General features: G+C 73.6%; 74 protein-coding genes and 1 tRNA gene. 52 read left to right on the top strand and 23 right to left on the bottom strand.

Annotation, left to right across the window (positions count from 1 at the left end; all coding sequences use genetic code 11):
• Positions 1-172 precede the first annotated feature (172 nt).
• Positions 173-245 (bottom strand) — tRNA-Arg (locus ACFU5J_RS11870).
• Between the two features lie 109 nt (positions 246-354).
• On the opposite strand from ACFU5J_RS11870, the gene argS reads away from it, so the two are divergent.
• From argS to ACFU5J_RS11745, 25 genes are all read left to right on the top strand, one after another.
• Positions 355-2,022, top strand: a complete 1,668-nt coding sequence (gene argS / locus ACFU5J_RS11865; RefSeq protein WP_430578836.1) for an arginine--tRNA ligase — start codon at positions 355-357, stop codon at positions 2,020-2,022.
• On the top strand, positions 2,019-3,407 hold the full coding sequence (gene lysA, locus ACFU5J_RS11860) for a diaminopimelate decarboxylase (protein ID WP_430578835.1): 1,389 nt from the start codon (positions 2,019-2,021) through the stop codon (positions 3,405-3,407). Before argS ends, lysA begins: the two co-directional genes overlap by 4 nt.
• 104 nt (positions 3,408-3,511) lie before the next feature.
• Positions 3,512-4,867: a homoserine dehydrogenase gene (locus ACFU5J_RS11855; protein WP_430578834.1), complete on the top strand. Its 1,356-nt coding sequence runs from the start codon at positions 3,512-3,514 to the stop codon at positions 4,865-4,867.
• A 2-nt stretch (positions 4,868-4,869) separates the two neighbouring features.
• The gene (thrC, locus tag ACFU5J_RS11850) at positions 4,870-5,964 is read left to right on the top strand and encodes a threonine synthase (RefSeq protein ID WP_430577242.1); all 1,095 of its coding nucleotides are present in this window, start codon (positions 4,870-4,872) and stop codon (positions 5,962-5,964) included.
• A gap of 47 nt (positions 5,965-6,011) precedes the next feature.
• Complete coding sequence (thrB, locus tag ACFU5J_RS11845) at positions 6,012-7,013, top strand: homoserine kinase (protein WP_430578833.1); 1,002 nt, start codon at positions 6,012-6,014, stop codon at positions 7,011-7,013.
• 263 nt (positions 7,014-7,276) lie between these two features.
• Positions 7,277-9,301: a transcription termination factor Rho gene (rho, locus tag ACFU5J_RS11840; protein WP_430578832.1), complete on the top strand. Its 2,025-nt coding sequence runs from the start codon at positions 7,277-7,279 to the stop codon at positions 9,299-9,301.
• Positions 9,302-9,466: 165 nt separating this feature from the next.
• Complete coding sequence (gene rpmE / locus ACFU5J_RS11835) at positions 9,467-9,676, top strand: 50S ribosomal protein L31 (RefSeq protein WP_430577245.1); 210 nt, start codon at positions 9,467-9,469, stop codon at positions 9,674-9,676.
• 176 nt (positions 9,677-9,852) lie between these two features.
• Complete coding sequence (gene prfA, locus ACFU5J_RS11830; RefSeq protein ID WP_430577246.1) at positions 9,853-10,944, top strand: peptide chain release factor 1; 1,092 nt, start codon at positions 9,853-9,855, stop codon at positions 10,942-10,944.
• Positions 10,937-11,935, top strand: coding sequence for a peptide chain release factor N(5)-glutamine methyltransferase (gene prmC, locus ACFU5J_RS11825; protein WP_430578831.1), 999 nt, complete (start codon positions 10,937-10,939; stop codon positions 11,933-11,935). The genes prfA and prmC overlap by 8 nt, the downstream gene beginning before the upstream one ends.
• A 5-nt stretch (positions 11,936-11,940) precedes the next feature.
• The gene (locus tag ACFU5J_RS11820) at positions 11,941-12,762 is read left to right on the top strand and encodes an L-threonylcarbamoyladenylate synthase (protein WP_430578830.1); all 822 of its coding nucleotides are present in this window, start codon (positions 11,941-11,943) and stop codon (positions 12,760-12,762) included.
• On the top strand, positions 12,759-14,012 hold the full coding sequence (locus ACFU5J_RS11815; RefSeq protein ID WP_430577249.1) for a glycosyltransferase family 4 protein: 1,254 nt from the start codon (positions 12,759-12,761) through the stop codon (positions 14,010-14,012). Before ACFU5J_RS11820 ends, ACFU5J_RS11815 begins: the two co-directional genes overlap by 4 nt.
• Positions 14,009-14,494: a hypothetical protein gene (locus tag ACFU5J_RS11810; protein ID WP_430577250.1), complete on the top strand. Its 486-nt coding sequence runs from the start codon at positions 14,009-14,011 to the stop codon at positions 14,492-14,494. Before ACFU5J_RS11815 ends, ACFU5J_RS11810 begins: the two co-directional genes overlap by 4 nt.
• 169 nt (positions 14,495-14,663) lie before the next feature.
• Entirely contained in the window at positions 14,664-15,533 is an 870-nt protein-coding gene (gene atpB, locus ACFU5J_RS11805; protein WP_430577251.1) for a F0F1 ATP synthase subunit A, read from the top strand.
• Between the two features lie 103 nt (positions 15,534-15,636).
• On the top strand, positions 15,637-15,867 hold the full coding sequence (locus tag ACFU5J_RS11800) for an ATP synthase F0 subunit C (RefSeq protein ID WP_079569652.1): 231 nt from the start codon (positions 15,637-15,639) through the stop codon (positions 15,865-15,867).
• A 2-nt stretch (positions 15,868-15,869) separates the two neighbouring features.
• On the top strand, positions 15,870-16,451 hold the full coding sequence (locus ACFU5J_RS11795) for a F0F1 ATP synthase subunit B (RefSeq protein WP_430577252.1): 582 nt from the start codon (positions 15,870-15,872) through the stop codon (positions 16,449-16,451).
• A complete protein-coding gene (locus tag ACFU5J_RS11790; protein WP_430577253.1) occupies positions 16,451-17,266 on the top strand; it encodes a F0F1 ATP synthase subunit delta in 816 nt (271 codons plus the stop codon). The genes ACFU5J_RS11795 and ACFU5J_RS11790 overlap by 1 nt, the downstream gene beginning before the upstream one ends.
• Positions 17,267-17,349: 83 nt before the next feature.
• Positions 17,350-18,978, top strand: coding sequence for a F0F1 ATP synthase subunit alpha (gene atpA, locus ACFU5J_RS11785; RefSeq protein ID WP_430577254.1), 1,629 nt, complete (start codon positions 17,350-17,352; stop codon positions 18,976-18,978).
• A gap of 2 nt (positions 18,979-18,980) precedes the next feature.
• On the top strand, positions 18,981-19,880 hold the full coding sequence (locus tag ACFU5J_RS11780) for a F0F1 ATP synthase subunit gamma (RefSeq protein ID WP_430577255.1): 900 nt from the start codon (positions 18,981-18,983) through the stop codon (positions 19,878-19,880).
• Between the two features lie 79 nt (positions 19,881-19,959).
• Complete coding sequence (gene atpD / locus ACFU5J_RS11775; RefSeq protein ID WP_430577256.1) at positions 19,960-21,441, top strand: F0F1 ATP synthase subunit beta; 1,482 nt, start codon at positions 19,960-19,962, stop codon at positions 21,439-21,441.
• 101 nt (positions 21,442-21,542) lie between these two features.
• On the top strand, positions 21,543-21,827 hold the full coding sequence (locus ACFU5J_RS11770) for a F0F1 ATP synthase subunit epsilon (protein ID WP_429735122.1): 285 nt from the start codon (positions 21,543-21,545) through the stop codon (positions 21,825-21,827).
• Between the two features lie 11 nt (positions 21,828-21,838).
• Positions 21,839-22,258, top strand: a complete 420-nt coding sequence (locus ACFU5J_RS11765) for a DUF2550 domain-containing protein (RefSeq protein ID WP_430577257.1) — start codon at positions 21,839-21,841, stop codon at positions 22,256-22,258.
• 40 nt (positions 22,259-22,298) lie between these two features.
• Positions 22,299-22,994, top strand: a complete 696-nt coding sequence (gene nucS / locus ACFU5J_RS11760; protein ID WP_430577258.1) for an endonuclease NucS — start codon at positions 22,299-22,301, stop codon at positions 22,992-22,994.
• Between the two features lie 55 nt (positions 22,995-23,049).
• A complete protein-coding gene (locus ACFU5J_RS11755; protein ID WP_430578829.1) occupies positions 23,050-24,258 on the top strand; it encodes an N-acetylglucosamine-6-phosphate deacetylase in 1,209 nt (402 codons plus the stop codon).
• Positions 24,259-24,341: 83 nt separating this feature from the next.
• A complete protein-coding gene (locus ACFU5J_RS11750) occupies positions 24,342-26,864 on the top strand; it encodes a beta-glucosidase (RefSeq protein WP_430578828.1) in 2,523 nt (840 codons plus the stop codon).
• Positions 26,861-27,508, top strand: a complete 648-nt coding sequence (locus ACFU5J_RS11745; protein WP_430578827.1) for a DUF624 domain-containing protein — start codon at positions 26,861-26,863, stop codon at positions 27,506-27,508. The genes ACFU5J_RS11750 and ACFU5J_RS11745 overlap by 4 nt, the downstream gene beginning before the upstream one ends.
• A gap of 107 nt (positions 27,509-27,615) precedes the next feature.
• Here the strand turns inward: ACFU5J_RS11745 and ACFU5J_RS11740 are convergent, their stop codons facing one another.
• From ACFU5J_RS11740 to ACFU5J_RS11720, 5 genes are all read right to left on the bottom strand, one after another.
• Positions 27,616-29,373 (bottom strand): ABC transporter substrate-binding protein, encoded by a 1,758-nt coding sequence (locus ACFU5J_RS11740; RefSeq protein WP_430577262.1) that lies wholly within the window; start codon positions 29,371-29,373, stop codon positions 27,616-27,618.
• Positions 29,374-29,402: 29 nt separating this feature from the next.
• Positions 29,403-30,320, bottom strand: coding sequence for a carbohydrate ABC transporter permease (locus tag ACFU5J_RS11735; RefSeq protein WP_430577263.1), 918 nt, complete (start codon positions 30,318-30,320; stop codon positions 29,403-29,405).
• A gap of 16 nt (positions 30,321-30,336) precedes the next feature.
• Positions 30,337-31,359: an ABC transporter permease gene (locus ACFU5J_RS11730; RefSeq protein WP_430578826.1), complete on the bottom strand. Its 1,023-nt coding sequence runs from the start codon at positions 31,357-31,359 to the stop codon at positions 30,337-30,339.
• A gap of 174 nt (positions 31,360-31,533) precedes the next feature.
• Positions 31,534-32,532, bottom strand: coding sequence for a LacI family DNA-binding transcriptional regulator (locus ACFU5J_RS11725; protein ID WP_430578825.1), 999 nt, complete (start codon positions 32,530-32,532; stop codon positions 31,534-31,536).
• Positions 32,533-32,534: 2 nt separating this feature from the next.
• The gene (locus ACFU5J_RS11720) at positions 32,535-35,039 is read right to left on the bottom strand and encodes a glycoside hydrolase N-terminal domain-containing protein (protein ID WP_430578824.1); all 2,505 of its coding nucleotides are present in this window, start codon (positions 35,037-35,039) and stop codon (positions 32,535-32,537) included.
• Between the two features lie 224 nt (positions 35,040-35,263).
• On the opposite strand from ACFU5J_RS11720, the gene ACFU5J_RS11715 reads away from it, so the two are divergent.
• The 10 genes from ACFU5J_RS11715 (at position 35,264) to nrdF (ending at position 48,297) form a co-directional block, all read left to right on the top strand.
• Positions 35,264-36,589 carry an ABC transporter substrate-binding protein gene (locus tag ACFU5J_RS11715; protein WP_430578823.1) on the top strand — a complete coding sequence of 442 codons (1,326 nt, stop codon included), beginning with the start codon at positions 35,264-35,266 and terminating at the stop codon, positions 36,587-36,589.
• A gap of 4 nt (positions 36,590-36,593) precedes the next feature.
• Positions 36,594-37,553 (top strand): carbohydrate ABC transporter permease, encoded by a 960-nt coding sequence (locus ACFU5J_RS11710; RefSeq protein WP_430578822.1) that lies wholly within the window; start codon positions 36,594-36,596, stop codon positions 37,551-37,553.
• Positions 37,553-38,452 carry a carbohydrate ABC transporter permease gene (locus tag ACFU5J_RS11705; RefSeq protein WP_430577269.1) on the top strand — a complete coding sequence of 300 codons (900 nt, stop codon included), beginning with the start codon at positions 37,553-37,555 and terminating at the stop codon, positions 38,450-38,452. Before ACFU5J_RS11710 ends, ACFU5J_RS11705 begins: the two co-directional genes overlap by 1 nt.
• 79 nt (positions 38,453-38,531) lie before the next feature.
• Positions 38,532-40,835: an alpha-xylosidase gene (gene yicI / locus ACFU5J_RS11700; RefSeq protein ID WP_430578821.1), complete on the top strand. Its 2,304-nt coding sequence runs from the start codon at positions 38,532-38,534 to the stop codon at positions 40,833-40,835.
• Positions 40,832-42,262 (top strand): GH1 family beta-glucosidase, encoded by a 1,431-nt coding sequence (locus ACFU5J_RS11695; protein ID WP_430578820.1) that lies wholly within the window; start codon positions 40,832-40,834, stop codon positions 42,260-42,262. Before yicI ends, ACFU5J_RS11695 begins: the two co-directional genes overlap by 4 nt.
• Positions 42,263-42,294: 32 nt before the next feature.
• Complete coding sequence (locus tag ACFU5J_RS11690) at positions 42,295-43,716, top strand: serine hydrolase domain-containing protein (RefSeq protein WP_430578819.1); 1,422 nt, start codon at positions 42,295-42,297, stop codon at positions 43,714-43,716.
• A gap of 577 nt (positions 43,717-44,293) precedes the next feature.
• A complete protein-coding gene (gene nrdH, locus ACFU5J_RS11685) occupies positions 44,294-44,536 on the top strand; it encodes a glutaredoxin-like protein NrdH (protein ID WP_380322479.1) in 243 nt (80 codons plus the stop codon).
• 142 nt (positions 44,537-44,678) lie between these two features.
• Positions 44,679-45,110 (top strand): class Ib ribonucleoside-diphosphate reductase assembly flavoprotein NrdI, encoded by a 432-nt coding sequence (gene nrdI / locus ACFU5J_RS11680; RefSeq protein WP_430577273.1) that lies wholly within the window; start codon positions 44,679-44,681, stop codon positions 45,108-45,110.
• A complete protein-coding gene (gene nrdE / locus ACFU5J_RS11675; protein ID WP_430577274.1) occupies positions 45,080-47,275 on the top strand; it encodes a class 1b ribonucleoside-diphosphate reductase subunit alpha in 2,196 nt (731 codons plus the stop codon). Before nrdI ends, nrdE begins: the two co-directional genes overlap by 31 nt.
• 41 nt (positions 47,276-47,316) lie before the next feature.
• A complete protein-coding gene (gene nrdF / locus ACFU5J_RS11670) occupies positions 47,317-48,297 on the top strand; it encodes a class 1b ribonucleoside-diphosphate reductase subunit beta (protein WP_430577275.1) in 981 nt (326 codons plus the stop codon).
• Positions 48,298-48,392: 95 nt separating this feature from the next.
• Here the strand turns inward: nrdF and ACFU5J_RS11665 are convergent, their stop codons facing one another.
• From ACFU5J_RS11665 to ACFU5J_RS11645, 5 genes are all read right to left on the bottom strand, one after another.
• Complete coding sequence (locus tag ACFU5J_RS11665) at positions 48,393-49,220, bottom strand: alpha/beta hydrolase (protein WP_430578818.1); 828 nt, start codon at positions 49,218-49,220, stop codon at positions 48,393-48,395.
• A 50-nt stretch (positions 49,221-49,270) separates the two neighbouring features.
• Entirely contained in the window at positions 49,271-50,065 is a 795-nt protein-coding gene (locus ACFU5J_RS11660) for an oxidoreductase (RefSeq protein WP_430578817.1), read from the bottom strand.
• The gene (locus tag ACFU5J_RS11655) at positions 50,056-50,949 is read right to left on the bottom strand and encodes a helix-turn-helix domain-containing protein (RefSeq protein WP_430578816.1); all 894 of its coding nucleotides are present in this window, start codon (positions 50,947-50,949) and stop codon (positions 50,056-50,058) included. Before ACFU5J_RS11655 ends, ACFU5J_RS11660 begins: the two co-directional genes overlap by 10 nt.
• 109 nt (positions 50,950-51,058) lie before the next feature.
• The gene (locus tag ACFU5J_RS11650; RefSeq protein WP_430577278.1) at positions 51,059-51,589 is read right to left on the bottom strand and encodes a phosphoribosyltransferase; all 531 of its coding nucleotides are present in this window, start codon (positions 51,587-51,589) and stop codon (positions 51,059-51,061) included.
• A 118-nt stretch (positions 51,590-51,707) separates the two neighbouring features.
• Positions 51,708-52,676: an FKBP-type peptidyl-prolyl cis-trans isomerase gene (locus ACFU5J_RS11645; RefSeq protein WP_430577279.1), complete on the bottom strand. Its 969-nt coding sequence runs from the start codon at positions 52,674-52,676 to the stop codon at positions 51,708-51,710.
• Positions 52,677-52,797: 121 nt separating this feature from the next.
• Here ACFU5J_RS11645 and ACFU5J_RS11640 point away from each other — a divergent pair, with 121 nt between their 5' ends.
• The 3 genes from ACFU5J_RS11640 (at position 52,798) to ACFU5J_RS11630 (ending at position 54,829) form a co-directional block, all read left to right on the top strand.
• On the top strand, positions 52,798-53,097 hold the full coding sequence (locus ACFU5J_RS11640; RefSeq protein ID WP_380315724.1) for a hypothetical protein: 300 nt from the start codon (positions 52,798-52,800) through the stop codon (positions 53,095-53,097).
• A 61-nt stretch (positions 53,098-53,158) separates the two neighbouring features.
• Positions 53,159-53,932 (top strand): alpha/beta hydrolase, encoded by a 774-nt coding sequence (locus ACFU5J_RS11635; protein ID WP_430578815.1) that lies wholly within the window; start codon positions 53,159-53,161, stop codon positions 53,930-53,932.
• Between the two features lie 51 nt (positions 53,933-53,983).
• Entirely contained in the window at positions 53,984-54,829 is an 846-nt protein-coding gene (locus ACFU5J_RS11630; RefSeq protein ID WP_430577281.1) for an alpha/beta fold hydrolase, read from the top strand.
• 85 nt (positions 54,830-54,914) lie between these two features.
• On the opposite strand, the gene ACFU5J_RS11625 is transcribed toward ACFU5J_RS11630, so the two are convergent.
• Positions 54,915-56,417: a hypothetical protein gene (locus tag ACFU5J_RS11625; protein ID WP_430577282.1), complete on the bottom strand. Its 1,503-nt coding sequence runs from the start codon at positions 56,415-56,417 to the stop codon at positions 54,915-54,917.
• A 307-nt stretch (positions 56,418-56,724) separates the two neighbouring features.
• On the opposite strand from ACFU5J_RS11625, the gene ACFU5J_RS11620 reads away from it, so the two are divergent.
• The 3 genes from ACFU5J_RS11620 to ACFU5J_RS11610 are packed head-to-tail and all read left to right on the top strand — an operon-like array spanning position 56,725 to position 60,089.
• Complete coding sequence (locus ACFU5J_RS11620) at positions 56,725-58,101, top strand: hypothetical protein (RefSeq protein ID WP_430578814.1); 1,377 nt, start codon at positions 56,725-56,727, stop codon at positions 58,099-58,101.
• Positions 58,098-59,114, top strand: coding sequence for a hypothetical protein (locus ACFU5J_RS11615; protein ID WP_430577284.1), 1,017 nt, complete (start codon positions 58,098-58,100; stop codon positions 59,112-59,114). Before ACFU5J_RS11620 ends, ACFU5J_RS11615 begins: the two co-directional genes overlap by 4 nt.
• A 24-nt stretch (positions 59,115-59,138) precedes the next feature.
• On the top strand, positions 59,139-60,089 hold the full coding sequence (locus ACFU5J_RS11610; protein WP_430578813.1) for a co-chaperone YbbN: 951 nt from the start codon (positions 59,139-59,141) through the stop codon (positions 60,087-60,089).
• A gap of 87 nt (positions 60,090-60,176) precedes the next feature.
• On the opposite strand, the gene glgB is transcribed toward ACFU5J_RS11610, so the two are convergent.
• Positions 60,177-62,399, bottom strand: coding sequence for a 1,4-alpha-glucan branching protein GlgB (glgB, locus tag ACFU5J_RS11605; protein ID WP_430578812.1), 2,223 nt, complete (start codon positions 62,397-62,399; stop codon positions 60,177-60,179).
• A 110-nt stretch (positions 62,400-62,509) separates the two neighbouring features.
• On the opposite strand from glgB, the gene ACFU5J_RS11600 reads away from it, so the two are divergent.
• Positions 62,510-63,532, top strand: a complete 1,023-nt coding sequence (locus tag ACFU5J_RS11600) for a LacI family DNA-binding transcriptional regulator (protein ID WP_430578811.1) — start codon at positions 62,510-62,512, stop codon at positions 63,530-63,532.
• Here ACFU5J_RS11600 and ACFU5J_RS11595 read toward each other — a convergent pair.
• Entirely contained in the window at positions 63,519-65,651 is a 2,133-nt protein-coding gene (locus ACFU5J_RS11595; protein ID WP_430578810.1) for an alpha-galactosidase, read from the bottom strand. The two genes, ACFU5J_RS11600 and ACFU5J_RS11595, sit on opposite strands and share 14 nt — an antisense overlap.
• The gene (locus tag ACFU5J_RS11590) at positions 65,648-66,916 is read right to left on the bottom strand and encodes an ROK family protein (protein ID WP_430578809.1); all 1,269 of its coding nucleotides are present in this window, start codon (positions 66,914-66,916) and stop codon (positions 65,648-65,650) included. Before ACFU5J_RS11590 ends, ACFU5J_RS11595 begins: the two co-directional genes overlap by 4 nt.
• Positions 66,917-67,044: 128 nt before the next feature.
• Here ACFU5J_RS11590 and ACFU5J_RS11585 point away from each other — a divergent pair, with 128 nt between their 5' ends.
• From ACFU5J_RS11585 to ACFU5J_RS11560, 6 genes are all read left to right on the top strand, one after another.
• Positions 67,045-68,739 carry an ABC transporter substrate-binding protein gene (locus ACFU5J_RS11585; protein WP_430577290.1) on the top strand — a complete coding sequence of 565 codons (1,695 nt, stop codon included), beginning with the start codon at positions 67,045-67,047 and terminating at the stop codon, positions 68,737-68,739.
• A gap of 39 nt (positions 68,740-68,778) precedes the next feature.
• Positions 68,779-69,768 carry an ABC transporter permease gene (locus ACFU5J_RS11580; RefSeq protein ID WP_430577291.1) on the top strand — a complete coding sequence of 330 codons (990 nt, stop codon included), beginning with the start codon at positions 68,779-68,781 and terminating at the stop codon, positions 69,766-69,768.
• A 13-nt stretch (positions 69,769-69,781) separates the two neighbouring features.
• Complete coding sequence (locus ACFU5J_RS11575) at positions 69,782-70,849, top strand: ABC transporter permease (RefSeq protein ID WP_430577292.1); 1,068 nt, start codon at positions 69,782-69,784, stop codon at positions 70,847-70,849.
• On the top strand, positions 70,846-71,778 hold the full coding sequence (locus tag ACFU5J_RS11570; RefSeq protein ID WP_430577293.1) for an ABC transporter ATP-binding protein: 933 nt from the start codon (positions 70,846-70,848) through the stop codon (positions 71,776-71,778). The genes ACFU5J_RS11575 and ACFU5J_RS11570 overlap by 4 nt, the downstream gene beginning before the upstream one ends.
• A complete protein-coding gene (locus ACFU5J_RS11565) occupies positions 71,775-72,695 on the top strand; it encodes an ABC transporter ATP-binding protein (RefSeq protein WP_430578808.1) in 921 nt (306 codons plus the stop codon). The genes ACFU5J_RS11570 and ACFU5J_RS11565 overlap by 4 nt, the downstream gene beginning before the upstream one ends.
• Positions 72,696-72,895: 200 nt before the next feature.
• Entirely contained in the window at positions 72,896-75,445 is a 2,550-nt protein-coding gene (locus tag ACFU5J_RS11560) for a glycoside hydrolase family 2 protein (protein ID WP_430578807.1), read from the top strand.
• Between the two features lie 31 nt (positions 75,446-75,476).
• Here ACFU5J_RS11560 and ACFU5J_RS11555 read toward each other — a convergent pair whose 3' ends face one another.
• The 8 genes from ACFU5J_RS11555 to ACFU5J_RS11520 form a co-directional block, all read right to left on the bottom strand.
• Entirely contained in the window at positions 75,477-76,886 is a 1,410-nt protein-coding gene (locus ACFU5J_RS11555; RefSeq protein ID WP_430578806.1) for an aminoglycoside phosphotransferase, read from the bottom strand.
• Entirely contained in the window at positions 76,883-78,685 is a 1,803-nt protein-coding gene (treS, locus tag ACFU5J_RS11550) for a maltose alpha-D-glucosyltransferase (protein ID WP_430578805.1), read from the bottom strand. Before treS ends, ACFU5J_RS11555 begins: the two co-directional genes overlap by 4 nt.
• A gap of 10 nt (positions 78,686-78,695) precedes the next feature.
• Entirely contained in the window at positions 78,696-80,771 is a 2,076-nt protein-coding gene (locus ACFU5J_RS11545) for an alpha-1,4-glucan--maltose-1-phosphate maltosyltransferase (RefSeq protein WP_430578804.1), read from the bottom strand.
• Positions 80,772-80,854: 83 nt separating this feature from the next.
• Positions 80,855-81,802, bottom strand: a complete 948-nt coding sequence (locus ACFU5J_RS11540) for a hypothetical protein (RefSeq protein ID WP_430578803.1) — start codon at positions 81,800-81,802, stop codon at positions 80,855-80,857.
• 137 nt (positions 81,803-81,939) lie between these two features.
• A complete protein-coding gene (locus ACFU5J_RS11535; RefSeq protein ID WP_430577300.1) occupies positions 81,940-83,655 on the bottom strand; it encodes an FAD-binding dehydrogenase in 1,716 nt (571 codons plus the stop codon).
• A 53-nt stretch (positions 83,656-83,708) separates the two neighbouring features.
• Positions 83,709-86,027 (bottom strand): glycogen debranching protein GlgX, encoded by a 2,319-nt coding sequence (glgX, locus tag ACFU5J_RS11530; protein ID WP_430578802.1) that lies wholly within the window; start codon positions 86,025-86,027, stop codon positions 83,709-83,711.
• A gap of 43 nt (positions 86,028-86,070) precedes the next feature.
• Entirely contained in the window at positions 86,071-86,817 is a 747-nt protein-coding gene (locus ACFU5J_RS11525; protein ID WP_430577302.1) for a sugar isomerase domain-containing protein, read from the bottom strand.
• Positions 86,814-87,761 (bottom strand): MurR/RpiR family transcriptional regulator, encoded by a 948-nt coding sequence (locus ACFU5J_RS11520; protein ID WP_430578801.1) that lies wholly within the window; start codon positions 87,759-87,761, stop codon positions 86,814-86,816. The genes ACFU5J_RS11525 and ACFU5J_RS11520 overlap by 4 nt, the downstream gene beginning before the upstream one ends.
• 101 nt (positions 87,762-87,862) lie before the next feature.
• Here ACFU5J_RS11520 and ACFU5J_RS11515 point away from each other — a divergent pair, with 101 nt between their 5' ends.
• From ACFU5J_RS11515 to ACFU5J_RS11500, 4 genes are all read left to right on the top strand, one after another.
• Complete coding sequence (locus ACFU5J_RS11515) at positions 87,863-88,849, top strand: N-acetylglucosamine kinase (RefSeq protein ID WP_430578800.1); 987 nt, start codon at positions 87,863-87,865, stop codon at positions 88,847-88,849.
• A 140-nt stretch (positions 88,850-88,989) separates the two neighbouring features.
• Positions 88,990-92,568, top strand: a complete 3,579-nt coding sequence (locus tag ACFU5J_RS11510; RefSeq protein WP_430578799.1) for a discoidin domain-containing protein — start codon at positions 88,990-88,992, stop codon at positions 92,566-92,568.
• Between the two features lie 121 nt (positions 92,569-92,689).
• Positions 92,690-93,496 (top strand): electron transfer flavoprotein subunit beta/FixA family protein, encoded by an 807-nt coding sequence (locus ACFU5J_RS11505; protein ID WP_430577306.1) that lies wholly within the window; start codon positions 92,690-92,692, stop codon positions 93,494-93,496.
• An 11-nt stretch (positions 93,497-93,507) separates the two neighbouring features.
• On the top strand, positions 93,508-94,527 hold the full coding sequence (locus ACFU5J_RS11500) for an electron transfer flavoprotein subunit alpha/FixB family protein (protein ID WP_430578798.1): 1,020 nt from the start codon (positions 93,508-93,510) through the stop codon (positions 94,525-94,527).
• The last annotated feature ends 40 nt before the right edge of the window (positions 94,528-94,567 follow it).

Here is a 94,567-nt window from a genome sequence, read left to right as displayed (position 1 = left end):
CCCACCGGCCCGCTTGGCGGGCCCGGCCCCCCCCCCGCGGCCCCCCCGGCCCCCCCCTGCCTCCCCCAGCGCCCGTCGCCCCCCGCCGGCACCCCCACCGATCGCTACGTCGAGGTCGGTAGACGACGAAGAACGGCCCTGGTCGATGACCAGGGCCGTTCTTGTGCTGCGGTGCGCCTGAAGGGATTCGAACCCCCGACCTTCTGCTCCGGAGGCAGACGCTCTATCCACTGAGCTACAGGCGCGGGCGCCGGCGAGGAACCGCTCGGCACGGTGCACGACACTACCAGCACCTGGAGGTCCGGGTGGCAACCGGCAGCACGCCGCCGGCCGCGGGCTTTGTAGAATCGCCCGGTGACCCCCGACGAGCTCTCCGGAGCACTCAGCGCTGCCCTCGCCTCGGCCGTGGCCGACGGCACCCTCGCCCTGCCCACCGACGCCGTCCCGGCGTCGGTCCACGTCGAGCGACCCCGGCAGCGCGAGCACGGGGACTGGGCCACCAACGTGGCGCTGCAGCTCGCGAAGAAGGCCGGCACCACCCCCCGCGCGCTCGCGGAGGACCTGGCGGCCCGCCTCGTCGCGACGCCGGGCGTCAAGGCGGCGGACGTCGCCGGGCCGGGCTTCCTCAACATCACGCTCGAGGCCGGCGCCGCGGGCGAGCTCGCCCGGACGATCGTCACCGCGGGCGAGCAGTACGGCCGGACCGACGCCCTCGCCGGCCAGGTGCACAACCTCGAGTACATCTCGGCCAACCCGACGGGCCCGCTGCACATCGGCCACACCCGCTGGGCCGCGCTCGGTGACGCCCTCGTGCGGATCATGCGCGCCGCGGGCGCGGACGTGACCGCCGAGTACTACATCAACGACGCCGGCGCGCAGATGGACAAGTTCGGCGCGTCGATCGTCGCGCGGGCCAAGGGCGAGGACGTGCCCGAGGGCGGCTACCCCGGCGAGTACGTCGCCGAGCGCGCCGCCGAGGTGCTGGCGCAGGAGCCCGACCTGCTCGACCTGCCGGCCGACGAGGCCGCCACGACCGCGCGCGAGCTCGGCTACCAGGCGCAGCTCGAGGCGATCCGCCGCACGCTCGACGCGTTCGGCGTGCACTTCGACGTGTGGTTCTCCGAGCGCACGCTGCACGAGTCCGGCGCGGTGGAGCAGGCCGTCGCGCGCCTGCGCGAGCAGGGCCACGTGTTCGACGTCGACGGCGCGGTGTGGCTGCGCACCACGGACTTCGGCGACGACAAGGACCGCGTGATGATCCGCGCGAACGGCGAGCCCACGTACTTCGCCGCCGACGCCGCCTACTACCTGTCCAAGAAGGACCGCGGGTTCCCGGGCAAGATCTACCTGCTCGGGGCCGACCACCACGGGTACATCAACCGCCTCAAGGCGATCGCCGCGTGCGCGGGCGACGACCCGGAGGCGAACATCGAGGTGCTCATCGGCCAGCTCGTCAACATCGGCGGCGAGCGGATGGGCAAGCGCCGCGGCAACGCGCTGTACATGGACGACCTCATCGAGTGGCTCGGCTCGGACCCGCTGCGCTACTCGCTCGCGCGCTACCCGGCCGACTCGCCGCTGTCGCTGTCGGGCGAGGAGATGCTCAAGCAGAGCAACGACAACCCCGTCTACTACGTGCAGTACGCGCACTCGCGGACCTGCGCCGTCGACCGGAACGCCGCGGACCGCGACGTCGTGCGCGTCGCCGCGGACGGCTCGGACGCCTTCGACCCGGCGCTGCTGACGCACGAGACCGAGGCGGCGCTGGTGGGCGCGCTCACCGAGTTCCCGCGGATCGTGTCCCAGGCCGCCGAGCTGCGCGAGCCGCACCGCGTCGCGCGCTACCTCGAGTCGCTCGCCGCGGACTACCACAAGTGGTACCAGGAGTGCCGCGTGACGCCGTACCCGGACGAGGAGGTCACGGACACGCACCGCACGCGCCTGTGGCTGAACGACGCGGTGCGCCAGGTGCTCGCCAACGGGCTCGAGCTGCTCGGCGTGTCCGCGCCGGAGCGCATGTGACCGGGTCGCCGGCCGTGCCCGGCGTCCTCGGCGTGCCCTGGTCGACCGGGGTCCGGCGGCGCGCCGACGGCGCGGTCGAGGTGGGCGGCGTCGCCGTCGCCGACCTCGCGGCCACCCACGGCACCCCGGCCTACGTGCTCGACGAGGCGGACTTCCGGGCCCGCGCCCGCGGGTACCGGACGGCGTTCGCGACCGCGTTCGCGGAGGTCGGCACGGGCGTGGACGTGTACTACGCCGGCAAGGCGCTGCTCACCGTCGCGGTGGCGCGCTGGGCCCGCGAGGAGGGCCTGCGCGTCGACACCGCGTCGGGCGGCGAGCTCGCCGTCGCGCTGCGCGCCGGCGTCCCCGGCGCGGAGATCGGGCTGCACGGCAACAACAAGTCGGACGACGAGATCCTCGCCGCGCTCGACGCGGGCGTCGGCCGGATCATCGTCGACTCCCTCGTGGAGGTGGACCGCGTCGCGGCGCTGGCCGCGTCCCGCGGCGTCGTCGCGCCCGTCATGGTGCGCGTCACGACCGGCGTGCACGCGGGCGGCCACGAGTACATCTCCACGGCGCACGAGGACCAGAAGTTCGGGCTGTCGGTGAACCGGGGCGCCCTCGACGGCGAGGCGGGCGACCCGCCGGCGCTGCGGGCGCTGCTCGCGGTCGTCGCGCGGCCGGAGCTGCACCTGCTGGGCATCCACTCCCACATCGGGTCGCAGATCCTCGACCCGGCGGGCTTCGAGGCGGCGGCGCGCGTCGTGCTGCGGCTGCGCGCCGAGCTCGCCGAGCGCACCGGCGTGCTGGTCGACGAGGTGGACCTCGGCGGCGGCTACGGCATCGCCTACCTGCCGGGGGAGGTTCCGCTGGACCCGGACCGCATCGCCAAGGACGTGGCGGGCGCGGTGGCCGCCGTCTGCGCGGAGCTCGGCACGCCGCTGCCGCGGATCTCCATCGAGCCGGGGCGCGCGGTCGTCGGCCCGGCGGGGCTCACGCTCTACACCGTCGGCACGGTGAAGCCGGTGGCCCTCGACGACGGCCGCGTGCGCACCTACGTGTCCGTCGACGGCGGCATGAGCGACAACATCCGCCCGGCGCTGTACGAGGCGCAGTACCACGCGGAGCTCGTGGGCCGGACCTCGGACGCCGAGCCGGTGCTCGCGCGGGTGGTCGGCAAGCACTGCGAGAGCGGCGACATCCTCGTGCACGAGGTCATGCTGCCGGGCGACGTGCGCGCGGGGGACCTCCTCGCGGTCGCCGCGACGGGCGCCTACGGGCGGTCGATGGCGTCGAACTACAACCTGCTGACGCGGCCGCCCGTGGTGGCCGTCGCCGACGGCGCGTCGCGCGTCCTCGTGCGCCGCGAGACGGTCGACGACCTGCTCGCCCTCGACCTCGGCTGACCGTTTCCGACCGTGGCCGGGCCGCCCGTGGACGGGCGGCCCGGCCGCCACGCGGCGCGGCTATCCTGACCACCGTCCCGGCATCTCGTTCCGAAGGTTCTCCCGTGCCTGCAGCCCCCGTCCCCGCGCCCCCGGCCGACCCGCGCCCCGTCCCCGGCACGCTGCGCGTCGCCCTCCTCGGCTGCGGCGTGGTCGGGACGCAGGTGGCGCAGGCGCTCGTCCGGCACGCCGACGAGCTCGCGGCCCGCGCGGGGACGCGCCTCGAGCTGGTGGGCATCGCCGTGCGCGACGCGAGCCGCCCGCGCGACGGCGTGGGCACGGTCGTGCCGCGCGAGCTCCTCACCGAGGACGCCGAGTCCCTCGTGGACGGCGCCGACCTCGTCGTCGAGCTCATGGGCGGCATCGAGCCCGCCCGGGGGCTCATCCACCGCGCGATCGCCGGCGGCGCGAGCGTCGTGACGGCCAACAAGGCCCTCCTCGCGGAGCACGGCCCGGAGCTCTTCGAGGCCGCCGACGCCGCCGGCGTCGACCTGTCGTTCGAGGCGGCGGTCGCGGGCGCGATCCCGATCGTCCGCCCGGTGCGCGAGTCGCTCGCCGGCGACCACGTGCGCCGCGTGCTCGGGATCGTCAACGGCACCACCAACTACGTCCTCGACCAGATGACGACGCACGGGCTGGACCTCGAGGAGGCCCTCAAGGAGGCGCAGGGCCTCGGCTACGCGGAGGCGGACCCGACGGCCGACGTCGAGGGGCACGACGCGGCGGCCAAGGCCGCGATCCTCGCGTCGCTGGCCTTCCACACCCGCGTCTCGTTGTCCCAGGTCGCGTGCGAGGGCATCACGGGCGTCACCGCCGCCGACGTCGCGGCCGCGCAGCAGACCGGGCACGTGGTGAAGCTGCTGGCGATCGCGGAGCAGACGGCCGAGGGCGTCTCCGTGCGCGTGCACCCGGCGCTCGTCCCCTCGGCCCACCCGCTCGCGGCCGTGCACGGCGCCTTCAACGCGGTGTTCGTCGAGGCCGACGACGCCGGGCCGCTGATGTTCTACGGACAGGGCGCGGGCGGGCGGCCCACGTCGTCGGCGGTGCTCGGCGACCTCGTCTCGGCGGCGCGCGACCGGATCGTCGGGGGCCGCGGCCCGCGCGAGTCCGCCTACGCCTCGCTCCCGGTGCTGCCGCACGACGCCGCGGTGACCCGCTACCAGGTGCGCCTCGTCGTGGCGGACCGCCCCGGCGTGCTCGCGCAGGTGGCGCAGGTGCTGGCCGACCACGGCGTGTCGATCGACACCGTGCGCCAGGCCCCGGACGAGCCGTACGCCGTCGGGGTCGCCGAGGGCACCGCGGCGCTGCTGCTCACCACGCACGCCGCCCGCGAGGCGTCGCTGGCCGCCACCGTCGCGGCCGTGCGCGGCCTCGACGCGGTGCACGAGATCACGTCCGTCCTGCGAGTCGAGGGAGCCTGACCATGCCTGCCCACCAGTGGCGCGGTGTCATCACCGAGTACGCCGACCGGATGCCGGCCCACCTGCTCGAGCGCGTCGTGACGCTCGGGGAGGGCGGTACCCCGCTGGTGCCCGCCCCCGCGCTGTCGCAGCGCACCGGCGCGGACGTGTACGTCAAGGTCGAGGGCATGAACCCGACCGGGTCCTTCAAGGACCGGGGCATGACGGCGGCGATCTCGGCCGCAGCCGGCCGCGGCGCCAGGGCCGTGGTGTGCGCCTCGACGGGCAACACGTCCGCCTCGGCGGCCGCGTACGCCACCCGCGCCGGCATGACCTGCGCCGTCCTGGTGCCGGACGGCAAGATCGCGATGGGCAAGCTCAGCCAGGCGGTCGCGCACGGCGCGCGCCTGCTGCAGGTGGACGGCAACTTCGACGACTGCCTCGTGGCCGCACGCAAGCTCGCCGAGGTGTACCCGGTCGAGCTCGTGAACTCCGTCAACCCGGACCGCATCGAGGGGCAGAAGACCGCCGCGTTCGAGATCGTCGACGCGCTCGGCGACGCCCCCGACATCCACTGCCTGCCGGTGGGCAACGCGGGCAACATCACCGCGTACTGGAAGGGCTTCCGCGAGTACGCGGGCCTGGACGCCGGGGCCGGGCTCGGCGCGGTCGCCACGCGCACCCCGCAGATGTGGGGCTTCCAGGCGGCCGGCGCCGCGCCGATCGTCAAGGGCCACCCCGTGGACGAGCCGGAGACGATCGCCACCGCCATCCGGATCGGCAACCCGGCGTCGTGGGAGCAGGCCGAGGCCGCCCGCGACACGTCGGGCGGCGTGATCGAGGCCGTCACCGACGAGGAGATCCTCGCCGCGCACCGCGTGCTGTCGGCCGAGGTGGGCGTCTTCGTCGAGCCGGCCTCCGCGTCGGGCGTGGCGGGCCTGCTCGCCCGCGCCGACCGCGGCCTGGTCCCGGCCGGCGCGCGCGTCGTCGTGACGGTCACGGGCCACGGCCTCAAGGACCCGCAGTGGGCGCTGCGCACGCCCGACGGCGGCGAGGTCGTGCCCACCCGCGTGAGCGCCGACGTCGTGTCCGTCGCCGGCGCGCTCGGCCTGGACTAGCCAGCTCTGCCTGACACCGCTTCGACCGGACCCCGGGGAGGGGAACGATGCAGCTCGGCGCCGACCATGTCCTCGTGCGCGTCCCGGCCACCAGCGCGAACCTCGGCCCGGGGTTCGACGCCATGGGACTCGCCCTCGCCCTGCACGACGACCTGGAGGTCGAGCTCCTCGCGAGCGACGACGTCGTGGTCGAGGTCGAGGGGGAGGGCGCGGGGGAGGTGCCCGACGGCGAGGACCACCTCGTCGTGCGCGCGCTGCGGCACACGCTCGACCTGGCGGGGGCACCCCGCACCGGGCTCCGGCTGCGCTGCGTCAACCGGATCCCGCACGCTCGGGGGCTGGGCTCGTCGTCGGCGGCCGTGGTCTCCGGCATCGTCGCGGCCCGGGCGCTGCTGGCCGACCCGCACGTCCTCGACGCGGACGCGGTGCTGCGGATCGCGACCGAGTTCGAGGGGCACCCGGACAACGCCGCGCCCGCGATCCGCGGCGGGGCGACCCTCGCCTGGCGGTCGGCGGACGGTCCGCGGGCCGTCGACCTCGACGTCGACGAGCGCATCGAGGCCACGGTGCTGGTGCCCGACCACCGCCTGGCCACCAGCCGCGCGCGCGGCGTGCTCCCGGCGGAGGTGCCGCACGGCGACGCCGCGTTCACGGCCGGCCGCGCGGGCCTGCTCGTCGAGGCGCTGGCGCGGCGCCCGGAGCTGCTGCTCGACGCCACCGAGGACCGTCTGCACCAGGACTACCGCGCCGCGGTGATGGCCGGGTCCGCCGAGCTGTTGCGCGCGCTGCGGGCGGAGGGGCTCGCGGCCACGATCTCGGGCGCGGGGCCCACCGTCCTCGTGCTCACGTCGGGGGAGGGCACGGCGCGCCTCGACGGCGTCCTGGCCGAGCTGATCGACGACGTGGCGGGCTGGCGTGTGCTGCGCCCGGGCGTCGACGCGGGCGGCGCGGTCGCGCGGCGGGTGACCGGGGGAGGGGGCGCCGGGCCGCGCCTCGCGGGGGGCGGCGTGTCGGCCTCCCGCCGGGCGCGAGGTGATATGATGCGGTGAGCCTTCGGGATCGACCGCGAGGGCACTCCCTCCCACCGCACGGCACGCTCGCGTGCCCGGTCGGAGCCTGGTGCCTCGGTGGTTGTGATGCGGTGCACGACCCGCCGCGGCAGTCCCGCGAGAAGGCGAAACACAACCCCGCCAGCCGACGTCGTCGTACCACTGATGCGAGGTTCCACGCGTCCCGACGCTCCCCGCGCCAGGACGGCAGCCACCCCGGCCCGTGACATCTGAGGGCCGCATACGAGGGGGAAGGGTCCTTCGTGACGAACACCACCGACAGCCGGAACGGCTCCGCCGTATCCGGGAACCTGAGCTCGATGCGTCTCGCCGAGCTCCAGGCGCTGGCCTCCGGCATGGGCGTGAAGGGTACGTCCCGGATGCGCAAGAGCGACCTGCAGGACGCGATCCGGTCCGCGCGCGGCCAGGGCGCGCGCACCGCGGGTGCCCCGGTCGCCGCGGCGACCGCCGTGGCCCCCACGGTCCGCAGCGACGCCCCGGCCCAGGCGCCGGCCGAGCAGCCCGCGTCGTCCGACGCCCGCGCGCCCCGTGCCGAGGGCTCCGAGGCTCCGCGCCGGTCGCGCCGCGCCACCCGTTCGGCGGGCACCGCCGAGGGTGACGCCGCGCCGCAGCAGCGCGCGGCGGCCGACACGGCCCCCGCCGCCCAGCCCGCGCGCGGCACCGAGCAGCGCGGCGAGCAGCGTTCCGACTCCGACCGCGAGGCGCGCCTGGCGCAGCTCGCCGACGCCGTGGCCGCTCCGCGCGAGCGGGGCGGGCGCCGCAACGGCGGCCAGAACAACGGCGGCCAGGGCGGCCAGACCGGCCGCGACCAGGGCGACGGCGACGGCCAGCGCTCCGGCCAGGGGCGCTCGAACGAGGGCGGCTCGGGCCAGCAGAACCAGCAGAACCAGCAGAACCAGCAGGGCCAGCAGGGCCAGCAGGGCGGCCAGCGCGACGACCGTCAGCGCCGCGCCGACCTCGAGGACGAGCGCGGCTCGCGCCGCCGTCGCGGCCGCGACCGTGGTCGTGACCGCAAGCGCAGCCGCAGCGGCCGGGGCAACGGCCCCGACGTCGCGGGCCTCGAGGACGTCGAGGTGCGCGAGGACGACGTGCTGCTGCCCGTCGCCGGCGTGCTCGACATCCTCGACAACTACGCGTTCGTGCGCACCAGCGGCTACCTGCCCGGCGAGGGCGACGTGTACGTCTCGCTCAACCAGGTCAAGAAGGCCGGCCTGCGCCGCGGCGACGCGATCGTCGGCGCCATCCGCCAGCCCCGTGAGGGCGAGGAGCCGCCGGCGGGCAAGAACGTCCGCAGCAAGTTCAACGCCCTGGTGCGGCTCGACTCGGTCAACGGCATGACGATCGACGAGGCCCGCCAGCGCCCGGAGTTCACCAAGCTGACGCCGCTGTACCCGCAGGACCGGCTCCGCCTGGAGAACCCGGAGGCCACGCGCCTCACGCCCCGCGTGATCGACATCGTCGCCCCGATCGGCAAGGGCCAGCGCGGCCTCATCGTCGCGCCGCCCAAGGCCGGCAAGACGATCATCATGCAGCAGATCGCCAACGCGATCACCGCGAACAACCCCGAGGTCCACCTCATGGTGGTGCTCGTGGACGAGCGGCCCGAAGAGGTCACCGACATGGAGCGGACGGTCAAGGGCGAGGTCATCGCCTCGACGTTCGACCGCCCCGCGTCGGACCACACGATCGTCGCCGAGCTCGCGATCGAGCGGGCCAAGCGCCTGGTCGAGCTGGGCCAGGACGTCGTCGTGCTGCTCGACTCGCTCACCCGCCTGTCGCGCGCCTACAACCTGGCGGCGCCGGCGTCGGGCCGCATCCTCTCCGGTGGTGTGGACGCCGCGGCGCTCTACCCGCCGAAGAAGTTCTTCGGCGCGGCTCGCAACATCGAGAACGGCGGCTCGCTGACCATCCTCGCGTCGGCGCTCGTGGAGACGGGCTCCAAGATGGACGAGGTGATCTTCGAGGAGTTCAAGGGCACGGGCAACATGGAGCTGCGCCTGTCCCGCAACCTCGCCGACAAGCGGATCTTCCCGGCCGTGGACGTCAACGCGTCCGGCACGCGCCGCGAGGAGATCCTCATGTCGAAGGACGAGCTCGGCATCACCTACAAGCTGCGCCGCGTGCTCGGTGCGCTGGACCAGCAGCAGGCGATCGAGCTGCTGCTCGGCCAGCTCAAGAAGACCAAGACCAACGTCGAGTTCCTGCTGCACGTGCAGAAGACGACGCCGGCCGGGCTCTCGGACGAGAACCCGGGCGAGACGATCTGACCCACCTCGGCCGACCGGGCCCGCCGGGACCCGCACCGGGTCGCGGCGGGCTCGACCCGAGATTTCTCCAGGCGCTCAGCGTTCTGGCACAATAGTTCGTCGGCCTTCCGGTTCACGGCCCGCGGTCCTGCGGGGCGACCCGGCGGCATCTCACCAAGGAGCATCATGAAGTCCGGTATCCACCCCGAGTACGTCGTCACCCAGGTCTCCTGCACCTGCGGCAACACGTTCACGACCCACAGCACCGCGACCTCCGGCAAGATCAGCGTCGAGGTCTGCAGCGCCTGCCACCCGTTCTACACGGGCAAGCAGAAGATCCTCGACACCGGTGGCCGCGTCGCCCGCTTCCAGGCGCGCTACGGCAAGAAGGACTAGCTGCCTGACAGCGCCGGTGGTCCGCCCGACAACCTCTCCAGGGGCAGTCGGACGACGGACCACCGGCGCTTCTGCTTTGCCGAGGTAGTTCGCCACCCGTCGAGGTAGTCCGTGTCCCGGTGAGGTCGTCCAGAGCCCGGGTCGGCTCTCGCCTCGCGCCCGGACCGGGAGTACCGATGACCGACTCGTTCGCGGCCGCGCGGCCGCTGCTCGAGGAGCACACCGAGATCGAGCGCGAGCTCGCCGACCCGGCCGTGCACGCCGACGCCGGCCGTGCCCGGTCGCTCGGGCGCCGCTACGCCGAGCTGAACCAGGTCGCGGCCGCGTACCGCGCCTGGGAGCAGGCCCGCGACGACGCGGAGGCCGCCGCCGAGCTGGCCACGGAGGACGCGGCGTTCGCCGCGGAGCTGCCGGGCCTGCGTGCCGCTGCCGAGGAGGCCGCCGAGCGCCTGCGCCGCGTCCTCGTGCCCCGCGACCCCGACGACGCCCGCGACGTCATCCTCGAGATCAAGGCGGGGGAGGGCGGCGACGAGTCCGCGCTCTTCGCCGGCGACCTCCTGCGCATGTACCTGCGGTACGCCGAGCGGCGCGGGTGGGCCACGCAGGTCCTCGACGCGACCGAGACCGAGCTGGGCGGCTACAAGGACGTGCAGGTCGCCGTCAAGGCGCGCAGCCTGTCCGACCCGGCCGAGGGCGTGTGGGCCAGCCTCAAGTACGAGGGCGGCGTGCACCGCGTGCAGCGCGTCCCCGTCACCGAGTCGCAGGGCCGCATCCACACGTCGGCGGCCGGCGTCCTGGTGCTGCCCGAGGTCGACGACCCGGGCGAGGTCGAGATCGACCCGAACGACCTGCGCATCGACGTCTACCGGTCGTCGGGGCCGGGCGGTCAGTCGGTGAACACGACGGACTCCGCCGTCCGCATCACCCACGTGCCGACCGGGATCGTCGTCTCGATGCAGAACGAGAAGTCGCAGCTGCAGAACAAGGAGCAGGCGATGCGCGTGCTCCGCGCCCGGCTGCTCGCCGCGCAGCAGGAGGCCGCCGCCGCCGCTGCCGCGGACGTGCGCCGCTCGCAGGTGCGCACCGTCGACCGCAGCGAGCGCATCCGCACCTACAACTTCCCGGAGAACCGCATCGCGGACCACCGCACCGGGTACAAGGCGTACAACCTCGACCACGTGCTCGCGGGCGACCTCGACCCCGTGGTGCGCTCCGCCGTGGAGGCCGACGAGGCGGCGCGTCTGGCGGCGGCGGGCTCCGGTGACTGACCCGGCGCCCGCCGCGCCGGCCACGGCGGGCGCGGCCGTCCGCGTGGCGGCGGCGCGCCTGGCCGCGGCCGGCGTCCCGAGCCCGCGGGTGGACGCCGAGGTGCTGCTCGCGCACGGCCTCGGCGTCGACCGGGCCGAGGTGCGCCGCCTGGCGGTGCTCGACCGGGACCTGCCGGCGGACGTCGCGGCGCGGTTCGCCGCCGACGTCGACCGGCGGGCGGCCCGCGAGCCGTTGCAGCACCTCACGGGCGTCGCGCCGTTCCGCCACCTCGAGCTGGCGGTCGGGCCGGGCGTCTTCGTGCCGCGGCCGGAGACCGAGCAGGTGGCGCAGGTCGCGATCGACGAGGCGGCGCGGGCCGTGGCGCGCGACGGCGCGGCCGTCGTCGTCGACCTGTGCACCGGGTCGGGGGCCATCGCCCTGGCCGTCGCGACGGAGGTGCCCGGCGCCCGCGTGCACGCGGTGGAGCTCGACGGCGCGGCTCACGGCTGGGCGGCGCGCAACGTCGCGTCGGCGTCGCGCGCGGCCGCCCACGACGCCGCCCACGACGCCGCCCCCGACGTCACCCACGACGTCGTGCACCTGGTGCGCGGCGACGCCCGCACGGCGCTGCGCGACCTCGACGGCTCCGTGGACGTGGTCGTCTCCAACCCGCCCTACGTGCCGCCCGGCGCCGTCCCGCGCGACCCCGAGGTGGCCGAGCACGACCCGGCCGTGGCCCTGTACGGGCTCGGGGAGGACGGGCTCGAGGTCCCGCGCGGCGTGACGGCTGCCGCGGCCCGGCTGCTGCGGCCCGGCGGGCTCTACGTCATGGAGCACGCCGAGGTCCAGGCGGCCGACGCCCGCGCCATGGTGGCGGCCGCCGGCGGCTTCGGCCCCGCGGAGACCCTCGACGACCTCACCGGCCGCCCGCGGATGGTCGTGGCCCGGCGTTCCGGCGCCGGGACCGCTCCGGACGCGCGGCGGGCGGCCGGTCGAACCGTGACAGACTGATCCCCGTGAGCAGCGTGCACGACGTCACCGACCCGAACACCTGGGGCCCTGCGATCGACGAGGCGGTGAACACGGTCTCGCGAGGCGGCCTGGTGGTGCTTCCGACCGACACCGTCTACGGCATCGGCGCCGACGCCTTCGACGCGGAGGCCGTCGCGGCCCTCCTCGCGGCCAAGGGTCGCGGCAGGCAGATGCCGCCCCCGGTGCTCGTGCCCGACGTGCGCACCCTCGACGGCCTGGCCACCGAGGTCCCCGGCGACGCGCGCAAGCTGGTCGAGGCCTTCTGGCCCGGCGGCTTCACGATCATCCTGCAGGCGCAGCCGTCGCTGCAGTGGGACCTGGGGGAGACGCACGGCACCGTCGCGCTGCGCATGCCCGACCACCCCGCCGCGCTCGCCCTCCTGCGCCGCACCGGCCCGCTCGCGGTGTCCAGCGCCAACGCCTCCGGCAGCCCGGCCGCGCTCGACGTCGCCGACGCGCGCGCCCAGCTCGGCGACGCCGTGAGCACCTACCTCGACGGTGGCGACGCGCCCGGCGGCGTCGCGTCGACCATCGTGGACGCGACCGGCGCGCGGCTGCGCGTCGTGCGGCAGGGCGCCATCACGCTCGAGGCGCTCAACGAGGTCGCCCCCGTGCGGGGCGTCGACGAGGTCGACGAGCCCGAGGACGACGCGACGGACGGGACGGCGGACGACGCGGCGGAGGAGGCGGCCCCCGAGCCCGCCGCGGACGCCGTCGACGCGAGCGCCCCGGACGCCTCCGACGAGGCCGCCGCCCCGACCACCGACGAGCCCGCCGGCTCGCCCGCGGAGGAGCCGGCCGGGTGAGGGCCTATCTGCTCCTGATGCTCGTCTCGGCGGCGGTGACGTACCTCGCCACCCCGGGCGCACGGTGGGTCGCGCGCCGGACCGGCGCGATCTCCGCGGTCCGCGACCGCGACGTGCACCTGAGGCCCACGCCCCGCCTGGGCGGCCTGGCGATGCTGCTCGGCATCGTCGTCGCGGTCGTCCTGGCCTCGCAGATGCCGTTCCTCGCGGGGGTGTTCGCCACCGGGCCGCAGGCGTGGGGCATCGTGGGCGGCGCGACGATCGTGTGCCTGCTGGGCTGGGCCGACGACGTGTGGGACCTGGACTGGATGACCAAGCTCGCGGGGCAGGCCCTCGCGGCGGGCTTCATGGCGTGGCAGCAGGTGCAGCTCACGTCGCTGCCGACGCCGGACGGGCTGTTCATCACGTCGTCCCGGCTGTCGCTGTTCGCCACGATCCTCGTGGTCGTGGTGGCGATGAACGCCGTGAACTTCGTCGACGGGCTGGACGGCCTGGCCGCGGGGGTGATGGCCATCGGCGGCGCCGCCTTCCTGCTCTACACGTACGGCCTCACGCAGCAGGCCACCCCGGAGAACTACGCGAACCTCGCGACCCTGATGCTGGCCGTCCTGGTGGGCGCGTGCCTGGGCTTCCTGCCGCACAACTTCTTCCCGTCGCACATCTTCATGGGCGACTCCGGCTCGATGGTGCTGGGCCTCGTGTTCGCCGGCGCCGCGATCACGATCACGGGCAACGTCGACGCGGTCTCGACCGGCGACGCGCTCTCCGGCGCGCAGCGCGTGCCGCTGTTCATCCCCCTGCTGCTGCCGGTGGCGGTCGTGCTGCTGCCGCTGCTGGACATGGGGATGGCGGTGGTGCGCCGCCTCGCCGCGGGCAAGTCGCCGTTCCACCCGGACCGCATGCACCTGCACCACCGCATGCTGGCGCTGGGGCACTCCCACCGCCGCGCGGTGCTGATCCTGTACGTGTGGGCCGCCGTGTTCTCGTTCGGCGCGGCCGCGCTGGTGATGTGGGACTGGCGGGCCGTGCTCGTCGGGCTCGGCGTCGCCGTGGTCGTCGCGCTGCTGCTCACCCTCGGCCCGCTGCGCACGCGCGGCCGCTTCCTCGACGACGACGTGGCCACCGGCAGCCACCCGGCCGTCGCGCCGCCGGCCGCGCACCCCGCGGCCGCCCCGGCCACGGCCTCCTCGCCGACCCCCGCGACCCCGGTCGCGCCCACCCTGACGACGCACGAAGGACGCCCGCGATGACGACGCCCGACACCTCCGGCCCGACGCCCGACCCCGCCCAGGACGCCGCAGGAGCGGACGCCGCCGCGGGGGAGCACGCGACCACCGCGGAGCGCGCCGTGCTGCGGGTGGCGCTGCGGGACACGCTGCTGCTCGTCGGCGCCCTGGTGGTGCTGGGCGGTGGCATCGGCCTCCTGGTCGCGGGGCTGCCCGGGCTGTGGGGCGCGCTCGTCGGCGCGGGGATCGCCGCGTTCTTCTGCGCGACGACGATCTGGTCGATGATGCGCACCGTCGGCTCGAGCCCGGCGCGCATGGCGGCGTTCGTCATGGGGGCCTGGGTGGCCAAGATCGTGGTCCTCATCGTGCTGCTCGCGCTGCTCAAGGGTGCGACGTTCTACGACCCGTGGGTGCTCATCGCGGTGCTCGCCGTGGGAGCGATCGGCTCCGCGCTGCTGGACTATCGGGCCGTGAACGCCGGGCGGGTGCCCTACGTGCAGCCGTGACCGCGCTGCTCTGACCAGGGTGCTTGCGCCGGGCGACGATCCGTCGCCGAGGGCAACATCGTGCGCTTCTTCACAAGCCGCGTGATCTTGCCAGAAAATCTGCTCTGCGGTGTCGGAGCACCTGTGAACATCCGGTAGGCTGTTCGCGAATCCATGACGGCCAGGTCCGATGGCGTGCCCGCCCAGCGGTGGAGCGTCCGGACCGTACGACCTCCGGGAGAACCCCCTGTCTACGCCAGCGATCCCCCTGCTGCTCGCCGCCGAAGGTGACGGTGAGTTCCACGCGCCGACGATCGCGGACTTCTTCCCGCCGGCGATCTTCTTCGAGGGCACCCCCTTCGAGTTCAACCGGATCATGCTGGTCCGCGTCATCATGGCCACCGTCCTGCTGCTGGTCTTCTGCATCGCGGCGCGGCGCGCCCGCCTGGTGCCCGGCCGGTTCCAGAACGGCGTCGAGATGGTCCTCGACTTCGTGCGGAACTCGATCGCGATCGAGGTCCTCGGCCAGGAGAACGGTCGCAAGTACTTCAAGCTGCTCGCGACGATCTTCTGCACCGTCCTGGTCATGAACATCGCCGCCGTGATCCCGTTCCTCAACATCGCGGGAACGTCGGTCATCGGTCTGCCGATCGTGCTGGCGGCGTGGACGTACGTCATGTACCTGGGCGCGGGCGTCAAGGCCCACGGCGTGGGCGGGTTCCTCAAGAACTCGCTGCTGCCGCCGGGCGTGCCGAAGCCGCTCTACGTGCTGCTCGTGCCGATCGAGGCGCTCCAGGTCTTCGTCCTGCGCCCCGCGACGCTCGTCATCCGACTCCTGGCCAACATGGTCGCCGGGCACCTCATGCTCGCGATCTGCTTCGCCGCGACGTCGTTCTTCCTCTTCGACTCCGCCGGCGCGATGAAGCTGTTCGGCGCGGGCACGTTCGTGGCGGGCGCGGCGTTCTTCTTCTTCGAGGTCTTCGTGGCGGCCCTGCAGGCCTACGTCTTCGCGATCCTCACCGCCGTCTACCTCAACATGTCCGTCGAGGCGGAGCACTGACCGTCACGCGGTACCCGGCCTGAGCCGGACACCAGCTCACCACCTGCACCCACAAAGAGACGCCGGGCCACCCGAGGCCCGGCGCCCAACGGAAGGAAACCCAGTGGACGTCACCACCCTCGCCGAGGTCACCGGAAACATCGGCACCGTCGGTTACGGCCTCGCGGCGGTCGGCCCGGGCATCGGCCTCGGCATCCTCATCGGCAAGACGATCGAGGGCATGGCTCGCCAGCCCGAGGTCTCGGGCCAGCTCCGTACCACGATGTTCATCGGTATCGCCTTCGTCGAGGTGCTCGCGCTCCTCGGCCTGGTGGCCGGCTTCATCGTTCCGTGATGATGACCTCTTCCCTGAACACCCCCGCGCCGGCGGTTCTCGCCGCCGAGGGGACCGAGCAGAACATCCTGCTGCCGCACACGTACGACATCGTGTGGTCGCTGATCATCGTGATCATCGTCGGGATCGTGTTCTACCGGTACGTCCTGCCCAAGTTCCAGGCCGTGCTGGACGAGCGCACCGCGAAGATCGAGGGTGGCATCGCCAAGGCGGAGCAGGCTCAGGAAGAGGCCGCGGCCGCGCTGGCGGAGTACCACCAGCAGCTGGCCGACGCTCGTGCGGACGCCGCGAAGACCCGTGAGGAGGCGCGTGCCGAGGGCACCGCCATCGTCGCGGAGCTGCGCACCAAGGCGCACGACGAGGCCGCGCGCATCGTCGAGACGGCGCACCGCCAGATCGAGGCCGAGCGCCAGACGGCGGCGGTCTCGCTGCGCACCGAGGTCGGCGAGCTGGCCACGGAGCTGGCGTCGAAGATCGTCGGTGAGTCGCTGCAGGACTCCGCGCGCCAGTCGCGCGTCGTCGACCGCTTCCTCGACGAGCTCGAGGCTGCGGGCGAGCCGGCGCCGGTCGGCAAGGAGGGCTGATGCGGGGCACCAGCGGAGCATCCCTCGGCGCGGCACAGGAGCGGTTCGAGCCGGTCCTGCGGTCCGCGGGGGCCGACGCGCAGACGCTCGGCGAGCAGCTGTTCGTCGTCGTCGACGCCCTGGACTCCTCCGGGCCGCTGCGCCGGTCGCTCGCCGACCCGTCGCGCGACGCCGAGGACCGTGCGGCTCTCGCCGGCCGCGTGCTGGCCGGCGGCTTCGACGAGCGGGTCGTGGACCTCGTCACCGGTCTGGCGCGGTCGCGCTGGGCCGGCGACAAGGACCTCGTGGACGCCGTGGAGCGCCTCGGGCTCGACGCCCTGCTGGCGTCCGCCGAGGCGCGGGACGCGCTCGAGACCGTCGAGGACGAGCTGTTCCGGCTGACGCGGGCCCTGGTCGGCCAGCGCGAGGCGCGGCAGGTGCTCTCGGACAGCTCGACCGACCCCGGGCGTCGCGCGGCTCTCGTCGACACCCTGCTCACGGGCAAGGTGGACGTCGTGACGCTGGCGCTCGCCCGCCGGGCCACCACGACCCTCCGCGGCCGTCGCTTCGTGGCGACGCTGCTGTGGTACGGCGAGATCGCGGCCGAGCGCCGCCGTCGCCTCGTGGCCACGGTCACCAGCGGCAGCGTGCTCAGCCAGTCCCAGCAGGACCGGCTCGCCGGTCTGCTCGAGCGGGCCTACGGGCGTGCCGTGCAGCTCAACGTCACGGTCGACGCGACCGTGATCGGTGGCCTGCGCATCCAGGTCGGCGCGGACGTCGTCGACTCCACCGTGCTGTCCCGCCTGGCCGACGCCCGTCGCCGGCTGGCCGGCTAACCCTTCCAAGGCCCAGCGCCGGCCCCCGGTCGGCTACGCAGAACGTGAGGCCGCGCGAGTCGCGGCCACGACAGGAGAGAGCAATGGCTGAGCTGACGATCCGGCCGGAGGAGATCCGCGCCGCTCTGGACAGCTTCGTGAAGTCGTACGAGCCCGAGGGCGCGGTCAGCGAGGAGGTCGGCCGCGTCACCGTCGCCGCCGACGGCATCGCCTACGTCGAGGGCCTCCCCGGCGCGATGGCGAACGAGCTGCTGCGCTTCGAGGACGGCACGCTCGGCCTCGCCCTGAACCTGGACGTCCGGGAGATCGGCGTCGTCGTCCTCGGCGAGTTCACGGGCATCGAGGAGGGGCAGGAGGTCCGCCGTACCGGCGAGGTCCTGTCCGTCCCCGTGGGCGAGGGCTACCTCGGCCGCGTCGTGGACCCGCTGGGCAACCCGATCGACGGTCTGGGCGAGATCGAGAGCGAGGGCCGCCGCGCCCTCGAGCTCCAGGCTCCCGGCGTCATGCAGCGCAAGTCGGTGCACGAGCCGCTGCAGACCGGCATGAAGGCGATCGACTCGATGATCCCGATCGGCCGCGGTCAGCGCCAGCTGATCATCGGCGACCGGCAGACCGGCAAGACCGCGATCGCGATCGACACGATCATCAACCAGAAGGCCAACTGGGAGTCGGGCGACCCGGAGAAGCAGGTCCGCTGCATCTACGTCGCCGTCGGCCAGAAGGGCTCGACGATCGCCTCCGTGCGCGGCGCCCTCGAGGAGGCCGGCGCGCTCGAGTACACGACGATCGTCGCGGCTCCGGCGTCCGACCCCGCGGGCTTCAAGTACATCGCCCCGTACACCGGCTCGGCCATCGGCCAGCACTGGATGTACCAGGGCAAGCACGTGCTGGTCATCTTCGACGACCTGTCGAAGCAGGCCGAGGCCTACCGTGCCGTGTCGCTGCTGCTGCGCCGCCCGCCGGGCCGCGAGGCGTACCCCGGTGACGTCTTCTACCTGCACTCCCGCCTGCTCGAGCGTTGCGCGAAGCTCTCGGACGAGCTGGGCGCGGGCTCGATGACCGGTCTGCCGATCATCGAGACGAAGGCGAACGACGTGTCGGCCTACATCCCGACCAACGTCATCTCCATCACCGACGGCCAGATCTTCCTGCAGTCGGACCTCTTCAACGCCGACCAGCGCCCGGCGGTCGACGTCGGCATCTCCGTCTCCCGAGTCGGTGGTGACGCGCAGATCAAGGCGATGAAGAAGGTCTCCGGCACGCTGAAGCTCGAGCTGGCGCAGTACCGCTCGCTCGAGGCGTTCGCGATGTTCGCGTCCGACCTCGACGCGGCCTCGCGCGGTCAGCTCGCTCGTGGCGCGGTGCTCATGGAGCTGCTCAAGCAGCCCCAGTACACGCCGTACCCGGTCGAGGACCAGGTCGCGTCCGTCTGGGCCGGCACCAAGGGCAAGCTGGACGACGTCCCCGTCGAGGACGTCAAGCGGTTCGAGTCCGAGATGCTCGACCACCTGCGTCGGCACACCTCGGTGCTCTCCACGATCGCCGAGACCGGCAAGCTCGAGCAGGACACGGAGGACGCGCTGGCCGCGGCCGTCGAGGACGTCCGCAACGGCTTCCTCAAGGCCGACGGCACCCCGCTCGTCGGCGGCGACGCCGGCGACGAGTCCACCGACGTCGAGCAGGAGCAGCTCGTCGTGCAGAAGAAGGCCTGAGCATGGCCGGTGGATCCCAGCGCATCTACAAGCAGCGGATCAAGTCGACGCAGTCGCTGAAGAAGATGTTCCGCGCGCAGGAGCTGATCGCGGCCTCCCGCATCGGCAAGGCGCGCGCGCGGACCGCCGCGGCGGCACCGTACGAGCGGGCGATCACCCGCGCGGTGTCGGCCGTGGCGACGCACACGTCGACCAAGCACCCGCTCACCAGCGAGCGGCACGACACGAACCGCGTCGCGGTCCTCGTGATCGCGTCCGACCGCGGCATGGCCGGCGCCTACTCGGCGTCGATCATCCGCGAGGCGGAGCGGCTCGTGACGCAGCTGCAGGAGGACGGGAAGGTCGTCGACCTGTACGCGGCCGGCCGTCGCGCCGTGTCGTACTACCGCTACCGCGGGCGCGAGCTCGCGGGGCAGTGGTCGTACGGGTCGGACAGCCCGGACTCGGACGTCGCCGGCGAGATCGCCGACGGGCTGCTCGGGGCGTTCCTCGCCCCGGCGGCCGAGGGTGGCGTCGGCGAGCTGCACGTGGTGTACACGCAGTTCGTCAACATGGTCACGCAGCGGCCGCGCGTGGTGCGCATGCTCCCGCTCGAGGTCGTCGAGGGCGTGGCCGTGCCCGGTGAGCACGACGCGTTCCCGCTGTACGACTTCGAGCCGTCGCCGGAGAGCGTCCTCGACGCGCTCCTGCCGCGCTACGTCCGCAGCCGCATCTTCAGCTTCATGCTCGACGCCGCGGCGTCCGAGCTGGCCGCGCGCCAGCGGGCGATGCACACGGCGACGGACAACGCCGAGGACCTGATCCGCACCTACACACGCCTGGCGAACCAGGCCCGCCAGGCGGACATCACCCAGGAGATCAGCGAGATCGTCTCGGGTGCCGACGCCCTCGCGGCGTCATGACGCCGGCCACGGCTTCAGCCGAGCCGGCTCTGACGACCGTACTGACATCCGCAACGTTCCTTTCGAAGCGAGGCAAGCAATGACCGCCACCACCGTGGAAGCCCCGGTCGAGCACCAGAGCGGACCCGGCGTGGGCCGTGTCGCGCGCGTGATCGGCCCCGTCGTCGACATCGAGTTCCCCGAGGACGCGATCCCCGACATCTACAACGCCCTGACGGTCGACATCGACCTGTCGAGCCAGGGCGAGGGCGAGAAGTCCTTCGCCCTCATGCTCGAGGTCGCCCAGCACCTCGGCGACGGCCTGGTCCGCGCCATCGCGCTCAAGCCGACGGACGGCCTCGTGCGCGGCGCCGTCGTCACCGACACCGGTTCGCCCATCAGCGTGCCGGTCGGCGACATCACCAAGGGCAAGGTCTTCAACGTGACCGGCGACGTCCTCAACCTCGCCGAGGGGGAGAAGCTCGAGGTCACCGAGCGCTGGCCGATCCACCGCAAGCCCCCGGCCTTCGACCAGCTCGAGTCGAAGACCGAGATGTTCGAGACCGGCATCAAGTCGATCGACCTCCTCACCCCGTACGTCCAGGGCGGGAAGATCGGTCTCTTCGGTGGTGCGGGCGTCGGCAAGACGGTCCTCATCCAGGAGATGATCCAGCGCGTCGCGCAGGACCACGGCGGTGTCTCCGTGTTCGCCGGCGTCGGCGAGCGCACCCGTGAGGGCAACGACCTCATCGCCGAGATGGAGGAGGCCGGCGTCTTCGACAAGACGGCCCTGGTCTTCGGCCAGATGGACGAGCCGCCGGGCACGCGTCTGCGCGTCGCCCTGTCGGCGCTCACGATGGCGGAGTACTTCCGCGACGTGCGCAAGCAGGACGTGCTGCTCTTCATCGACAACATCTTCCGGTTCACGCAGGCCGGCTCCGAGGTGTCGACGCTGCTGGGCCGCATGCCGTCCGCGGTGGGCTACCAGCCGAACCTCGCCGACGAGATGGGCCTCCTCCAGGAGCGCATCACCTCGACGCGCGGTCACTCGATCACCTCGCTGCAGGCGATCTACGTGCCGGCGGACGACTACACCGACCCGGCGCCGGCGACCACGTTCGCCCACCTGGACGCGACGACCGAGCTCTCCCGCGAGATCGCGTCGAAGGGTCTGTACCCGGCGATCGACCCGCTGACCTCGACGTCGCGCATCCTCGACCCGCGCTACGTGGGCCAGGAGCACTACGACGTGGCGACGCAGGTGAAGTCGATCCTGCAGCGCAACAAGGAGCTCCAGGACATCATCGCGATCCTCGGTGTGGACGAGCTCTCGGAGGAGGACAAGACGGTCGTCGCGCGTGCGCGTCGCATCCAGCAGTTCCTCTCCCAGAACACCTACATGGCGAAGAAGTTCACCGGCGTGGAGGGTTCCACCGTGCCGCTGAGCGAGACCATCGAGGCGTTCAAGAAGATCGCCGAGGGCGAGTTCGACCACATCGCCGAGCAGGCGTTCTACAACATCGGTGGCCTCGAGATGCTCGAGGAGAACTGGGCCCGGATCCAGAAGGAGTACGGGGCCTGACGGTCTCGTCCCGCCGCGTCGTCCCGCCGGGGGGCCCGCCCTCCCGGCGGGACCGACGCGACTCATGACGAACCCCGCACGATCGGAAAGAGGACATGGAGATGGCAGAGCTGAACGTGGACCTCGTCGCGGCCGACCGCAAGGTCTGGTCCGGCGCGGCGCGCGAGGTCAGCGCCCCGTCCGTCGACGGCCAGGTCGGCATCCTCGCCGGCCACGCCCCGCTCCTCGCGGTGCTGCGGCCTGGCACGGTCAAGGTGTCGACGGCCCACGGGACGGCGGTCGAGGCGCACGTGACCGGCGGCTTCGTCTCCGTCGACGGAAACCTCGTCACGATCGTCGTGGACGAGGTCTCGGAGCTGTCCGGCCGCGAGCCGGCGCTCCGCTGAGGCAGGTGCCGGTGGCGTACGTCGTCTGGGTCGCGATCGGGATCGTCGTCGCGCTCGGACTGGTGCTCGCCGCCGGTGCCTCCCGCCTGCGGACCCTCTCCCGGAGGGTCGGCTCCTTCCCCTGCCACGCCCGGCCCGCGGACGACCCGCAGGCCGCGTGGATGGTGGGGATCGCCCACTACGCCGTGGGCCGTATCGACTGGTGGCGCGGCTGGTCGCTGGCCCCGCGCCCCGCGCGGGTCTGGCACCGTGACCGCCTGTCGATCACCGGCCGGGCCCCGCTCGACCAGGCCGGCCAGCCCGACCAGGTGCTGGTGCGCTGCCGTTACGACGGCACCGACTTCGAGCTGCTGATGTCGTCCGGCGCGTACGCCGGCCTGGCCTCCTGGCTCGAGTCCGCGCCTCCCGGGCGCCGCGACCTGGTCCTGTAGAGCACCGCCACAGCACCTGCCACGAACGAAGAGGGGGACCGTGCGTCTCGTCGTCGCCCGCTGCTCGGCCCGGTACACCGGCCGGCTCACCGCCCACCTGCCGCTCGCCACGCGGCTGCTCGTCGTCAAGGCGGACGGCAGCGTGCTGCTGCACTCCGACGGCGGCTCGTACAAGCCGCTGAACTGGATGAGCCCGCCGTGCGCGACCTCGGTCGCCGACCCGGACGACGAGGCGCGCGAGCGCGGCGTCACCCAGGTCTGGACGGTGCAGCACCAGAAGTCGGACGACCGCCTCGAGATCGAGCTGCACGAGGTGGAGCACGACTCCGCCCACGACCTCGGCATCGACCCCGGCCTGGTGAAGGACGGCGTCGAGGCGCACCTGCAGGAGCTCCTCGCCGCGCAGATCGACCGCCTGGGCACGGGGCACACCCTGGTGCGCCGCGAGTACATGACCGCGATCGGCCCGGTCGACATCCTCGCCCGCGACGGCGGCGGGGGAGCGGTGGCGGTCGAGATCAAGCGCCGCGGCGACATCGACGGCGTCGAGCAGCTGACCCGGTACCTCGAGCTGATGAACCGCGACCCCCTGCTGGCCCCGGTGCGCGGCGTGTTCGCCGCCCAGGAGATCAAGCCGCAGGCCCGCGTGCTCGCCACGGACCGTGGGATCGAGTGCCTGATCCTCGACTACGACGCGATGCGCGGCGTCGACGACGTCGACTCCCGCCTCTTCTGACCGGGTTTGTCAGGAAGGTTTCGCAACTCGGGAGGGGTGCGGCAGGATGTGGCGCATGAGTGATGCGACCTCCCCGGCCCCTGTCCCCGTGCCCGGCGAGCTGGTCGTGCTGCGCGGTCGGGTCGTGACCCCGCACGACGTCGTCGACGACGGTGCGGTCGTCGTGGCCGACGGCGTCGTCCGATGGGTCGGCCCGGCGGCGGCGGCCGAGCACGCCGACCCCGCGGTGGCCGCGGCCGTCGCGGCGGCGCCCGCCCCGGACCCGGAGACGGTGCTGCTGCCCGGGCTCGTGGACCTGCACGACCACGGCGGCGGCGGGGTCGGCTTCCCGGACGCGGCCAGCGCGCAGGAGGCGATGGTCGCGGTGCTGGAGCACCGGCGGCACGGCACCACCACGATGCTCGCGTCGCTCGTCACGGCCGGCCGGGACGCGCTCCTGGCGCAGGCGGCGATGCTCGCCGGGCTCGCCGAGGCGGGGGAGATCGCGGGCATCCACGCCGAGGGTCCGTTCCTGTCCCACGAGCGCCGCGGCGCCCAGAGCCCCGACGACCTCGTGCCCGGAGACACCGGGCTGGTCCGCGACCTCGTCGAGGCCGCGCGCGGGCACCTGCGGACGATGACGGTCGCCCCGGAGGTCGACGGGGTGACCGGCCCCGGAGGCGTGGCCGAGGCGCTGGTCGAGGGCGGCGTCGTGCCGTCGCTGGGCCACACGGACGCCACCACCGAGCAGGCCGAGGCGCTCGTCGCGCAGGTCGCCGCGGGCCTCGCCGCGCTGGCCGCCGCCGACGAGGCGCCCGAGCGGGAGATGACGGCGACCCACCTCTTCAACGGCATGCGCCCGCTGCACCACCGCGCGCCGGGCCCGATCGCCGCCTGCCTGGCGGCGGCCGCCCGCGGCGACCTGGTCGTCGAGCTCGTCGCGGACGGCGTGCACCTGGCGCCGGCCACCGTGCGCAGCGTGGTCGAGACGGTCGGCGCCGACCAGGTCGTGCTGGTCACCGACGCGATGGCGGCGGCCGGCATGGCGGACGGCTCGTACGAGCTGGGGCCGATGGCGGTCACCGTGCGCGACGGCGTCGCCCGGCTCGCCGACCCGGAGTCGCCCGAGGGCGGCTCGATCGCGGGCGGGACCGCGCACCTGGTCGACGTCGTGCGCTCCACCGTCGCCGCGGGCGTCCCGCTGGTCGACGCCGTCCGTTCGGCGTCGTGGGTGCCCGCGCGCGTGCTCGAAGGGTTCTTTGCTCTGCGGGGCCGGTGTCGCTAGCGTGGGTCGAAGCGCTTCGATATCCAGTCGACACCGAACGCGCCCGCCCGTGCCGCACCGCCGCGGCACCCCGAGGAGGACCCGTGGACGTGCCTGCCTTCCGTGACCACCGCCTGCCCGCGCCCGAGCGCGCCCGCGACCTGCTGTCCCGGCTCGAGCCGGGCGAGCGGGTCGCGATGCTCCACCAGCACGCCCCCGCCGTGGAGCGGCTCGGCCTGGCCCCGTTCCACACCGGCTGCGAGGCGCTGCACGGGGTGGCGTGGCTCGGCCGCGCGACCGTCTTCCCGCAGCCCGTGGGCCTCGCGGCCACCTGGGACACCGGCCTGCTGCGTCGCGTCGGCGAGGCGGTGGCGGCCGAGGTGCGCGCGAAGCACCGGGCCGACCCGTCGGTGAGCCTCAACGTGTGGGCGCCGGTGGTGAACACGCTGCGGCACCCGGGCTGGGGCCGCAACGAGGAGGGGTTCTCGGAGGACCCGCACCTCACCGCGCACCTCGCGACGGCGTACGCCCAGGGCCTGCGCGGGGACCATCCCCGCGTCTGGGCGACCGTCCCGACCCTCAAGCACTTCCTCGCGTACAACAACGAGACGGACCGGTCGTCCACCAGCTCGAACCTCACCCCGCGCACCCTGCACGAGGAGGAGCTGCCCGCCTTCCGCGGCCCGGTCGAGGCGGGGGTCGCGGGCGCCGTGATGCCGTCGTACAACCAGGTCAACGGGGTGCCCGCGCACCTGCAGGCGGAGCTGTTCGACGAGCTGCGGTCGTGGGCGGCCGGGTCGGTCGCCCTCGTCTCGGACGCGGCGGCGCCCGCGTTCCTCGTGACGCTGCAGCAGGCGGCGGCGGACCGGGCGGCCGGCGACGCGGCGATGGTGCGGGCCGGCGTCGACTCGTTCACGGACGACGACGCCGACCGCGGCCCCACGGTGCGCCGCATCGAGGAGGCGCTCGCCCGCGGGCTGCTCACCATGGAGGACGTCGACCGGGCCGTGCTGCGCATGCTCGAGCTCCGGGTGCGCACCGGCGAGCTGGACGGGGAGCACGACCCGTACGCCGACCACGGCGAGATCGACCCGCCCGAGCACCGCCGGCTGGCCCGGGAGGCGGCGGGCCGCGCCGTCGTCGTGCTCCGCAACGACGCCGGCGTGCTGCCGCTGGCCGCGCCGGGCTCGGTCGCCGTCGTCGGGCCGCTCGCCGACGACGTCCTGACGGACTGGTACTCGGGCACGCCGCCGTACGCCGTCACCCCGGCCGGCGGCCTGCGCGACGCGCTCGGCGCGGACCGGGTGGAGGTGGCGACCGGGGCCGACGTGGTCGCGCTGCGCGTGGCGGGCACCGGTACCTACGTCGCGGTGTCCGAGGACGGGGCGAGGGTCGCGGCGTCCGCCGCGGAGGCAGGGAAGGGCACGCGCCTCGAGGTGACCGACTGGGGCGACGGGGTACTGACGCTCCGCTCGGGGGCGTCGGGGCGGCTGCTCACCGGGGCCGCCTGGCCGCTGCGCGCGGACGCCGACCGGGTGGGCGGCTGGGAGGTGCAGGAGAGCTTCCGCCGGCTGGTGCACGCGGACGGCTCCTGGTCGCTGCTGCACCTGGGGTCCGGGCGCTGGGTGCGGGTGCAGCGCGGCACCGGCGTGCTGTGCGCCGAGGGCCGGACGCCCGAGGACGCGGCCCGCTTCGTGCCGCGCGTGCTGGAGTCGGGGCTCGCGCGCGTCGCCGAGGTCGCGGCGCGCTGCGACGCCGTCGTCGTGGCGGTCGGCAACGACCCTCACCTGGGCGGCCGGGAGACGCAGGACCGCCCGCACCTGCTGCTCCCGGAGGCCGCGGTCGAGGTGTGGCGCGCGGCCTCCGGCGCCAACCCGCGCGCCGTCCTCGCGGTCGTGTCGAGCTACCCGTACGTGCTCGGGCCCGGGGCCGAGGACGCCGCCACGGTCGTGTGGAGCAGCCACGGCGGTCAGGAGCTCGGGCACGGGCTGGCCGACGTGCTGACCGGTGCGGTCGAACCGGCCGGCCGCCTCGCCCAGACCTGGCCCGCCCGGCCGGAGCAGGCGGGCGACCTCTTCGACTACGACACCCGCCGCCAGCAGGTCACCTATCGCCACCTCCCGGCGGGCCGCGCCGGCACGCCCGCCTTCGCGTTCGGCCACGGCCTGACCTACGCGGAGGTCGAGTACGCCGGCCTGGACCTGTCGAGCACCGTGGTGCCCGCGCCGGCGCCGACCCGCGACCACGCGCCGCTCCAGCCGGCCGGCGCGGACGCGGGCGCGATCACCGCGCGCGTCACGGTGCGCAACGTGGGCGCGCGGCCGGCCGAGGAGCTGGTGCAGGTCTACTCGCTCGGCGGCCCGGCGGTGGAGGGGGAGGCGCCGGTCCGGCTGCTCCTCGGGTACCGGCGTGTGCGGCTCGCCCCCGGCGAGGAGGCGACGGTCGACGTCCCGTTCGACGTCGCGCGCCTGGCCCTGTGGACCCAGGGCGGGACCGAGGGGATGCTCGACGGGGACCTCCGGGTCCGGGCCGGGGAGTACCTCGTCGCGGCCGGCCCGTCGAGCGTCGACCTGCCGGCCCGGGCCCGCCTCGTCGTCGGGGCGACGGCCGGGGGGTCCGCGCGGTGAGGATCGACCCGGACGGCCGCGGGGTGCAGGGGCTGACCACGTTCATCCTGTTCGTGGTGCTCAACGTCCTGTACCTCGTGGCGTGCCTGCCGGTGGTGACCGTCGGGGCAGCCACGTCCGCGCTGCTCGAGGTGACGCTGCGGTACGCCGACGACGAGCGCGGCCACCTGGTGCGCGGGTTCGTCGTCGCCCTGCGCCGCAACGCCTGGCGTGGCACGGCGGTGCTGGTGGCGCTGGGGGTCCCGGCGGCGATGCTGGTGTTCAGCGGCGTCTTCTGGCTCTCGATGAGCAGCGTGCTCAGCGCGGTGGCCGGGGCGCTCGCCCTGCTCGGCGCCGGGTACCTGCTCGCGGCGCTGCTGTACGGCCTCGCGCTCGTGGCCTGGTTCGACGCGCCGCTGCGGGGCACGCTGCGCAACGCGCTGCTGCTGCCCCTGGCCGAGCCGGCGCGCACGCTGGGCCTGGTGCTGATCCCGGTGGGGGCGGCCTGCGTCGCCTACGTCCTGCCCCAGACGCTGTTCCTCGCCGGCACGATCGGCTTCTCGTTCGGGGCGTACGTCTGCGCCCTCGTGCTGCACGGCGTGTTCCGCCGCCGGCAGGCCCACCCGTCCGAGCTCGAGCCGGTGAGCCCGCACTCCGGGCAGTGACGACCCGCGCGGCAGGGACGACGAAGGGCTCGGGCGCTGCGCCCGAGCCCTTCGCCGTGCGGGGTGGAGACCGTCACGGGTCACCCTCACCCGTCACCGGGTGGGCGTCACCCGAACTCCTTCGCGACGCCGACGCGGGCGTCGTTCTGCGCCTTCGCGTTCGCCATGTCGAACTCGAGGACCTTGGCGTAGCCGAGCCCGTCGACCGTCTTCTGCATCCCCGCCAGGAGGGAGTCGAACTCCGCCTGGTCCTTGGCGAAGACCATCTTCCAGGAGCCCTCGATGATGGCGGCCTTGGCCTGGCTGCGGATCGCCTCGATCTCCGAGCCGTCCGCGGGGGCGGTGAAGCTCGACCCCGGCGCCACGACGACCTGGTCGTTCTTCTGCAGGTACTCCATGGTCGACGTCGCGTCGCCCATCCGGGACGACCAGTCGTCGGTGAGCTTGTTGCTGGTCGTCTTCTGGTAGCTCGGCCAGTACTTGTAGCTGTACGGGAAGCCGGTGTCGGGGTTCTCGTCGATCGGCAGCACGGTGGAGACGTTGAGCGTCGAGACGCCGTCCTTGTACGCGCCGCCGCCCCATTCGGCGGGCACGTCGGCGCCGCCCTCGAGGATCGCCTTCGTGCCGAAGTCGGTGAGCACGGGGGCGCCGTCGTCGTCCTTCTCCCAGGTGAGGCCCTCGGGGCCGGCGGCACCCTGCGTCTCCGACGCGCTGGCGAGGACGCCCTCGGGCGAGTACAGCCAGTCGACGAACGCGGCCAGGCGGGCCGGGTCCTCCGCCTTCGACCCGATGCCGATGATCTGCTTGCCGCCGTAGACCTCGGCGCCGTAGGAGAAGATCCGCTGGTCGGCCATCGGGACCAGCTCGAAGCCCTTGCCGTCCGCCATGTTCTGCTCGGTGTTGTAGGCGGACTGGCCCAGCCACGGCCACCACGAGAGGAGCACCTGGCCGTTCTGGTACTTCGAGAACATCGTGTCGTAGTTCTGCGTGGTCGACTCCGGGTCCACCAGGCCGAGCTGGTTGGCGTCGAAGTAGAACTTCAGGGCCCGGACGTACTGCGAGTCCGAGTCGACGATGCTCTGGTAGTCGGAGCCGTCCGCCTTCGCCAGGACGAAGCCCATCTCGTCGTACCCGTAGAGGGTCGCCGGCTGCTTCGCCGTGACCATCATGTTGCCGTCCCAGTCCTTGAAGAGCGAGATGGCGTGGACGGGCTTGCCGTCCTCGGTCTTGGGGTACGCGTCCTGCATCGTCTTCAGCACCGGCAGGAGGTCCTCGAGGGTGCCGATCTCCGGGTAGCCCGCGTCGCCGTACAGGTCCCAGCGCAGGTACGGGCCGAACGTCGGGTCGATGCCCTCGGACGACTCGGTCGGCTTGAGGGACGAGACCGACGTCGGGAAGCCGTAGACGCCGTCCTTCCCGTCGTTGAGGTGCTGGACCGCGGGGTCGTAGGTCGCGACGTTCTTCATCGACCCGTAGTAGTCGGAGGCGTCCAGCAGCAGGCCGCCCTCGACGAGCTCGTCCAGCTGCTTGCCCTTGTCGACGACGACGAGGTCGCCCAGCTCGCCGCCCGAGACGCGGGTGTTGTAGAGGGTGTCACCGCCGCCCGCGACGTTGGGGGCGATGATGTTGAGCTCCATGTTGAACTTGTCCTTGACGATCTTGCCGAACCAGCCGCCCTGGATCCCCATGTAGTTGGCCAGGCCGTCGTAGACGTCGACGGTGATCGGGTCCGCCTTCGACCAATCCTGGTCGATGCTGACCGGGCCGGACGTGTCGTCGTCGGAGCCGGCGGCCGTGCAGGCCGCCAGCGACAGCGCCCCGAGGATCGGGACCACCACCATGGCGACGGATCTCCTGAGTTTCATGACACCCCTTCGTGCGCGATGAGACACGGTCAGCCCTTGACCGCGCCGAGCATGATTCCCTTGACGAAATACCGCTGGAACAGCGGGTAGATGAAGATGATCGGCAGCACCACGAGCACCGCGACCGTCATGCGGATCGACGTCGGCGTCTGCGTGGTGGCGGCCGACGCGATGGCCCCGAGGTTTCCCTGGGCGTTCTGCGCCGCCTGCGCCAGGCTGTTCGCCTGGTTCGTGTACGTGTAGAGCAGGTACTGCAGCGAGTAGAGCTTCTGGTCCGTGATGTACAGGAGCGTGTCCTGGAACGAGTTCCACTGCGCCACCGCCGTGAAGATCGCCACCGTGGCGAGGATCGGCGTCATGTTCGGCAGGATGATGCGGAAGAAGACCCGGATCGTGCCGGCGCCGTCGATCTCGGCCGCCTCCTGCAGCGAGCGGGGCATCGACTCCACGTACGTCTTGACGAGGATGATGTTGAACGGCTGCACGACGACCGGGAGGATGTAGACCCAGAACGAGTTGGTGAGCCCCAGCGTCTTCATCGTGATGTACATCGGGATGAGTCCCGCGCTGAAGTACATGGTGAAGATGACGAGGCGGTACCAGAGGGAGCGCTTCCACATCCGTTCCTGAGTGAACATGAAGCCGAGGAACGCCGAGGCCAGCACCGTGCACGCCGTGCCGATCACGGTCCGCGCGACCGACACGATCGTGGCCGCGGTGAGGCCGTTCAGCTGCAGGATCTGGGTGTAGTTCGACAGGTGCAGCCCCTCGGGCCACAGCCGGACGTCGCCGAGGGCGCTGACGTCGTTGGCGCTGATCGAGTTGATGATGAGGAAGTAGAACGGGTAGGCGCACAGGAGCGCGAAGAGCAGGAACCCGGCGTAGTTCACGACGGCGAAGGGGACGTCCCCCCGCGTGCGCCGCAGGGCGGGGCTGGTGATCGACATGTCCGGTCCTCCCCGGTCAGATGATCGACGTGCCGCGGGCACGCTTGGCGATCGCGTTGGCCGTGACGAGCAGCACGACGGAGATGACGCTCTTCAGCATGCCGAGCGCCGTGGCCATCGACAGGCTGTTGCCGGTGATGCCGATGTTGTAGACGTACAGGTCCAGCACCTGGATGTGCTCCTTGTTGAAGGCGTTCTGGAACACGTAGTACTGCTCCATCCCGTTGTTGAGCATGTTCGCGATGGACAGCACGAGCAGGACCACATAGGTGGGCATCAACTGCGGGAAGGTGATGTACCGCATGAGCTGGAACCGGCCGGCGCCGTCGATGCGGGCCGACTCGTACAGCGCCGGGTCGATCGACGTGATGGCGGCGAGATACATGATCGCGCCCCACCCGAGGCCCTTCCACAGGCTCCAGAGCAGCATCGTGAGCCAGACGTGCTCGCCCGTGTCGAGGAACTTGATCGGGGTGGTGATGAGGCCCCAGTCGTTCAGCACCGAGTTCACGAGGCCCGAGGTGGAGAACAGGGAGAACGCGATCATGTAGACGAGCACCCACGAGATGAAGTTCGGGAGCGTCGTGAGGGTCTGCACCGCGTTCTTGAACCAGGGGGCCCGGATCTCGTTGAGGAGCATCGCGAAGAAGACCGGCAGCAGCGAGGTCGCGATCCCGAGGAAGCTCATGGCGAGCGTGTTCGCCATGACCTGCCCGATCTGCTGGAGCTGCGTGGGGGAGGAGACGAGCATCCGGAACCACTGCAGGCCGACGAACTCGCTGCCCGACAGGCCGAGCGCGGGCCGGTAGTCGAAGAACGCCGTGGCCCAGCCGGCCAGCGGCAGGTACGAGAACACCAGCACGAGCAGCAGGAACGGCAGGATGACGAGGAACATCCTCCGCGACGGCTTCTTGCCCGCCCGGCGGGGGGCGCTCGGGAGCCGCGGCCCCTCCTCGTCGTCGGCCGCCCGGGGCCGATCGCGTGCCGGTGCTGCGCTGGCGGCGCCGTCGAGCAGCGGCGCTCCCTGGGTGAGGCTCACCTGTCACTCCCTCGTGATGGGTCTCGCGCTCGGCGGCCGCCAGGTGGCTACCGCGTCGAAGCGCTTCGAATTGATACCACCCCCACGAGGGGTGACGCAATGGTGTCCGGCGATCCGGACGGGTCGGACAGGACTTCCGCCGGCCGGGGAGCGGCGGGGTCGCGACGCCTCCGGCTAGCGGCGGGCGGTGCTCCCGCGGGTGGTCAGCACGGGGGACAGCAGGCGCGTCTCGGCGCCCAGGCCGTCGTCGAGCCGGGCCATGACGATGTCCACGGCGAGGCTGCCGATCGTCGACGCCGGCAGGTCGATGGCGGTCATCGGCACCCGCTGCGCGAGCGCGACGTCCTCGGGGCACAGCGCGATCACCGAGACGTCGTCGGGGACGGACCGGCCGGCGTCGCCCAGGCGGCTGAGGACGTGCGGCAGCGCGCGCTCGTTGTGCACGAACAGGCCCGTCGTGCCGGGCGCCTCGGCGAGGAGCTCGTCGACGACCCGCGCGACCTCGGCCGGGGCGCCGGGGCAGGCGACGACCTTCGCGTCCAGGCCGCGCTCGGGCGCCGCCTCGGCGAACCCGCGCATCACGCGGTCGACGTACGACGTGTGCCGGTCCACGACCTCCGGCGGTGCGCCGAGCATCGCCACCTGGCGGTGCCCGAGCTCGGCGAGGTGCTGGGCGGCGAGGCGGCCGGCGGCCTCGAAGTCCAGGTCCACGCACGACAGCCCCGACGCGTCCCGCGGCAGCCCCACCAGCACGGACGGCTGCCGGGAGCGGGTGAGGATGGGGATGCGCGCGTCGTCGGCCTCGACGTCCATCACCACGAGGGCGTCGACCATGGAGCCGATCGTCGCGCGCTCCAGGCCCTCGAGGTCGTCCTGCGTCAGCAGCAGCACGTCGTGGGCGTGCTCGCGGGCCCGGGTCACGACGCCCCCCGCGAACTGCATGATCACCGGCACGTCGATGCCCGTGCGCAACGGGATCATGAGCCCGATGACCTCCGTCCGCGCGGAGGCGAGCGCGCGCGCCCCGGCGTGCGGGCGGTAGCCCAGCGTGGCGATCGCCTGCTCGACCCGCCGGCGCGTGGGGGCGGAGATGGACCGCTTGCCCGAGAGGACGTACGAGACGGTCGACGCCGAGACTCCCGCCGCCTTGGCGACGTCCTCGATGGTGGCCACGGCTAGCTCCTGGGTGCGTGCGAGACGGAAGGACCCGCGACCGGCAGGTCGCGGGTCAGGTCGAGGATCACGGTAGCGCCCGCGGCGAGCGCGACGGCGGCGGCGGGGGTGTCGTCGGCCACCGTGTCGCCGGCCGCGGGCGCCCCCTGGCGCACGACCACCTCCACGGCGCGGTCGGCGGGCGCCCGGAGCACGACGGCCGAGGCCGCGCCGTCGCGCCAGGCGACGTCGACCTCCGCGCCGCCGCGGGCGCGCAGGCCGGTCACCTCGCCGTCGGGCCAGGCCGCCGGCAGCGCGGGCAGCAGGTCCAGGCGGACGCGCCCGTCGGCGCGCCGGTGCGACTGCAGCAGCATCTCGGCGACGCCCGCCGTGAGGCCCAGGTTCCCGTCGATCTGGAACGGTGGGTGGGCGCTGAACAGGTTGGGGTACAGGCCGCCGCGGTGCCGGCCGTCGGAGTCGTCGGCCGGGCGCAGGGACAGGAGCACCTGGTCGTGGGCGCGGTCGCCCGCCCCCAGCCGGGCCCAGAGCGCGATGCGCCAGGCGAGCGACCAGCCGGTCGACTCGCGGCCGCGCAGCTCCAGGCTGCGGGCCGCGGCGCGCGCCAGGTCGGGGGTGGTGGTCGGGTCGAGGGAGTCCAGGGGGTACAGGCCGACGAGGTGGGAGAGGTGCCGGTGCTCGGGCTCCGCCTCCGCCAGCTCCCGGCCCCACTCGAGGAGCTCGCCGCGGGACCCGACGGCGGGGTCGGGGAGGGCCGCGACGACCTGCTCGAGGCGCGCGAGCCACGGCTCGTCGGCGTCGTCGGCGCCGAGGGCGACGGCCGCCTCCCGGCACCCGGCGGCCAGGGCGCGCAGGAGCGCCACGTCCATCGCCGCGCTGGTCGTCACGGCCGCCGGGTCGCCGTCGGGCGCGACGTACCGGTTCTCCGGCGAGGTCGACGGGCTGGTCCAGGCGCGCGCGAGGTCGCCGTCGCCGGCCGTCTGCACCCAGTCGAGCGCGAACTCGCCCGCCCCGCGCAGCGCCGGCCACGCGGCGCGCAGGGCGGCGTCGTCGCCGGTGAACCGGTGGTGCTCCACGACGTGCTGCGCGAGCCACGTGCCGCCGAGCGCCCACGCGGACCACTGCGCGTCGCCCCGCCCGTGGCCCACCGACGCGGCGTGCCCCCAGGCGTCGGAGTTGTGGTGCGCCACCCACCCCGCGGCGCCGTAGAGCTCCCGCGCCACGTCGGCCCCCGGCCCCGCGGCCAGGCGGCGCACGAAGTCGAGCAGCGGCTCGTGGCACTCCGCCAGGCCGGTGGTGCCGGCGGCCCAGTACGCCATCTGCAGGTTGATGTTCAGGGTGTAGGCGCTGCTCCACGGGCCGGGCAGCCACGGGTTCCAGATGCCCTGGAGGGTGGCCGGGAGGCCGCCCGGGCGCGACGACGACAGCAGCAGGTAGCGCCCGTGGTGGAACGCGAGCGCGGCGAGCCCCGGGTCCGGGCGGTCCGCGGCGGCGCGGATCCGGCGGGCGGTCGGCAGGTCGGCCGCCCCGGCGGGAGTCGGCAGGTCCAGGTGCACCCGCCCGTAGACGCGCGCGTGCTCGGCGACGTGCGCGGCGCGCAGGCGCTCGCGGAGGGCGTCGGCGTCGTCCTGCGCGGGCGGCGCCGCGGCGAGCTGTGCCGCGAGCCGGTCGGCGGCCGGCGCGGCCCCGGGCTCGCCGGGCGGGTCCGTGGTCGCCGTCGCGACGAGGAGCACGTGGGTGCGCGCGGCGCCGGTGCGCAGCGCGCCGTCGGCGACGGCGGCGCCCGGGTCCGCGGGGGCGACGACGGCGACCAGGCCGGTGCGGCCGCGGTCGGCGTCGTAGCGGAGCTCGCCCTCGGGGTGGTGGGACGGCGGGACGTCGACCGGCAGGTCGACGGCGCGGACCAGGGCGGCGGGCCCCGTGGGCTCGGGGGCGCGGTCCGGCGCCGCGGCGCGGAGCAGGCTCTCGACGCGGACGGTGAGGCGCACGGGTCGCTCGGCGCGCACGGCGTGCACCAGCGCGCCGCCGCCGGCGTCGGCCCAGGTCTCGTGGACGACGACGCCGGCGACCGGGTGCCGCCACGTGTGGGTGGCCACGCCGGTGCGCAGGTCCAGCTCGCGCCGTGCGACGCCACGGACGCGCGGGGGCGTGGTCCCGGCGTCGTCGGCCGGCGCGACCTCGACGTCGATCTCGGCGAGGGGCAGGTACGCCTGCGCCCAGGGCGTCTGGGTCTCGGCGAGCAGCGCCTCCGCGGCGCGGACGTCCCCGGCGGCGACCGCCGCGCGGACGCGGTCGAGGTGCGCGGGGCCGCGCGCCCGGGCCCCGGCGAGCGGGTCCGTCGGGGGCGGTCCCGACCAGGCCGTCCCGTCGTTGACCCACAGGTGCTCGACCCCCGCCCGGCCGGCGCACACGGCGCCGCGGTGGCCGTTGCCCACGGGGTACGCCTCGACCCACCGGGTGGCGCTGCGGTCGTCGTGCAGGACGTGCGTCGTCGCGGGGAGGTCGCCCATGGGGGAGAGCGTAGTGCGCGCGGGACGAATCGCTTCGACGGTGTCCTGCCCCGCGAGGGGCGCCCGCGGCCGCCGGTCCCGTCCCGGCCGCCTTGACGCCTGTCGGACCCGGGGGCAATACTCGCCGTCGAAGCGCTTCGATGATCCATCGACGGATCGTCGGCGCCTCCCGCGGCGGGGACGACCACGGCCGCCGCGGCGCTGGACTCGACGAGGAGGACCCCATGCTGGACCGCGCGCGCACCGCCCGGGCGATCGCCCTGATCGCCGCGTCGACCTTGACGCTGACCGCCTGCGTCGGCGGCGGCGGAGGCGGGGGCGGGGCCTCCGGCGGTGGCGACACCGACGACACGACCCTGACCATCTGGCACTACGAGAACGACGACTCGGCCATGGGCCAGGCCTGGGCCAAGGCCATCGAGATCTTCGAGGACGAGCACCCCGACGTCACGGTGGACGTCGAGAAGCAGACGTTCGAGCAGATCCAGAAGAACGCCAAGATCGTGCTCACCGGCGACGACGTGCCCGACGTCATGGAGTACAACAAGGGCAACGCGACCGCGGGGCAGCTCGCCGCCCAGGGGCTGATCGCGCCGCTCACCGACGCCGCGGAGAAGAACGGCTGGGCCGACAAGCTGTCCGGCTCGCTGCAGACCACCGCGCGCTACGACGAGAACGGGCTCATGGGGTCCGGCGACTGGTACGGGGTGCCCAACTACGGCGAGTTCGTGGGCGTCTACTACAACAAGCAGATGTTCGAGAAGGCCGGCCTCGAGGTGCCGACCACCCTCGACGAGCTCGAGCAGGTCATGAAGGCGTTCAAGGACGACGGCGTCACGCCGCTCGCCGAGGCCGGGGCCGAGTACCCGATGGGCCAGCTCTGGTACGAGCTCGTGCTCGCGAACGCGGACCGCGACCTCGTCGACCGGTACCAGCTCTTCGACGGCGACGTGGACTTCCACGGCCCGGAGCTGACGGCCGCCACCGAGAAGCTCGACCGGTGGATCAAGGACGGCTACGTCGCCTCCGACTCCGCGGGCCTCACGGCCGAGGACATGGGCGTCGCCTTCATGAAGGGCGACTACCCGATGATGGTCTCCGGCTCCTGGTGGTTCGGCCGCGTCACGGCCGAGATGAAGGACGACTGGGGCCAGTTCAACTTCCCCGGCAACACGCTGCAGGTCGGCTCGTCCGGCAACCTGTGGGTGGTGCCGACCCACGCGGACTCGCCGTCGCTCGCCGAGGAGTTCATCGACACCACGCTGCGGCCGGAGGTGCAGGACGTGCTGGCGCAGACCGGCGGCCTGCCGGTCGCGGGCGACGCGTCGACCATCACGGACGAGAAGACGCGCGAGCTCACCCAGAACTTCCAGGACATCCTCGACGACGACGGCCTGGCGTTCTACCCCGACTGGCCGGTGCCGGGCTACTACGACACCATCGTCAGCCAGCTGCAGTCGCTGGTGAACCAGTCCAAGACGCCGGACCAGGTGCTGGACGGGCTCGGCTCGGCCTACACGGACGGCAAGGCCGACCTGCTGGGCGAGTGACGACATGACCGCCACCACCACGGCCGCCGCCGCGGCGCCCCGCCGCACGCGGGCGCGCGGCCGCCGCCGCGGCTCCCTGCCCTACCTGGTCTACCTGCTGCCGGGCGCGGTGCTCTTCGTGCTCGTCATCGGGTACCCCCTGGTGACCAACGTCTACATCAGCCTGTTCTCCTGGCGCGGCGGGCTCGCCCCGCTCACCTGGGTCGGGTTCGACAACTACGCCGAGCTCTGGCACGACGCCGCCTTCTGGACGTCGTTCGAGAACTCGATCGCGATGATCGTCGCGATGGTGCTGGTGCCCACGGCGCTCGGGCTGGTCCTCGCGGCGGTGCTGTTCGACTACCTCGGCCGCCGCTTCGGCGGCCGGGTCGCCGCCGTCCTGCGGGCGACGTACTACCTGCCGCAGATCCTGCCGGTCGCGGTCGCGGGCGTGCTGTGGAACTGGATCCTCAACGCCCAGACGGGCGCGCTGAACGAGATCCTGCGCGCGTGGGGCGTCGCGAGCCCGCCCAACTGGCTGGGGGACCCGAGCACGGCCTTGCCCAGCGTCATGCTCGTCCTCGTCTGGGTGCAGATCGGCTACCCCGTGGTGATCTTCATGGCGGCGCTGCAGCGGGTGGACCCCGAGCTGTACGAGGCGGCCGAGCTGGACGGCGCCGGCTGGTGGCGGCGGTTCCGCGCGATCACGATCCCGCAGATCCGCCCGGAGACGTTCGTCGTCACGCTCACCTGCACGGTGGCGGCGCTCAAGGTGTTCGGCCCGATCTACGTCCTCACGCGGGGCGGCCCGGAGAGCTCCACGCTCGTGCCGAGCTACTACTCGTACCTCAACTTCTTCGACAAGTCGCGGGTGGGCTACGGCGCCGCCGTCGCGACCGTGCTCACGGTGGTGATCGTGGTGGTGGCCGTCGTCATCCTCGCGCTGCAGGCGCGGGCCGAGCGGGCCGAGGAGGTGGGGCGCTGATGGCCGCCACGGTCGAGACCCCGCGGGCCGCCCGTCCGCGGACCGACGCGCCGCGCCGGCCGGAGGGCGGGCGCCACCGGCGTGGCGCAGCGCGCTGGTTCGTGCTGGCGGGGGCGGTCGTCGTCGCGCTGCTCGTGCTCGCGCCGCTGCTCGTCATGCTGCTCAACGCGTTCAAGTCTCCCGAGGACTACACGCAGCACGGCCCGCTCAGCCTCCCGAGCGGCCTCTACCTCGACGGCCTCGTGAACTTCTGGCAGCGCACGGAGTTCCCCGTGAAGCTGTGGAACTCGTTCTTCATCTCCGCCGTGGTGGCGGTGGCCGGGTGCGTGCTCTCGCTGCTCAACGCGTACGCGATCGGCGTCGGCCGCATCCGGGGCCGCATGGGGATCGTGCTGCTCTTCCTGCTCGCGAACATGCTGCCGCAGGAGGCGCTGATCTACCCCCTTTTCGACATGGCGCGGCAGGTGGGGCTGTCCAACTCGCAGTGGTCGGTGATCATCATCTTCACGGTGATCCAGTCGGCCTTCGGCACCTACCTGCTCGCCTCGGTGCTCGGCACCTTCCCGCCCGCGCTGCTCGAGGCCGCCGCGCTCGACGGCGCCGGGCGCTGGCGCATCCTGTGGCAGGTGGTGTTCCCGATCGTGCGGCCCACCCTCATGGTGCTGATGATCTTCTTCTTCATCTGGACCTGGAACGAGTTCTTCATCCCCCTGGTCATGCTCACGACGCACGACACCCAGACGATCCCGATCGCGCTGGCGTCGCTGCAGGGCGACCGGATGATGGACGCCCCCACGACCAACGCCGGGGCCCTCGTGTCCCTGGTCCCGGCGCTCGTCTTCTTCCTGCTCTTCCAGCGCACCCTCACCCGCGGCGTCACCGCCGGGGCGGTGAAGTGAGCGCACCGCCCCTCGCGCGGCGAGCCTGCGGGCCGTCCGCCATCATCGAATCCGACAGCACGGAGTAGGTGCACCCCTGATGAAGTTCACCGACGGCTACTGGAAGACCCGCCGCGGCATCGAGCCGCTGTACGCGGTCGAGGTCGACGACGTCCGCGTCGACGAGGCCACCGGCAGCATGACCGTCTACGCGCCCACCGCGCACGTCGCCCGGCGGGGGGACACCCTCAACCGGCCGATGCTGACCGTCACCTACACCTCGCCCGCGCCCGGCGTCGTCAAGGTCCGCGTGGAGCACTTCGCCGGGGCCGCGCACCGCGGGCCGGAGTTCGCGGTCACGCCCGAGCCGGGGTTCCGGCCCGTGGTGAAGGTCGACGAGACGACCGGCGTGCTCGAGACCGGCGGGCTGTCGGTCCGCGTGCACCGCGGCGACGGCTGGCACGTCGACTTCGAGCACGACGGCCGGGTGCTCACGTCGAGCCTGCCCAAGTCGGTGGGCGCGATGACCGCGACGGCGGGGCCCGAGGCCGGCGCCTGGGTGCACGAGCAGCTCACCCTCGACCCGGGCGAGCACGTCTACGGGCTGGGGGAGCGGTTCGGTCCCTTCGTCAAGAACGGTCAGTCGGTCGACGTCTGGAACGAGGACGGCGGCACCTCCAGCGAGCAGGCGTACAAGAACGTGCCGCTCTACGTGACCAGCAAGGGGTACGGCGTCTTCGTCGCCCACCCCGAGCGGGTGTCGCTCGAGGTCGCGTCGGAGGTGAACACCCGCGTCCAGCTCTCCGTGGAGGGCCAGGCGCTGGAGTACTACGTCATCGCCGGCCCGACGCCCAAGGACGTGCTGCGCCGGTACACCGGGCTCACCGGCCGGCCCGCGCGCGTGCCGGCCTGGTCGTTCGGCACCTGGCTGTCGACGTCGTTCACCACCGACTACGACGAGGCCACGGTCACGAGCTTCGTCGACGGGATGGCCGAGCGGGGCCTGCCGCTGAGCGTCTTCCACTTCGACTGCTTCTGGATGCGCGAGTACCAGTGGTGCGACTTCGAGTGGGACCCGCGCGTCTTCCCCGACCCGGAGGGCATGCTCGCGCGCCTGCACGAGCGCGGCCTCAGGGTGAGCGTCTGGATCAACCCGTACATCGGCCAGCGGTCGCCGCTGTTCGAGGAGGGGCGCGCCCGCGGCTACCTGCTGCGCACCGCGGACGGCGGAGTCTGGCAGTGGGACCTGTGGCAGGCCGGCATGGCGCTGGTCGACTTCACCAACCCCGAGGCGACGGCCTGGTACCTGGGCCACCTGGAGCGGCTCCTCGACCAGGGCGTGGACTGCTTCAAGACCGACTTCGGCGAGCGCATCCCGACGGACGGCGTGGTCTGGCACGACGGCTCGGACCCGCGCAAGATGCACAACTACTACGCGGAGCTCTACAACGAGGCGGTCTTCCGCCTGCTCGAGCGGCGCCGCGGGCGCGGCGAGGCCGTCGTCTTCGCGCGCTCCGCCACCGCGGGCGGCCAGCAGTTCCCCGTGCACTGGGGCGGGGACTGCGACTCCACCTACGCGTCCATGGCCGAGTCCCTGCGCGGCGGGCTCTCCCTCGCGCTGTCGGGCTTCGGGTACTGGAGCCACGACATCGGCGGCTTCGAGGGCACGCCCGACGCCTCGGTGTTCAAGCGGTGGCTCGCCTTCGGCCTGCTGTCCAGCCACTCGCGGTTCCACGGCTCGTCGTCGTACCGCGTGCCGTGGGCCTTCGACGAGGAGGCCGTGGACGTCGCGCGCCGGTTCACGCACCTCAAGATGTCGCTCATGCCGTACCTCGCCCGCGCGGGGGAGCAGGCGCACGCCGCCGGCACGCCGATCATGCGGCCGATGGTGCTGGAGTTCCCGGCCGACCGCGGCACCTACGGCGTGGACATGCAGTACATGCTGGGCGACGCGCTGCTCGTGGCCCCCGTGTTCACCGCGGACGGCACCGTGGAGTACTACGTGCCCGAGGGCACGTGGACCCGGCTGGTCGACGGCGCGGACGGCGGGCACGCCGAGACGGTGACCGGGCCGCGCTGGGTCACCGAGACCCACGGCCTCGACTCGCTGCCCGTCCTGGTGCGGCCCGGCACCGTGCTGCCGGTCGGCGCGCGCACCGACCGGCCCGACTACGCGTGGGCCGAGGGCGTCGAGCTGCGGCTCGTCGCGCTGCCCGACGGCTATGACGCCGTGACCCCCGTCCCGACCGGCGGGCCCGACGGCGAGGCGGCGCGGTTCCGCGTCCGGCGCGCCGGCGACGAGGTCGTCGTGACCACCGACGACGCCCCCGGCGACTGGAGCGTCCGGGCCGACGGGCGCGTCGCCACCATCACCGGACCCGGAGAGCTGAGGATCACCCTGTGACCACGCGTTCCTTCCCCGCCGACTTCCTGTGGGGCACCGCCACCGCGGCCTACCAGATCGAGGGCGCCGCCGCCGAGGGCGGCCGCGGCCCGTCGATCTGGGACACCTACTCCCACACCCCGGGCCGCACCCTGGGCGGCGACACCGGCGACGTCGCGTGCGACCACTACCACCGCTGGGCCGAGGACGTGGACCACCTCGACCGGCTCGGCGTCGGCGCCTACCGCCTGTCGATCTCCTGGCCCCGCGTGCAGCCGGGCGGCACCGGCCCCCTCAACCCCGAGGGCGTCGCCTTCTACCGCCGTCTCCTGGAGGCCCTGCGCGAGCGGGGGATCCGCCCCTTCGTCACCCTCTACCACTGGGACCTGCCGCAGGAGCTCGAGGACGCGGGCGGCTGGGCGAACCGGGAGACGTCGGCGGCGTTCGCCGCGTACGCCCGGCACATGGCGACCGAGCTCGGCGACCTCGTCGAGGCCTGGACCACGCTCAACGAGCCGTGGTGCTCGGCCTACCTCGGCTACGGCTCGGGCGTGCACGCCCCCGGCCGCACCGAGCCGGAGGCGGCGCTCGCGGCCGTCCACCACCTCAACCTCGCCCACGGCCTGGCGGCCCGCGCGATCCGCGAGGTGCTGCCCGGCGCGCAGGTCTCGATCACGCTGAACCTGCACGCGATCCGCCCGGCCGACCCGGCCTCGGACGCCGACGCCGGCGCGGTCCGGACGATCGACGCGCTCGCCAACCGCGCGTTCCTCGGCCCCCTGCTCGACGGCGCGTACCCGGCCGACCTCCTCGCCGACACCGCCGACGTGTCCGACTGGTCGTTCGTGCTCGACGGCGACCTCGAGCAGATCCGGCAGCCCCTCGACGTGCTGGGCGTCAACTACTACTCCACCGTCACCGTGCGGCGCTTCGCCGGCGACGGCGAGCGCGTGGAGAACGACGGGCACGGCGCGTCGTCGCACAGCCCGTGGATCGGCGTCACGGACGTCGAGTTCGTCCAGCAGCCCGGCCCGTACACGGCGATGGGCTGGAACATCGAGCCGTCGGGGCTGACCGACCTGCTGGTCGGGCTGCACCGCACCTATCCCGACGTGCCGCTCGCGGTCACCGAGAACGGCGCGGCCTTCGACGACGAGCTCGTGGACGACGGCGGGGCGCGGCGCGTGCACGACGACCGCCGCGTGGCCTACCTCCACGACCACGTCGAGGCCCTCGGCGCCGCGCGCGACGCGGGCGCGGACGTGCGCGGGTACTTCGCCTGGTCGCTCATGGACAACTTCGAGTGGGGCTACGGCTACTCCCGGCGCTTCGGCATCCTGCACGTGGACTACCCGACCGGGGAGCGCACGTGGAAGGACTCGGCGCACTGGTACCGCCGGCTGGCCACCACCGGCGAGCTGCCCCCGGTCGACGCCGTCGCCCCCTGACGCACGCCCGGCGAGGGCACTAGCGTGCGGGCATGACCGCTGCCGTGCCGCTCCCGCCCGACCTTCCCGCCCGGTTCGACGACGCGCTGCGCTCCAGGTGCCGCGAGCGGCGGGTGCCGGCGCTGTCCGCCGCGGTGGGCCGCGGCGGGGAGGTCGTGTGGACCGGCACCGCGGGGTGGGAGGCCGCCGACGCGGGCACGGCGTTCCGCATCGGGTCGATCAGCAAGCCGATGACGGCGGTGGCGGTGCTGCGCCTGGTCGCGGAGGGTCGGCTGGGCCTCCACGACACGGTGGGCCGGCACCTGCCGGACGCCCCGGCCCCCGACGCCACCGTCGCCCACGTGCTCACGCACACCGCGGGCCTGCCGGCGGAGCCGCCCGGGCCGTGGTGGGAGCGGCACGGCGCCGGCACGTGGGACGAGCTGGTCGCCTCCGGGGTCGAGCCGCAGCGCGACCCGGGCGAGCGGTTCCACTACTCCAACGTGGGCTACGCCGTGCTCGGGCGGCTGCTCGAGCAGGCCCACGGTAGGCCGTGGGACGACGTGCTCCGCGACGAGGTCTGGGCGCCCCTCGGCCTGACCGGCACCGGTCGGACGCCGGTCGGCGCGGCGGCGGTCGGCTACGCGGTGCACCCGCACGCCGACGCCGTCCTGCGCGAGCCCGTGGCCTCCTACGGCGTGCTCGGCCCGGCCGGCGAGGTGTGGTCCACGCCGTCGGACCTGGTGCGGTTCGGGTCGTGGCTGGTGGGTGCGGGCACGGACGACGCGGCGGCCGCCGGGGTCCTGTCGCGCGAGTGGCGGCGCCGGATGACGACGCCGCGCGCGGTGGTCGACGACGACGGGCAGCCGTTCACCGCCGCCTGGGGGCTCGGCGTCTCGGTGCACCACGCGGGTGCGGGGGCGGGCCGCCGGACCGTCGGCCACGGCGGCTCGGTGCCGGGGTTCACGGCCACGCTGCGGGCCGACCCCACCACGGGGGAGGCCTGGGCCGTGTGCGGCAGCTCGACCGCGGGGTTCGGCGACGCGTCCTTCCTCGAGGAGCTGCTGGCCGACGCGCCGCCGCTCCCGCCCGCGAAGGGCGTGGGGGGCGCCGCGGACCGGGGCGTGCTCGCGCTGACCGGCACCTGGTACTGGGGCCCGATGGCGTACACGCTCGCCGCGCGCGGTGACGGTCGCCTGGAGCTGAGCTCCGACGGCGGCCGCAGCACGGTGTTCGGCCGCACGGACGACGGCGGCTGGGTGGGCGTCGAGGGCGGCTACTGGCTGGGGGAGCGGCTGCGTGCCGTGGCGCCCGGCACGCCGGCCGAGGCGCTCGACGTCGGCACGTTCCACCTCACCCGCGCGCCCTACGACCCCGCCACCGCGGTGCCGGGCGGCCTCGACCCGCGCGGCTGGCAGCCGGTCGTCGACGCGACCGGCGACGCGACCGGAGGCGAGGCCCCCGGGCTCGGGTGACCCCTCCCGTCGCCTGTGCGACACACCACCGGGCACGACACGCCGATGATCTCGACGAGTTTTCCTCGCGTTCGGGGGCGTCGAATGTCCGTTCTGTCCGGAGGGTGGCCGGCGGTCGACCGGGCGGGCGGGGTGCCCGGGCCCGGGCGCGGGGTCGATCCCGGTCGCGCACATGCTGTGGACACCCGTCGCCCACCGCCTGTGGACATCCGGACGCGAACCGCACGGTCCTGCGGGCGGACGCCTCCGGGTGGTGGGGACGGAGCCCTGGGGAGCCTGTGGACGGACCGTGTCAGAGGCCCGTGGGAGGCTGTTGTCAGGGTCGGCAGGCGAAGGGCGTTCGATGAATGACACGGATGTCAACCACTAGATGTCGGTCCCGCGCGCGCCCCGACCACTAGGTGTAGTGTTTGAAGCACGCGGGGCCCACGGCTCTTCGAACAAAGCACACCGGCGTAGTTCCACGGGCGTCATCCCTGGTCCGGCCCCTCTCGGGCCCACCTGGGACCGGCTCGCAGGGCCACCGCGCGGGTCGGACCAAGCCCCCCGGGAGGGGAGCGCAGAGAGGGAGAGACACATGAGCATCACGGTCTACAGCAAGCCGGCCTGCGTGCAGTGCGACGCGACCTACCGCGCCCTCGACCGCAAGGGCGTCGAGTACTCGGTGGTCGACATCACCCAGGACGCCGAGGCGCTCGAGATGGTGCGCGGGCTCGGCTACCTGCAGGCCCCGGTCGTCGTCGCCGGCGACACCCACTGGTCGGGCTTCCGCCCCGACCAGATCGCCGCGGTCGCGGCGCAGCAGGCCGTCACGGCCTGACGCCGAGATCGGCACGGGCGGGTCGCGACCGCCCACCCCACACACGGCCGGCGCCCCGGGCTTCGAACCCGACCCGGGGCGCCGTGCGTCTTCGGTGACGCAGCGCGTCGGTCTGGTAGCAGCATCCGGGGGGAGGCTGAGCATGAGTTCTCTCGTCTATTTCTCCAGCGTGTCGGAGAACACCCACCGGTTCGTCCAGCGCCTCGCGCTCGAGGAGCTCGGCATGTCCGTGCACCGGATCCCGGTGCGCAAGCAGGACGGCTTTCTCACGGTGACCGAGCCGTACGTGCTCATGGTCCCGACCTACGGCGGGGGCAACGAGGGCGGCGCCGTGCCACGGCGCGTGCGCGAGTTCCTCAACGACCCGCACAACCGGTCGCTCGTCCGCGGCGTCATCGCCGCGGGGAACACCAACTTCGGCGCTGCCTACTGCATCGCCGGCGACATCATCTCCGCGAAGTGCCAGGTGCCCTACCTGTACGCCTTCGAACTCCTGGGGACGGCTGAGGACGCCGCGCGCGTCCGTGACGGATTGGGACGATTTTGGCAACGACAGTCACTGATCTCGGCGTGAGCTCGACGACGACCCCCGAGGTCGCGGGGGCCACCCCGGTGCCGCTGCAGGGCGTGCAGCTGGACTACCACGCGCTCAACGCGATGCTGAACCTGTACGGCGCGGACGGCCAGATCCAGTTCGAGAAGGACCGCGAGGCCACCACCGCCTACTTCGAGCAGCACGTGCTGCCGAACACGATCCAGTTCGAGACGCTCGACGCGAAGCTCGACTACCTGATCGAGAACAAGTACTACGACCCGGCGGTCCTCGAGAAGTACTCGCGCACCTTCGTCAAGGAGCTGTTCCGGCTCGCGTACTCGAAGGACTTCCAGTTCGAGTCGTTCCTCGGCGCGTTCAAGTACTACACGTCGTACACGCTGAAGACGTTCGACGGGAAGAAGTACCTCGAGCGCTTCGAGGACCGCGTCTCGATGGTCGCCCTCGGGCTGGCCGACGGCGACGAGCAGGTCGCGCGCGACGTCGTCGAGGAGGTCGTGTCGGGCCGCTTCCAGCCCGCGACGCCGACGTTCCTCAACGTGGGCAAGGCGCAGCGCGGCGAGCCCGTGTCCTGCTTCCTGCTGCGCATCGAGGACAACATGGAGTCCATCGCGCGCGGCATCAACTCCGCCCTGCAGCTGTCCAAGCGCGGCGGCGGCGTGGCCCTGCTGCTGAGCAACATCCGCGAGCACGGCGCGCCGATCAAGCACATCCAGAACCAGTCGTCCGGCGTCATCCCCGTGATGAAGCTGCTCGAGGACTCGTTCTCGTACGCCAACCAGCTGGGCGCGCGCCAGGGCGCCGGCGCCGTGTACCTGCACGCGCACCACCCGGACATCATGCGGTTCCTCGACACCAAGCGGGAGAACGCGGACGAGAAGATCCGTATCAAGACCCTCTCGCTGGGCGTCGTCATCCCGGACATCACGTTCGAGCTGGCGAAGACGAACGCGGACATGCACCTGTTCAGCCCGTACGACGTCGAGCGCGTCTACGGCAAGCCCTTCGCGGACGTCTCCATCTCGGAGAAGTACGACGAGCTCGTCGCCGACGACCGCATCACGAAGACCACGATCAAGGCCCGCGACTTCTTCCAGACGATCGCGGAGCTGCAGTTCGAGTCCGGGTACCCGTACGTGATGTTCGAGGACACGGTGAACAAGGCGAACCCGATCAAGGGCCGCATCACCCACTCGAACCTCTGCTCGGAGATCCTGCAGGTCTCGACGCCTTCGACGTTCCACGAGGACCTGTCCTACGACCACGTCGGCCGCGACATCTCCTGCAACCTCGGCTCGCTGAACATCGCGAAGACGATGGACTCGCCGGACTTCGCCAAGACGATCGACACCGCGATCCGCGCGCTGACCGCCGTCTCCGACCAGACGAGCATCGACTCGGTCCCGTCGATCCGCCGCGCGAACGACCTCGGGCACGCCATCGGCCTCGGCCAGATGAACCTGCACGGCTACCTCGCCCGCGAGCGGATCTACTACGGCTCCGACGAGGGCGTCGACTTCACGAACCTGTACTTCTACACGGTCGCCTACCACGCGATCGCGGCGTCCAACCGCCTCGCGATCGAGCGCGGCAAGGCGTTCGGCGGGTTCGAGGACTCCAAGTACGCCACCGGCGAGTACTTCGACAAGTACACCGACGGCGAGTGGAAGCCCGCGACCGAGCGCGTCGCGCAGCTCTTCGCGGAGGCCGGCGTCGCGATCCCGACGCAGGACGACTGGCGCGCGCTCAAGGCCTCGGTCATGGCGCACGGCATCTACAACCAGAACCTGCAGGCCGTGCCGCCCACCGGGTCGATCAGCTACATCAACAACTCGACGTCGTCGATCCACCCCGTGCCCGCCAAGATCGAGATCCGCAAGGAGGGCAAGCTCGGTCGCGTGTACTACCCGGCGCCGTACATGACGAACGACAACCTGGACTACTACCAGGACGCGTACGAGATCGGCTACGAGAAGATCATCGACACCTACGCCGCGGCCACGCAGCACGTCGACCAGGGCCTGTCGCTGACGCTGTTCTTCCCCGACACCGTGACGACGCGCGACGTCAACCGGGCGCAGATCTACGCCTGGCGCAAGGGGATCAAGACGCTGTACTACATCCGTCTCCGTCAGATGGCCCTCGAGGGCACGGAGATCGAGGGCTGCGTCAGCTGCATGCTGTGACCGCGTCGAGCAACTATCGGGAATTCGGGGAAGAGACAAAGATGGCGCCCACGGGGAAGCTCAAGCTCATCGATCGCGTGACCGCGATCAACTGGAACCGGCTGCAGGACGAGAAGGACCTCGAGGTCTGGGACCGCCTGGTCGGCAACTTCTGGCTGCCGGAGAAGGTGCCGGTGTCCAACGACATCCAGTCGTGGCACACGCTCACCGACGCGGAGCGGCTCATGACGACCCGCGTGTTCACCGGCCTCACGCTGCTGGACACGATCCAGGGCACCGTCGGCGCCGTGTCGCTGATCCCGGACGCGCTGACCCCGCACGAGGAGGCGGTGTACACCAACATCGCGTTCATGGAGTCGGTGCACGCCAAGAGCTACTCGTCGATCTTCTCGACGCTGATCTCCACGCGGGAGATCGACGACGCCTTCGCCTGGTCGGAGGAGAACGCGAACCTCCAGCGCAAGGCGGAGATCGTCCTCGACTACTACCGCGGAGACGACCCGCTGAAGCGCAAGGTCGCCTCGACGATGCTCGAGTCGTTCCTGTTCTACTCCGGCTTCTACGCGCCGATGTACTGGTCCAGCCGCGCCAAGCTGACGAACACGGCCGACCTCATCCGCCTCATCATCCGCGACGAGGCCGTGCACGGGTACTACATCGGCTACAAGTACCAGAAGGGCCTGGCGCAGGTCAGCCAGACCCGGCAGGACGAGCTCAAGGCGTACACGTTCGAGCTGCTCTTCGAGCTGTACGAGAACGAGGTCGAGTACACCGACGCCCTGTACGGCGAGCTCGGCCTCACCGAGGACGTCAAGGCGTTCCTGCGCTACAACGCCAACAAGGCCCTCATGAACCTGGGCTACGAGGCGCTGTTCCCCAAGGAGGACACGGCCGTGAACCCGGCCATCCTCGCCGCGCTGTCCCCGAACGCGGACGAGAACCACGACTTCTTCTCCGGGTCGGGCTCGTCGTACGTCATCGGCAAGGCCGTGGCCACCGAGGACGACGACTGGGACTTCTGACGATCCCGAGGTCGCTCGCGCGACACGGCTGACGAGAGGCCCGGAACCGCAGGTTGCTGCGGTTCCGGGCCTCTCTCTGTCGCCCCGTGGCGCCGCTAGGACACGTCCGCCGAGGGCTGCTCTGCCTCGAGCCCCTTCGAGGTCAGCCACTCCAGCGTCGCGTCGGCGACGTCGCGCCAGCCGCTGTCGATGGTGAGCGAGTGCCCGCGACCCTCGAACTCGCGGTACTCGGTGACGGACGAGCTGTTGTCGGCGTACAGACGGTGCACGGCCTGGGTCACGGAGCTCGGGACGGTGTGGTCCTCGGTCCCCGACACGAGCAGCAGGGGACCGCGCACCGCGCTGTGCGTGTCGACGGCTGCCGGCGAGTTCCGTACGAAGTTCGCGGTCGCGTCCTCGAAGAGAGGCCGACCGGGCCCGGGGATCGTCCACGCCTCGTGCAGCGCGTCGGACTCCTCGGGGGTCACCGCGTTCCCGAAGCCGTACCGGAACTGCTTCGCGGTCAGCGAGACCGTGCGGCCCTTGTTCGCCGGGTTGCCGAGCACCGGGAAGCCCGCGCGGAGCTGGGAGAACGGCAAGATCTTGACGCCCTTGATCGGTGCCGGGTCGATCGCGACGCCGGCCACCGCGAAGCCGTTCGCGAGGAGCTCCTGCGCGATGAGGCCCCCGAAGGAGTGGCCGACGACGACCGGCTTCGTCCCGAGGGCCTCGATGTGGTCCGCGTAGTGCCGGCAGATCTGCTCGATGCCGACGCCGTTGAGCCGGTCCGGGTCGGCGCGAGTCCCCTCGACGGTGTCGGCGTCGCCGGGCCACCCCGGTGCGCTCGGTGCGTACCCGTGCTCGGCGAACAGGTCGATCCAGGGCTGCCAGGCCGTGGCGTGGATCCAGAGGCCGTGGATGAACACGACCGGTGTCTTGGACATGAGCGCTCCTTCGGTACGGTGCGAGGTCGTTGCGGCGGACGGGCGGGTGCTCAGAGCTCCTTGGTGAGCCCGCCGTCGATGAGGAAGTCGGCACCGGTGACGTTCCCGGCACGCCCGCTGGCCAGCAGGAGGACGAGGTCGGCGACCTCCTCCGGTTCGGTGAAACGACCGGTGGAGAAACCGCCGCCGCTCGCGATGATCCGCTCCCTCGCGGCCTCCGGCGACACCCCGGTGGCGGCGGCGACCGTCTCGGCGACGCCGCCCTCGCCGAGCCACAGCGGTGTCGACACGGGGCCGGGGCTGATCGTGTTGAAGCGGAGCCCCTGCGGGCCGTACTCCTTCGAGAGCGACTTCGAGAGATTCCAGACCGCGGCCTTCGTCGCCGAGTAGTCGACGACCCCCGGGTCGGGGAGGAACGCATTGACGGAGGCGATCGTCACGACGTTCCCGGCCCCGCGCTCCAGCAGCAGCGGCAGCGCGGCGCGAGTGGTCCGCACCATCGCCATCAGCGTGAGCCCGAGGGTGCGGGACCAGTCGTCGTCGGTGACCGCGAGGAACCCGTCGGTGCGGGGGGTGACGGCCCCGACGTTGTTGACGAGGATGTCCATCCCGCCGAGGTCCTGGCAGCGGCCGACGAGCTCGGCCGGCCCGTCCGGGGTGGAGAGGTCGACGGACACCGCCAGCACCTGCCCGGAGTCGGCGAGCGCGACCAGATCGTCGGTGATCGTGCGGGCGCCCGCGACGACCCGTGCTCCTTCGGCGACGAGCGCCCGGGTGACGGCCAGGCCGATGCCCTTGCTCGCCCCGGTCACGACGGCGACCTTGCCGGCCAGGTTCAGATCCATGACGCGACGGTAGTGCTGCCCTCACCGCGCCCGCGTGGCCCCAGCGCTACCACCGAGGGCGGGGAGCTCTGCGAGCCCGAGGGGACGAGCCTGCCGAGCGCCGCCGTGCTCGGGGAGTTCGGCTCGGCCTGGTAGAGCCAGATGGTCTGCCCGTCCGTCCCGGGCAGCGCGAGCCGCGCGTAGCGCAGCACCATGCGTCCGACCCGCGGGTGCCTGAGCGCGAGGCTCCCGGTCGACGCCGACGTCACGTCGTTGCGCTCCCAGGCCTCGCGGAAGTGCGGGTTGACCGCGGAGAGCTCGGCCACGAGGGCGGCCAGGCGGGCGTCGTCGGCCTGCCGGCCGAACATCGACCGCAGCAGCGCCGCGGACCGGGCGCTGAGCCTGTCCCACCCCTCGTGGAAGTCCCGGTCGTACGGATCGGTCAGCAGGGAGACCAGGGTGTTGCGGCCGACCCGGTAGCTGGGACTGAGCGCCCGCGCGAGCGCGTTCGTGGCGAGCACGTCGAGGTACCGGTTGTGGATCATCGCGGCGGTGTGCGGCCACGAGTCGATGAGCCACTGCACGTCGTCCGGGACCCGTTCCGCGAGCGCGGCCGGCACGGAGGGACGGGGCTCCCCGAGCTCGCGCATGTAGGTGCGCGCCGCGTCGTCGAGCCGGAGCGCACGGGCGAGCGCGTTCAGCACCTGCACCGACGGGCGCGTCTCCCGACCCTGCTCCAGCCTGAGGTAGTACTCCGTGCTGATGCCCGCGAGGACCGCCACCTCCGCCCGCCGCAGTCCCCGCACCCGCCGGAGCTCGTGACCGACCGCGATGCCGACGTCCTCCGGCCGCACGAGCGCGCGTCGCGCTCGGAGGTACTGACCGAGCCTGCTGCTGGTCGCCATGGGGTATATCTACGACACGGCGTGCCCGCCGTCCAGGATCGGACGGGCTGCTCCGTGCACGTGTCGTCCGCGGGGGACGGGCGACGCGCCCTCGCCGGTGCGGGACCTCTCAGACGTCGGCCGAGTGCGCGCCGGTGACGGGCGGGTCGGCGGACCACGGGAACGTGATCCACAGGTCGGTGTCGCGCCACGAGTAGTCCGGCTGGATGATCGTGCGCGGCTTGGTGTACAGCACCACGGACCGGGCCTCGGCGCCCTGCTTCGCGAGCATGTCCATGACCAGCGCGAGGGTGCGGCCGGAGTCGGCGACGTCGTCCACGACGAGCACCTTGGAGCCGGGCAGCTCGGAGGTGTCCATGAGGGGCGGCAGCACGCGCGGGTCGTCGAGGGTCTTGCCGATGTCGGTGTAGAACTCGACGTTCAGCGTGCCCACCCCCTTGGTGCCCAGCGCGTACGCCATCGCGCCGCCGGGCACGAGGCCGCCGCGCGCGACCGCGACGACGACGTCGGGCCGGAACCCGCTCGCGACGACACGCTCGGCCAGCTCGCGGATGGCGACGGGCAGCAGGGTCCAGGTGAGCACCTCGCGCTCGGGCGCCGGCGCGGCGCCGGCGGGCGGCTCGGGGGACGGTGAGGTCATGGCAACCGAGGGTACGCGCGACGGCGGGCCCCCGTGACCGGGGACCCGCCGTCCTGGTGCTGCTGACCTGAGCCGACGTGGTCGCGACGTGCGAGACGTCACGCTCCGCGCTCGGGCGTCACTGCGCCGCGAGGATGTCCACGACGAAGACCAGCGGCGAGTCGGCCTTGATGTTGCTGCCCTGCGGCGGGTTGGCGCCGTAGGCCTGCTCGGCGGGGATCACCAGCAGCACCTGGCTGCCGACGGTCTGCCCGGCGAGGCCGTCGGTCCAGCCCTTGATGACCTGCTGCAGCGAGAACGAGGTGGGGGCGCCGCGGTCCCACGACGAGTCGAACTGCTCGCCGTCCAGCGTCCAGCCCGTGTAGTGCGCCGTGACGGTCTGGGTCTTCTTGACCTTCGCGCCGTCGCCCTTGATGAGGGTCTGCGCCACGAGGTCCTTCGGGGCCTTGTAGCCGTCGGGGATCTTCACGGACGGCTTGCCGGAGTCGTCGAGCGTCACGGTCGGCAGGCCGGCGGCCGGCTTCACGGCCTCGCCCTCGGCGCGGGTCGGGATCTTCTTCGCGTCGGTGATCTCGACGAGGTTGACGGCGGTGACGGCGTTGCCCTGCTGGTCCTGCGTCGGGAACGCGACGAGGACGCGCGCGCCGACCTTCTGGCCGGTGAGCGGCTCGGTGAGCACGCCGTAGCTCTGGTCGCCGAGGATGAAGGTGGCCGGCTGCTTCTGCTGCCAGGTCGAGCCCTGGCTCGTGCCGTCGGAGCCGAGGTAACCCACGAAGTCGATCGTGACCTGCGTGCCCTCGGTCACCTCGGCGCCCTTGCCCTCGTCGATGACGCGGGTGGTCGGCACGGAGACCTCGAGCGGCGACTTGAAGGTGACCTTCGGCTCCTTGCCGGCGTCGCCCTCGACCTTCACGGCCTCGAGGGCGGCGACGTCCTCCTTGGTGGGCGTCGGCGCCTCGGTCGCGGGCGACGACGACGCGGACGCGGACGGCGAGGCGGAGTCGCCGGAGTCGTCGGCGCAGGCGGTCAGCGTCAGGGCCGTGGCCAGCGCCAGCGCGGCTGCGGCGGCGGACGTGCGGAGCTTCACGGAGTGTCCTTCGGTCGGCGGGGACGAACCGGGCCACTGTAACGGCCTCACCTGACCGCCCCGTCCAGGCTCCCGCGGGGCACCGCCCGGCCGGCGAGCCGCCCGGGCGACAATGGGTGGCATGCCGTCCAGCCGCCCGTCCCGCAAGCGCCCGTGGGGCGCCACGCCCCCGCCGCTCGACCTCGACCGTGCGCTCGGCGGCGTGCGGCGGGAGAGCGCGGCGGACGGCGAGTGGACCGTGCGGCGGCTGCGCGGCGGCGACAAGGCGTACCGCTGCCCCGCGTGCCGGCAGGAGATCCCGGCGGGCACGCCGCACGTGGTGGCGTGGCAGCGTGACGTCGTCGGCGGCGAGAGCGCCGGCCTGGAGGACCGCCGGCACTGGCACTCGTCGTGCTGGGAGCGTCGCGCGCGGCTGCGCTGAGCGCGCCCCGCGTCCCCCGCGGACCGGCCGGGAACGCCCGGCGGAACTACGCTGGGCCGTGATGAACGACATGCCCGCCGGCCCGCCCACCGGCCACCAGATCCGCTCGCTGACGATGCTCCCGGCACGGCGCGAGGACGTCGACCTGCACACCGCGGACGGGCTGACGCTCGTCGGCGAGCTGGCCCTCCCGGCCGACCGTGACCCGGTCGCGAGCCTGCTGACCTTCCACCCCCTGCCCACGCACGGCGGGTACATGGACTCGCACGTCTACCGCAAGGCGGCCTGGCGCCTCCCGGCCCTCGCCGACCTCGCGGTGCTGCGGTTCAACACGCGCGGGACGTCGTCGCCCCGCGGCACGTCCGAGGGCGCGTTCGACGGCGGCGACGCGGAGCGGTTCGACGTCGCCGCGGCGATCGAGCTCGCCGAGTTCCGCGAGCTGCCGCGGCCCTGGCTCGTCGGCTGGTCGTTCGGCACCGAGCTGGTGCTCAGGCACGGCACCGACCCGAGCGTCGAGGGCGCGATCCTCCTGTCCCCGCCGCTGCACCGCGCCACGGACGACGACCTGGACCGCTGGGCCGCCTTCGGGCGCCCGCTGGTGGTCCTCGTCCCGGAGCACGACGACTACCTGCAGCCGGAGGAGGCGCGGCGCCGGTTCGCGCGCGTGCCGCAGGCCGAGGTGATCGGCGTCGACGGCGCGAAGCACCTGTGGGTCGGGGAGCCGGCGGTGCGCCGGGTGCTCGACGAGATCGTCGGGCACGTGCTGCCCGGCCATGCGCCGCTGCCCACGCACTACGACGGCGAGGTGCGGCAGGCGGAGACGGTGCCGCGCTGACGGCACCCGCACGAGGTTCCCGGATGACATGGCGATGACGAGGAGTCGACGATGACCACCACCTCCGCGCTCCTGGCGACGTACGCGCTCCGCGACGGGGCAGGCACGCCGCTCCTGCTGCTGCACGGCTTCCCGCTCGACCACCGGATGTGGGCGGCGACGGCCGAGGCCCTGCCCGAAGGGGTGCGCGCCATCGGCGTGGACCTGCCCGGCCAGGGGCACTCCGACCTCGGGGGCATCCCCCCGCGGCTCGAGGAGGTCGCCGACGCCGTGCACCGCACGATGCGGGAGCAGGGCGAGGGGAACGCGGTCGTCGTCGGCCTGTCGATGGGCGGCTACGTCGCGCTGGCCCTGGCCGAGCGGCACCCCGGCTTCGTGGTGGGGCTCGGCCTCGTCGACACCAAGTCGACGGCCGACCTCGACGCCGCGCGGGCCAACCGCCTGCGGATCGCCGCCGCCGTGACCGAGGGCCAGACGCTCGACCCGGTGCTCAGCATGCCCGGCTCGCTGCTGGGGTCGACGAGCACGGAGAAGCGCCGCCACCTCTTCCCGCTGCTGGAGTCGTGGATCCGGTCGCAGTCGCCGTCCGGCGTCGCCTGGGCGCAGCGGGCGATGGCGGCCCGCCCCGACCGCACCGACGTGCTGCGCACCTTCGACGGTCCCGTCTCGGTGGTGGTCGGCGCCGAGGACCAGGTGACCCCGCTCGTCGAGGCCGAGCACATGGTGCACGCGGCGCGCGACGGCGCGCTCACCGTGGTGCCCGCCACCGGCCACATGAGCGCGGTCGAGGACCCGGCCACGGTCGCGGCAGCGCTGGACCTGCTGCACCGCCGCGTGTCGGAGCGCACCAACCCACCCCGCTGGCCCTGGCAGTACCGGCCCGCGCCGGGCGCCTGAGCGGCGCCCGCGCACGGCGCGGACGGGCACGACGAGGGCCGGCCACCCGGGTGGGTGACCGGCCCTCGTCGTGCGTGCGGGGGCGTCAGGCCTTCGAGGCGGCCGCGGCCTCCGGCTCGGCGTCCGCGTCGTCGGCGGCCGGCTCCTCGGTCGTCGAGGCCTTGGCCTTGGCGGCCTTGGTCCGGGGTGCCTTGCCCCCGGTCGACCCGGCCTCGGCGGTGCTGCTCCCGGCGGTCTCGGCCGCCGGCTCCTGCGGGGCCGTGGCCTGCTCCTCGGCGACCGGCTCCGGGGCGGAGACGGTGGCGACGGGGGCCGGCGGCACGTCGACCGGGGCCTGCGTCGTCGCCGGGGACTGGCCCTTGTCGGACTTCTTCTCCGCGCCCAGCAGCCCGCGCAGCTCCTCGAGGTAGGAGTTGATCGAGTCGTGCCGGCGGGTGAGGTCCTCGAGCTGCCGGGACGCGGTGGCGCGGTGCGTCTCCGACTCGACGCGGGCGTCGTTCACCATCGTCTCGGAGAACTCGCGCGCCTCGGCGACGATGCCGTCCGCGGTGCGGCGGCCGTCCGCGACGAGCGCCTTGACGTAGGCGTCGGACTCGGCGCGGACCTTCTCCGCCTGCTGCAGCGCGAGGGCGACGCGCTGCTCGGCCTCGGCGGCGTGCTCCTCGGCCGCGCGGACGAGGAGGTCGGTCTCCTGGCGCGCGGTCTCGTGCCGGGCGGCGGCCTCGTGCTCGACCTGCTCGCGGCGCTGCGCGATCTCCAGCTCGGCGTCGGCGAGCGCGGCACGGGCCTGCTCGCGCAGCTGCTCGAGCTCGGTGGTGACGGCGTCGGACGCCTCGGTGGCCTGGTGCTTCGCCTCGGCGATGATGCGCGCGGCCTCGCGGCGGGTGCGCTCGAGCAGGTCGGACGACTCGCGGTCGGCCTCCTCGCGCTGGGCGGCGGCCTCGGCCGCGGCCGAGGCGCGCTGCTGCGCGGTGTCGCGCTCGGCGGAGACGCGCAGCTCGGTGGTCTCGCGCTCGGCGGTGGACCGCTGGACGCCGATCTCACGCTCGAGCGAGGCGCGGCGTTCGCTCTCCTCCGCGGAGAGCGTGCTGGTGATGAGGGCGGCCTCGCGCTCGGCGGAGCCGACCAGCTCCTCCGCGCGCCGCTGGGCGGCGAGCAGCGTGCCCTCGGCCTCGGCGGCGGTGGTGGACCGGATCTCCTCGGCCTCCCGGCGGGCGCTGCCGAGCAGCTCCGACGCCTCGGACTCGGCGCGCGAGCGCACCTGGCCCGCGGACAGCTTGGCGCGGGCCATGATGTCGGCGGCCTGCTGGTTGGCCTGGGTGAGGACCTCGGTCGACTGCTCCTCGGCGGACCGCAGGAGGCGCTCGACGCGGGAACCGAGCCCGGCGTAGGACGGCTTCTCGTTCTCCCGGAGCTGGCGCTGCGCGAGCGCGAGCTCCGAGGAGATCTGCATGGCGCGCGCGTCGGTGCTCTCGACGTTCCGGCGAGCCTCCTCCAGCGCCTGCTCGAGTCGGGCGATGTGACCGTCCACCTGGGCGCGGTCGTAGCCGCGCATGGTGATCGGAAAGAGCGTGCGCTCGTCGGACACGTGCAGACCTCCGTAAGTGGTGGGGTGTCCCGGCCACGTCAGGATAGTGGTGCGACCGTGGCGCCGATACTCGGGACATACTTGCCCAACGGGACGAGCCAGGCATCCTCTCACACGGCGAACTCGCCGTGGGGAGGCCCGGTTCGGGCCTGCCGCCTCGGGTCGTGGGGGCGACCGGGAGCCGGGGCGCGGCCGAGGTACGCGAGTCGTGAAGGGTTCGTGAACCGCCCCCCGCGAGGGGGCCGACATGGACGGACCCGTTCTCGCCGTCCCTATGCTGGACTGTCCACGTCGAAGGGAAAGCTCGGTGCTGCAACGCATTCTGGGCGGCGTCCTGGTCCTCATCGGACTGGCCGCTGCCGCGCTCGGTGTCGCCTCCGCCACGGTCTGGCGCGACACCGACACGGTGGCCGCCACGGCCAAGCCGTCCGGCGACGGCACGTTCGTCGTCACCGACCCCGGGGTCCTCGGGCTGGTCGGGGACGACGTCACCATCAGTGCTTCCGTCCCCGAGGGGCAGAAGGTCACCCTGGCGATCGGCCGGGACGTCGACGTCGCGGGCTGGGTCGGCAACGACCCGTACTCGCGCGTGACCGGCCTGAGCGACTGGGAGAACCTGTCCGTCGCCGCGGGCGAGCCCGCCGACGCGGACGCGAAGACCAACGAGGCGCCGACGACGGGTCCCGACCCGGCCGGCTCCGACATGTGGGTCGCCGAGGCCTCCGACGACAACAGCGTCACGCTCCGCTGGAGCGACCGCCCGGGCCGCTGGACCCTGCTCGCGGCGGGCGTCGGCGAGGGCGCGCAGGCGCCCACGCTGGAGCTCACGTGGCCGCGCGCGGTCGCCACGCCGTTCCTGTGGCCGGGCGTCATCGCGGGCGCCGTGCTCGTGCTGGTCGGCGCGCTCCTCCTCGTGCTCGGCGGACGCCGCGTCCGTGCGCAGCGCGCGGACCGCGACGAGATCGGCTCGGCGCACGAGGCGAGCGAGGGTTCGCACGACGACGGCCCGTTCGCCGGCCCCTCGGCCGGCCCGTTCGCCCCGGTGAGCCCTGGCGCCCTCGGCGCCGCGGGGCCGACCCCGGCGCCCGAGGCGCCCGCCGCGGAGGACGCGGACGGTGCGGACCGCGCGGACGGGGCCGAGGACGGCACGACGAGCGAGGCCGCGGGCACCGCCGAGGTGCCCCTCGCCGGCCGGCTGCTCCGCCGCTCCCGTCGCCGGCAGCGCGACGACCTCACCGAGTCCGCGCCCGCGACGGAGGACGCCGCCCCCGCCCTGCCGTCGTCCGGCGAGGCGCATCCCCTGCCCGTCCCGGTCGCCGCCGAGCCGACGGCCCACGCGCCCGTCCCGGCGCAGCCGATGCCCCACGAGCCGGTCCCGGCCGAGCCCACGACCGCCACCGGCGCCCTCCGCATGACCCGCCGCGAGCTGCGCGCGCAGGAGGAGGCCCGCCGGGCCGCCGAGCAGGGCGGCGGCATGACCCGCATGCTGCGCGCCATCACCGGCTCGATCCCCGCCGTGCGCCCGCAGCAGCCGGCACCGGCCGAGGCCGAGGCCGAGCCCCGGCCCGACCTGTCCACGCCCACCGGCCGTGCCGCGGCCTGGCGCGCCACCTGGGGCTTCGGCGCCGGGCAGGCCTCCGACGCCGACGCGCGCCCGACCGACACCGACGGGGAGAACCGATGAACCGCCGTACCACCCGCCGTGGCCTCGCCGTCGCGAGCGCCCTCCTCGTGTCCTCGGCGCTGCTCGCCGGCTGCGCCCAGGACGTCCCGCAGCCCGCGCCGGACGCGGCCGACACCCGCCCGGTGCTGACGAAGGACCAGGACACCCACGTCGTCACGTCCGTCGCCGCGACGATCGGCAAGGCCGACAAGGCGCTCAGCAGCAAGGCGCTCAAGGCACGCGTGACCGGCCCGGCGTACGAGGTGCGCTCGAGCCAGCTCGCCGTGGCGAAGACGCGGGACAACGCCGAGTTCGTCACGGACATCCCGGACAGCTCGCAGCAGATGATCATCCCGACCACCGAGGGCTGGCCGCGCACGAGCTTCTCGATCACCAAGGCGACCGAGAAGCTCGAGACGCCGCGACTGGTCGCCTTCGAGCAGGCCGGCGCCCGGCAGAACTACAAGATGTGGGCCTGGGTGCAGCTCATCCCCGGCCAGGAGATGCCGTACTTCGCCGACTCCGCCATCGGCTCGGACGCCGTCGCGGCGAAGGACGACTCGCTGGCCGCGTCCCCGGCCGACGCGCTCGCGCAGTACGCCGACATCGTCACCCTCGGTGCGAAGAAGTCGTCGTTCGCGAAGGGCTTCGAGCTGCCCGACGCCGACCTGGTCGCCGCGGTCGCCGCGGACGAGAAGGCCTGGAAGTCCGTCGACGGCTTCGAGGAGTCGGGCACGAAGTACTCGAAGAAGTTCGCGGCCCGCAAGGACGACGTGCGCGCGGTCCGCACCGTCGACGGCGGCGCGCTCGTCATGGGCGTGCTCGACGGCAAGACCACGGTCGAGGCGGAGAAGGACGCCAAGGTGCCCGCGCTCTCGGAGACCCAGAAGGCGCTGCTCGGCGACGCCGACCCGACCAACGAGCTCAAGACCGAGTACACCGACATGGTCGCCCTGTACGTGCCGCCGAAGGACTCGGACGAGAAGATCCGTCCGCTCGGCTACTCGCACGTCGCCACGGCGGCCTCGAACTGACGGACCGCTCGTAGGATGGCGCCCATGACCAACGCCACGCCCGACCCGACCTTCGCCGTGCGCGGTGCCGTCGACCTGTCGGCGCTGAACCGCCCGCAGTCGCCGCCCCCGGGGGAGCCCGGCGGCGCGCCGTCCGCCGGCGGCTACGTGCTGGACGTCACGGACGCGAACTTCCAGCAGGTGGTGCAGGACTCGACGACCTACCCGGTCGTCATGCTCCTGTGGATCCCGACCGACAAGGCGAACGCCGAGCTCGGCGAACTGCTGGGCCGGCTGGCCGAGGAGTACGCGGGCAAGTTCCTGCTCGGCCGCCTCGACGCCCAGGCGTACCCGCAGGTCGCGGCGGCGTTCCAGGTGCAGGGCGTGCCCACCGTGGTCGCGGTGCTGCAGGGCCAGCCGCTGCCCCTCTTCCAGGGCGCGGCCCCCGAGGAGCAGGTGCGCGGCGTGCTCGACCAGGTGCTGGCCGCGGCGGAGCAGAACGGCGTCACCGGTCGTGCCCCCGCCCAGGGCGGCGAGGGGAAGCCCCCCGCCGAGGTCGAGGCGGAGCCGGTCGAGGAGCCGCTGCCGCCGCTGCACCAGGAGGCGTACGACGCGATCGAGCGCGACGACCTCGACACCGCGGTCGCCGCCTACGAGAAGGCGATCAAGCAGGACCCGAAGGACGCGCTGGCCGTGGCCGGGCTCGCGCAGGTGCGGCTGCTGCAGCGCACCCGCGACGTGGACCTGCAGGCCGCCCGCACCGCCGCGGCCGACGCCCCCGCCGACGTCGACGCGCAGCTCGGGGTCGCGGACATGGACATGTTCGGCGGCAAGGTGGAGGACGCCCTCGCCCGCCTGCTCGAGCTGCTGCCCGGCGCCGACGCGGACGCCAAGGAGAAGCTCCGCGTGCGCCTGGTGGAGTACTTCGAGATCGTCGGCCCGACCGACCCGCGCGTGGTCAAGGCGCGCCAGCGCCTGGCGATCAGCCTGTACTGACGCCCCGGGGCCGCCGTCGAGCGTGCTGGCTTGATCCTCGAACGGGCCGTTTGAGGATCAAGCCAGCACGCTCGATGCGTTCCCGGGTCAGCCGGCGGGGCGCAGGACGAGCGCACCCAGGGGCGGCACGCGCAGGGTGACGGAGTGCCGGCGGCCCTTCCAGGGGACCTCCTGCGCGTGCACCTGCCCGAGGTTGCCGACGCCGGAGCCGCCGTAGTCGGCGGCGTCGGTGTTGAGGGCCTCGTCCCAGGTGCCGCCGTCCGGCAGCGCGAGGCGATACCCCTCGTGCGGCACCCCGGCGAAGTTCACCACCACGACCACGGGGGCTCCGGCGGCGTCGCGGCGCACCCACGAGAGCGTGTCGTGGTCGGCGTCGTCGGCGTCGAGCCACTCGAACCCGGCGGCGTCGAAGTCCCGCTCCCACAGGGCGGGCGTGGTGCGGTAGAGGGCGTTGAGGTCGCGCACCAGGCGCTGCACCCCGGCGTGGCCGGGGGACTCCAGGTGCCACCAGTCGAGGCCGGAGCCCTCGTCCCACTCCGCGTCCTGTGCGAACTCCTGGCCCATGAAGAGCAGCTGCTTGCCCGGGTGCGTCCACTGGTAGGCGAGGAAGGCGCGCACCCCGGCGAGCTGCTTCCACCGGTCGCCCGGCATGCGGCGGAGCAGCGAGCCCTTGCCGTGCACCACCTCGTCGTGGCTGACCGGCAGCACGTACTGCTCCGAGAACGCGTAGACCAGCGAGAACGTCAGCTCGTGGTGGTGGTAGCGCCGGTACATCGGGTCGTGCGCCACGTAGCGCAGCCCGTCGTTCATCCAGCCCATGTTCCACTTCAGCCCGAAGCCGAGGCCGCCCGCGTCGGTGGGGCGCGTGACCCCCGGGAAGGCGGTGGACTCCTCGGCGATCATCATGACGCCGGGGGAGCGGCGGTACGCGGTGGCGTTCGCCTCCTGCAGGAACGCGATCGCCTCGAGGTTCTCCCGGCCGCCGCGGGAGTTCGGGACCCACTCGCCGGGCTGGCGCGAGTAGTCGAGGTAGAGCATCGAGGCGACGGCGTCGACGCGCAGGCCGTCGGCGTGGAACTCCTCGAACCAGTAGGTCGCGTTGGCGACGAGGAAGTTGCGCACCTCGCGCCGGCCGAAGTCGAAGACGTAGGTGCCCCAGTCGGGCTGCTCGCCGCGGCGCGGGTCGGGGTGCTCGTACAGGGGGGCGCCGTCGAACCGCGCGAGGGCGAACTCGTCGCGGGGGAAGTGGCCCGGCACCCAGTCGAGGATGACGCCGACGCCCGCCTGGTGCAGCCGGTCCACCAGGTACCGGAAGTCGTCCGGGTGCCCGAACCGCGCCGTCGGCGCGTAGTAGCCGGTCACCTGGTAGCCCCACGACCCGCCGAACGGGTGCTCCGCCACGGGCAGCAGCTCGACGTGCGTGAAGCCCTGCTCGACCACGTACGAGGTGAGCTCCTCGGCGAGCTCCCGGTAGCCCAGCCCCGGCCGCCACGAGCCCAGGTGCACCTCGTAGGCGCTCACCGGGCCGGAGTGCGGGTCGCTCGCCGCGCGCCGCTCCATCCATGCCCCGTCGCCCCACTCGTACACGGAGTCGACGACGACGGACGCCGTCGCGGGCGGCACCTCCGTGCCCTTCGCGAGGGGGTCGGCCTTGGCCCGCCAGACGCGGTCGGCGCCGAGCACCTCGTACTTGTACCGGGTGCCCGCGCCCACGCCGGGCACGAAGAGCTCCCAGACGCCGCTCACGCCGAGCGACCGCATGGGGTGCACCGTCGTCCACCGGTTGTGGTCGCCGACGAGCCGTACGCCGCGCGCGTTCGGCGCCCAGACGGCGAACGCGGTGCCCTCGACGTCGCCCAGCGCGCTCGGGTAGCGGTGCCGGTTGGCGCCGAGCACCCGCCACAGCTCCTCGTGCCGGCCCTCGGCGATCAGGTGCAGGTCCACCTCGCCGAGCGTGGGCAGGAAGCGGTACGGGTCGTCGACGGTCTGCACGTCGTCGTCGTACCGGGTGCGCACCCGGTAGTCCGGGGCGTGCCGCCCGCCGTCCTCGTCGGCGCCCGCCGGGACGACGGCCTGCCACACGCCCGCGGCGACGTGCCGCGCGGGGTGCTCGTCCTCCCCGAGCACCACCGTGACCTCGTCCGCCAGCGGCCGGAGCACGCGCACGACGGCCCACGCGCCGGGGCCGGCAGGGCCGGAGGGCGGGGCGTCGAGCAGGTGCGGGCCGAGGACGGCGTGCGGGTCGTGCAGGGTGCCCTGCGCGACCGCGGTCAGCACCTCGGGGTCGACGGGCGGTGGCGACGGCGTCATGCGCCCACGATTCCACGGACGAATGTCGGGCGCGTTGCGACGCGCGGCCCCGCCCGGGCGCGGGGGGAGGCCCGGCGAGGCATACCATCCTGCTCGGGAAGGGAGCGCGGATGCCTCGGATCACCATCGCGGACATCGCCCGGCGGGCCGGAGTGTCCACGGGTGCGGTGTCCTACGCCCTCAACGACCGGCCGGGCGTCTCCGACGAGACCAGGGCGCGGATCCTCGGGGTCGCGGCGGAGCTCGGCTGGGTGCCGAGCCAGGCGGCCCGGGCCCTGTCCGGCGCGCGGGTGGAGACGATCGGCCTCGTGCTCGCCCGCGCCCCGGAGACCCTGGGGTTCGAGTCGTTCTACATGCAGTTCATCGCCGGCATCGAGCAGGTCCTCACGGAGCGGTCGTACGGGCTGCTGCTGCAGGTCGTGCCCGACATCGACGCCGAGACCCAGGCGCACCGGCGCTGGCACGCCGCGCGCCGCGTCGACGGCGTGATCGTGGTCGACCCCCGCAAGGACGACCCCCGGCTCGCGGCGCTGTCGGAGCGCGACGCCCTGCCCGCCGTCGTCGTGGGCGATCCCGAGTTCGCGGGGAACCTGCCCGCGGTGTACACCGACGACGCCACGGCCCTGCGCGAGTGCGTGCGCTACCTCGCCGGGCTGGGGCACCGCAGGATCGGCCGCGTGTCCGGCACCGAGGGGTTCGGCCACACCACGATCCGCGACCTCGCCTTCGAGAGCGAGGCGGCGAGCGTGGGGGTGGTCGCGCAGGTCGCGCGTGCCGACTTCTCGCCCGACGCCGGTGCCGCCGCCACCCGGTCGCTGCTGGAGGCCGACGACCCCGTGACCGCGGTGGTCTACGACAACGACGTGATGGCCTTCGCGGGCCTGGGCGCGGCGCACGAGCTCGGGGTGCGTGTCCCCGAGGACGTCTCGCTGGTGGCCTGGGACGACTCGCCCCTGTGCCAGGCGGCGTACCCCCAGCTCACCGCCCTCAGCCACGACGTGACGAGCTACGGGGCGCACGTGGCCCGGCGGCTGTTCGAGCGGATGGCCGGGGCCGAGGCGCGGCCGTACCGCGACTCGACCCCCACCCTGACGGTGCGCGGGAGCACCGGCCCCCCGCCTACGCCACGGTGAGGTGCAGCACGAACGCCTGGACCGGCCACAGCGTCGGCAGCTGCAGCCCGACCTCGGCGAGCACCCGGCCGGGGAGGGCGACCGGCCCGTCGCCGAGCCAGCCGGGCGTGATCCAGCCCCAGCGTGACTCCCCGATCTCGTCCCGCAGCCGCACCGTGTAGCGGCGCTCCGGGTCGAGGCCGTCGATCCGGAGCCGCTCCGAGAGCGCGTCCTCGGGGGACGCGACGGTCGCCACGGTGACGACGGCCTCGGACCGGTCCGGCGCGACCACGGTGCGCACCCGGAGTGCGGGGTCGGTCGTGTCGGGGTGTCGCACCGTGCCCGAGTGGAGGAGCCCGCGCAGCTCCTTGTAGAGCGCCGCGAACGCGGTGATCCGGGCGGTCTCCTCCGGCGTGCAGCCGAGGATGTCCCACTCGAAGCCCGCCGAGCCCTGCAGCGACGTGGCGATGCGGTACGACAGGTCGGTGGCGCGCCCGGACGAGTGCGCCGGCGACGGCCCGACGTGCGCGCCGACCAGCTCCGGGGGGAGCACCAGCTCGGTCCAGCGCTGGATGTCCTGCCGCTCCACGGGGTCGTTGGAGTCGGAGGCCCAGACCCGGTCGGTGCGGGCGAGGATGCCGAGGTCGGTGCGCGCCCCGCCGGAGGAGCACGACTCGATCTCCAGCGCGGGATGGTCCTCCCGCAGCCTGTCCAGGAGCCGGTACGTGGCCAGCGTCTGGGCGTGCGTGCCGGGCGCACCGCCGTGGACGGGTTCGACCAGGTCGCGGTTGTGGTCCCACTTGATGAAGTCGATGCCGAGGTCCGCGACGAGGGCGGAGACCTGCCCCCGGACGTGCTCCCACGCGTCGGGGTCGGCCAGGTCGAGCAGGTACTGGGTGCGGAACGACAGGCCGTCGGGGGACGGCACGGAGGCCGGGTGGGCCAGGATCCACTCGGGGTGGGTGCGTGCGAGGTCCGAGTCGAGGTTGACCATCTCCGGCTCGAACCACAGACCGAGCTGCATCCCCAGCCCGTGCACCAGCTCGGCGAGGGGCTCCAGGCCGTCGGGCCAGACGTCGCGGTCGACCACCCAGTCGCCGAGGCCCTTGGTGTCGTCCCGGCGTGCGGGGAACCAGCCGTCGTCGAGGACGAAGCGCTCGACCCCGATCTCCGCCGCCCGCCGCGCGAGCGCGAACAGGCGCTCCGGGTCGTGGTCGAAGTACACGGCCTCCCAGGTGTTGAGCACCAGCGGACGAGGAGCCCGCGGGTGCTGCGGGCGCGCGCGGAGCCAGGTGTGGAAGCGTGCCGCGACGCCGTCGAGGCCGCCGTCCGACCAGGCGAAGTAGGCGGTCGGCGCACGGTAGGACGCGCCGGGCGCCAGGACGATCTCGCCGGGCCGGAGGAGCTCTCCCGCCCCGAGCAGCGAGACGTGCTCGGTGACCCGGTCGACGCGGTGACGCACGTCGGCGCTCCAGCCCAGGTGCGCGGCCCACACCCGGCCCTCGCCGGCCCGGGGTGCGCCCTCCGAGGCGAGCGTCACCCACGGGGCGTCGTGGCCGCCGCGGCCCCGGCGTGACTCGCGCACCGTGGTCCCGCGCGGCATCGGGGTGGTGAGCGGTGACTTCTCGCGCGTCCACCGGCCGCCGAAGGTGGTGAGGTGGTCGGCCGTCTTCGGCACCGGAAGGGTCGCCTCGAGCCAGGCGACCTCGAGCGGCTCGACGCCGTCGTTGACGAGCTCGTGGTCGAGGACGACGAGCCCGCCGGGGCCGATCTCCGCGCGGGTGCGCAGGGTGAGCCCGCCGGTCGTGTCGGTGGCGGTGACGACGGCGGTCGCCTCGTCCGGACGGTCCACGGAGGACTCCCAGCGCGGGTACACCGGCACGCCGCCGCGCGTGGCGAGGAGGCCGGGGCGGCCCGACCAGCCGTCGGACTCCTGCGGCACGAGCGGGAGGCGCCACGCGGCGTCGAGGGTGCCGGGCGGTGTCTGGCGGCTGGTCGCCCGGAGGAGGGCGTCGGCGTCGGCCGCGTCGAGCGGCCCCGGGTCCGCGCCCCAGTGCACGACGGCCGGGAGGCCGTGCGCGGGCAGGTGGAGGACGAGGGCGGTCCCGTCGCGGTGCAGGACGACGTTGTCGGTGGTCACAGGGCTCCGATCGTTGCGGGCGGTTCGAGGGTGCGGTCGGCGGAGGGTGGCGCGCCCGTGCTGCGCAGCGGCAGGGTGGCGTCGGGCGCGCCCCGCAGCACGGTGAGGGCGCCGCCGACGGCCGCGACGGTCGCGACCTGACCGGACAGCGCGACCCGGGGCGGGCTGAGGGTACGGCTGAGCGCGTGCTCGGACAGCGCGGCGCCCACGACCCGGCGATACAGGGGCCCCGCCGTCGCGAACGCCGGCCCGGCCAGCAGCACGGTGTCCACGTCGAAGAGGTTGACGAGCACGGTGGCCGCCTGGCCGACCCGGCGGGCCGAGCGGGTGAGCAGGTCGGCGGCGTCCGCGTCGCCGTCGCGCGCGGCGCGGGCCACGCGCTCGAAGTCGGCGAGCGTGTCCTCGGCGGGTCCCCGCACGCCCCAGCGTGCGGCGACCTCCCGGCGGGCCACGGCCTGGGCGACGACGGCCCCGGGGCCGGCCTCCGCCTGCGTGCACCCGCGGCTGCCGCAGACGCAGGCGGCGCGCGCGTCCGGGAGCGGCACGTGGCCGATCTCGACCGCGTTCGAGGCGCGCCCGCGGTAGGCGACGCCGTCCACGACGACGGCGCCGCCGATCCCCGACGCCATGTAGACGAGCCCGAAGGTCTCGGTGTCGAGGTCCCGCGTCCACAGCTCGCCCACGGCCGCCGCGGTGGCGTCGTTCTCGAGCAGCACGGGCAGCCCCAGCCCGGCGGCCAGCCGCGCCGTCAGCGGGTACCTCTCCCAGGCGGGCGTGGGCTGCGCCGTGAGGAGCATCCCGCGCTCGCGGTCCTGCGGGCCGTGGGTCACGAGGCCGACGCCGAGCACGCGGTCGCGGGGGACGCCGGCGCCGGTGAGCAGCTCGCCCACGTGGTCGACGAGCGTCCCGACGGTCCGGTCGGGCGACCGCCGTCCGGAGCCGCGGAGCCCGGCGCTCGCGACGGTCGTGCCGGCGAAGTCGACCACCACGGTCGTCGTGGTGGTCAGGTCGACCTGGATGCCGACGGCGTACCCGGCGTCCGCGGTGACGCTCAGCAGGCGGCGTGGCTGGCCCCGCCCCCGCTGCTGGAGCCCGGTCTCGTGCACCAGCCCGAGGTCCAGCAGCCCGCGGACGACGTGCGTGACGGTCGGTGAGGTGAGCCCGGAGAGCCGGGCCAGCTCGACGCGGCTGATCGCCCGGCGGGTCCGCACGAGGTCGAGCAGACGTCGCGACGAGACGACCTGCGCGACGCCGTCCAGCAGCATGTATCGCCTCCAGTACGAGTGACCTACGGCACTTGACCGCTTAAGTTAACCATGGCAAGAATACCCACGAGCGCCGACGACGGCGCCGCTGGAGCCGGCACTGGTGCCGGCACGAGAAAGGACCGCAGATGTTCCTCAGGACAGGAATCCGTCGGCGCGGCGCGGTGCTCGCCGGTGTCGCGGCCCTCGGTCTCGCCCTCGCGGCGTGCTCCGGGGGCGGCTCGGAGGGCGGCTCGGGCGGCTCGGGCGGTGGCGCGGAGAGCACGCTCGTCGCCTACACGGGCCAGGCCGGCGACTACCAGATCAACTTCAACCCGTTCTCGCCCTCGAAGATCGGCGGGCTCGGGACCATCTACGAGCCCCTCTTCTTCTACAACAAGGCGCAGGTCGCCGACCCGGTGCCCCTGCTCGGCACCGAGCAGTCGTGGAACGAGGACGGCACCGTCCTGTCGGTGACGCTTCGCGAGGGCGTCACCTGGAGCGACGGCGAGCCGTTCACCGCCGAGGACGTCGCCTTCACGTTCACGATGCTCAAGGACACCCAGGCGATCAACAACATCGGCTTCGAGGGGACCGCCGAGGCGGTGGACGACACCCACGTGACCTTCACCTTCAAGGACCCCGCCTTCGTCAAGGGCCCCGACGTGCTCAGCACCCCGATCGTCCCCGAGCACCTCTGGAAGGACATCAACCCGACGGAGGACGTCATCGAGAAGCCCGTCGGGACGGGTGCCTACCTGCTCGACAACTTCAAGCCGCAGGCGTTCACCCTCAAGGCCAACCCCGACTACTGGGGCGGCGAGCCCGCCGTGACCAACGTCCGCTTCCTCTCGCTGTCCGGCAACCAGGCCGGCGCCGACGCGATCGCGGCCGGCACGGTCGACTGGCAGACCGGCCCGATCCCCGACATCCAGAACACGCACAAGAACTTCCCGAGCTACGACGCCTACACCCAGTGGCAGAACCAGATGGTGCTGGCCACGTGCTCGAGCGCGGAGATGGGTTGCCAGGGCCCGCAGACCGACCCCGCCGTCCGCCACGCGCTGTACGAGGCGATCGACCGCACCCAGCTCGACAAGCTCGCGTTCATGGAGACGGCGAACGAGGTGTCGCCCGCCTTCACCCTCACGCCCAGCCAGGACGACTTCGTCTCCGCCGCCGTCGACGAGAAGGTCGCGCCGATGACCGCCGACCCCGACGGGGCCGCGAAGACCCTCGAGGACGCCGGCTGGGCCAAGGGCAGCGACGGGATCTACGCCAAGGACGGCGAGCGGCTCTCGCTCACGGTCGAGGTCGTCACCGGCTGGACCGACTACATCACGGCGATCGACACGATGACGTCGCAGGCGAAGGCCGCCGGCATCGAGCTCAAGGCCGCCCAGTCGTCGTGGAACGAGTGGACGGAGAAGAAGGGCTCGGGCAACTTCCAGCTCGTCATCGACTCGCTCTGGCAGGGCCCGGCGCCCGACCCGTACTACCTCTACAACTACTTCTTCAGCTCGAGCTCGGGCGCGAAGGTCGGCAAGTCGGCCGGCAACAACTTCTCCCGGTACGCGAACCCCGACGTGGACGCGGCGCTCGACAAGCTCTCCACCCTGCCGCTCGACGACGCCGCCGCGCGCCAGCCGTACTTCGACACCGTCCAGAAGGCGATCGTCGACGACATGCCGTACGTCCCCGTCCTCACGGGCGGCACGACGAGCATCTGGAACACGGCGAAGTTCACCGGCTGGCCGTCGGACGACGACCTGTACGCGTTCCCCGCGGTCTGGTCGGCCCTCGACGCCGCCGAGATCTTCAAGCACCTCGAGCCGAAGGGCTGACGTGGACCGGGCCGTCGACCCCGAGGAGAGGGCGCACTCGTGAACTACTTCCTGCGCAAGATGGGCTTCTACGTCGTGGCCCTGTGGGCTGCGCTGACCCTGAACTTCGCGATCCCGCGGCTGCTGCCGGGTGACCCGGTGGACATCCTGCTGGCGAAGCTGCAGCAGCGGGGCGGGACGGTGACGCCGGAGACCAGGGAGGCGTACGCGCTCCTCCTCGGGGGCGACAGCTCGGAACCGCTGTGGACCCAGTACGTCGACTACATCAAGAACCTGTTCCACGGCGACCTCGGCGTGTCGGTCAGCTACTACCCGGCACAGGTCACCGACGTCATCGCGCAGTCGCTGCCGTGGACCGTGGTGCTCGTCGGCATCGCGACCGTCATGGCCGCCGTCCTGGGCGTCGGGCTGGGCGCGTTCGTCGGGTGGAAGCCGGGCACCTGGCTCGACTCGCTCATCCCGGCGACGACGCTGCTGGCCGCCGTGCCCTACTTCTGGCTGGCGCTGATCCTGGCGTACTTCCTCGCCCGGGTGCTCGGCTGGTTCCCGTTGCAGGGCGGCTACGACGTCGTCCTCGACCCCGGCTGGAACGCGGAGTTCATCGCCTCCGCGATCCACTACGGCGCCCTGCCGGCGCTGACGATCGTGCTGGCCTCGGTCGGCGGCTGGCTGCTCGGGATGCGCAACATGATGGTCTCCACGCTGTCCGAGGACTACGTCCTCACCGCCGAGGCCAAGGGGCTGTCCCCGCGCAAGGTGCTGCGCTCGTACGCCTCGCGCAACGCCGTGCTGCCGTCGGTCGCGGGCTTCGCGATCTCGCTCGGCTTCGTCGTCTCGGGCTCCGTGATCACCGAGCAGGTGTTCTCCTACCCCGGCATCGGCGGACGGCTGCTGGGTGCGGTGACCAACAACGACTACGCGCTCATGCAGGGGCTGTTCCTCGTCATCACGCTCGCCGTGCTCGGCGCGAACCTGGTGGTCGACCTGCTGTACGGCCTGATCGACCCCCGCACCCGAGCCCGGTCCTGAAGGAGGCGACGACATGACGAACCTCAGCCCTGCGAACGAACCGTCCCTCGTGGACGAGGTGGAGGCCGCGGAGGTGGCACGCGACCGGGCGGGCGCCGCGCCGCGCTCCGGCTGGCGCATGCTCCTGCCGACGATGACGCCCTGGCTGGCCGTCGGCCTGGTGCTGGTCGGTGCCATCGCGCTCTTCGGCATCCTCGGCCCGTACCTGGTGGGCGACCCGACCCAGATCCGCGACATCGGCCTCACCCCGCCGTCGGCGGACTTCCTGCTCGGCACCACGCAGACCGGTCAGGACGTGCTCGCCCAGCTCGCGTACGCGACCCGCGGCTCCCTGCAGATCGGCCTGCTGGTCGGCGTCCTGGCCACCGTCCTGTCCGCGTTCTTCGGCATCTACGGCGCCTATCGCGGCGGGTTCGCCGACGAGGCGTTCTCCCTGCTGTCGAACGTCTTCCTGGTAATCCCGGGCCTGCCGCTCGTGATCGTCATCTCCGGCTTCGTGCCCCGCGAGAGCCGCGGCCTGTGGACCATCGCCGTCGTGCTGGCGGTCACGAGCTGGGCCGCGTCGGCACGGGTGCTGCGCGCCCAGACCCTCTCGGTGCGCAACCGCGACTACGTGGCGGCCTCCAAGGTCTCGGGCGAGCGGCCGTGGCGCGTCATCGTGGTGGAGATCCTGCCGAACCTCCTGCCGGTCATCGCCTCCCAGTTCGTGTTCGCGGTCATCGCCGCCATCCTCGGTGAGGCGGGGCTGTCGTTCATCGGTCTCGGGGCGTCCAACTCCGCGACGCTCGGCACGATGCTCTTCTACGCGCAGAACGGCTTCGCGCTCTCGCTCGGCGCGTGGTGGTGGTTCGTGCCGCCGGGACTGATGATCGCGCTGTTCGGCACGGGGCTGTCCCTCATCAACTTCTCGATCGACGAGATCATCAACCCGAAGCTCAAGAACCTGCGCCAGCACCGCAAGCGTGCCCGCAAGGCCGCCCGGCTGGAGCGCGAGCTCGCTCGCGCGTCCCGACGGTCGCGCCCGGAGGGGCCGGACGAGGTCCACGCACACGACGGCGTGAAGGAGGTGTCCGCACGATGACCACGACCCTGCTGCGCGACGAGGAGGCGGCCGCTCCCGGCGGTCGGTCGGAACCGGTCCTCACCGTCTCCGACCTCACGGTGGTCTACGAGGTGGAGCAGCCGGTCACGGCCGTGAAGAGCGCGAGCCTCACGCTGCACCGCGGCGAGGTCCTCGGCCTGGCCGGCGAGTCCGGGTGCGGCAAGACGACGCTCGCGTACGCGGTCAACCGGCTGCACCGGCCGCCCGCGCGGATCGCCGGCGGGAGCATCACGTTCCACGACCGCGACGGCTCCGACGTCGACGTGCTCGCCCTCGGGGACTCCGCGCTGCGCGCGTTCCGCTGGGACAAGCTGTCGATGGTCTTCCAGGGGGCGATGAACGCCCTGAACCCGGTGACCACCGTGCGGGCACAGCTGCGCGACACCCTGCTCGCGCACCGGCCGGGCACGTCCCGCCGCGAGGTGCGGCGCCGGTCCGAGGAGGTGCTGACCCGCGTCGGGGTGGACCCCCGCCGCCTCGGCTCGTACGCCCACGAGCTGTCGGGGGGCATGCGCCAGCGCGTCATGATCGCGATGGCGATGCTCCTCGAGCCGCAGATCATGATCATGGACGAGCCCACGACCGCGCTGGACGTCGTCGTGCAGCGCGACATCCTGCGCGAGATCGTGCGCCTGCGCGACGAGCTCGACTTCGCCGTCGTGTTCATCACCCACGACCTGCCCCTGCTCCTGGAGATCAGCGACCGGATCGCCGTGATGCTGGAGGGCGAGATCGTCGAGCTCGACACCGCCCAGCGCCTCTACCGCGAGGCACGCCACCCCTACACCCGCACGCTGCTGAGCTCGTTCCCGAGCCTGTCCGGCGAGCGGGGCGGCTTCATCCGCAGCGGCGTCGACGACTTCGCCGAGCCCGCCGGCCCCGGCACCCCCGAGGAGGACCGAGCATGACCCGCGTCCACGTGTCCGACCTGGTCAAGGACTACTCGATCCGTTCCGGGCTGCGCCGGTCGCGGCTGCGCGCCGTCGACCACGTGAGCCTCGACCTGGTCCCCGGCCGCACCGTCGCGCTGGTGGGCGAGTCGGGCTCCGGCAAGTCGACGATCGCGAAGATCCTCACCCGCATGGAGAAGCCGACCTCGGGCACGGTCGACGTCCGCCTCGACGACGACACCCCGGTGCAGGGATCGCTGTACCGACGCCAGGTGCAGATGGTCTTCCAGGACCCGTTCGCGTCGCTCAACCCGTTCCACTCGATCGAGCACCACATCGCCCGCCCGCTGCGGATCCACCAGCGCACCCGCACGGCGCAGGAGACGCACGAACGGGTCGTCGAGATGCTCGAGCGGGTCAACCTCACGCCCGCCGAGGACCTCGCCGCGCGCCGGCCCCACGAGCTGTCCGGGGGCCAGCGCCAGCGCGTCGCCATCGCCCGCGCGCTCGCCCCGGGCGCCCAGGTGCTCATCGCCGACGAACCCGTGTCGATGCTCGACGTGTCGATCCGGCTCGGCGTCCTCAACCTGCTCGGCCGGCTGCAGCGCGAGGACCGCCTGGCGGTCCTCTACATCACGCACGACCTGGCGACGGCCCGGCACTTCTCCGACGAGATCGTCGTGCTGTACCGGGGCCGCGTCGTCGAGCGCGGCCCGGCCGACGCCGTCATCCTCGACCCGCACCACGACTACACCAAGCTGCTGGCGACGGCGGCGCCCGACCCGGAGCGGGTCGACCGGGTGACCCTCACCCGGGAGGGGACCGACCGCGGCGCGATCGACAACAGCGTGTGCTACGACCACTTCGCGGGCGAGTGGCAGGAGGCCGGCGTGCCCGCGGCGCGGGGCGCGGCGGGCGCCCGGAGCGCGTCGTGACGGGCGCGCCCGTCACGACGGCGTGCCCCGACGGACGGCCCGTCCGACGGCGGCGACCTCGACCCCGAGCGGCGGCCGCCGGTGGCGTGCGTGCGCTGCGCGAGGCGCGCCGTCCCCCGTCAGACTGAGCTCCTCGCGGCCCGACCGGTCCGCCCGCTGCGACCCCTGCGAACTCCCTGCGAACTGTGAAGGACTCCTCCATGACGTACCTCCCCACGACCTTCCGCGCCCTGCACCAGGGGTGGAGCCTGACCGCCGCCGAGCTCGCGAGCGACGCGCCCGACGCCGTCGCACCGGCGCTCGCGACGGGGATCCCGGCGGTCGTGCCCGGCGAGGCGCACCTCGACCTGCACCGCGAGGGGCTGATCGACGAGCCGTTCGACGGCGACAACGAGGCGGCGCAGCAGTGGATCGGCGACACGTCCTGGCGGTACGCGACGACGTTCGACTGGCAGCCGGGGGGCGCCGCGCGGCACGACCTCGTCGCCCTCGGCCTCGACACGGTGGCGACCGTGAAGCTCAACGGCGTCGAGCTGGGCGACACGCAGAACATGCACCGCTCGTACCGCTGGGACGCCCGGGCGGCCCTGCGGGAGGGCAGCAACTCCCTCGTCGTCACCTTCGCCGCCCCGGTGCCCGAGGCCCTGGCCCGTGCGGAGCGTGACGGCACCCTGCCCTCGACCAACCACCACGAGTACAACCAGCTGCGCAAGATGGCGTGCTCCTTCGGGTGGGACTGGGGCATCGACGTCGCGGGCGCCGGGGTCTGGAAGCCGATCGGCCTCGACTCCTGGTCGGGGGTGCGCATCGCCTCGGTGCGGCCGCTGGTCGACGTGGTCGCGGGGGAGCCGGGCCGCCACGACGGCGTCCTCGCCGCGCACGTCGAGATCGAGCGCGAGGGCGCCGACGGCGACGTGCCCGTGCGCGTCCGCGTCGCCGGGCCGGACGGGGCGGAGCACGAGGCGTCCGGCACCGTGCCGGCCGGGCAGGTCCGCGCCGTCGTGACGGTCCGGGTGCCGGACGTGCGTCGCTGGTGGCCCGTCGGGCACGGGGACCAGCCCCTGTACGACGTCGACCTGGTCGCCGCGGGCACCGGCGGCGACGCGCGCTGGTCGGGGCGGGTCGGGTTCCGCACGGTCGGGCTCGACACCGCGGCCGACGAGTCGGGCGCCCCGTTCACGCTGTCCGTCAACGGGGAGACCGTCCTGGTGCGCGGGGCGAACTGGATCCCCGACCACGCGTTCCTCACGCTGGTGGACCGGGACCGGTACGCCCGCCGCGTGGACGACGCGCTGGAGGCGAACGTCAACCTGCTGCGGGTGTGGGGCGGCGGCATCTACGAGTCGGACGACCTGTACGACCTCGCCGACGAGCGCGGCCTGCTCGTGTGGCAGGACTTCCCCTTCGCCTGCGCCGCGTACAGCGAGGACGCGCCCATGCGCGCCGAGGTGGAGGCCGAGGCCCGGGAGAACGTCGCCCGCCTCAGCCCGCACCCCTCGCTGGTGATCTGGAACGGCAACAACGAGAACACCTGGGGCTCGGTCGACTGGGGCTGGGCGGGCCGGCTGGGCGGCCGCCCCTGGGGGGACCTGTACTACCGCGAGCTGCTCCCGGGCGTGCTCGCGGAGCTGGACCCGACCCGCCCCTACTCCCCGGCGAGCCCCTACTCGTTCGGCGACTACCGGCACCCCAACGACGAGCGCTTCGGCACCATGCACATCTGGGACGTATGGAACCGGGAGGACTACAGCGTCTACGCGCGCTACCGGCCGCGGTTCCTCTCGGAGTTCGGCTTCCAGGGGCCGCCGGCGTGGTCGACGCTCACGCGCGTGGTGCACGACGAGCCGCTCGACCCGTTCGGGCACCAGATGCTCGTGCACCAGAAGGCGCACCTGGGCAACGCCAAGCTCGAGCGCGGCTGGCAGGGGCACCTGCCCGACCCGGCGACGATCGAGGACTGGCACTGGACGACGCAGCTCAACCAGGCGCACGCCGTGCGCTTCGGGATCGAGCACGTGCGGTCGCTCACCCCGCACAACACCGGCGCCATCATGTGGCAGCTCAACGACAACTGGCCCGTGGTGTCATGGGCCGCGGTGGACCACGACGAGCACCGCAAGCCGCTGTGGCACGCCCTGCGCGCCGCGTACGCGCCGCGGCTGGCGACGTTCCAGCCGCGCGTGTCCGAGGCGGCGCGGGCCGCCGCGTGGGAGGGCCTGGAGCCCGAGACCGACGCCCTCGCCCTCGTGGTCGTCAACGACACCGGGGACCGCCTCGCCGGGACCTGGACCGTCACCCGTGAGGGGCTGGACGGGTCGGTCCTGGCCAAGGCGACCCTCGAGGTCGACGCGCCGGCGCGCGGTGCGGCCACCGTGACGGTCCCCGCCGACGTCGCCACGTTCACCGACCCCGCCGTCGAGGTGCTGGTGGCCGCGGCGGACGCCCCCGACACCGGCGTCGCCCCGGCCCTGCGGCACGGCGCGGAGGTGGTGGGCCAGCGCCTCGACCCGCGGCCGCTGCAGATCGGGACGACGGCCGTCGACGGCGGCTGCGAGCTGCGGGTCACCGCCACGTCGCTCGCGCGCGACGTGTTCTGCCACGCCGACGTGGTGGACCCCGCGGCGCGCGTGGACGCCGGCATGGTCACGCTCCGCGCCGGGCAGAGCACCACGTTCCGGGTCACCTCGCCCGCCGGAGGCGAGCCCGCCGCGTTCGCCGCGGCGGTGCGCTGCGCGAACGACCTGCTCTGACAGACCGGACGGTCGGGCGTGCCCGCCCCGCTCAGCGGGCGTGGCGGGCACGCCCGAGCACCCGGTCCACGGCGGACAGCGGGATGTGCACCCACCGCGGCCGCTGCCGCGTCTCGTAGACCACCTCGTAGAGCGCCTTGTCGAGCACGAGAGCGGCGAGCACGGCGTCGGTCGTGGGCGGGTCGAGCTCCGGGGGACGGCGCGAGGCCAGTCCGCTCACCGCCGCCGACGCGTCGGCGGACGCCCGGTAGCGGGCGAGGAACGCGTGCACGGCCTCCGCCTCCCAGTACGGGTCGGGGGCCCCGCCCACCGCCGCGGCGTACGCGAACGAGCGGACCATGCCCGCGACGTCGCGCAGCGGGAGGTCGGGCGCGGTGCGCTCCGCGGCGGGCCGCTGCGGCTCGCCCTCGAAGTCGAGCAGCTTCCACCCGGTGGCGCCGTGCAGGGCCTGGCCCAGGTGCAGGTCGCCGTGCACGGTCTGCAGGCGCAGCCGGGGCAGGCGGCCCTGCAGGTCGTCGAGGAGGGCGTCGATCTCCGGCTCCCGCGCGGCCAGCGAGGGGGCCTCGGCCACGGCGAGCGCCGCCCGCCGGCGCAGTCCGCCGACGAACGTCCCCGGGTCGAGCAGGGGGCCCGGCGGCATCGCCTGGCGCAGCACCACGTGCAGCTCGGCCACGGTGCGCCCGAGATCGGCCGCGAGGTGGGCGAACGACTCGCCGTGCCCGGCGTGCTCGCAGGCCAGCTCGAACCCGTCCTGGGCCTGCGGCACCAGCTCGCTGAGGACGGCGAGGGCGGTGGTCACGCCCGGCCCCGTGGTCACCTGCAGGGCCCCGAGGAAGCGCGGCACGCCGTCCCACCCGGCGCGCGTCAGGGCGCGCGGCACCACGACGTCGGGGTGCGGGCCCGGGGTCACCGTCCGCAGGATCTTGAGCATCCCGCCCGACGAACCGGGCGACGGCACGCCCGGCAGCACCACGCTGGTGTTCGACTGCTCGCCGGCCACGACGTGCCCACCGGCCACCAGGTCGGCGTCGGGCACCCCGTCGCCGGCGCCCGTCGCGCGCAGCAGCGCGAGCCACGCGGCGGGGTGGGCCCCGCCGTCGTGCACCGCGACCGACCCGGCCGCGGTGTGCACCTCCGCGATGAACCCCGGCCCTCGGTCGGCCGGGTCGGTGAGCACCAGCGGCACCTGCGCCACCGAGGAGCCGCCGGGCACCCCGGCGCCGCGCAGCTCCGTGAGCACGACGACGACGTCGCCCCCCGGGCCGCTCGCGCCGGCCCCGCCGGGCTCGTCGTCGAACGTCACCGCGAGCCACGGCTCCACGCGCACATCGGCACCGCTCGCGCCGCCCGCGGGGAACCATCGCCGGCCCGGCAGCCAGGCCGCGAGCAGGTCCCCGACGCTCGGGTCGGGGACGTCCGCGGCCGGCCGCACGGCGGTCATGCCCGCTCGCCCCCCGGGGCCGACCCGGCCGGCGGCGTGAGGAGCAGCCAGTAGAAGTCGCGGGAGCCCCACGTCATCGTGACCTCGCCGTCCGGCCCGACGTCGGGGAACCGGGCGCCGCCGAACAGGTCGGTCAGCGACCAGCCCGCGTGACCGGGCAGCCGCACCCCCGACGACCGCGCCGTCGCGGACAGGTTCGCCGCCACGAGCAGCGTCTCGCCCGGCGCCGCGCGCGTGAACGCGATCACCGCCTCGTCGTCCGCGTCGACGGCCGTGAGGTCGCCGGTGCCGAACGCCGGGTGCAGGCGCCGCACCGCGAGCATCCCGTGCACCCAGTGCAGCAGCGACGACGGCTGCGCGAGCTGGGCCTCGACGTTCGTGTGCTGGTAGTGGTGCACCAGGGACTGCACGAGCGGCAGGTACAGCTTGCCCGGGTCGGCGGTGGAGAAGCCGGCGTTGCGGTCCGGCGTCCACTGCATGGGGGTGCGCACGGCGTCCCGGTCCGGCAGCCAGATGTTGTCGCCCATGCCGATCTCGTCGCCGTAGTACAGGCAGGGGCTGCCCGGCAGGCTGAGCAGCAGCGCGTGCGCCAGCTCCACCTCCTTGCGCGAGTTGTCGAGCAGCGGGGACAGGCGGCGGCGGATGCCGATGTTCGCGCGCATGCGCGGGTCGGGCGCGAACCAGCCGTACATGGCCGCGCGCTCCTCGGTGGAGACCATCTCCAGCGTCAGCTCGTCGTGGTTGCGCAGGAACGTGGACCACTGGCCCCCCGGCGCGGGGATGTCCGGGGTGTCCGCCAGGATGTCCAGCAGAGGCCGGGCGCGCTGGTCGCGCATCGCGTAGTACACCCGCGGCATCACGGGGAAGTGGAAGCACATGTGGCACTCGGGCTCGTCCGCCGTGCCGAAGTAGTCCACCACCTCCTGCGGCCACTGGTTGGCCTCGGCCAGCATGATCCGGCCCGGGTACTCCTCGTCGATCATGCGGCGCACCCGGCGCAGGAACGCGTGCGTCTCGGGCAGGTTCTCGCAGTTGGTGCCCTCGGCCTCGAACAGGTACGGGACGGCGTCCAGCCGGAACCCGTCCACGCCGATCGACAGCCAGAACCGGGCCACGTCGAGCATCGCGTCCACCACGCGCGGGTTCTCGAAGTTGAGGTCCGGCTGGTGGCTGAAGAAGCGGTGCCAGAAGAACTGCCGGCGCTCCGGGTCGAACGTCCAGTTGGACGTCTCGGTGTCCACGAAGATGATGCGCGCGTCCGGATAGCGGGTGTCGTCGTCGGACCACACGTAGAAGTCGCCGTACGGGCCCTCCGGGTCCGCGCGCGAGGACTGGAACCACGGGTGCTGGTCGCTGGTGTGGTTCATCACCAGGTCCACCACCACGCGGATGCCGCGGGCGTGGGCCGCCTCGATCAGCTCCGTGAAGTCCCCGACCGTGCCGTACTGGCTCGCGATCGACGTGTAGTCCGCGACGTCGTACCCGCCGTCGCGCAGGGGCGACGGGTAGAACGGGGGCAGCCAGAGGCAGTCCACGCCCAGCCACTGCAGGTAGTCGAGCCGCTCCGTCACGCCCCGCAGGTCGCCCGTGCCCGCGCCGGCCGTGTCCGAGAACGCCCGCACGATCACCTCGTAGAACACGGCCGTGCGGTACCACTCCGGGTCGTCGGACAGTCCCGGCTTGTCCAGCGGCGGCGGGGACGGCTGCGCGCGCGTGGGCAGCGCCTGCACCGGCACCTGGCGGGTGATCGGGCGGGGCACCGGTGCGCCGCGGGCCGTGGCCGGCAGGTCGCGAGTCATCGCCGGCCCGTCATGCCAGCCCCACCGTGAGCACGTGCGCCACCTGCTCGCGCGGGTCAAGACGCACGTACGGGTGCGCGCCCCACGGGTACGTGGCGCCGGACAGCTCGTCGTGGGCGACGAAGAACGCCTGGTCCTCCACGCCGTCGGGCCGCGTCAGGCCGAGCGCCCCGAGGTCGAGCAGCACCGTGGACTCCTGCGTGCCCCACGGGTCCAGGTTGAGCACGACCAGCACGACGTCGTCCTGCGTGGCGCCCGGCCGGCCCGCCGCCGGCAGGTGCTCCGCCCGTACCCGGCGCGAGAACGCGACGACCTGGTCGTTGGTGGTCGGGTGCACGGTGAGGTCGCGCAGCTGCTGCAGCGCGGGGTGCGCGCGCCGGACCTCGTTGAGGCGGCGCAGCAGCGTGGAGATCCCGATGACGTCGGCCTGCGACCAGTCGCGGGGCTTGAGCTCGTACTTCTCGTTGTCGATCTGCTCCTCGACGCCCGGGCGCGGCACGTTCTCCACCAGCTCGTAGCCGGAGTAGACGCCCCACGTGGGGCTGCCGAGCGCCGCGAGGACCGCGCGCACCGCGAAGCCGGCCACGCCGCCGTGCTGCAGGTACGGGGGCAGGATGTCGTGCGTCGTCGGCCAGAACGACGGGCGCAGCACCGAGCCCTGCGGCCCCGAGACCTCTGACAGGTACTCCTCGACCTCGTCCTTGGTGTTGCGCCAGGTGAAGTACGTGTACGACTGGTGGAAGCCGATGCGCGCCAGCGTCTGCATCATCGCGGGCCTCGTGAACGCCTCCGACAGGAACAGCACCTCCGGGTGCGCCGCGTGCACGCGGGCCAGGAGCCACTCCCAGAAGTCCAGCGGCTTGGTGTGCGGGTTGTCGACGCGGAACGCCGTGACGCCGCGGTCGATCCACAGCTCGACGATCCGCAGGATCTCCGCCGACAGCCCCGCAGGGTCGCGGTCGAAGTTCAGCGGATAGATGTCCTGGTACTTCTTGGGCGGGTTCTCGGCGTAGGCGATGGTGCCGTCCGCGCGGACCGTGAACCACTCCGGGTGCTCGGTCACCCACGGGTGGTCGGGGGAGCACTGCAGCGCCAGGTCGAGCGCCACCTCCAGCCCCTCGGCCCGGGCCGCCGCGACGAATCCGCGGAAGTCCTTCTCCGTGCCCAGGCCCGGGTCGATCGCGTCGTGCCCGCCGTCCCGGGAGCCGATCGCGTACGGGCTGCCCGGGTCCCCCGGCTGCGGGTCCAGCGTGTTGTTGCGGCCCTTGCGGAACGTGGTGCCGATCGGGTGCACGGGGGTGAGGTAGACGACGTCGAACCCCATCTCCGCGATGGCCGGCAGCCGCTTCGCCGCCGTCGCGAACGTGCCCGAGCGCCACGTCCCGTCCTTGCGTCGCGTCGCGCCCTCGGAGCGCGGGAACATCTCGTACCAGGAGCCCGCCAGGGCCAGCGGGCGGCTCACGCGCAGCGGGTACGCGGCGCTCGCCGTCACGAGGTCGCGCAGCGGCGAGCGTCGCAGCGCGTCCTTCACGGCCGCCGTCATCGCCATCGCGAGCCGCGCCTCCGGCGGGCGGGTCGCGTCGGCGAGCTCGTGCGCCGCCGCCTCCAGCGTCGCCGCGTCCGCCGCCGACCGGGTCGCCTGCAGCGCCGGGTCGACGATGCGCTCGAACAGCAGCCGGCCCTCCGCGAGCACCAGGTCGACGTCCTGCCCGGCGTCGAACTTGATCACCGCGTCGTGCGCCCACGTGGCGTACGGGTCCGACCAGCCCTCGACGCGGAAGGCCCAGTCGGCCGCGCCGTCCGAGGGCGCGTCCGGCTGCAGGAAGCCGCGGAACCGGTCGAGCCCCGGCGCGACGTCGGTCATGGGGGCCGTGGAGTGCACCGAGCCGTCCGGCGCCAGCAGCACGGCGGTGGCCGCCACGGCGTCGTGCCCCTCGCGGAAGACCGTGGCCTCGACCGGCACCACCTCGCCGACGGCGGCCTTGGCCGGCCAGCGTCCTCCCTCGACGACGGGGGAGAGGTCCAGGACGGGGATCCGTCCGATGGGCACGTGCGGCGTGGGCTGCGGAGACGTCACGGCCTCCACGCTAGCCAGCCGGTCAGCACGGCGCGCGCCCAGGTCGCGGCGAGGGCTCGAGATCGATGTTCCGGACTTCGACCTCGGGCGCTTCACCTCGACCTGGCGGCACGCAGAGCCTGCTCGACCCTGGCGACGAGGCGACGGACGTCCTGCAGGTCGGCGAACGTCACCCGCAGGATCGTCCACCCGGCCTCGACGAGCGCGTCGTGGCGGCGCTTCTCCGCCAGGAGGATCTGCTGCGGGTCGCCCGACCGGCCGTCGTACTTGACCGCGCCGTCGACCTCCACCGCGACCTTGAGGTCCGGCCAGGCGAGGTCGACCCAGAACGTGCCGGCCCACGTCTCGACGGGCGCCGCGTGCACGGGGCGCGGCAGCCCCGCGGTGAGCAGCTGCCAGCGCACGAGCGACTCCAGGGGCGACTCCGACGCGCCGTCCGCCGCGGCGAGCACCCGGCGCGCGCGCCGCACCCCGCGAGCGCCGCCGGACCGGTCGAGCCGTTCCGTGAGCTCGTCCGGGTCGGCGCCCAGCGCGAGCGCGGAGTCGGCCACGACGATCGAGGAGGCCTCGGGGAGCAGCCGTGCGCAGTCGACGACCGTGCGGCCGAGCGAGGTCACAGGGACACCGTCGAGGACGTCGCGATCACCGCCCGGCACGGGAGCGACGTGGCGCCGGAGGACGTCGTCGGGCGGCCCTGGCGCGGGCCGGGTCAGCTGGGTCACGTGCACCTGGGGGCTGAGGCGCCAGGTCCAGCAACCCCAGGCGACGGCCGCGCTCGTGTGGCTGAACCAGTAGGCCGTCGTCAGGCGCTCGGTCACGGCGGTCATGTGGGCCAGCACGTGCGCCCGGCGGCGGACGGGGAACGGGAGCGACGCGTCTGCGGGCGGCAGGTAGACGCCGCGCCGCAGTCGTACCAGGTCGTCGTCCCGGGTCCGCGCCCGCAGCTCCGTCCTCCGCTCGGGGTCGTACCGCACGGCGGCAGGCAGTGAGGGGCGGTCGGGGGTCGGTGCGCCGGGTCGGCGCGGCGCGGTCCTGGGCATGGGTCGATCGTGGCGGCCGCGGGTGGCGAGCGGGGCCCCGGGTGCAGATCTGTGGACAGGGCTGCGCGAGGTCGAGGCGAGGGCTCGAGATCGATGTCCGGGACCTCGATCTCGAGCCGTCCGCCTCGATCTCGGCGTCAGGCGTCGGCGGCGAGGGCGCGGCCCGTGGTGCGGCCGGTGTGCAGGCACCCGCCCAGGAAGGTGCCCTCCAGGGCGCGGTGGCCGTGCACGCCGCCGCCGCCGAAGCCGGCGGCCTCGCCCACGGCCCACAGGCCGTCGAGCACGGAACCGTCGGCGCGCAGGACGCGGCCGGACGGGTCGCACCACAGGCCGCCGAGGGTCTTGCGGGTCAGCACCGAGAGCCGGACGGCGAGCAGCGGGCCGTCCTTCGGCGTGGTCAGCGGGCGCGGCTTGGCCACGCGGATGAGCTTGTCCACGCGGTAGTCGCGGGCGGCGCGCGTCGCGACGACCTGCGGGTCCTTGCCCAGGCCGGAGGAGACCTGCGCGTCGCGGGCGGCGACGACGGCGGCGAGCGCCTCGGGGTCCACGTGACCCTTCGACCCCGGGGTGGCGTCCACGAGGGCGTTCATCTTCGCGGCGAGCTCGCCGGGGGTGTCGGCCCAGAGGAACTCGGGAGACTCGTTCGCGAACCTCTCCACCGGCCCGACGGCGCGCGGCAGCACCCGCTGCGCGAGGAGCCTGACGTCCTTCCCGGTGAGGTCGGGGTTCTGCTCCGACCCGGACAGGGCGAACTCGGACTCCATGATCGCCTTGTTGAGCACGAACCAGGAGTGGTCGTCGCCGCGCCGCGTCACGTGCTGCAGGGCCCCGAGCGCGTCGAAGCCGGGGAACAGCGGGGCGGGCAGCCGACCGCCGTCGGCGTCGAGCCACAGCGACGAGGGCCCGGGCAGGATGCGGATGCCGTGGTTCGTCCAGACCGGCGAGTGGTTGGCGATGCCCTCCGGGTAGTGCCACATGCGGTCCTCGTGCACGAGGGCGCCGCCGGCGTCGGCGGCGATGCCGAGCATGAGCCCGTCGGTGGAGTCCGGGACGCCGGAGAGCATCCGCTCGGGCAGGGTGCCGGCCTCGGGGTCCCAGTGCGCGCGGGCGAGGTCGTGGTTGGCGCCGATACCGCCGGTCGCGACGACGACGGCGCCCGCGGCGATCTCCTCCGAGCCCACCACGTCGCGGTTCGACGGCGCGCCGCGGCCGCCGAACGGCAGGCCTGCCACCGGCTGGTCGGCGAGCACGTCGGCCCGCACCCCGGTCACCCGGCCGTCGGTGGTGACCAGGCCGGTGACGCGGCGGCGGAACCGCAGGTCGAGCAGCCCGGCGTCGCGCGCCGCGAGCGCCGCGGCGACGAACGGCGCGATGATGCCCGGGCCGGTGCCCCAGGTGACGTGGAAGCGGGGCACGGAGTTGCCGTGCTCGGTCCGGCCGTCGTCGTGGCCCACCGTGTACCCGCCGCGCTCGGCCCACTGCACCAGCGGGAACCAGCCCACGCCCTTGGCGCGCAGCCAGGACCGCAGGTCGCCGGCCGCGAACTCGACGAAGCGCCTCGCCCAGGCGTACCCGTGCCGGTCGGGGCCCTCGCCGCGCTCGGCTCCGGGCGCGAACTGGGCGGAACCCAGCCAGTCGGACCACGCCAGGTCGGCGGAGTCGTGCACGCCCATCGCGCGCTGCTCGGGCGACCCGACGAGGAACAGGCCGCCGAACGACCACCAGGCCTGGCCGCCGAACGACGCCTCCGGCTCCTGGTCCAGCAGCACGACCCGGCGGCCCGCGGCCGTGAGCTCCGTGGCCGTGACGAGCCCCGACAGGCCCCCACCGATGACGACGACGTCCGCATCCATGCGCGCAGTCTGGCAGAGGACGGGCGTCGTGCCCACGGCCCGACGGGGTGGTTCTACCTGCCGAGGAAGACCTCCACGCTGAGCGCCTCCAGCGTCGTCGTCGTTCCGGCGTCCTCGTCCGAGGGGTCGTCCTCCGGCAGGTCCTCGGGCGGCTCGGGGCGGTCCCAGGACGAGCTCCACACCCGCTCCCACGGGGCGTCGCCGGGCGTCGGCGGCAGGGTGACCGCGGCGTCGTCGAGCGCGCCGTTGAGGACGAGCAGCACGTGCGCGTCGCCCTCGGACGGCCCGGGCCGCAGCATCTGCACGACGCGGCGCCCGCCGACGGCCCACGCCTCGCGGTCCATCGTCGCGCCGTCGGCCGCGAACCACAGCAGGTCGGTCTCGTCCTCGCCGGGGCGAGGGGACCCGAGGAAGAACGAGTCCGCGCGCAGGGCGGGGTGCTCGGCGCGCAGGGCGAGCAGGAACCGGGTGGTGTCGAGCAGGTCGCGGGCAGCGTCCTCGAGGTCCCACGAGACCCACGAGATCGCGTTGTCCTGCGCGTACGCGTTGTTGTTGCCGCGCTGGGTGCGGCCCAGCTCGTCGCCCGCGGTGAGCATCGGGGTGCCCGCGGCCAGGAGGAGCGTCGCGAGCAGGTTGCGCTGCGAGCGACGGCGCAGGGGGACGACGGCGGACCACGGCTCGGTGGCGGTGTCGCCGCCGCCCTCGCCGTCGTCGGCGCCGGGCGCGTGCCCCTCGACGCCGTGGTTCCAGGACAGGTTGTGGTCCGAGCCGTCGCGGTTGTCCTCGCCGTTGGCCTCGTTGTGCTTGTGGTCGTAGGCCACGAGGTCCGCCAGGGTGAACCCGTCGTGCGCGGTGACGTAGTTGACGGACGCGACGGGCCCGCGCATCAGCGGCGGGTCCGAGTGCCCGAACAGGTCGGCGGAACCGGCCAGCCGGGTGGTGAGCTCCCGCATGCCGTGCATGGGACGGCCGTGGGAGCCCTCGCGCGGGGCGTCGAGCCAGAAGCCGCGCGCGGCGTCGCGGAACCGGTCGTTCCACTCCGCCATGGGGGGCGGGAAGTTGCCGGTCTGCCAGCCGCCCGGGCCGACGTCCCACGGCTCGGCGACGAGCTTGAGCCCGCCCAGGACCGGGTCGGTCTGCAGCGCCACGAGGAACGGGTGGTCGGGGGAGAAGCCGTGGTGGGTGCGGCCCAGGGTCACCGCGAGGTCGAACCGGAAGCCGTCCACGCCCACGACCTCCGCCCAGTACCGCAGCGAGTCCAGCGCGAGCTGCACCACGCGCGGCCGGCGGAAGTCGAGCGAGTTCCCCGTGCCGGTGACGTCGGCCAGCGCGGCCGGGGAGGCGCCGTCGTGCAGGTAGTAGCCGGCGTTGTCGAGGCCGCGCCAGCTCACATGCAGCGCGTCGTCGCCGCCCTCGCACGTGTGGTTGTAGACGACGTCGAGCAGCACCTCGATGCCCGCCTCGTGCAGCAGGTGCACCATGCCGCGCACCTCGTCCAGGACGGCGGCGGGCCCGGCCTCGCGCGCCGCGCGGGTGGCGTACGCGGCGTGCGGCGCGAAGAAGCCGAGGGTCTGGTAGCCCCAGTAGTTCGTGAGCCCCTGGGCCACCAGGTGCGGCTCGCTGGCGAACGCGTGGATCGGCAGCAGCTCCAGGGTGGTGACGCCCAGGCTGGTCAGGTGCGCGATCGTGGCCGGGTGCGCGACCCCGGCGTACCTGCCGCGCAGCTCGGGCGGCACGTCCGGGTGCGTGGCCGTCAGCCCCCGCACGTGCGCCTCGTAGACGACGGTGTCCGCCCACGGCACGCGCGGGCGGCTCAGCGGCGGCGGTCCCGCGTGCGCGGCGACGACCACGGAGTGCGGCACGAAGGCCAGGGAGTCGCGGTCGTCCGGGGCGCCGTACCGCTCGGCCACCCACCAGCGCCCGTCGGGGGAGTCGGGCTCTCCCGGGTCGCGGGGCGCGCTCACCGCACCGAGGGGCTCCGGCCCGTAGGTGAGGTCGCCCGCCAGGCCGCGGGCGTACGGGTCGACGAGCAGCTTGGCCGGGTTGTGCCGCTGGCCCGCCTCCGGGTCCCAGGCGCCGTGCACCCGGAAGCCGTACCGCTGCCCGGGCCGCACGTGCGGCACGTGCGCGTGCCAGACGCCGTACACCGGCCCGTCGAGCGGGACGCGGCGCTCCGCGTACCGGGCGGGGTCGTGGGGGTCGCGGTGCGGTTCGACGACGTCGATCAGGCACAGCTCGACGCCGTCCGCGTGCGACGCCGCGACCGCCACGTCCACCCCGCCGTCCGGCGTCGGGTGCACGCCCAGCGGCGGGACGTGGCTGCGCCGCGCCAGCGGGCGGGTCAGCGGCGTGACCTTGGGGCGGGACTCCATGGGGACATGCTGCCCGGGGTTGCCGCCGGCCGCGCGCCCCGCGTCACGCGAGGTGCTTGATGCGCGCCCCGTAACGCTCCTCGAGGGCCTTGTTGTGCTCGTCGCCCTCCGGGATGTTCGCCGAGATGTACACCGGCGGGACCGTGCCGGCCGCCTGGAGACGCTCGGCGGCGCCGATCGTGAGCAGCTGCGCGATGAACGCCGCCGTGATCGACGAGACGGCCCCGACCTCGATGCCGTCGCCGAGGTCGAGCGTGGTGTCCCCGTACGGGGCCCGGTTGTCGAGGACGACGTCGGCCACGTCGCTCAGGCGCTTGCCGCTGGGGTGCTTCGGCTCGACGGCGCGGGTGTGCTCCAGGCTCGTCACCGCGATCACGGGGTGCCCCTCGGCCTTGGCGCGCAGGGCGAGACCGACGATCGACCCGTTCACCCCCGAGTTGGAGGCGATGAGGAAGACGTCCGCGGGGTGGATCTCGTAGAGGTCGTAGAGGTCGTCCGAGATGCTGCTGTCCCGCTCGAGGTCGGCGCCCTCCAGCGCGGAGGGCTCGCGGACGCCCCGGAGGACGAGGTCGCGCAAGGAGAGGGCGTGGCTCGGGACGAAGCCGCCGGCGCGCCCGGCGACCTCCATCGCGAACGCCTGCGAGTGGCCGGTGCCGAACGCCTGGAGGATGCCCCCGCCCTCGAGGGCGGTGACGATCAGGTCGATCGCCGGGTCGAGGCCGCCCGCGCGCGCGTCCTCGTCGATCGGGTGCAGGCGGTCGAGGACCTGGGTCAGGTAGTCGGTAGTCATCCTGTGGTCGTTCCTTTCGAGGGGGAGGGGTCCGGACGGCGGGACGTCGTGCGCGGGGCGCGACGGTGGGACGCGATGGCGGCGGTCGACGCCGCGAGCATCGTCGTCGTACGACGGAAGTCCTGGCGCGCCACCATGAGGTAGAGCAGGTCGAGGACGAAGAGCCTGGCGTACCGGGCGGAGAGGTCGTCGGGCTGGAGGTACTCGCCCGGCGCGTAGCCGGTGATGTGCACGTCCGCCACCGCCGCGAGCGGCGAGTGCGGGTCGCTCGTCACCGCCGCCGCGAGCGCCCCCGACGACTTGGCCAGGGACAGCATGTCGATCGTCTCCTTGGTGCGGCCGGAGTGGGAGATGCCGATGGCGACGGTCGACCCGCGCAGGAGCGCCGCGCTGGTCAGGCCGAGGTGGACCTCGCCCCATGCGTGCGCGTTCACGCCGATGCCGTACAGGCGGAGCTGGAGCTCGCGGGCCATGGTGGCGCTGCCGCCGATGCCGTAGATGTCGAGCTGGTCGCTCGCGGCGACGGCGGCCGCGACGCGCTCCACCAGCGCCGTGTCGACGAGGTCGGCGGTGGACTGCAGCGCGGCGACGTGTGCGCCCAGCAGGGTGCGGATCACGTCGGCAGGGCTGTCCGCCGGGTCGAGGGCTCGCCGGACGTCCGGTTCGGCGGCCTCGTGGGTGTTGGACCGCGCGACGTCGGCCGCGGCGCCGACCCGCAGCGGGACGTAGCCCTCGTAGCCGATGAGCCGGCAGAAGCGGGTGACGGTCGCGGCGGACGTGCCGGCGCGCCGGGCGAGCTCGGTGCTGGACAGCTCGAGCGGCAGCGCCGGGTCGTCCAGCAGGAGCTGGGCGATCTTCGTCATCGACGCCGACAGGTGCGGGAGGTTCGCCCGGATCCGGCTCCGGAACCCGGACCCGCCTGCCGGCAGGTGGAGTGCGGTCACGTCCATGTGAATATCTGTACCATCTCCGAACGAGGTCGGATGAAAACGAGTTGCAACGTCGTCTCGGGAGCAATGGTGCACGAGTGGCAGGTGGGTCACGGATGACGGTGCTGCTCGCCCTCGACGCCGGAGGGACCTCCACCCGCTGCGTCGTCGTGACCCCCGCCGGAGAGTGCGTCGGGTACGGCCGCGACGGGAGCGGGAACCCGGTCTCGGTGGGCGTCGACGCCGCCGGGAGGTCCGCGGCGGCGAGCGCCGCCGCGGCGCTCGATGCCGCCGGGGTCGACCCGGCCGACGTCGAGGGGGTGACGCTCGCTGCGGCGGGGGTGAGCGCCCAGACGCCGCTGGAGGAGCTCTGCCGGCCGCTCCGCGACCTGGGCATCACGGCGTCGCCCGACTTCCGGTCGGACCTCCTCGCCACCTTCTTCGCCGGCACCTACCGCGACACCGGCTACGCGCTCGTCGCGGGCACGGGAGCGGCGGCGATCCGGGTGGAGGGCGGGGAGGTCACGGCGACGGCGGACGGGCTCGGCTGGCTGCTCGGCGACGACGGCTCCGGGTTCTGGATCGGGCGCCGCGTCGTGCGGGCGGCCCTTGCCGACCTCGACCGCCGAGGCGCTCCGACCGCCCTCACGGCGATGCTCCTGCGCGAGCTCGGGCTCGACGGGCCGGCCCCGAGGTCCCGCGACGGCCGGGCGGAAGCGCTGTGGCGTTCCGTCGACGCCCTGTACGCGATGCGACCGGTCGAGCTGGCCCGCTTCGCCCGGCTCGCCTTCGAGGCGGGCGGCGACGAGGAGGCGGACGCGATCGTCGCCGCCGCGGAGGACGCCCTCGTGCACACCCTCGGGGCCGTCGCCCTCCCGGGCGTGCGCGGTCCCGTGGTGCTGGGCGGCGGCACGGTCGCCCTGCACCGCACCCTGCCCGTCAGGATCGGCGCCGTCCGGGGCGGCGACGGCGAGCCGCCGGAGGTGCGCGCGGTGACCGACGGGGTGGTCGGCGCGGTCGTGCTGGCGCTGCGCGACGCCGGCACGGTCGTCGACGCGGCCGTGTTCGAGACGGTCAGGGGCACTCTCGCGACGCTGCGCTGAGCGGCGTCCGGCGCGACCGGCTCCCGACGAGTTGGTGAAAATCTCTTTCACCTCGGCGTCGTTATCGTGTACAACAGAACCACTGCAACCCCCGGCGTGGCCTGAGACGTGCACCGACGACCGCTCGACGAGGAGTAGCCGTGACCGCTCGACGTTTCCCCCGCCCGGCCAGGACCGTGGCCGTGCTGCTGGCGCTGTCCCTGTCGGTCCTCGGCGTGCCGGCCGTCGCGGGCGCCGCGGAGGAGGCCACGGCGGACCCCGCCGACATCGGCTCCTACGCCCCGGTCGGCGCCGAGAACCTGACCGGCGGGGCCGTCGTCACCGCGTCGTCGTCCTACGAGATGGCGGGCGAAGGGTGGAGCCGCGCCAAGCTCGTGGACGGCGTGCTGGCGGCCCCGGGCGCGCCCAACGGGTGGACCACGAACCCCTACGACCAGGTCCTCGACCCCGCCACGCCCGCCTGGGTGGAGGCGTCCCTGCGGTCGGCCTCCCAGGTCGAGCGCGTCGTGCTGTTCCCCCGGAGCGACGTCGGCTCGGAGCCCTACGGGGCGTACTTCCCGGTCGAGTACGCCGTCACGCTGCTCGACGCGACCGGCGAGGCGGTGCACACCGTGCACCTGACCCAGGCGCAGCGCCCGGCCGCGCCCGTCGTCCTCGACCTGGACCAGCCGGTCACCGCGTCGGGGGTGCGCGTGGACGTCTCGCAGCGGTACAGCCAGGACGCGCCCGGCGGCGGGACCGGCAACGACGGCAAGCTCGTGCAGCTCTCCGAGGTCGCCGTCTTCGGCGTGCCGGCCGAGGGCACGCTGGAGATCGGCAAGCCGGCGCTGCTGCTCGAGCCGGGCGCGGTCGAGGAGCTGACGTACGAGGCGTCGTTCGGGGACGCCGCACCGGAGCTCGTGTGGTCGTCGTCGGACGAGGCGGTCGCGACCGTCGACCGGACGGGCCGGGTGACCGCCGTCGGGCAGGGCGACGCGACCGTCACGCTGGCGGCACCCGCCGCCGGCCGCTCGGCGACCATCGCCGTCGAGGTCGCCGACGACGTCGAGCGCGCCGGCGACGACTTCATGATCACGGTGTTCTGGCCGCCCACGAAGGACTACGTCGACGAGACCCAGTACGGCTACCTGGCCGACGCGGGCATCGACTTCGTCCAGAACGTGCACACCGGCGACCTCACCGACAAGGCGACCAATCTCGAGATGGCCCGGCTGGCGCACGAGCACGGGATGCAGGTCGGCGTGGCCGACCACCGCTTCGGGCCGGGCCTGCTGAACCTCACCGACGCCGAGATCGAGGACCTCGTGCGCGAGTACACCAACGTGCCCGGCGTCGGTGGCTACTACGTCCTGGACGAGCCGTACGACCCGACGCCGTACGCCCGCGTCTTCAACGCCATGAAGGACGCCGCGCCCGAGTACTACCACCACCTGAACTTCCTGCCCGGCTTCGCGTACCCCTCGATGGCCGAGTACGAGGAGTACATGCAGCGCTGGGTCGACCAGACCGGCGCGCGGGACTATCTCATGTACGACCGGTACCCGTTCGGGTGGGCGCCCGGCAGCCTCGACTACACGAGCATGCTCGCGAACATGGAGTCGGTGCGGCGCGTCGGGCTCGCGAACGGTGTCAAGACCGGCCTCTACCTGCAGTCCGTGGGCGTCGTGAACAACTTCCGCCGCACCAACGAGGCCGAGCTGCGGTACGAGGCCAACATGTCGCTGGCCTACGGGTACAAGCAGCTCTCGTACTTCACCTGGTGGACGCCGACGAACCGCGGCGAGGACTTCACCGAGGCGATCATGACCGCCACCGGGAAGAAGACCGACCTGTACGAGCCCGTGCAGCGGCTCAACGCCGAGATCCACGCGCTCGGCCCGACGCTCATGCGGCTCGACGCCAAGGAGGTCTACCTCCACGGCCGGACCTGGGGACAGGAGCCCGTCCCGGCGACGTTCCCGGTGCAGTCGCTCACCGACGACGACCTGACGTTCTCCTACCTGCGCGACCGCGAGAGCGGGCGCAACTACGTGATGGTGGTCAACAACAGCTTCACCGAGGCCAAGGACGTCCGGCTGCGGTTCGACGCCGCGATCTCGTCCCTGCAGGAGGTCAGCCGTCGGTCCGGTGACCTGGTCGACGTCGGCCTGTCGGACGGCGTCCTCGAGCGCCGGCTCGACAAGGGCGAGGGCGTGCTTCTCGCGCTCCCCGTGAGCTACGACCACGAGGCGACGCCGACCCCGGCGAACACCAACCTGGCGCGCGGCGCGACGGTCCGGGCGAGCGACTCGGTGGGCTCCGGCGGCTGGTTCGCCCGCGCCACCACAGACGGCGCGCGCTTCTCCGACGGCGGCACCCTCGGCTGGAGCACGACGACGTCGGACGCCTCGCGCACCGCGCGGGCCACCGTCGACCTGGGCCGGGCGCAGACCGTCGACCGCGTCGACCTCTACCCGGCCGGCAACCTCCTGGACCGCGGCGCGACCTTCCCCCGCGACTACACCGTGGACGTCTCGACGGACGGCGAGACGTGGCGGACCGTCGCGTCAGCGAGCGGCCAGGAACCGCCGTCGTCGGGGGTGACGCACGCCTTCGACGCCGCGCAGGCGCGGTACGTGCGCGTGTCCGTGGCGGCGATGAACGCCACCGACGACGGCTACGCCGCGGCCCTCGCGGAGATCGAGGTCTTCCACGACGACGCCGGCACGCCGCCGGTCGAGCAGCCTCCGGCGGTCCCGCGGCCCGCCCCGTACGTCGAGGGGCAGAACGTCGCGCGGGGCAAGACCGTCGTGGTGTCGTCGTCGACCCCGGACGCCAGCCACGAGCAGTGGGGCTGGTCGTCGAAGTTCCTCGCCGACGGCCGGACGGACAACGGCTGGTCCAGCGGCCTGGGGCGCAACGCGCGCCCCGAGGCGGTCGAGTGGGCGGCGGTCGCGCTCGGAGCCACGCACGACGTCAGCAAGGTCGTGCTGCACCCGAAGGGCACGTTCGCGGTCGACTACCGGGTGCAGGTGTCGCTCGACGGCCGGCGCTGGACGACGGTCGCGGACGTGACGGGCGACGACGTCAGCACCGCGCCGCGGACGTTCGCGCTCGACGAACCCACGCCCGGCGCCTACGTCCGCGTCGTCAGCAGCAGGCTGCGCTCGGGCGGTCGCGACGGCTACCTCATGCAGGTCGCGGACGTCGAGGTGTACGGCACGCCGGCGAGCGACCGCACCGCGCTGCGGGCGCTGCTCGACGACGTGGCCTCCCTGGCCGAGGCGGACCACACGCCCGAGAGCTGGGCGCTGCTCGCCGAGCCGCTGGAACAGGCGCGTCGGGTCGAGGCGCTGGCGTACCCGTACCAGTTCCAGGTCGACGAGGCCGAGGAGGCGCTCGCCGAGGTGCGGGACGGCCTGGTCCGCGTACCCGTCTGGAGCCGCTCGGCGACGTACACGGGCGGCGAGTACGTGACGTACGACGGTCGCGTGTACCGCGCCTCGTGGTGGACGCAGGGCGTCGCGCCCGGGTCGTCGCCCTGGGGCGCCTGGGCGGAGCTCGGCGCCACCGTGGACACCGCGCAGGGGCGGGTCCGGACGTGGACGAGCTCGTGGATCTACGACGACGGCGACCGCGTCGTCCACGACGGGCGGGTCTGGGAGGCGCGGTGGTGGAGCCGCAACCAGGTGCCGGGGACGGACGGGGGCCCATGGCGCGTCGTCGGGGCCGGGGCATGACTCCTCGGTGCGTGCCCGGGTGGTGCGGGCTGAAAGGACGACGGACCCACGGGTAGGCTCGGCACCGTCGGCCGCGGCGCCTGCGGCCGGTCGTCACCACCGTGAGCTGGAGGTCGCGCCCGTGCGCATCGTCGTCGCCGTGAAGTACGTGCCGGACATCAACGCGGAACGGCGGTTCGTCGACTGTCGCGTCGACCGCGACCCGGGCGTCGGCACCCTCAACGAGCTCGACGAGAACGCGCTCGAGGCGGCCCTGCGGATCCTCGACGCCCTCCCCGAGGACGAGCGCGCGGCCAGCGAGGTCGTCGCCCTCACCGTCGCTCCCGCCGAGGGCGACGTGGCGCTGCGCAAGTCGTTCCAGATGGGCGTGGACCGCGCCGTGCGCGTCACGGACGACACGCTGGCAGGCTCCGACTACTTCGGCACCGCCGCGGCGCTCGCGGCCGGCGTGCGCCGGCTGGAGGCGGACGGCGCCCCCGTCGACCTGGTGATCACCGGCATGGCCGCCCTCGACGGGCTCGGCTCCGTGGTGCCGGCGCTCGTCGCGGCCGAGCTCGGCCGCCCGGCGATCACGCTCGCGAAGAAGATCGACGTCGCCGGCGGCACCCTCACCGCGAAGCGCGAGACCGACGAGGCCACCGAGACGCTCACCGCGCCGCTGCCCGCCGTCCTGTCCGTCGCGGACACCGCGAACACCCCGCGGATGCCGAACTTCAAGCTGATCATGGCGGCCCGCGCCAAGCAGGTCGAGGAGTGGTCGGCCGCCGACCTGGGTCTCGACCCGGCCGCCGTCGGCACCGCGGGCGCCCGCACGGAGGCCGTGGCCGCCGCGCCCCGCCCGGCGCGCCCCGAGGTCGAGCTGGTGGTCGACAAGGGGGAGGGCGGCGCCGCCCTCGCCGAGTACCTCATCCGCAACGAGCTGGTCTGAGAGGACGCGAGATGTCTGAGCCCACCCGCGTGCCCACCCGCAACCGCACCGTCCTCGTCCTGCTGGACCCGGCCACCGAGGTCCGCTCCAGCGCCCTGGAGCTGCTGACCATCGGCCGCGGCCTGGGCCGCGTCGAGGCCGTCACCCTCGAGGCGCCCACGGTCGAGGTGCTCGCCCAGCTCGGCGCGTACGGCGTCGAGACCGTGCACCAGGCCGAGGTGCCGACCGACGCCCTCCGGGCCGCCGGCGGCGACGCCGCCCGGCACCTGCCGTCCGTCGTCGCCGCGACGCTCGCCTCGGCGGTGCGCCGCACCGACGCCGACGTCGTCCTCGCGCCCGCCACGTTCGGCGCCAAGGAGGCCGCCGCGCTCGCCGCGCACGCGCTCGGCGCGGGCCTGGTCATCGACGCCGCCGTCGTCGGCGAGGACGAGGACGGCCGCGTCGTGGCCGGCAAGCGCGTCTTCGCCGGCGCCTGGGACACCCGCTGCGTGGTCTCCGCCGACGTGGCTGTGCTCACCGTCCGCGCCAACGCCGTCGTGCCGGAGCCCGCCGCCGCCCCCGTCGCCACCGACGTCGAGGCCCTGCCCGTCGTGCTGCCCGCCGGCACGTCCGGGGTGGTCGTCACGTCCCGCGAGGTCAAGGAGCGCACCCCGGGCCGCCCGTCGCTGGAGGAGGCGGCCGTCGTCGTCGCCGGCGGGCGCGGCACCAGCGGTGACTTCGGCCCCGTCGTGGAGTTCGCCGACGCCGTCGGCGCCGCGGTCGGTGCCTCCCGCGACGCGGTCTTCGAAGGCTGGTTCGACCGCTACATCGGCCAGACCGGCGTGACCATCGCGCCCCGCCTCTACGTGGGCGCGGGCATCTCCGGCGCCCCGCACCACCGCGGCGGCATGCAGGCGTCGCAGGTCATCGTGGCCGTGAACTCCGATCCCGAGGCGCCGATCTTCGAGATCTGCGACTTCGCCGTCGTGGGCGACCTCGCCGACGTGCTGCCGCAGGCCGCCGCCGCGATCCGCGCCCACCGCGAGGGCTGACGCCTCGGCATCGAGCGTGCTGACATGATCCTCGAACGAG

The sequence above is a fragment of the Isoptericola sp. NPDC057559 genome, assembly GCF_042801555.1.
Lineage (GTDB): Bacteria > Actinomycetota > Actinomycetes > Actinomycetales > Cellulomonadaceae > Isoptericola.
The sequence above is the reverse complement of the archived record's forward strand: the minus strand, read 5'-3'. Positions and strand labels throughout refer to the sequence as shown.

Bases quoted from the DNA above. Each gene is read 5' to 3' on its own strand.
- thrC (WP_430577242.1), top strand. From the start codon at position 4,870: ATGCCTGCCCACCAGTGGCGCGGTGTCATCACCGAGTACGCCGACCGG.
- thrB (WP_430578833.1), top strand. From the start codon at position 6,012: ATGCAGCTCGGCGCCGACCATGTCCTCGTGCGCGTCCCGGCCACCAGC.
- rpmE (WP_430577245.1), top strand. From the start codon at position 9,467: ATGAAGTCCGGTATCCACCCCGAGTACGTCGTCACCCAGGTCTCCTGC.
- prfA (WP_430577246.1), top strand. From the start codon at position 9,853: ATGACCGACTCGTTCGCGGCCGCGCGGCCGCTGCTCGAGGAGCACACC.
- ACFU5J_RS11810 (WP_430577250.1), top strand. From the start codon at position 14,009: ATGACGACGCCCGACACCTCCGGCCCGACGCCCGACCCCGCCCAGGAC.
- atpB (WP_430577251.1), top strand. From the start codon at position 14,664: ATGGCGTGCCCGCCCAGCGGTGGAGCGTCCGGACCGTACGACCTCCGG.
- ACFU5J_RS11795 (WP_430577252.1), top strand. From the start codon at position 15,870: ATGACCTCTTCCCTGAACACCCCCGCGCCGGCGGTTCTCGCCGCCGAG.
- ACFU5J_RS11790 (WP_430577253.1), top strand. From the start codon at position 16,451: ATGCGGGGCACCAGCGGAGCATCCCTCGGCGCGGCACAGGAGCGGTTC.
- atpA (WP_430577254.1), top strand. From the start codon at position 17,350: ATGGCTGAGCTGACGATCCGGCCGGAGGAGATCCGCGCCGCTCTGGAC.
- ACFU5J_RS11780 (WP_430577255.1), top strand. From the start codon at position 18,981: ATGGCCGGTGGATCCCAGCGCATCTACAAGCAGCGGATCAAGTCGACG.
- atpD (WP_430577256.1), top strand. From the start codon at position 19,960: ATGACCGCCACCACCGTGGAAGCCCCGGTCGAGCACCAGAGCGGACCC.
- ACFU5J_RS11770 (WP_429735122.1), top strand. From the start codon at position 21,543: ATGGCAGAGCTGAACGTGGACCTCGTCGCGGCCGACCGCAAGGTCTGG.
- ACFU5J_RS11755 (WP_430578829.1), top strand. From the start codon at position 23,050: ATGAGTGATGCGACCTCCCCGGCCCCTGTCCCCGTGCCCGGCGAGCTG.
- ACFU5J_RS11740 (WP_430577262.1), bottom strand. From the start codon at position 29,373: ATGAAACTCAGGAGATCCGTCGCCATGGTGGTGGTCCCGATCCTCGGG.
- ACFU5J_RS11735 (WP_430577263.1), bottom strand. From the start codon at position 30,320: ATGTCGATCACCAGCCCCGCCCTGCGGCGCACGCGGGGGGACGTCCCC.
- ACFU5J_RS11720 (WP_430578824.1), bottom strand. From the start codon at position 35,039: ATGGGCGACCTCCCCGCGACGACGCACGTCCTGCACGACGACCGCAGC.
- ACFU5J_RS11715 (WP_430578823.1), top strand. From the start codon at position 35,264: ATGCTGGACCGCGCGCGCACCGCCCGGGCGATCGCCCTGATCGCCGCG.
- ACFU5J_RS11710 (WP_430578822.1), top strand. From the start codon at position 36,594: ATGACCGCCACCACCACGGCCGCCGCCGCGGCGCCCCGCCGCACGCGG.
- ACFU5J_RS11705 (WP_430577269.1), top strand. From the start codon at position 37,553: ATGGCCGCCACGGTCGAGACCCCGCGGGCCGCCCGTCCGCGGACCGAC.
- yicI (WP_430578821.1), top strand. From the start codon at position 38,532: ATGAAGTTCACCGACGGCTACTGGAAGACCCGCCGCGGCATCGAGCCG.
- ACFU5J_RS11690 (WP_430578819.1), top strand. From the start codon at position 42,295: ATGACCGCTGCCGTGCCGCTCCCGCCCGACCTTCCCGCCCGGTTCGAC.
- nrdH (WP_380322479.1), top strand. From the start codon at position 44,294: ATGAGCATCACGGTCTACAGCAAGCCGGCCTGCGTGCAGTGCGACGCG.
- nrdI (WP_430577273.1), top strand. From the start codon at position 44,679: ATGAGTTCTCTCGTCTATTTCTCCAGCGTGTCGGAGAACACCCACCGG.
- nrdF (WP_430577275.1), top strand. From the start codon at position 47,317: ATGGCGCCCACGGGGAAGCTCAAGCTCATCGATCGCGTGACCGCGATC.
- ACFU5J_RS11665 (WP_430578818.1), bottom strand. From the start codon at position 49,220: ATGTCCAAGACACCGGTCGTGTTCATCCACGGCCTCTGGATCCACGCC.
- ACFU5J_RS11660 (WP_430578817.1), bottom strand. From the start codon at position 50,065: ATGGATCTGAACCTGGCCGGCAAGGTCGCCGTCGTGACCGGGGCGAGC.
- ACFU5J_RS11655 (WP_430578816.1), bottom strand. From the start codon at position 50,949: ATGGCGACCAGCAGCAGGCTCGGTCAGTACCTCCGAGCGCGACGCGCG.
- ACFU5J_RS11650 (WP_430577278.1), bottom strand. From the start codon at position 51,589: ATGACCTCACCGTCCCCCGAGCCGCCCGCCGGCGCCGCGCCGGCGCCC.
- ACFU5J_RS11640 (WP_380315724.1), top strand. From the start codon at position 52,798: ATGCCGTCCAGCCGCCCGTCCCGCAAGCGCCCGTGGGGCGCCACGCCC.
- ACFU5J_RS11635 (WP_430578815.1), top strand. From the start codon at position 53,159: ATGAACGACATGCCCGCCGGCCCGCCCACCGGCCACCAGATCCGCTCG.
- ACFU5J_RS11630 (WP_430577281.1), top strand. From the start codon at position 53,984: ATGACCACCACCTCCGCGCTCCTGGCGACGTACGCGCTCCGCGACGGG.
- ACFU5J_RS11615 (WP_430577284.1), top strand. From the start codon at position 58,098: ATGAACCGCCGTACCACCCGCCGTGGCCTCGCCGTCGCGAGCGCCCTC.
- ACFU5J_RS11610 (WP_430578813.1), top strand. From the start codon at position 59,139: ATGACCAACGCCACGCCCGACCCGACCTTCGCCGTGCGCGGTGCCGTC.
- glgB (WP_430578812.1), bottom strand. From the start codon at position 62,399: ATGACGCCGTCGCCACCGCCCGTCGACCCCGAGGTGCTGACCGCGGTC.
- ACFU5J_RS11600 (WP_430578811.1), top strand. From the start codon at position 62,510: ATGCCTCGGATCACCATCGCGGACATCGCCCGGCGGGCCGGAGTGTCC.
- ACFU5J_RS11590 (WP_430578809.1), bottom strand. From the start codon at position 66,916: ATGCTGCTGGACGGCGTCGCGCAGGTCGTCTCGTCGCGACGTCTGCTC.
- ACFU5J_RS11585 (WP_430577290.1), top strand. From the start codon at position 67,045: ATGTTCCTCAGGACAGGAATCCGTCGGCGCGGCGCGGTGCTCGCCGGT.
- ACFU5J_RS11575 (WP_430577292.1), top strand. From the start codon at position 69,782: ATGACGAACCTCAGCCCTGCGAACGAACCGTCCCTCGTGGACGAGGTG.
- ACFU5J_RS11570 (WP_430577293.1), top strand. From the start codon at position 70,846: ATGACCACGACCCTGCTGCGCGACGAGGAGGCGGCCGCTCCCGGCGGT.
- ACFU5J_RS11565 (WP_430578808.1), top strand. From the start codon at position 71,775: ATGACCCGCGTCCACGTGTCCGACCTGGTCAAGGACTACTCGATCCGT.
- ACFU5J_RS11560 (WP_430578807.1), top strand. From the start codon at position 72,896: ATGACGTACCTCCCCACGACCTTCCGCGCCCTGCACCAGGGGTGGAGC.
- ACFU5J_RS11555 (WP_430578806.1), bottom strand. From the start codon at position 76,886: ATGACCGCCGTGCGGCCGGCCGCGGACGTCCCCGACCCGAGCGTCGGG.
- treS (WP_430578805.1), bottom strand. From the start codon at position 78,685: ATGACTCGCGACCTGCCGGCCACGGCCCGCGGCGCACCGGTGCCCCGC.
- ACFU5J_RS11540 (WP_430578803.1), bottom strand. From the start codon at position 81,802: ATGCCCAGGACCGCGCCGCGCCGACCCGGCGCACCGACCCCCGACCGC.
- ACFU5J_RS11535 (WP_430577300.1), bottom strand. From the start codon at position 83,655: ATGGATGCGGACGTCGTCGTCATCGGTGGGGGCCTGTCGGGGCTCGTC.
- glgX (WP_430578802.1), bottom strand. From the start codon at position 86,027: ATGGAGTCCCGCCCCAAGGTCACGCCGCTGACCCGCCCGCTGGCGCGG.
- ACFU5J_RS11525 (WP_430577302.1), bottom strand. From the start codon at position 86,817: ATGACTACCGACTACCTGACCCAGGTCCTCGACCGCCTGCACCCGATC.
- ACFU5J_RS11515 (WP_430578800.1), top strand. From the start codon at position 87,863: ATGACGGTGCTGCTCGCCCTCGACGCCGGAGGGACCTCCACCCGCTGC.
- ACFU5J_RS11500 (WP_430578798.1), top strand. From the start codon at position 93,508: ATGTCTGAGCCCACCCGCGTGCCCACCCGCAACCGCACCGTCCTCGTC.